Below are 93,159 nucleotides of genomic sequence, written 5' to 3'. Positions count from 1 at the left end.
TAAACTATTCGTTTAATTGATCCCTTTAGTCATCAAACTCTGCAAATACTTGAGTGGCTTTGACTGCTTTCTTCCAGCCCTTGTACAATTTCTCTTTACGAGCTTCATCCATCTTTGGTTCAAAGATTTGAGCTGCTCCATGAAGAGATTTTAATTCTTCCAAGTCCTTCCAATAACCTACGGTCAGACCTGCTAGGAAGGCTGCTCCTAAGGCAGTTGTTTCTAAGTTTTTCGCACGGGCAATCGCAATTCCAAGAATATCTGCCTGAAACTGCATTAAATAATCATTTTTCGCTGCTCCTCCATCTACTTTTAAGACAGGGATAGGAGTTTTTGCATCTACCTGCATGGTGTCGATGATATCGCGTACTTGATAGGCAATGGATTGAAGGGTTGCCTTGATAAAGTCTTCCTTGGTCGTTCCCCTGGTAAGCCCAAAGACAGAACCACGCGCCTCTTGATTCCAGTATGGTGCTCCAAGACCCGTAAAGGCAGGGACCACATAAATTTCATCCTGGTTCTGTGACTTCAGAGCATAGGCCTCGGATTCAGGTGAATGATCGATCATACGCAGGCCATCTCGGAGCCACTGAATGGCACTTCCGGCGATAAAGATCGATCCTTCTAGTGCATAGTAGACCTTGCCATTGATCCCATAACCAATCGTCGTCAGCAAGTTATTTTCTGATAGCTGCATCTCCTCACCCGTATTCATAATGATGAAGGATCCAGTTCCATAGGTATTTTTGACCATACCAGGTTCAAAGGCCAATTGGCCAAAGAGAGCAGCTTGCTGATCTCCCGCCATCCCTGCAATCGGCACTTGTCCACCGTAGAAATGGAAAGGAGCTGTCTTACCATAGATTTCAGAGTTTGAACGCACCTCAGGAAGCATTACCTTAGGAATGTTGAGAATGTCTAAGATTTCATCGTCCCATTTCAGTTCCTTGATATTGTAAAGCATGGTACGGGCTGCATTGGAATAGTCTGTCACGTGGGCAGCTCCATCCGTCAGCTTCCAGACCAACCAAGTATCAATGGTTCCAAAAAGTAATTCGCCCTTCTCCGCACGCTCTTGCGCACCATCAATATGGTCCAAAATCCAACGAACTTTAGTTGCTGAAAAGTAGGCATCGATAACTAGACCTGTCTTTTGGTGGAAGGTTTCTACATAGCCTTTGTTTTTGAGCTCTTCAGCTAGTGGGGCAGTTTGACGAGATTGCCAGACAATAGCATTGTAAATAGGAAGCCCCGTGTTCTTATCCCAAACAACTGTCGTCTCCCGTTGATTGGTAATGCCGATCGCCTCGATTTGATTAGGCTTAATGCCACTTTCAATAAAGACCTCAGCGATCACCGACTGAACCGAGTTCCAAATCTCATTGGCATTGTGCTCCACCCAACCAGCCTGCGGAAAAATCTGAGTGAATTCCTTTTGAGTAGAGCTAACTTGCTCGCCTTTTTTATTAAAAATGATAGCCCTCGAACTAGTGGTTCCCTGGTCAATCGCCATGATGAAAGTTTCTTGAGACATAAACTGCCCTCCTAGATTCGATACTTAAAAATCTTGTTCTTCCATAGAATAGTATACTCTATTTTATTTAGGATTTGTATCCATTTTTTTAAGAAAATCTGGTCTAACATTTTCCTAGTACTTCCAGCTCTGTCAGACAAAGTTAAAAGAGCCCTGAGGCTCTTTTAACTAGTAGTTCAAATGTTTATCAAGATTTGCTTTGATCTAACCGATTTAAGAACTCCATGGTCGGACTGTCTTGGTAAAGTTCTTTGAGAGGAATCTTCTGATAGACCGCTATTTCGTCCGCAGTCACACCGTAACGAATTAATAGATCATAAATACGATTTAAATCATGACGTAATTCATCCGTTATGAGGACATTATCGCTTGTTTCTTTTGTTTTCCAATAATAAGATGGCAGCACTTCCTTGGTTTCAATTAAAATAGTTTGCAACAAAGTCCCACCATGGCTGTCCTTCTGAGAGATATCGGCCCCAAGTTCCAACATTTTCTCAAAAACCTTGAAAGACTTGTCAGCTTTTTCCTTAGACGAATACATCTCATATTGGCCATTCCAACGTTTGATCAAGCGCCTGCAGTCAAATACAGCTCGTCCACCCGCTGTTTGGATGACCGGTTGACAAAATGGATTCAGCTCTATCGGCTCTTCAATAAAGTTAAGATCTGCTCCTTTATCAATGAGTAAGTCTGCAATATCTAAATGTCCCGATTTGATGGCGACTTGAAGGAGCGACTGTCCCTGATCTCTTTTAGGTTTGTCACCCGAAACAGCATTGACTTCTTCAGGCTTTTTATCCAATATCTGACGGACTCCCTCTATATCTCCTCTTCGCAACAACTGAAAGGTTTTTTGCATGGTCTTTCCCCCTCTCCCATAATTGAAAAGAATGACACTGTGTTGATAATTTGATCCTATCTCTAGGTTCTTCGTTAAACTGATTATACCATTTTATGGACTCTACATTGAAGTCCTAAAGGGTAAAAATGACAGACTCCCACCGAAAGAGGTACAACTCTATTTTTATGATTTTCGTATAGCTACTAACCAAGAGGCTAATAGGATTTCGAAAATAACCAGAAGAATAATCTGTGGAAGAGAGCTCTGTACCAGCATAAGGACAGCTAGACTATCAATCAGCATATGGGCAAGGATACAAGGAACAGCTCCTTTGGAATACTCCTTGAGAGCTCCAAATAGGAAGGTATTCCCTAAAATCATCAGGTAAAAGATTAGATAGTTGGACGAACCTGCTGTAATCCAAGGGAGTTGATAAATAGGGATATGCCAGAGGAACCAGACAATGGAAAGAACCATCATTTTAGGTATAAAGTGCTTACTAAAGGAAAGATGATCTTGTAAAAACCAACGCCACCCGACTTCTTCCAGACCGCCATATAATAAGGTCCATGGGAAATATAGGAGGAAGGCCAAGAGGGAGTTCCCAGTATAGCGAACGTTCATAAGCAGGATGGAAATCCCATAATAGATGACGGGGATGAAGAATGCTAGGATCCAGGACAGGGAACTTTCTTTTTGAAGAAAGACCTTTTTGAAAAATTCACCCAAGGATTTAACTTCCCTCAACACAAGAGAAAAGACAGCCGCCACAATCATGGGAATCAAGTTCATTAGGATAAACAGTAGCGAGGCACCCATACTACTCCCATCTGGGAAAAACCAAAGGATCACTTGCCCTACTAGAAAGGTAGCAAGGAGGGCTGTCAAGGCATACCAGACAGCGACTGATGGTTTTGAAATAAATTTTCTCATTTTTCCTCCTTTACTGTTACATACTTCTTTCTTGCAATCATGATTGCTAAACTAATAATAAGAATTTTACTGACGATAGATAGCCATACCTCTTCATTCACTAAAATCTGAGACAAGGAATTGATACAGGCATGGGTCATGACACAGAGCCATAAATTTTGCGTTTTATGATACAAGGCCGAAAATGAATATATTCTTTCCTAGAATTGCTCATCTTCGTTTTTAAGGATATAATACTCGTTTTTTTCTACATATGTTTGTATTCTATGGCAAATGAACTACCTTAAACCCATACCTGCCAGCATTTCGTTTGAGTTTCTCCACTAGCTCTTCATTCCGCTTACTTTTTCCAAAAAAGAAGGGAATAGTCTTTCCATTTCTGAGCTCGATATAAAAAGCATAGCTAGCCCCACCACCAGATCGTCCACGAAAAATTGAATAGGTGATTTGCTTGATCTCTTTCAGTGGGATCATTCGCCGACTGAAACACAGTGCGACATGGATATAGAAGATTCCATAGCTAATATGGAAGGGGGCAAAGAAGGGACCTCCACTACGTTTCACGATTGCCCTTCTTCTCAGGAAAAGGAGAACAGTGAAAACGAGCAGGAAAACTAGCACATATCGAATCGGAGCATACTCCATTATCTTTCTAAATCCTAACACGCTGTCTTTCATCCTTTACTTCATCTCAACCCATTTTTCATTATCCATGATAAAAGGCTTAGCCAGACCTTCACCTGTGTAGTCTTGATATTTGGTCTCCAAGTATTTGTAAACATCTTCCTTGGTCGCAAACTTGATGGCTTGATAGGGCTCTTCAAAGGTCAGCTTTTCAACAAAGAGATAGCCGTCCTTGGCAGGAACCAAGACACCGACGTGACCGACAAAAAGGGTATTTCCGTCTAGGTTATCATGAACGATAACAGAAAGCATGCGCGCATTTTCATTGAACTTGAAATGAGAAAAATATTCTTCCATCTTCTTGGCATGGACCTTTACATCCGTTGTAGCCTCTGTCGGAACCCGTGAATACAGAATGTTAAAGGCTTCCTTGTCTGCCTCATCGAAGACTTTTCCTTTGTCAATGGCATCATTGTCCACAAATAAAAGTTCACTATCCGCTTTCATCTTAGGAATCTCGATGCGATTCTTCAGAAGAGTATAACTATTGATCCGGCAGTTGGTCCCGACGAAATCGCCCTTTTTCTTGGTCCACAAGTCACTGATCTTCTCAACATTGTAGTCTGTTTTCTTGAACTTACTGAAGTCACCCGTCAAGCCAACAGAGCCTACAATGCTATCGTAATCCGTTACTAGACCCAGAAACTTGTCAACACTGTCCTGATCCAAATAAGCAGACAAAAGAGTCCGCACTTCTTCGACACTTGCCTTGCTGTTGAGGTTGCTATAAGTTCCCTTGTAGCGCTCCTTATCTGAACTAGATTTCTGCACAGTGGAACTTTGCTGCTTTTCCTTGGATTGCTTTTGGTTGCTACCACAAGCCGCTAAAGCAAAGATTGCCAAAGCACAGCTAGTAAGGAGCATGATTTTTTTAGATGGTTTCATAAAATGGTTCCTTCTCTATTGATTAAAATGTTTGTACTATAAATTTTTCATATCGATAATCCTTCTCCTATATTATAGTTTAAAACTGACTTTACTCCAACTATTTTTTACGAAATGAGAAAAGTTTATAAGTAGCAAAAAAGAGCTGGCAAACTGTCCAGCTCTTCAATGATAATGAATCTTATTTAATCTTGTGTTTGTTCATCTTTTCTTCAAAGATGGCTGTCATAATCATGCGGAGCTCTTCTCCTTCTTTTTCAGGAAGGTCTCCTTGACGTTTCGCCACGGCATAAAGTTCAGGGTATTGTTTGGCTACACGCTCAACTGTCTTGGTCGTCGCATGCCCTCTGACAAAGAATGGAATGCGTTTGATCCATTCTTGCGGTACAAGAGCAAGCAACTTCTTCGCCGCTTCTTTATCAGAAATCTCAGCTGTGCTCAAACCTTGCTTGATTTGTTCTTGTTCTTTTTCTGTAAAATCTTTTAATTCCATAGTAAACTCCTATTTTGTTTATCTAAGGACACATTATACACCTATGTAGGGAAAAGCACAATTAAAGGAACCGAAAAATAGAGCAAGGGTAAGTCATCCCTCACTCTATCTATTAGTCGTTAAATATTATGAAGTATAGTTATCTTCCATTTATTGTGGAGCATCTCCTTTTTGTTTTAAGTAATAGTTACTTGCCTCCGTTAGTTTTTTATAATAATGATCGTAACTCTTACTAAATTGTCTAATCAGCGGAATAGCGAGTTCATAGTAGTGATGGTCAACCAAAAATGTTTTCAGTTGATCTTGAATGTGTTTCATTGGACTTGTTTTGTAATCATCACTGTTCAAATAGCGATCATAAATAGAAATTGTGTCCTTATTTTCATTATGCCACTTTTCATAACTTTCTACCGCAGCTATCTTAGCTTCATTAACCTCTTTTAAGGTCTTCATATTAAAACTAGAACTCAGTTCATCAACATAATCCTGTTCTTCTCTGCTTAACTCAAAGGTTGGAAGGCTATCTAAATATTGAATATACTTCTTAAATGCTTCTTCTCCATCTTTTGACAAGGGCTCCTGTAAAAAAGGTTGATAGGCAGCAAATAAGCATTGCCCCAAGTATCCTGGAAATGCTCTTTCGAGTCTCTTATAAATGGAGTCCTCAGCTTCGATGACCGCAAGTTTTTCATTGATCAGATCCGTGTCTGCACCTTTTATATAGAGATCAAACACTACTTTCCGTTTCTCATCACTTTCTAGCTCTTGCTCTTTTCTTCTGAGAATACTAGATGCAGTAGCCCCATCTGACTTCAGACAGTCCTTTATTTCTGTTATGCTTAGCCCTAATTTTTTAAACAAGGCAATCTTATTCAGAATCTCCACATCCTTTTCCGAATATTCCCTATACCCATTTTCTAGTCTTCGAGGATGAATAAAACCTTTTTCTTCATAGTATTCTAGTGCTTTTCGAGTTAAACCTGTTATTCTTTGAATATCATTTCTTAACATAATCTTGCACCCCCTTTACTATATGATACTCCTGTCCCCAAGGGGCATGTCAACCTTTACCTTATAAACAGAAGACGATCATTTTCCTATTACTTCCCTCCTTTATTATAACAAGGTTCCACGAATATATCAGTTTTTTATAAAAAGAAAAACAGCCAACCATTGGGTTAACTGCTAAAAAAAGTTATCAAGTTAATTATTAGAAGAATCAGTATCCAAATTCACTTTAAATCGTACTTCCAATCTTCTCCATCTTGGTAGTAGAAAAATTCAGACAGGTCTTCTTCAAGAAAGATACGAAGCATATCCTCCATATCTAGAGAGAGGTCTAGATTTGGCAATTCTTTCAGGTCCTCCCACCAGACTTCCCCCTCTTCAGAGGATATTAAGTCTCCGTCAAACTTTTCTGTCTTATAAAAGTGAACTACATAACGAATGCCGTCTTCTACCCAATCTTTCATTCCACAAATCTGGGGAGAAGCAATCCTTAAGCCAGTTTCTTCCTTCACTTCACGGATTACTGCTTCCGTAAATGATTCTCCCGCTTCGACATGACCACCAGGAAAGGTTATGCCTGGCCAGTCCTCTTTTTTACGATCCATAACAAGAACTCTATCGCCGTCTCTTACCATACAAAGATTTGTAAACTCAACGATCTCATTCATACAGATACTTCCTAACTATGTTAGTCTTTTTCTTTAAGGATAGGATAAACAATCTCTACCCTATTCTTCTTTTAGTTGCACTTGCGTATGGGCTAGCAGGTCACCTAGATGCCTCTTATCTTTCCGAAACAGCGTCATTGCCAGTAGCAAAACTGCGAGGAGAGTCGCCGAATTAGAGAGGATAATGGATAACACGTCAAACTCACTATAGACGCCATGAATCGTGCCCATATGACCGAGTTGCCAAGGTAAAAATTTGATGACGTTTCTAATCAAGCTAGCTTGCACTGTTTTTTTCTGGTAGACCAGTTCAAGTCCTGCTTTTACCTTCCCAAAACTCCCATTTTTTGCATAATCCAAGTATGTGAACAGGAGGGTGATTGGCAAAATAGAGGTTAAAAATACAAGCCACTGCGACTGAATTTCTGTAAACTCTGGGACGCCATTAAAAAAAATGATGTAAATAAGCATAGAAACTATAAACAGAAAAACTAAATAAGCTAGAATGAAAAGGTAATCGAATAGAAATTCCATCATTCTTTTTTTAAACGAAATAGGATTGATTGCTAACATCTTCATCACCGTCTCCTCCTTTATCATTTGCTACTATTATACTATACTGACAACCATAAACCAACCATTTATAAAAAGAAGACTGCAATCTCTCAATTGCAATCTTCTTTCTTACTAATTTTCCCTATAAATAACAAAGCCATTTGGCTGAATGATCAAGCGATCATCGGAAATGCTTCCAAGACTCATCAGATCTGCCTGTCCTCTTTCTAAGACAAAGTCTTTCTTCGACTGGTTAAAGTAGGCTTTGAGCATGTTACCTTCATGCTGCCATTCAACTGCCACCACATCCGGCTCTACTTCTTCCAGACTCACTTTACCATACTGAATCATGCCTGCTACTTCTTTTCGGAGCTGGATCAAGTCCTTCATAAAGTTGAGCATGTCATTGTCCGCTGACACGCGCTCCCATGGCATGACACGGCGGCAATCAGGGTCTGGACCACCGATGAGGGCTAGCTCCGTTCCATAATAAATACAGGGCGTACCCCGTTGCAGATAAAGGAAGGCTAGAGCAGACTTGACAGACTGAAGATCGCCTTTGGCCGTCGTCAAGATGCGCTCTGTATCATGCGAGTCTAAGAGGTTAAACATCACCTCAGAAATCTGCTGCCTGTAGTACATAGACTGGCTATTGATCTCCCAAATGAAGCGTTGGGTCTCCTTATGCCCCCGCAGGAAATAATCCTTGATACTTTCAGAGAGGGGATAGTTCATCACCGCATGGAACTCATCGCCCTTGAGCCAAGGTTGGGACGAATGCCAGATTTCCCCGAGGATATAGAGATCCGGCTTCTTGGCCAAGACCGCTTTACGGAAATCCCGCCAGAATTGATGGTCGATCTCATTGGCCACATCCAGTCGCCAAGCATCAATATCAAACTCTTCAATCCAGTAAGTCGCCACCTTCAAGAGATAGGCCTTCACCTCAGGATTAGCCGTATTGAGCTTAGGCATATAGCCTGCAAAGGCAAAAGTATGGTAAGACAAGTCGCGACTATTCCACAGATTTTCTGAGGAGACAGGGAACTCTTTGATATGGAACCAGTCCTTGTAAATCGAATCCTCCCCGTATTTGACCACATCCTGCCATTGGGGGGAATCATAGCCAATATGGTTAAAGACGGCATCCAGCATAATCTTCATCCCACGCGCATGGGCCTCTTTCACTAGCTGGCGGAAGGTCTCCTTATCTCCAAAATGTCGATCAATTTCAAAATAATCAATGGTATCGTACTTGTGGTTGCTCGGAGATTCAAAAATCGGGCAAAGATAGAGCCCTGTAATTCCTAACTCCTGCAAGTAGTCCAGATGATCGATGATCCCTTGCAAATCACCACCAAAGAAATCCAATACTTGAGGAGCAATAGAGGCATCCCAAGGGCGGACGCCTTCTGGGGAAATGGCTGGATTCCCATTGGCAAAGCGCTCAGGAAAAATCTGATACCAAATCGTCTGCGCCACCCAATCTGGAACAGCACACCCATCAATCTCATGGATAAAGGGAAGCTTAAAGCCGTTCATGACAAAGTCCAGGTTCTCCTCGGTGTAGGCTGCCACACCCCGATCCCCATACAAGGTCTTCTCTCCCGCTGTGTCCTCTAATTCAAAGAGGTACTGGATTCGTGCATGGCGGACAGATACAGACACTTGCCAATAATCAAAGAGGTCATCGGTCATCACCTTGTCCATTTCCTTAGTTGCCTCATAAAGATCCTCTATAAAAATAAAGGGATCCCCATAGTGTAAGACAATCCGTTTGATATCTTCTTTCTTGGTCCGGATGCGAATGTGGAGCTGGCCATCCTTATAAAGATAGGCGTACTCCGATTCAGGCCGGTGATAAATTGCTGTTAATTCCATCTGTCTCGTCTCCTACTATATTCTCTTTTCATCATTTACCGTTTTATGCAAACGATTCCATAAACTATTTCTAGTATACTACTTTATAAAAACGTTTGCAAGATTCTGAGAGATCATTTTAGATTACTAGCTTTTTAAGATTGTAATGCAACACAAAAAGCCCAACAATTGGGCTTTCTCATCATCTAAATGACTGATACTCATTCCTTACTTGTATGCCTTTTTCCAAGATTTAGCGCTTGCTCTTCTGACATCTGAACCACCTTAGAGAAATTGGTATTGCGAGGCATACTGTCCAAAGAGTACCAATAAACATCAGCACTTCCATTTCTGGCCACATAAACAACTGGAGCCAGTTGACGAGTTGGCGCTGCAGGCTCTACAGGTTGAACGGGCTGTGCAGGCACTGCTGGCTGACTAGGTTGAGGGGCTTGACTTGGTTGCGTCTCTACAGAAGGACTGGCTGGTTGTGGTTGACTACTTGGTTCCGTCGGCACTAAAGATGGCTTGGCGGTTCCCTTCAGATAATCAATGGTCGCGTTCTTAGAATAGTTATCCAAGGTAACGGTGGTGATCCCATAAGCATCTACCGACTCTTTGGAACTACTTAAATTGATAGGCAGAAGATTGCCATCTCGATCAATTCCAACATATTGCAAGGTCACCTGCCTAGGGATCAATTCATCCCCCGTATAGACAGGCGTCACCTTATAATCCAGCCAATAATTGGGGTGTGTGGCCAGCCAGCTATCGAGCCGTTTCTCGTAGTAAAGCATACCTTCCACATTACTATCCGCTGTCCCTTTATAATTCCCCGTATTGGTCCATGCAGTTAGAGGAACCAGATTTTTCCCTTCATTGGTCAGGCCACTAAATTGATAGCCAATCAGATGCCCTCGATGGAACAGCCAGGCCTTCTTCCCTTTGTTTCCATAGGCAATCTTATAATTGTGCCAACCAACCGGATTATAGTTGAGACGTGGTTCTCTTTTTTTCTTTGGCTCATCCTTGTCCTGCAGCTGAATATGGGCTGAGGTAGCACGACCTAAATGATCAAAATCCCCCAGTACAAGCTGCTTACTGCCATTAAAAGGCAGTAGATGAAGACTCTGGTAATCAAGTCCAGTTTGCTGGGCTTGAACACCTTGAACAAAAGCCAAGGATATAAATACCGAGACCATCGCAACAATAACATTTTTCAAAAACCTTTTTGTAACCATGATTGGAACTCCTACATTACTATCTAGTATTATTATAGCAAAAAAAGCGGTTACAGACATAGAAGATAGATAATTTCTTCTCTTATTTCAATTAGATTTTATAATGACTTTATTTTTACTTTAAATTTCTTTAGTGTACAAAATACAGACTATTATTTAAATACATAAAATGATACACACCTATTCTAAAGCAACTGATATTCATACCACTCTTCATCTACTTTCTGAAATCCCAAAGCCAAAAACATTCTTTGACTTTGAGTATTAAAAGGATAAATTTGAGCAGAGACCTGTACCATTTCTTTCTCTTTGGCCAGTTGTATCATTTCAGAAATACATCGTCTTCCAATCTGTAAATTCTGATACTCTTTGCTGATCACTATAGAAAGCTCTGAATTATCTTGAAGTGTCACATCTCCAACTAACACTCCCTCATATTGGATATAATAGCAAGAACCATGTGAAGTTAGGTAATCATACATTTTATGAAGTTTTGTTACATCGTAAATCTGATCAGTATTATCCACTTGTTTGCAAACCTCACTATCTTGATACCAAAGAAGGGAGATGGCATCATTCCTATAATAGGGAATAAGAGTGATCTGTTCGTCTACTATTCTATTCATCATGACTTGTTCTTATTTCTATTTAGAGGTTTCTTCCGATACTTCAATATTCCCCATCAACCAATTGGACATCTTTTTTCCCTTGTCTTTATAAGGGTTGGGAGGAAACAAGGTAAATGGGGGAATGCTGGCATCGGGGAAGAATAGTTCTACGCTTATCGTTCGTTCGCGATTATGATTGACGTAGGCTGTAAAATAGATATGGTAATGTCCACTCACATCACCACCATTATCATACTCGCCCCTAGCAGTATTTGGTAATAAGGTTACAGATTCTATGTCCTGCTTTTCCTGGGCTAAGTGTGCGATGATCTCACTCTTAATAGCAGCCTCATGATTTCTGACGAAATTCCCATCATCACTGTATCCAGGATGCTCACTAAGAGAATAGAAAATAATGACCATCAGAAAAGGTAGAGAAATTAAAAAAATAATTAGCTTATTCGATTTTAACATGGGGGTCCTTACTAATCTGAATCAATATTAAGAAATCTCACCTTATAGCCATCTTTGGTATATAAAAATTCTAATTGAAGGGTCATATCCACTAATTCTGAATTAGAAGTCATCTCATAGTCAACGGCAAACCCAGAATGGTCATTATAATCATAAATCTCCAATTGAGAATACTCATAAGGTGGATGGAAATTACATGCCACTCCATATTCATCAATCGTGTCAAAATCATTTAATTCAAGTGTTTTTTCAACATATCCAAAGAATTCATTTAAATCGTCAATCTCAAATTCGTCAACATAATTCTTTATATCTTTATAATTTTTTAAGTGAATATCTTTTAAAATATTTGTGATAACCTCTATAACTTTTTCTCTTTTATAACTATCATCTCTCTTTTTAAATCTATCGAAAAATCCCATAGGGAAATCCTTTCTCACTGTACATATTAGTTTACTGAGATGTACTTATCCCATCGCTTTAAGGGCCTATCCAAACAAGAATAAGTCTGATTTTTTGTCTAATCTAGGAATTATGAATTAATTGCTCCAATTCTACTTCTGAAAGATATCCATGATTGTATAGTTTACTTAACAAGGCTTCATCTACGGTAATTTCATAATAGTCAGTCACAAACTCATGAAATCTCTCAAAGCTATCAAAGAGGTAAGATAGCAACCATTCTCCGCCATCCTGATCTTGGTAAGTCTGTTGATGCGCGTGACCGTCATACCAGATAAAGAAGGTTGTTTCATCTTTTTGTTCTTCTGAATAAAGTGAGATATACTTTTCATCCAGTCCTTTATAAAAACTATCGATGATATCTTGATTCCACTCGTCAGCACCAAACTGGCTTAAACTACTTTCATGATCAAAGCCTTTTATAAGGATCATTTTATCAGTCGAAATCACATCTAAAGAATCACCAGATCCATTATCAATAAGATAGCGGACTCCATAGTCTTCCTCAGTCTTAATCACGAGTCTGAGCCAATCCTCACTCGGATCTGTCAGATATTCGTCAATGACTAGCAAGGCATCTAAGCGAGTCTTTATCTTGTCCCAATTAATCTTTCTCATCTCTAAAAACCTCCATCTTATTCTTGCTATTTATCAAGATCACAAGCCCTATAACGAGCTGTTAGATAGCCTGAAAAGCTAATCTGAGGGATATTCCACTCATTAGGCAAATAAATGGAACAATCTACCTGATCACCTAGAGGGGAACTTGCTAAGAAGACATATCTTCCCAAATCCTCATTATTAGGATTTCTTTCAACTTGACTCAATCTGCTAGTATTGAACCAGTCTTTAAACAGTAACCAGATTTGCTCGGCATCTTCGTTTAATAGGGAGACTTTCAAGTTGTAGCTGATTCCGACCCTACATCTTTTTTTGAATCCTGACTCATCAGCCTTACAAACTTTTATCGATCCCTTATCATACTGCCAGTTATCACTATCTAATAGGGGAAATTGAACAGATAGATTGTCTTTAAATCCCTGTATAGTATCTAATAAATCTTTGGAGGCGGCTTCGAATAATTCTAGTTCTTCCATAGTCTTCTCTTTAATTTTCATAGCGAATCACATTTCGAATTAATCTGCATCAACCCAGATCTGGTATTTTTGACAATGTAGACATCTAAACAAATAACCACAGATAGGCCCGTCTTTTACCAAGTAGTCTTCTACCTCTTGATATTCCTCACGCACTTCATAGTCTGCCAAGACTTGCTCAGCGATTCCCATGGCCTTCAATTCTCGAGTTCCAACTGTACCCAAGTAAGCACAATAATCTTGGCAACAAGAAAGCCAATATTCTCCCTGCCAACTAGAGTAGCCTGGAGTCTGACAAAAAAGCAGCTGATTCTTTTCTGGATCCAATTCACCCTGCCACTCGGCATCTTGGATAAATTCCGCATCGAATTTCTTAGCTGCTTGACCATTTGCAATGCAAGTTGGGCAGAGATGTTCTATCTCTTCAATACTGTAGGGTCTAAGAGCATAATAAACATTGCTTTCTTTCCCACAAGATGGACAAACCTTGGCTTCTCCTTCAACAAATGAACCTGTAGCCAACGGATCTGGATGATAGAGAAAATGAGGCAATTTTTTTAACAAGTCCTGTCTTTGCTTCTTCTCTTCTTTTCTTAGAGGACGAGGAAGGGCAAAACGATCGCCATGACTCTGACTCATTTCTTGTAAACGGCTCAGTTTCTTTAATTGTTTTCGGTCTGGTTTATCTAAGATTTCGGTAAATAAGCTATAGGCACTAGTGTAGAGACCCAATTGGTCATAGAGGTCAACTAAGACTTTTTTAGCTTCTAAATCCTCAGACTTAGCTAATTCATCAGCCAAATCATAGAGTTCCGCAACACTGGAAGAATTTCCATCTTTAGCATGGTATTCCCTTGTCCGAGTGATATATTCTTGTAAATATGGATTCATCTGACCACCTTCCTAATGGATGACATAAAATCTTAACAAATGGTAACAAGGACAATACCATTTAAGCCTAACATTGCTTTATATAAATCTTTCATTTCATCACCTGATTTTAACCTCTTATTGTCAGACAGTTAGTAAATTTCATACACAAGCTCTCTATCAGCTTGAAAATATTTATCGAATTTCACTAAAAGATAAAGGGCTCCAGCTGGAGAGACACCGGCATCATAACCTAGAGCAAATTCGCCATAAGAACTACTTTTATCCAAGATTAACTCCCTTAATTCCAGTTCTGTAACTGCTTTATCAGGCCAATTATCATGGATAACCTTTTGAGCTTTTTTATCAAGGTGTTCCAAGTTTCTATATAAACTAGTCATCAAATCATCTGATAATAAGACTAAATCCTGTTCACAGTAACCTGTAAAATAAATATTTATGTCTTTATTTAGATATCGCCCTAGAAAATAGATCCCCGATTCATGTTTTTCCCAGTTTATTCCCTTCCATAATGCCAATAAATCTTCTTTGTTCATTTATTACCTCAAGCAGTTTTATTCTTTTAGGAATGTTTAATAAACTATCTAACAAATAGTGACCAGGACATTTCCATTGAGCTCCATAATCTTTTTGTAAAAGTCTTTCATTTTGACAAAGCAGGTTAAAATATCATCCTTGATTTCTTCCTCTTCCTCAAGATAATCCCAAATATCAGGATACAAGTCGGCTTTCTTGCATGCTTCCATACTAAAGTCTTTCAAAGCCTTGTCCATATCAAATTCTTCTAAAGCTTGACTGATAGCCGCAATTCTCGATTTTTCAGTATAGGCGATATATTCAGATACATCCTCTAGAGGAGTCACCCCTAAAACAGCTTCTCTCAACGGATTGTCATCCAAAAATTCTGAACTACTAAATCCTGTCATGACAAAGAGAAGAGCATCCCACATTTTGTCAATATCTAGTAAGATATCATGACTATCAGTGGAATCCTCAGAAAAATCTAATAAGTCATCTTCTTGATTGGAAAGACCTTTTATTTGTTCTAATTCATTGTCTGGTAAATATTGATAATTGGCAATCATTCCCATGATTTTTCTCCTTTGAATCTTGTAAGATAATACTGATGTTTTTAGCTTTATTTCTATAGAAAATGCTATAATGGAGCTAAGAAATTGTTTTATTGAATGTTAAATAGAGGGAATAGTCATGTTCACTAGTATTGTTTTAGGGTTTTATGCTCTTTTCTTTCTATCCTTATCCTTTACTATCTATCTCTATATCAGACTCATAGTTGCGGTCAGACAAGGGAAAGATGTCCCAAAATGGATCTATAAACTTGGCCATGCCATTCAAGGTAGAATTCACGTTGACTATGAAGAAATCACTGATGCCAATGCCATTAAAGAGATTCATTGGTTCTTGCTAATCTATCTAATCGTAAATCTACTGGTATTGGCTGTCTTCTACTATCATGGTAATAGCTTTCCTCAAGCCATTTATGAATGTTTGAAAAAACAATTTTTTATCGTACTTGTTAGTATGGTTTTAAAAAGTCTTGGTAAATTTGTTGTACTGGCTATAAGCAAAAACTTTCATAACAGTCATGTCTATGCATCAACCAACGCTTTTGTCGGGACAGCTTTTTTAACAAGTTATGTTTTTATGTTTTGCATGATGATGAGTGGCCTTCCAGCTCAACCTGTTCCAGTAACCATTCAAGATACCACTGTTATTATCGGTGAGACCAAGGCTTCCGAACTTTTGGACCAAGGCTTTAGCTTTGAAGATAAAAGTCCAGAGACTTCCATCACAAATCCCAAGAACGACCACTTCTACTACGGTCAGCTTCTTGAAGTCAAGCGGGATAATCAGTCCTTTGGCTTTATGAGCCTCACTCCCACAGGTAAAGATACTGATCAGCTCAAAAACTGCGTCATCACCTATTACAGAACACCCAAGGATAACAAGCAACTAGAAAAAATTTCCATCAATCATGTCAAGCTAGCAAATCTCAAGCTCCAAGATTTTCAAACACGAAAATTAATCGATATCTTTCAACTAGATCCGGCTGATTATAGTGTCTCTGACACCGATGCCAACTTTATCCTAACCATCCAAACAGCAGATTACGACCTCTGGAAAAGATATCGGATTGAAGCCAAGTTCAATTCAGATGGTTCCCTAGATAGTTATGGTGTCAGGGCCCAGCATAGTCAATGGGAATGATTGACCATTAACCCCTTTATCACATAAGCATTAAACTGGAAAAATATCGTCGACAAGTTTATAGCTTTCGATGAATCTAAGGCCAAAGGAACCTTTATCTCTAGTGATTTCTTCATAAATATCTTCTAAATTTTGGGCAGGTGCTAGCATCCAAAGACTAAAAGGTCTAAGTTTCACCTGTCCAATTTTTTCAATATTTTCTAATAATTGCCCTAAATCTTTGTGATTGAACCAGCAGTCTGTAACGAGAGCAAACTTTGTATTGTCCATCTTACAGGAGATTTGACTGGTCAAAAAATCATCGATGGTGGGCTTTTTTGTCTGTAAGAGGCGCGTGCAAGCCAGATGATACTCAAGCTTTCTAGGACTCTGCTCAACCATAGACACAAAGACAAGACCATACTCATCTTGGAACTTAACAGTAAGGAGATCCCCTTCTACAAAGTAGGGTTTGCGTTTAGCTTTGGTCTTGAGGACCTTTAGAGGTCTAGGATTTTCAGTTTGCAAATGGATAGCAAGTTTATCCAAGACCTTTTGCCTTTGCTTCAAAGCCTTTGAATCTATTTCCAACCAAAATGGATCAGCCCCTTTTTTGATAAGCTCCAAGGTTTTATCTCTGATATCGTCTGTCAGGTGACCAATCTTCCACAGTGAGTAGGCAAGAGCAGTCCAATAAATTTCTGTAAAAAAGTCTGTTTGACAGTAATCTTTTTCCGCATCGAGAATATCCTTGATGATATTCGCTACATGTTCACCGTCTCTATAGCGACCGACTACTTCATTGTAAATGTCATACCCTTGATCACTGTCAATGATTTTAACGCCATCAATAGCCATTCTCAACTCCTAATGCTCAATCGACATCTTATCGATAACTCTCAAAACTTATTTAATCTTATGCTTGTTCATTTTCTCTTGGAAAATATCTGTAAGAATTTGTCGCAATTCTTGAGCTTCCTTTTAAGGAAGTTGGCCTTCTTGTTCAGCTACAGCATACAAGTCTGGATACTCGAGCGAGATTCTCTTAACAGTACGTGTAATGGCATGTTTTCTAACAAAAAATGGAATTCGTTTAATCATATCCTGAGGAATTAAGGCGATAATCTTATTTTACAAGATAGGTTTTCCTGATTTCCATTTTCATGATAGATATTTCTCCTTAAGAAGCTAGATAGTGCTAGATGTTTCTCTTTACTGCTCAATCCGTCTACTCAAGCAGTTGCATACACTCACAAAGAACTTTGTTTGACTATTGAATATCTTCCATCGCTTCTTTCACATATTCTTCGACATCTTCAATCTCTACAAACAGCGGGTCTAAGTGGCATAAGAAGTGCCAATCTTCGGTGCCGCGTTTTCTGTAGAGAATCGCTTCGCCGTCTTCACTTCCGAAAAAGCTTCTGTCAACTTCATACCCTTTGTTTTCTAGGAATGCTTTTGCCTTGCGGAAGTTTGCTTCTCTGGCTTCGACATAAGCTTTCACTTCATCGTTATTCACGACATAAGCATCGATTTTTGTAGCTCCTTCGATCATTTTATCGTTTTTAACGGATAGATTCGAAATTTCTTTCCAAATAATGTCCACATTTTCCTCAGAATTAAACGAAAATCTAGATAAAGGGACAATATTTCCATTGAAGACAATCTCCATATAATCCGGTAGATTTTTTGGATTAAAATACTCCACATCAAAACTATATTCTTTTTCTAAAGTATATCCCGGGATTTGCGCTACAAAGGCTCTTCCCTCTTCTAAAGAATCAAACACGACTAAATCTTTTGAATAATTGTTTTGGTACAATTCTAATAGATACATCATTAATCCTTTCAATATTTAGATAGAAGATAGTTTTTTAGCAAACTAATATACTCAACACGTGAGGATAGAGATTCAAGCATTCTTTTTACTAAATAGGATTGATTGCTAAAAATTTCACCAGCTTACCTCCTCTTGTCTCATCCTCAATTATAACACGTTTCCACTCACATATCAGATATTTATTATTGGACCAAATAACCTTTTGAAATAGAAAACAAGCTCACCAATTCATCAAGTCTATATTTTTTATGAGATTCTTCATTAATACTAAAAGCTTTACAGTTTAGATTTTATTAAAAATCCTTGTTCATGACCTTACGTAACGATGTATAATAGGTATGAGGAGGTGGGTAATGATGGCTAAATACAGAGCAATACCGGAAGGATTTATGACAGTTGGGGAACTTGCTAAGAAAATGGGGGTTACCGTCCGTACTTTACAATACTATGATAAAGAAGGGGTGCTTTCCCCATCGGCAGAAAGTGAGGGAGGTCGCAGGCTTTATACCGATAAAGACTTAGTGCTACTCCATCAGATATTGTCTTTAAAATCATTAGGTTTTTCTCTCAAGGATATAAAGGGGCGTTTGATCTCTTTGAAAACACCTGATGATGTTGCCAATGCTCTTACAAAGCAAGCAGATATTCTTCGTAAAAATATTGAACAACTTAAGGATTCTTTGGTCGCAATAGAGCAGTTAAAGGCAGAAGTTTTGAAAATACAGACAGTCAATTTTAAGAAGTATGCAGACATCATCGTCAATCTACAGATGAAGAATGACTCCTACTCTCTTATCAAGCGCTTTGATGATGATACGCTCGACCAGATACGCAGTCGATTTGACAAGAAAAGTGGACAAGACTTTATGGACAGATTGAACCGCCTAAGTGATCAAATCGTAGAGCTTCAAAAAGAAGACGTACCGGCTGAAAGCGAACAAAGCCAACAGGTTGTGAAAGAATACTGGGGCTTGATTATGGAGTTTACGAATGGTGATATGAGCATGCTTCCTAAGTTGATGGAAGTTGGTACTATCGACACAGCCTCAAACGCTTGGGAAGAAAAGCAAAAAATAGTCAATGACTATATAGGACCCGCCCTACAACTCTATTTTTCAAGGCTTGGAACAAATCCCTTTGAGGAGGTGGAACCATGAAAGACGCGATAAAGATTTCTGGATTAAAGAAAAGTTATGGTAGCAAATTGGTTCTTAGAGGTCTCGATTTTCAAATCAAACAAGGAGAAATCTTTGCTCTGCTCGGAGTGAACGGAGCTGGGAAAACAACAACACTTGAATGTATCGAAGGACTGAGAAAATATGATGGAGGCACTATTGTTGTAAACGGCAAAATGGGAATTCAACTGCAGTCATCTTCTTTGCCCGCCCATATCAAACCCATGGAAGCGATAAAGCTCTTTGCAAAATGGAATCATACAAAAATTGATGATGATATGCTTAAAGCTCTGGAAATAAAAAAAATTGAGAAGTTACAATACCTGCAATTATCCACGGGACAAAAAAGAAGACTACATCTCGCTCTTGCACTTATCAGTAATCCGGATATTATTTTTCTCGATGAACCGACAGCGGGACTTGATGTTGAAGGAAGACTATCCCTCCATGAACAAATCCGAAAGCTCAAATCACAGGGCAAGACAATTGTTTTGGCAAGCCACGATATGGCCGAAGTTGAAACCTTATGTGACCGCATTGCTATTTTGAATAGTGGAAAGATTGTCTTTTGTGGTACTCCTTCAGAACTGACAGACAGGTTGGGAAGAAACTATTTCATCCATTTAAAGACCCAGGACGGAGAGAAATCTTTTGAAACAGATACGATCGAGGACACTTTGATTTCATTATTGGAAGAATGCAAACAGAAACATATCCAAATACTGGATATTAAGGTGGATCGTGGCACACTGGAGCAGCATTTCATCGAAATGGCAAGGAGGGGATCGGAATGAATGGTTTTTTATATAGCCTAGCATTACAGTGGAAATTGGACATACGAAGTAAGTCTCTCCTGGTTACTTACTATGTTGTACCGCTTATTTTCTTTCTTCTCATGGGTGGTATTTTTACTTCCGTTATACCTGATATGGAAAGCACACTCATACAGTCAATGATTGTCATGAGTGTTTCCATGGGGGCCTTTCTCGGCTTACCGCCTTCCTTGATTGAAACATACGGAAGCGACATAAAAAAGATTTATAAAGCAAATGGTGTGCCTATTCATTTAGGATTGGTGACAATGGTTCTCTCTGCCTTTCTTCATTTAATGATTACCTGCATGGTGATCCTACTACTTGCTCCAATTTTATTTAAAGCAAATCTACCAAGTCAATTTCCCTTATTCTTTCTCGCGCTTGCCATCTACATTTTTGTATCGTTGAGTATCGGAAGTATACTGGGCCTTACTGTTAATAATCAAGCAAAGCTGACCATGATAGCACAACTTATCTTTTTACCATCAATTATGCTCTCAGGAATCATGTTTCCCATCACCTTACTGCCTGATTTTCTCCAAGCAATAGGGCGTCTTTCCCCCGCTTCTTGGGGATTCCGATTGATGGTCGATTATGGTTTTGGTCTTGAAAACCTTTGGTATCTGATTCTTGTATCCTGTATCTCAGTAATGACTTGTATCCTCCTCTTGAATCAGCAAAAATCTAACTAGGTGCCTGAATAAATCCATGGCAACATTAACTTTTAAGCAAAAGCGACGAGATTGTTACTTATCCCGTCGCTTTAGTGTTTTTGGTTGTTTTTACTAATCTCTGTTATGTTATTGAAACTTCTTGCTCCCATCGGCTAAGCACATCTTTTAAAGGCTCATCTAGATAGGTATAGGCCTTGTCCTTTATCCAATCAGGGATTCCATAAGCTGCTTCGGCGATACTTCCTGTGATAGCAGCAAGAGTATCACTATCCCCACCAAGAGAAATCGCATTTCGAATAGCATCTTCAAAATCTGTACTTTCAAGAAAGGCAATGATGGCCTGAGGTACCGTATTCTGGCAAGTTTCATTAAAACGATAAGTAGGACGAATTTCATCTAGTGTTTGAGAAAGATTATATCCATACTCTTGTTCTATGTGTTCCTTGATGAGTCTCTTACACTCTGTAGGATTATCGTTGATCGGTTTTCCATAGTCGCCACTGTAACCTCCAAAGTAATAACGACACATAAAGATAGCATCAGACGTCGCCATAGCCCCTTTGACCCCCTCTGGATGGTTATGAGTCACCTCTGCAGAAAGTCGTGCAAGAGCTCTTCTGGACGGCCAGGCTCCCGTTCGTGCACAGAAACTACAATCCATGGTCCAGGCACATGGAGAAACACGCATGGCTGAGCCATTGCCAAAGCTATTATAAGGTTCTCGATCGTCGCCATCAACCCAATTCCCAAATCTTGCACCGTAACCTGCATCGGGATACATCCTACCATATTTTTTCATGGCGTCAATAAAGTCATCCTTCTGACCGCCATTCATAATGGCTTCTGCAACAGCACAAGTCATAACCGTGTCATCTGTGAAAAAACAATCCTCACGAAATAATGGAAAGTCTTTCGTTTTAATGTTGTCCCATTCATAAACAGAACCTACAATGTCTCCAACTATTGCTCCAAGCATAAGATTCCTCCTTACAGCATATCAGATTTCCAATGGATCGCTCTTTAAAAATGGTACCACCAAATCAACCCACTCTTGAGGTAGATAAGCTGATAAATAGCCGTGGTTATAGCCCTTTGCTTCATACAGGATCGTGTTGGGATGTAGCTGCTGAAATAATTTCGCCGATGCTTTCACACAGTTTAATTCTTTTTCACCGTAGATATACAGAACCTGGGCCTTACTAGCAGAAATTGTGTCCTTCAACTTGTAACGCCCCATATAGGTTTTGTAAATGGTCACCAATGTTTTGATAGGCGTCCTTGGGAGATCCTCCAAATAATGTGCTTTTATTTCCTCTGGATAAGCCAGTTTAGGATAGAGTTTGTCCATTATGCTTAATTGAAGTTTGCAAGAGAATTTACTGAACATCAGTTTACCAAATAGAACTACTAGAAAGATGCTGATTTTAGCTAACCTTGGTTGTGGAATACAGAGACTTCCATCTATGGTGGTCTTCTCAGCTATCTCGCTGTCTAATGACAAAAGCTCCATGGCAATTTGACCTCCAAGTGAAACACCACCAATCGCAAACAACTTCCCACCACAGTTTGCTTTGACATAGTCTAGGATCTCCAAAGCAGAATCTTCCGTAGAAACATAATCGAGTTGATATTCTTCACCGTGCCCATTCAGCGTGGGTAGAATAACACGGTAGTCTTTTGATAAGATCCGTGCTTGACGAAGATAATTCCACCAAGAACTGCCACCGCCATGTATCAGTAAGATAGGAGGCAAATTCTTATCACCAAATTCATGGAATTTCATGTTTAAACTCCTTACAGTACCACTCCAACCTGTAGTGATAAAAATCATTTGTAATAAAAATAGTTAGATGAGTTTGAATTTGAGCAAATAATTGTGGCATATTTTCCCAAATTGATATTCCAACGTTTACATTATTCAGTCTTCTTCTTGTTCAAGTACCAACTAGGAATGATTTGCTTCATATCATCATACCATTCTAAAATTTCCTTAGCTTGATGTTGCATTACTACTATTTCTTCAGCTCCGTATGGTACAGCCCATGACAGAGCACCAACTATGTTATTTAGAATATAGATGGCAAGAAGTTTCCAAAATAATTCTGGAACCTTACCATCAAAATATCCATCTATCATACCAGATGCAAAAAAGGGAGAGACTTGAGCAGACCATACAATACGATTGAATTCCTCCCAAGGATCTCCGATATCAAATCGATCAAAGTCAATGATATAAATTTTACAATCTTCACCAATCATGAAATTCCCGATATGATAATCTCCATGTTGGAAAACCTGAGGTCTATCTTTTAACAATTCTCGATTTGCATTTAAATAATCAATAAAAATCTGACCATTTTCGTATTGAACGGGACATTCTTTGTATTTTTTGATTTTGTCATCAATTTTTCGATTATAAAAGACCTCCCAATCTTCACGAACTTCTGTAACAGGGAGTGAATGAATTTTTTGAAGGATTCTTCCCGCTTCTACTCCATAAGTATATTGTTGTTCTTTCGAAATAGTTAAAATGGTTTCTCGAGCATCTTTCCCGTCTATCCATTCGTGTAAAGAATGTACTTCGTCATCGCAGAGTTCTATGCTAATCGGTTTACACATCGGAACTCCAAGAGAAGCTACTTTTTCCATCATATCAAATTCAAATCTTTTAGAATCTAACTTCTCCTTATCAGAAACACGCAAGAAATATTTTTGCTGTTTTTGATCTGTCACACAATATTTTTTATCATCTGACCAGCCTTTATTTATGGCTATCTTACTACTAAAATCCACCAATAACTCCTCGATTAACTTTACAACATTACTATATTCTTAACTAATGAAAAGTAATTCGTAGTCCGTCCATTCTTTTACACTTCCTAAAGATACATAAATTTTGACCACGTTCTGAAATTATAATTTCTTCTTAAAATGAATAATTCTATTTGCCTCCTGAAATCCAATATTGAGATGAAATCTTATAGAGTCCGTATTAGTTAAAGTACAGTCACTTGCAAATTCCTTACATCCTTTATTTTTCGCCCATTCCTCACATTTTGCACAGAGATTTTTAGCAATATCCTTTAAACGATATTCCTCGTCGACAATAATCCCTTCTAAGAATCCAACAGGACTATATTTACAACCTTCAACATAATCAAATCTGAGTGAACATAGTGCTAACCCTACAATTGTGTCACCTTTAACTTCTGTAAAGATTGCAGTATTTTTGCCATTCGTATATTTTTTTACTTCATCAATAGCTTCTTTATCGGTCAATTGGGGCCATAATTGTTTCATTAGTTCAGCCGTTTTTATAGAATCTTTTGTTATTCCATCCATATTGATGTTCCTCCGCAAATTACAAGCAAATGTTTCGAATCATGCTGTTACTTTGTTACTCATTGATTGATACCAATACCATACCCTTCTACTTTTCGCTGTCTCAGATCGGAAGAGTAGAGTCACACACTCAGCGGTTCGGACTTACCGTATCATTTCGTCGTAAACTCCTTACTCTACGACAGCTATACTCCAGGGCACCTTCTCGACCTTCGGTCTCACCTTGTCCCATGGGCAGATCATCTACTTCTACTTCGCTACTATCTAGCTCGTACAAGTAGTCATACCGCCTCAACATGGTGCGTTTGCGGGACTCAAAAGGTTCAGTGAACCTTTTGAGGATTAACTGCGTTTTACCAACAAGCTCACACACTCCACATGATGCGTCTGCGGAAAAAGATCCACCGGCTGTACTTTCTTCAATTCGTATCCCAATTCTTGATAGAGTTTGATATCACGCGCCATGGTAGCGACGTTACAGGAGATATAGGCGATGCGGTCAGCGCCTGTTTGGGCACTTGCTTTGATAAAGCTTTCGGTCAAGCCCTTGCGTGGTGGGTCGACTAGGATAGCAGTTGGTTGGATGCCTTCCTTGAGCCAATTCTTCATGGCATTTTCAGCTGTATCGCAGACATAGTGAGCATTGCTGATGCCGTTTAAGCTAGCATTCTTCTGGCTATTCTCCACTGCTTCGGGGATGACCTCTACGCCATAGACTTCCTTGACATGCTTGGCAACGGACAAGCCAATGGTCCCAATTCCGGAGTAGGCGTCAATCACGATATCCTCTGCTCTCAAGTTCGCAAAGTCAATGGCGGTCTGATAGAGCTTCTCTGCCATTTCGGTATTGACCTGGTAAAAGGCTGGGCCAGAGATTTGGAAGCTATTGCCCAACATTTGATCAGTAATGTAATCTTGACCATAGAGAAGCCGCCATTCTTTTCCAAAAATGGCATTGGTATTCTGGTCATTGATATTTTGCATAACGGATTTGATGGCTGGGAATTGCTTGATCAACTGCTCGATCAACTGGTCCACACGGAAAACCTTGGGACGAGTAGTGACCAAAATGACCATGATTTCTCCTGAATGGTGACCTCGGCGGATGACAAGGTTACGAATCAGGCCAGACTGTTCCTTTTCATCATAAGGCTTGAGGTCAAACCGACGAATTAAATCTCGAAGAGCCAAGACCACTTGGTCAATGACTGGATCTTGGATATAGAAGTCTTCAATCGGCATCAAATCATGAGAGTTCTTCCGAAAGAAGCCTGTCTCTACCTGACCATTGACACGACGGACGGGGACCTGGGCCTTGTTACGGTACTGGACAGGATGGTCCATCCCCAAGGTCAAGGGCACTTCGATATCAGAAATCCCTGCCATCTTGTAGAGACTATCCTTGACCTGTTTGGCCTTGAATTTCAGCTGCTCTGGATAAGCCAGGTGGCCCAAGTCGGCAATGCCGCTTCGCAAGTAAGCCAGGTCTAACTCTTCATTGCGGTGAGGGGATTTTTCCAGGTACTCCTCTACTTTTCCGTAGCCGATCTTCTTATTGACCTTGAGCACGCGCATGCGGATCACTTCTCCTGGCAGAGCATTCTCCACAAAAAAGACCAGGCCATCGACCTTAGCCACTCCTGCTCCTTCATGTGTCAAATCGACAATCTCAACGGTTACAATTTCATTTTTCTTTAACATCGTTTTCTATCTTTCTACAAATTAAAAGGGATGGAGTCCAAAACTCCTATCCCCTTATTATATCATCTCAGTCCCATTTGGTACAATTTCTTTTTATAAGCATCGAAATCGACGAGCAATCCTTGGCCACCGTACATATCGTAGGCATCGACCCAATCCCCATTTTCTGGGATGGTCACTTGTTCAATTCCTTTTCCAGCACTTCCGACTAGTCCAAGTCCATTGGTCAATAGGAAAGAGAAAGGAACATTGGTAGACGTCATGGCAAAGACTTTCCCAAGGGCTTCCGATCCCGTAAAGAGTTTGGTTGGATCCTTGATCTGATGCATGATAGCGGACATGACCTCTTGTTGGCGACGAGTCCGACCAAAGTCTCCTTCATCATCCTTACGGAAACGCGAGTAATTGAGAAGGGTCCGGCCATCCATCCGTTGTTTGCCAACCTTGATGGTTTGCTGCGGAACGACACCGTCTTTCATGTTCAAATCATCTGGAACTTCTACTTCACTGACCTTTTCGCCATCAACCGTTGAAAACTTCGCATTCATCTCGACCCCATTTGGGAAGAGGGTATCGATCGCTGTCGCAAAGGTCTTGAAATCGACCATGGCGTAATATTGGATATCAATGTCAAAGTTGTCTTTAAGCATCTGGCGCACCAATTCAGCCCCTTGGTTGTTATTTTGCTCCCCGATGGTGAAAGCAGTATTGAGCTTCTGGTCGTAGTAGCCATCATATTCAGGAATATTTTGCTGGCTCACTCCATCGATATGGACCAATGTATCCCGCATGAAGCTGACCATCTTGATCTTACCTTCTTTGTTATTGACATTGACCACCATGATGGAGTCTGTCCGGGTCTCATCTGACTTCTCACCGATCCGACCATCTGTCCCCAAAATCAGGATATTGATCCCATCTCGCGACTTCTTGCCGTTAAATTTCTCAACGACAGCCGGTTTGGCATCTGGCCCTGTCGGCTTACTGTTCAGGCCTTTTACAAACATGAAGACCATGCCACCAATAATGAGCAATAAAAAGAATGCAAGCCATTTGAAGATCCGTTTAACACTAATCTTTTTCAGTGGTTTCTTAGGTATATCGCTCGTCGCAGCAACTGCTTTCTTCTTAGACTTTTTGCTACGTGATTGGTAAACAGGGAGATCACCAATTGGTTCAGCAATCACACCTTGCACTTCTTCTGTGGCGTCTACCTCAGGTTGAAGGGCTTCTGTATCCTCAAAAGCTCCTTGGCTCTTCTTGAGCAGGTAATTGTATTCTAGTTGTTCTCGTTCATTCAAATAATGAAAATTTGAGTTTAAGTACTCTAATCGCTTTCGCTCGTGGTGAGATAGAAAGTTGGATTCGTTACTCATCTTTTCTCCATTCCGTTATCTTTTAAGGTATAGACCTGATATCGACCCAGGACTTTTGTCTGTATGCCCAAACTGTCTAATTCCTGATAGGCAAACTGTATGAGATCAGGCGCTTCGTTTAGGAGGTCAATAATGAAAAAGTATTCTCCTAAAGCCGTTTTTAGTGGACGACTTTCAATCTTGGTTAAATTAATCCCCCGCCAAGCAAAGGTAGATAAGCCCTTATAGAGGGCTCCTGACAAGTTATTTGGTAAGGTTAAGGCTAAGCTTATTTTTTGAAGAGCCGGACTTAAAGTTTCCGACATCGCTGGCTCTTTAGCCCCTAAAATCCAAAAACGTGTATAATTGTCCTCAATTTCTTGGATGTCTCTGGCCTGGACTTCCAAGCTATACTCACTAGCTGCCGCCAGAGGGGCAATCGCTGCAATTTCCAAGTCCGGATGCTCAGCTACATAGCGAGCTGCATAGGCTGTCGAAGCCGTCATTTCCATAGCCACATCCGGATAATGAGCTCTTAAAAAAGCCTTCCCTTGGGCTAAGGCCTGAGGATGCGAATAAACCGCTCGAATAGGCCGATCTTTTTTAGCCACCAAAAGCTGTTGCTTAATGGGATATACCACTTCTGCAACGGCCTGGATGGTTCCTTGGTGAAAGAGGTAATCAAGGGTCTCATGGACACTGCCTTCAATCGAGTTTTCAACTGGGACGACTGCAAAATCGATCTCTTGATTCTCATAAGCCTTGATGACATCTGTAATCGTCCGATAGGCAATGCGTTCATAATTTGGAAAGCTATGAGTGGCTACATCATGGGTAAAAGATCCCTTGGGACCAAGATAGCCTACAAGCATCGAATAATCTCCGCAATTTCTTCAGGTGTTTTGTCTTCAACATCCACAATATGAGTTGCAATATCCTCATACAAAGGTAAACGTCCATCAAAAATCTTCTTGAATTCTTCTTTGGTGTTGTTTAAAAAGAGGGGACGTTGGATGGCTTTGTCATTTTGAATCCGTCTGTACAAGGTTTCAAAATCTACTCGCAGATAAATGTTGTGCGGATTATTTTCTAAAAGTGCACGGTTATGAGGATTGACCACAATCCCGCCTCCAGGAGAAATGATGGCCGCTTCATTTTCCAATAAACGCTCTAACATCTTAGCCTCACGATGACGAAAGGCAGCTTCTCCTTCCGCTTCAAAATAGTCATTGATCGACATACCGATCTCTTCAACAATTAATTCATCCATATCATAGAACTTTGGATCAAGAATGCGACCAACGGTCGTTTTCCCAGCTCCCATAAAACCAAGTAAAATTTTAGCCATGCAGTAATGTCTCCAAATCTTCAAAAAAACTAGGGTAACTGGTGTTGATGGCCTCTGCTCGATCCAATACCACATTTCCATCTCTCACCAATAAGGCCGCAACGGCAACCATCATCCCAATCCTATGATCTCCAAAGGTCTCTAATTCTGCTCCATGTAGGGGAGTCGGTCCAGTGATAATCATGCCGTCTTCCGTTGGCACGACATTGGCACCCATAGCATTGAGGCTATCTGCTACGACCTGGATGCGGTCCGTTTCTTTCACACGAAGCTCCTCAGCATCCGCAATCACTGTCTGACCATTTGCCTGTGTCGCTAGTAAAGCAATAATCGGCAATTCATCAATCAAGCGTGGAATCAACTCCCCATCAATCCGAATCCCTTTTAAGGACGAAGTCTTAACCGTGAGACTTGCAGAGACCGCTTTTTCATCGCGATCCTCAATGGCGAGATCTCCCCCCATTTCTTGAATCACATCGAGAATCCCTGTCCGCGTTTGGTTGATGCCAACACTTTCAATCTTAATCGCACTCTCTGGTAGGATGAGGCCTGCCACTAACCAAAAGGCTGCACTGGAAATATCTCCAGGAACGATGACTTCTTGACCTTGGAACTCTTGTCCACCTTTGATGCGGATGATTTTTCCATCCACCAGGATCTCTCCGCCAAATTGGCGAATCATATCTTCCGTATGGTCACGCGTCTTTTCCTTCTCGATAATCGTTGATTCACCCTCAGCCTGTAAAGCCGCAAAAATGAGAGCAGACTTGACTTGAGCCGATGCCACTGGCAAACGGTAATGAATCGGTTTGAGCTGATGGGTCCCTTTTTCATGTAAAGGTGGGCAATCGCGATCTCCCTGACCAGCAATCTCTACCCCCATCTGACGCAGTGGGATCGCCACACGATCCATGGGCCGTTTGGAAAGGCTGTCGTCTCCAACCATGGTCACAGCAAAATCCTGACCTGCTAAGACACCTGAAATCAAACGAATAGAAGTTCCTGAATTGCCCATATCAAGGGGAGCGGTCGGAGCTTGAAGACCTTGAAAGCCTACTCCTTGAATCTGAATCACATCCCCGTCATCTTGGATGGAGACTCCTAAATCTCGAAACACCTGGATGGTAGAAAGCACATCTCCGCCTCGCAAGATATCATAGACCTTAGTTTCGCCTTTTGCGAGACTTCCAAAAATAATGGATCGGTGACTGATGGATTTGTCACCAGGGACACGAATGGTGCCCTTTAGACCCTTGCTATTGGTTCTTAATTTCATTGCCTTCTCCAGAGTGCTTTTCCTCATATTCTATCATAATTGGGACATGAATTCAATTTTTGATCAAAATTTTGGAATAAAAAGCGAATGTTTCCTAGCATATTTTGAGCATTTATCCATCTTCAAGCGAACGAAAATACCAGAGGTGAAGACACAACTCTGGTAGAAAATCTTATTTGTATAAATCTTGAATCGGCTCAAAGATGATCTTTTCAAGATCTGCAAGATAAATAGACAATTGTTGTTGTTTGGTGAAAAATTCATTCACAATGGGACTTGCTTGGATTTTTTCCATGTAGTCCTTCATTTCTTGTTGCACAGCTTCTGTTGGAAGTTGACCGGATTGCATCAAGCCTTGCAATTGATTTTGGAAAGCGACGTATTCGTCAAACAGTGTTTTCGCTTCTGGATTTGCTTCAATCGCTTCTTTGCTTTCTACGACAGCCTTGTATTCAGGAAGGTCTCGCAGGGTCCGAGAGAGTTCGTTTGCTACATCATAAATATTTGCCATTTTATGGGCTCCTTTACTGATAAGATACTTCTATTATACTTCTTTTCCCTCAATATTCCTAAAATGAAGCAGGCCTTTTGATGCAAATCCTTCTTTAGACCTAGCGAGCAAGGACGGTATAAGACGTCGCCTGGCTGATCAATGTTTGGGCCCGCTCTTGATCCTCTGCATTTTTAAAGGTCAGCTGCAAAATCCCGTGGATATCCTCCCGATTTTCTTCATTGATGTGAATATTGACCAATGAAATCCCTTGTAAGAGTTGTAAGATTTCGAGGATCACACCTTCCTTATCAGGGACATCGATAAAGAGATCGTAGGCACTATCTCGTCCAGCACGCTGATGGATCTGCATTTCTTTTCGGTGCTTCCGCCCTTCATGGAAAAAGGACCAAATAGCCTCTTCGTTATCAGCTTGGATGGTTTCAGCCACTTGATCCAAACGTTCTTTGAAATCTACAATCCGCTCCAATATTGCTTGAGGGTTGGACAAGAGAATAGAAGTCCACATGCCTGGCTCACTTTCCGCAATCCGTGTCATATCCCGAAAGCCACCAGCCGCAAAACGGCGGGTCATTTTATGCTCTTCCCCATAAGCTACGGCCTGCTCGACCAGAGTCGAGGCTAAAATATGAGGGAAATGGCTGATCTGGGAAGTCACCCGATCGTGTTCCTCAGCATCAATTTCAATAAATCGAGATCCCAATCCACTCAGAAGCTCTTTCAACTCTTCCATGGCACCTTCTGTGGTCAAGCCTGAAGGAGTAAAAATATAATAGGCGTTTTCAAATAAAGTTGCATCTGCTGCTGCAGCACCTGTCTTATGACTACCAGCCATGGGGTGTCCTCCCACAAAGCGAACAGCCTTGTCTGTAAATGCCTTTTCAGCTTGTGCAACAACTTCTGCCTTGGTAGAGCCTGCATCTGTCACCAGTACCTGGTCTTTCAAATTCAGGCCAGCTAAGGTTTCTAAGTAAGATTTGGATTGCTTAATCGGAAGCGCCAAAATAATAATATCCGCGAAAGGGGCAAAGGCTGCGAAATCATCCGTCACCTGATCCACCATTCCTCTTTCAAGGGCGATGGTTCGAGAGGCTTCACTACGATTGTACCCAAGAATAGTCACATGTGGGTGGGCTCTCTTAATGCCTAGCGCTAATGAAGCACCAATCAAACCCAACCCTGCAATATAAACAACTTTCTTCTCCAAAGGAAAACTCTTTCTCTTAAAAATTCTTCGTAAATTCCCGGTGCTTAGCAACAGCTTCTTTCAATTCTTCCAAGTTATCGGATGAAAATTTTTCAAGCACTTCTGTAGCAAGGACCGTTGCGACCACTGCTTCCATTACCACTCCTGCAGCTGGTAGAGCCGTTGGGTCGCTGCGCTCAACCGTTGCCTTATAGGGCTCATGGGTCTCAATATCCACACTCATCAAGGGTTTGTAGAGGGTCGGAATAGGCTTCATGACACCACGAACCAGAATGGGCTCACCGTTGGTCATCCCCCCCTCAAAACCACCAAGATTATTGGTGCGACGGGTATAGCCAGTGTCCTGAGACCAGATGATTTCATCCATGACTTGACTACCTTTTAGACGACCTGCGTCAAACCCAAGACCAAACTCCACTCCCTTAAAGGCATTGATAGAGACCACTCCTTGAGCGATTTTGGCATCCAATTTCTTGTCCCATTGCACATAGGATCCTAGTCCAACAGGCACACCGCCAACCAAGGTTTCCACAATTCCCCCGATGGTATCACCATCTTTTTTCACTTGGTCAATGTAGGCCTTAACGACTTCTTCTTGTTCTGGCACAACGATCGAAACTTCCGACTTCGCTGCTTTTTCCTTGATTTCTGAAACGGTTAGATTCTCGGGAATTGCAATCTCAATTCCCCCAAAATTAACAATGTGGCTGGCCACTTCAAGGCCGATTTCTTCTAAAATCCGTTTAGCAACTGCACCAACGGCTACACGCATGGTCGTCTCACGGGCTGAAGAACGTTCGAGCGAATTACGAAGATCGTCAAAACGGTATTTCATCCCTCCGACTAGATCGGCATGACCAGGACGTGGCTTGGTAATCTTACGCAGATTTTTCTTTTTCTCTTCGACCGGTGCTACATTCATGATCTCCAGCCATTTTTGATGATCCAGATTGGTCACATTCAGCGTAATCGGACCTCCCATGGTCAAGCCATGACGGACCCCTGAAGTGATCTCGACCCGGTCACTTTCGATTTTCATCCGAGCACCACGACCATAGCCACCTTGTCGACGTTTGAGCTCTTTATTAATATCCTCTTCAGATAAAGGAAGGCCTGCTGGAACCCCCTCGATAATAGCTGTAAGTCGAGGACCATGGGACTCTCCTGCTGTTAAATATCTCATACGACCTTATTCCTTTCTTTCTAAAAAGTCCTTCATTTCTTGAAGAGGGATTTGATGAATCGCTGCTTGCCCCAACTCTGGAACAATTACTAATTTCAAGTTCGTCCCACGCGCTTTTTTGTCATGAGTCAAGGCTTGATAAAGGGCGTCTTTATTCCAGTTCTCACAGGTCACCGGAAGGCCAAATTTCCGGCACATTTCTTCAATTTTTTGAGTGATTCCTTTTGGCATCAAGCCCTTTTCTTCTGCAACTCGTGACAACTGTACCATGCCCATACTAACGGCTTCCCCATGCATAACCTGTCCATAACCAGCTGTCGCTTCAATGGCATGCCCGATGGTATGACCAAAATTGAGATACAGTCGAATGCCATTGTCCAGCTCGTCTGCCACCACATGGTCTCGCTTCACCAGGCAAGAATGAGAAATGATGCTCTCTGCATGCTCTAAAATACTCTCAACAGAACCATTCATGGCTTCCAATTCTTCCCAAAGTTCCGTATCTTGGATGAGACCGTACTTGATGACTTCGCCCATCCCCTCGATCAATTCACGTTGCCCCAATGTGCTTAACACTTCAGGATCAATAAACACACCATCTGGTTGGGCAAAAGTTCCTACCATGTTTTTGGCAAGTGCGGTGTTGACTCCAGTCTTTCCCCCGATAGAAGAATCTACCTGTGCGGTCAAGCTAGTCGGGATCTGAACAAAGGAAATTCCCCGCATATAGGTCGAGGCAGCAAAACCAGCCAAATCACCAACTACGCCACCCCCAAGAGCAACGATTCCATCACTGCGCGTCATGCCCTGGGTAGCTAGAAAGTCATAGACTTTTGAAACAGTGGTTAGATTCTTACTGGCTTCCCCTTGAAGAAACTCAAAGCGCACCACTTGAAAACCAGCTTTTTCCAGGCTCTTCTCTACGATAGAGGCATATAGCTTAGCCACCCGGTTATCGGAAATAATAGCGACTTTTTTATCGCCCCAAAGAGTGCGCAACCAGTCTCCAACTTGGTTGAGACCACCTCTTTCAATCACAATATCATAGGAATGTCCTGGAATAGGTACCGATACGTTCATAGGAATCTCCTTCACGTTTTTCTTTGATTCTATCTTATCATGAAATAGGGTACATGTCTCAAAAAAATGAAAAAGAGACTAGAGCAAGACTGTTTTTTTAAAAATCAGGTCTTGTTCTAATCTCATAAAGCTTTTTCAATAGGAAAAGGTAAACCTCTCTCTTAGTCACATACAAATTGGCGATATTCTGTTATCAATGCTTTCCATACAGACTCTGTAGGAAATACTTTCCCAGTCATTAATTCAAAGGCTGCTTCAGCTTGATAAAAGAGCATTCCCAGCCCATTTACCCTCTGGTTTCCTTGATTCACTGCTAATTGCAGAAAGGGGGTCACTGCCGGATAGTAGGCCATCTCTACGATTAAGGCCTGTGGGGGAAAGGTCAAGTGACTCGCTATCGGAAGAGAATGACCATCCATGCCTACACCAGTCGCATTTAAGATGAGATCGGCTTGATTAAAGGAGCTTTGAACGTCTTCATTTTTTTCAATCGCATACAATTCTATCAAGAAATCAAAGGCATCTTCTAGCAACTGAACCTTGGAACGATAATGAAGCAATCTCTCCTCTCTCACAAAGACAAGGATACGTTTTACACCTAGATGAATGGCCTGTGCAATAATCGCTAAAGCTGCACCACCTGCACCTAAGAGAACCATTGTTTTTCCCTTAATAGAGAAAGCAGGAGGTAAACTACGAAAGAAACCAATTCCATCCGTATTATAGCCTTTCAGCTTACCATCGCGGTGAACGATAGTATTGACAGAACCGATCTTTCGGGCCATCTCATCCACTTCATCTAAGTAAGGAAAGACCTTCTGCTTGTATGGCATGGAGATATTGGCCCCAATCATATCCAACTTACGAATTTGGCTGATGGTGCTTTCTAAGTCTTCTTCAGCAATATCCCAAGCTAGATAAGCAGCATTGGTCGCTGTTAATTCATAGGCTAGATTATGAATGAAAGGAGAGATACTATGACGAATGGGATGGGCAATGACCGCTGCCATCCGAGTATATCCGTCAATCTTCATTTAATAACTCCCGAATTCTTCTCATATTTTCAAGTGGAATTTGACCTGGGGCGCTTTCATCTCCGACCCTAGCATAAGACCAAGAAGAGCCTGTCAAATCAGCTGTCAAGCGCGAAATCTTCCCGACCTTGCCCATGGAAATGGTTACATATTCTTGCTCAGGATTCAGCGTCTTGAAACCACGCGTATAATTCATCAAGTCAAGAACATCTTGTTCATTGTGGGCCATAACGGATACCTTGACTAATTTTGGAGAAAAGCTGGTCAATTCCGATAAGATCTCCATCATATTTTCCGGTGTCTCTTGGAAATTGTGGTAGCTGAGAACAAGATTTGAAAATTCCAACATCTCTTCAAAGACTTCACGGTGACTATAAAACTCAAAATCGATATAATCCGGATGATAGATGGATTGAATATCTTTCAGGATCCCAACATATTCCTCGTTGGTCAGCTCCATCTCTCCACCTTCAGCTCGAGTCCGCAAGGTGAATAAAATCTCGCGTCCAGCAAATTTCTCAAAAACTGCAGGAGCAACAGTTAAGATCTCGCTTTTTTCTAAAAAGTCCGCACGCCACTCAATAACATCTGCATCCTCGTAACGCGAACTATCTAGTTGTTGCGCCTCTTCTAAGGAGCGAGGCATAATCGAAACAACTAACTTCATACATCCACCCTAATCGTAAATACTTTTAAGTAATTACTACTTTCTTCTTTCTTGTTCCATCGAAAATCTCCCGGAAGGCCGTATTCCGCTAGATAGCGATGCTTACGGCCTTGAAATCCCTTTTCGATTTGTTTTTTAAATTTATCTTTGGTCACATTTGCCGCATTGGTACTGAGAATCAAGGTCCCACCTGGATTTAAAATCTCAAGAGCCTCGCTGACTAATCGATGGTAATCTTTAGCGACTGAAAATGTCCGTTTTTTATTTCTCGCAAAGCTAGGCGGATCGAGCACAATCACATCATAGCTTAGGTCATGGCGTTTGGAATATTTGTAATAGTCAAAGACATCCATCACGACAAAACGATGAGCATCCAGCACCAAGCCATTTGCCACAAAATGTGCTTCTGATAATTCTCTACTTCTCTTAGCCAGATCGACCGATGTTGTCTCAACTGCTCCACCCATTGCCGCAGCCACAGAGAAGGCCGCCGTATAGGAGAACATATTGAGCAAGGACTTGCCAGCTGCTAAGCCCTCTACCAAGCTACCTCGAACTTCATGCTGATCCAAAAAGATTCCCGTCATCAAACCATCATTGAGAAAGACCTGGTAAGAAACTCCATTTTCAAGAATCAAAAATTCTTGCGGAGCTTCTTCTCCATAGACATGAGCCGATTCATAATCCAAGCCTTTAAAGCGAATCTTTTCATAGCCACCTCGAACTTCTGGAAAAGCCTCTTGAAAGGCCGCTAGAATGGTTTCCTTGATCTGATATACAAAGGGATTGTACCAAGAAAAGACAACAAACTCACCATACAAGTCAACCGTGAAGCCACCAAAACCATCTCCCTCTTGGTTAAAAAGACGAAAGGCTGTCGTCGTTTCATCCGCATAGTAAGAACGACGGTATTGCTTGGCTTTGATGAAAAGCTTTTTAAAAAAGTCTTGATCAAAAGTGACTAACTCTTGTGAAACAAACCATCCAATCCCTTTATTTTGTTCAGATAAGTATCCGACTCCTAGGGATTGTCCATCTCCTGAAAGCAATTGAACCGCTTGATCCAAAGCAGGAAGTGAGTCAAAATCTTGCTTTTCAAGAAGAGATTGTCCTTGTTTGATTTTTGTTGCGACTTGGAGACTGACTGTGAGTTTTTTCATACCCTCTATTATAGCAAAAGTCTGCAGTTTTCACAAAGAGAGGCTTTATTTACTGGAACTTTTTTTACCATTTTATCCTAGCTCTCATCATTTAGCTTCAAATGATATAAAATGCCGGATCTTTCCTATTTCTTTCCTCTCCTTTACAGTCATTTTTTTCTTTCTCCATAAAATTGTGGTATACTTGTATATGAAAATTTTTAGGAAATAAGACAAGGAAGTAACATTTTGTGAAAAAAATTACGAATTCGATACTCAATTTCATGAGTACCAGACTAGGATTTGTCTTGACCCTTCTGCTGCTCTACTGGTTCAAAACCATGTGGGCCTATTCAGTTGATTTTAATTTAGACATTCAGGGACCGTATCAGATTTTTCTAGCAGTGATCAACCCATTGCCAATCAGTCTGCTCTTCATCGGTCTAGCACTCTATATCAAACGAACCAAGCTCTTTTATAGTTTGGCCTTTGGGATCTATCTTCTCTTATTTATTTGGTTGATTTCCAACTCCATCTATTATCGAGAGTTTACAGACTTTGTAACGGTTAATACCATGTTGGCTTCCAGCAAGGTTTCTGCTGGTTTAGGAGCCGCGGCTCTAGAATTGTTCCGCCCTTGGGATGTGATTTACATTCTAGATTTCCCGATTCTCGCTTTTTTCTTCTTTAAGAAATGGATTCGAATGGACAATCGTCCCTTCAATAAACGAGCTAGTTTTGCGGTTACCTCTTTATCTGCCATGCTCTTTTCGGCAAACCTTTTCCTTGCAGAAATTGACCGACCTGAGCTCTTGACTCGTGGGTTCTCAAACTACTATGTCGTCCGTGCCTTAGGCTTACCAGCCTTTCTGGGTTACAGCGCTAATCAGACCTATGCTGCCAACAAAGAGCGTTCCAAAGCCTCCGAAGAAGATTTAAAACCGGTTGAAGAATATATCCAACAGCATTATGCCAAGCCTAATCCTGAGTACTTTGGAATGGCTAAAGGCCGTAATGTCATCTACATTCACCTGGAAAGTTTCCAACAATTCTTGATCGATTACAAGTTGAAAGTAGATGATAAAGAATATGAAGTAACACCTTTCTTAAATTCACTTTACCACTCAAAGGAAACCTTTGCCTTTTCAAATGTCTTTAACCAAGTCAAGGCAGGGAAAACGTCCGATGCTGAGACCATGATTGAAACTGGGCTCTTTGGACTCAACCAAGGTTCCTTTATGGTGAACTATGGTGGAACCAATACCCAACAGGCTGCACCATTTATTCTTTCAAAAAATGGTTACAACTCGAGCGCTGTTTTCCACGGGAATGCTGGAAGTTTCTGGAACCGAAATACAGCCTATAAACAATGGGGCTACAATTATTTCTTTGATGCCAGCTACTTCACCAAACAAAACAGCAGTAATTCTTTCCAATATGGTCTCAATGACAAATACATGCTCAAAGATTCCATCAAATACCTTGAAAGATTGCAACAACCTTTCTATACGAAGTTCATTACAGTTTCCAACCACTATCCTTATACAACCAGCTTGTCAGGAGATGATCTTGGCTTCCCTTTAGCTAAGACACAGGACGAAACCATCAATGGCTATTTTGCGACCGCTAACTACCTAGATTCTTCGATCAAGGCCTTCTTTGATTACCTGAAAGAATCTGGTCTTTACAAAAATTCCATCATCGTCCTCTATGGAGATCACTACGGAATTTCAAACTCTCGCAACCCAGCTCTCGCTCCACTACTTGGCAAGAACTCTGAAACGTGGTCAAGCTATGACAATGCCATGTTGCAACGAGTGCCATATATGGTAGTCATTCCAGGTATGGATAAAGGAGGAATCATTGATACCTTTGGTGGCGAAATTGATATGCTCCCAACCTTGGAACACTTGCTGGGTATTGAGTCCAACAAATTCCTCCAAGTTGGTCAAGATATGCTCTCACCAGATCATGATCAAATCGTAGCCTTCCGATCTGCTAACTACTTTGTAACTCCAGAGTATACGAGTTACAGTGGTCGGACCTATTACACAAAAACAGGTGAGGAAATCACCAACCCAGATGAAAATACCAAGGAACAACTGGATAAAATCCGAGAAGCTGCTAACCTTCAATTGAGGATTAGCGATAGCATCCAAACGGGTGATCTCCTTCGCTTCTTCAAGGGCAATGATCTTGGAAAAGTCAATCCAGAAGATTATTCCTACACCAATTCCTTCAAGGCATTGAAGAAGATTGAAAAGGAAAAAGGTGACAAATCAACCAGCCTTTATCATCAACGTGGCAACCAGTCCACCGTTGATCTCTTCAAGGCACCAACTTATAAAGAATTGCACCCAGAAGACGATAGTTCTTCCTCAAGCGAGACCAGTAGCAGTTCTTCTAAATAAAAAGAATCCCTGAGTTTAAAAACTCAGGGATTTTGTGATTTCTTTCAAAAGAACTTAGTCTAGGACTTCAAAAATAGAAGCTGTTAAATTCTCCACATAGAATGGACGCTTATGGCGACTATTGCCAACCATCAATTTCAATTTATCTGAATTTTGGAGGTAATATGGAAGTCCGCTGGCGTTGAAGATGACCAAGTACTTCTTGTCTCCTGTTAATTCATAGATGACAAGGCCACTGGTATCAGTTGCAGATTGAATAAAGACTTGTTGGTAGATTTTATCATAGCTTTCAAGCGCTAAGACAGGAAGACTTGTCTTCAAATTGATCAAGCTTCGGATATAGGCAATTGATTCCTTGTTTTGACTGACCAGATCCCAGTTGACCTGATTCACAAAATCTGGAGCATTGTAGGAATTCATGGCCCGTTCACGATCCAAAGGAGTGATTTCTCCATCAGGACCTGTCGCTACCAATTTGGTCCTCATGAACTCTTGACCCAATTGCATAAAGGTCATGCCCTGAAAGAGCAGATTCATGGCCGTAGCCAACTCTGAGCGCTTGACCAATCCTGCTACTTTTTCATTCGGATGAAGAGTCTGAAGCAAGTCATAGAGATTATAATTGTCATGAGCCTCCACATAATTCAAGACCTGATTGGGACTTAAATAATTGCCAAGCTCTGCACTACCTAAAACAGCACGCGCAACGATATACTCTGTTGATTTTCGGCTGACGAAGCCACGCTTGATGGAACCATAAACCTCAGCCCCTTTAATGGCATCGCGCTCCGTGTCGTTAAAGAATCCAATACGTGGCAATTGCGCCGCATTGTCTTTCTTAGCCTTGTCTTCTGGTGCGAGACCTGTTCCCATATCCCAACCTTCTCCGTAAAGAAGAATGCGAGGATCCAGAGCATCCATAGCCTCCCGAATAGCATTCATTGTCGTCACATCGTGAATGCCCATCAAATCAAAGCGGAAACCATCGATCTGGTACTCTTTGACCCAGTGCGTGAGGGAATCAATCATGTACTTGCGGTACATTTCATGCTCACTCGCCGTCTCATTACCGACACCTGTCCCATTTTGGAAGCGCCCATCTGGCTCCATCCGGTAATAATAATCCGGAACTGTATTTTGGAAAGGACCATGCTCAGTTGAGTAGGTATGATTGTAGACCACATCTATGACTACAGAAATCCCTGCTTCATGATAAGCCCGGATCATCGTTTTAAGCTCTTTCATGGTTCGTTTGGGATTGGATGGATCTGTTGAAAAACTGGTTTCTGGTGCAGAATGATTCTGAACGTCGTAACCCCAATTGTAGGTCACACGACCTTCTTCATCGTACTGTTTATAGCGATCAGATATCGGCTGCAATTGCACGACATTGACCCCTAACTGACGGATATAATCAAAGGCAGTCGCATCGCCATGGCTATTGACAGTTCCTTCTTGGCAAGCCCCCAGATAGGTCCCACGCAAAGACTCGTCCACACCTGATGTCGGTGACTTGGTCAAATCCCGAAGGTGCATCTCATAAATCACTGCTTGACAAGGATTGCCCAAGCGCCAAGGAGTCGCATCTGCGCCTTTTTTAGGACCCCAATCAAACTGACGATCTGCTCGTGAAAGAATGGCTGAGCGCATCCCATCGGCTGTCGTTGCAATGCTATAAGGATCGCGCGTTACTTGAGTATGGTGTTCAAAATGCACACGATATTGATAGGCCATGCCACTTAAATTTCCTAGAAAATCTAAAATCCAAACACCATGGGTATTTTCTGGGTGGTAGCTAGACTCTTGTTTGCCACGCGTCATCGGAATACTCTTCCAAACAGGTGCATCCAGCTCAGTTGATTGATAAAGCAACAATTCAACTTTCTTAGCCGTTGGTGCCCATAGTTTAAAGCAATGCTCCCCTTCTTCCTCCCGATGACCGAGCCAGCCTTGATACGCCCATTTAGCATCAAACTCTCTAGGGTGCATCGCCATATCGTAGGCATGAGGCTGACGATGGCTGTATGCATGACTCGTCAAAGCAGCTTGCAAAGAATAATAGACTGTATCGTCTCCATCAAGAATCCACACTTCTCGAACATGCCCTTCTGGTAAGAGTTCGATTTCAAAATCACGGGTCTTGGTGAGCCAATCCCCTTCTTTAACCAGGACATGGCCCCGGTTCAAGGCATGCTCACTCTCGTATACCAGGTTTCCCTCCACTCCAAAATAATCCAACTTGGAGAAAGAGACCGATTTTCCTTCTACTTGATCCTGCCACTGCCACATATCATAGGCAAAATAATTTCCTTTTTGCTTATGAAAATGAAGCTTTACATGGTATTGTCGCATAACATTTTCCTATTTCCAATTTAATACCGAAGGAACCATCCGCTTGTAAAACACGTAATGGACTCCAACTATTTGTTTTTATTCTTCAGATGGGTGAACCAAAGCATCGTTGTTGATTTCATCAATATTTGCAAAGAATTCCAAGTGATTATGGAAGACTTCCAATTCAACCGGCGTATCTCCCCCGTATTCCCCATCTAGATTGATGCGGAATGGTTGAGCATTTTTCCCTAGCATTTCGATCGTCAACTTCTTGGTCTTGAGATATTCTACATTTTCATCGTGCACATGCTTGCCCCCATTGATGGCCTGAATCATCAAGGACAACATGTTAAAGAGCTTAGCAGTTTTTACGATAATCAAGGTAAAGTTCCCATCATCGAGCTTAGCGTCTGGTGCCACGCTTTCAAAGCCAGCAATTGAGTTGGTCAAGGCCACAAAAATCATAGATGCTGGCCCTTCAAAGACACCATTGTCGTGCTCAATCCGTACCTTTCGAGCCTTGTTTCGCGGCAACATTTTAGCTGCTTCAGCCACATAGGCAAAGTAACCCAAGCGAGATTTAACACTACTTGGAACACTGAAGGTCAATTCTGTCATGGTTCCTGCTGCAGCAATGTTGATGAAATACTTACTGCCATAGGCACGACCAATATCCATCTGAATGGTTTGATTCTTTTCGATAATGCGAGCAGCCGCCACAGGATCACCCATCGGGATCTTCAAGGCACGCGCATAGTCATTGGTGGTACCGGTCGGGATAAAGGCCATCTGCGGACGATTTTCCAGACCTGCGACCCCATTGACCACTTCGTTAATCGTACCATCTCCACCAGCGGCAATGATTAAATCAAAGCCTGCTTTAGCGGCTCTTTCTGCTTCATTTTGAGCAGAAAATGGTTCTGGAGTCGTTTGATAAGCGCTGGTTTCATAGCCCACGTCTTCGAGTACATCCAAGACTTCCGCAATATTTTTCTTGATAATTTCTTGCCCAGAGGTCGGATTATAAATTAAACGGGCTTTTTTGATTCGTTCTACCATAAAGATCCTCTATAAACTTTCAAGCCAGGCCTCATCTTCTACCTGGATTCCTAATTCTTGTGCTTTGGTTAACTTGCTACCAGCGTCACTACCTGCAACGACCAAATCTGTTTTTTTGGAAACCGATCCAGTTACCTTAGCGCCCAGACTTTCTAATTTTGCCTTGGCTTCTGAACGCGTGAGTCGCTCTAGCTTCCCAGTCAAAACGACTGTCATTCCTGATAGGGCCGCATCAGCAGCGACTTTTTCACCAAGATAAGTCCTATTGACTCCAGCTTCTTGAAGCTCTTGCAATAGGCGCTTGGATCCTTCTTGTGCGAAATAACGCTTGAGGCTTTCAGCCACGACCATACCGAGACTGTCAATGCTGGCAATTCGTTCTGGATCAGCTGTAGCCAATTGATCGAGGTCATGGAATTCTTGGAGCAAGATTTGACTAACCTTGCTACCGACATGGCGGATCCCCAAACCAAAGAGTAACTTCTCAGCTGAATTCTCTTTTGAAGCTTGAATGGCTTCATGGAGTTTTTCAGCAGATTTTTCTTTAAAGCCTTCTAAGGTCAATAGATCCTCGACTGTCAGACGATAGATCCCAGCTACATCCTCTACCAACTGAGCGGCGAAGAGTTTCTCTACAACAGCTGGACCCAAGCCTGTGATATTCATAGCATCCCGACTTGCAAAGTGGTTCAATCCTTCCTTGATCTGCGCTGGACAGAGTGGATTGATACAGCGAAGGGCTACCTCATCCTCGAAATGAAGCAACTCACTCTGGCAGCTCGGACAATGAGTTGGAATGGCTAATGCTTGATCAGAGACTCGCTTATCTTTAACAACACGCAAGACCGCAGGAATGATATCACCCGCCTTGTAGACGATGACGGTATCATCCTGATGAATATCTTTTTCAGCAATATAGTCCACATTGTGCAAGGTTGCCCGACTAACGGTAGTTCCTGCTAGCTGGACTGGAGTTAGATTGGCAGTTGGGGTCACAACTCCGGTCCGTCCAACCGTCCAATCCACCGATAGGATTTTCGCTTCTTTTTCTTCAGCTGGAAACTTATAGGCGACAGCCCATTTAGGGGCTTTTACGGTAAAGCCTAGTTCTTCTTGAACAGCTAGGTCATTGACCTTGATGACGATCCCATCGATATCGTAGGGAAGATCGTCTCGAAGCTGAGCTACCTTTTGGATAAAGTCCCAAATTTGCTCCATATCCTCAGCCAGCACTCGCTCTTGGTTCACGACAAAGCCTAAGCGGGCTAATTTCTCAAGCACGCCTTCCTGACTGCTTTGATCAGTTGGACTCACTTCTTGATACAAGAAGGTTGCGAGATTTCGCTTGGCCACGATTGTCGTATCCAATTGGCGAAGTGTTCCTGCAGCAGCATTCCGCGGATTAGCAAACTCCGGCTCGCCGTTTTCTTGACGGATCTGATTGACCCGATCAAAGGAAGCCCGTGGCATGTAGCACTCGCCTCGAACAGTAATGTTCATTGGCTCTGGTAACACCAAAGGAATGTCCTTGACCCTCTTGAGGTTCTCTGTAATATCCTCACCGACAGAACCATCCCCACGTGTTGCCCCCGTTACAAGGACACCATTTTCATAGGTGAGGGAAATGGACAAGCCATCGATCTTCAGCTCACATACATAGCTGATGGAAGGAAATTCCTTACGGACACGCTGATCAAAGGTTTCTAATTCTTCACGCGAAAAAGCATCCTGCAAACTATAAAGGGGATACTGGTGCTGGTATTTGGTAAAGCCTTTTAAAACCACCCCACCTACACGGTGAGTTGGACTCTCTGGTAAGATCTCATCTGGATGAGCAGTTTCTAGTTCCACCAACTCCCGATATAATTGATCATACTCACTATCTGAAACTGATGGAGCGTCTTTTGTGTAATACTCATAAGCATAACGATTGAGTAATTCCACTAATTCTTTCATTCTGGTTTTCATGTTCTTATTTTATCATAAAATCTTAATTTAGCCTTGAATTTACTGCATTCTTAGCATTAAAAAAAGGAGCCAAAGCTCCCTTTTCTTATTTTGTAAAATCGATCCGTTTAGAAAGTTGATTGATCACAATCGCTCCAAAAATCAAGGATGCAAATTCACCCAATCCCATGGTCAACCAGTTATAGAAGAATGGTTGGCCTTGAAGGTAATAAAGTTCCAAGGCAATCGTAAACATGGAGATGGAAAAGAAAATCGAAAACAAGAAATGGTCCAAGCGAATAAGACCATCAAACAAGAACTTGTTTTTGAAACGACTAAATAGAATGAGTCCAAGTCCTAAGAAGACAAAGGTTGAACCTCCACCGACAAAGACATCGATCCATCCAAAACTAAATAAGTTAGCAATCATACAACCAAGAGTCACCCCAATCAAGTACTTCTTATTGTAAAAGGCTAAGAAATTCATCATCTCCGAAACACGGAATTGATAGCCATAATAGGCCATGGCATTGAGAGGAGGGGTAATCGTTAATACGATATAAATCGCGGCAACAATGGCAATTTGTGCCATATCACGAGCAGTTAACTGTTTCATTTATTCTCCTTTAGCGGTTTTCCCGCGTATAATATGCTTGGCGAAAGGATTTTAAGCACCAAGGGTTGAATAATTTATTTTTTCAACCTTTCAAGTATAGCATATTTTAAGGTTTTATGGTAGACTAAATTTATGAAAACACTAATTAAAAGATTTTTTGATAATGAGATTTTATCTTATCTATTTTTTGGAGTAGCAACAACCATTGTTTCCGTCGGAACCCGCCTCTTCATCTATCATGTGTCTCGTGATGAACGATTAGCGACAGCGATTGGAAACATTGCTGGGATCCTTTTTGCCTTTGCGACCAATGATACCATCGTCTTTAAGCAAGAGAGAAAAGGCTGGTTTCAGCGCCTAATCCGATTTGCGATTGCGCGCTCTGGGACCTTTATACTGGACATGGCCTTAACAGAAATCTTTGTCAAGCAATTCCCAGGAATTATCGGGCAATTTGTCCACAATAACAAAAGCCAGATCAATCTAATCGAAACCCTCTTTGCACAAGTGGCCATTGTGGTCCTCAATTACGTCTTTAGTAAACTCTTCGTCTTTAAAAATAAAAACAAGGCTTGAAACGATTGTTTCAGCCTTATTCTTTTAAACTTCTATACTTGCATGCTCTGCACTTAATTGATAGATGGTGCCTTCAACCCCAAAATAATCCTTGGCTAGATCTTTCAATTCCTGCATGGCTGTTTGAGCCCGTTTGGCCTGCTCCTCATTGATGGCTTCAATAACCAGGATAGCGTCCTTGGTATCTTCTGTTAGCATGGTTCTTTGAGCCTCACGCCAATTCAAGCAACGACAAACGGCTCCTTCTTGGTCGTAGTAGATGATCTCCCCTTCCAAAGCTGGCGAATCTTCTTCAGCTCCTAACGGAAAGAAAGGTTCGCCTCCTTTCGCTTGTCCTAGAGAGAGTCCCCCCACCAATTTATCCATATCTTCTCCCCCACAAGGAAGGGCATAAGCCATAGACACACTATTGTAAAGATCCACCAAAGGATTAATCGGATAGAATTCACGTCCCTGATGAACCCGTTTTAAGAGTGCCTCGATTGAAGATCGGGCTCCTTTTTTTGTTTTAAACTTGCTAAAAGCTTGACGCCACTCTTGAACGAACTCACTCTGGGTATAGTTTTCTTCATCAATAAATTCCCATGCTCGCTTGGCACCCTTGTCCAACAATTCTTTGAAATAAGGATCCTTGGCTTCATCTACTGTATTATCAATGCCATACAAGGACATCACTGTAATTCTAGCTGTTGGGAATAAATCCCAAAATGCTTGATCGACTGTCACTTTCATTGCTTTACCTCACTATAATTTCTTTTTTGACCTTTTTTGACTAGCTCCCAATCCAAGGTGATATTCTCACGAACTCGGATGAGATACTCCTCTAACTGTGAGACTTCTTCTTTTGAAAATCCTTTTAAGGCAGTTTTTTCAGAGTAAAGATGCTCCCCTAAAATGAAGGGGTAAATCTTCTTGCCTTTTTCAGTTAATTCCCATTCCTTGGTTTTGAGGTTTTCACTCCTTGGGCGCTGTTGAATCAAGCCTCGTTCTTCTAGTTTTTTTACGGATCGGGCAACAGTTGAGCGATCTACTTTTAAGAGCTCAGAGAGTTCTTCCTGAATCATTCCAGGTTGCTCCGCAATTCGCACCAAGTAAAGGTATTGACCACGCGCCAGATCCAAATCTCGAAATTCAATATTTGCTATAGAATCCAGTGCTCGCGCAATGATGCCAATTTCACGCAAAATACTCATCTCACTCCTCCTTTCCTATTGACAATAGCATAACACATTTTTGTTGCAAATGCAACAAAATAGATAAGAAAAAAAGAGGCTGGGACAAAAGTCCTAGCCTCTCAATTATTTTTGGATTGTCGAGCAAGACGCAGTAGTTGAGTGGGCTCTACTACGCTGATTTCATTAGCTTTTACAGTCCTACTCAACTGTGAGGAGGTGGGACGACGAAATCGAATTCTAACGAATTACTGATTTCTGTCCCACTCTCCCTTATTCCGTATTATCTTTTTTTATCAAGCGTAAGCGACGCTTTAATATTTGTGAAGCTTCTTTATGCCGAAAAGCTACTTCTTCCGTTTTTAATTTGGAGACAATTTCTCCATTGCGCGTTTGGAACTTGGCTTCTCTAGCAAATTGAATACTGGCGTTTAAAATACAACCAATAATCATGATTTTAGCCACCAAGATGAACCAAAACATGATAACCGCTAGGACGACCGAACCAAAGAAACGAGCATCTAAAAAATGACTCACATAACGATCCACATATTTCCAAAAGATATTCAAGATCGCATACAGGACAGCAACAACGAAGGTCGCTCCTGGAAGAACATATCTAAATTTTGGAATTTTGACATTTGGAAGGGTGTAATAGAGCAAGACCAGACTGACAAAAAGCAAGAGATAGATGGTCGGCTCAGTCAAATTCAGTAAGCGCACATAAATCGTCCGATCAAATGAAAAGGTCTGATAAAGATAGCGAACGATCATCTTCCCAAACATGGAAAGGATCAGCGAAAGTCCAAACAAGCCCTGCAAGGCAAAACTGATCAGAAAGCTAAAGAGTCGCCCCCAGATAATACCACGCTCCTTTTCCACCCCATAACTCTTGTTATAGGCTTTTTGGAGGTAGGCAATGCTCTGAGAGAAGATCCACAAAGCAGAAATAATCGAGAAACTCAGTAAGCCTGTCGAAGGTTTGGTCAAGACACTCGAAATCATCTGTGCCACTATTCGATATAAGGAGGCTGGCAAAACTTTCTGTAAGCTCAAAAGAATCTGAGTGGGACGAATATGAAAGTAGGGTAAAATATTGGCTGCAATCAGCATCAAAGGAAAAATGGAGATCAGCAAATAATAGGCTACAGCAATGCTGGTGATATCAGACTCTGCACTCTGATAAAACCGCACGAAGCCCTTTATAAATGGCTGTCCCAGTACTTTTTGTAGGACCTTTTTCATTCGTCACCTCCCCATTTTACTAAAAAAGAGCAAAGAGCGAAACCAGACACTTGCCTTCAGCTCCATTCTTTCCTCTCTAGTTTTAATATGTTCCTTCTTCACCTTGACTAGTCAGGATCACTGGACCATCTTTTGTAATCACAAATTGATGCTCGTATTGACAAGAAAGGCCACCGTCGAGTGTCTTATGGGCCCAACCAGTTTCCATATCTGTATCAATCTCCCAAGTACCGGTATTAATCATTGGCTCAATCGTCAAGACCATCCCTTCACGTAAGCGAAGACCGCGTCCAGCACGACCATAATGTGGGACCATTGGTTCTTCATGCATGGTAGGCCCGACACCGTGGCCGACCAAATCACGCACCACGCCATAGCCCTTGCTTTCTGCATACTCTTGAATCGCTGCGCCAATATCTCCCAAGCGATTGCCGACGACTGCTTTTTCAATTCCTTTATAGAGACATTCTTTGGTCACGTCCATCAAATCTTTAACTTCTTGCGAAACATTTCCAACCGCATAAGCCCAGCAAGAATCTGCCAAGCCGCCAGAATAGGACTCAGTGTACTTCTTCATTTGCGGCACATTATCAAAATCTAATTTTGAAACATCCAAAACAGACTTATCCAGTGGTTCAGACAAGACCATATCCACCTTGAGGAGATCCCCATCTTTAAGAATGACGTGACGTGGAAAAGCATGGGCTACTTCGTCATTCAAACCACAGCAAGTCGCATAAGGATAGTCCATGAGACTGCCTTCTACACCGATCTGAAGCGGCAAGACATTGGCTTCTTTACAGCGACGACGGACATATTCTTCAACTTCCCAAAGATCAAGCCCTGGCTTGATCAAGTCACGTAATCCAATATGGATACTGGCAAGGAAATCTCCTGCACGATCCATGGCTTCAATTTCACGTTGTGATTTTAATGTAATCATTGTCTCCTCATTTCTTTTTGTTTAATTAATCTTAATCGTAATGGTTGCTTTTGCGACTAGCTGCAAATCTAAATACAAGCTAAAATCAACCAAGGCTGAACGTCTGGTTCTTCGAACAAGTTGGGGTTCAATGCGGATCACATCATCCACCTGTACAGCCTGTAAAAAATTGATGATCAACTGTTCGACAATCAAGCTACGCCCACTGTGTTGCATCATCTTGCGAACAACCTTCATCAGCACTTCGATCATCACCCCATTGGCCAAAACACCGCTTTTCTCCAGCATACTTGGCTCCACTGTGAATTGGTAATGGTCGTTCTCTGTTTGAATCTTTTGACCAATCTGCTCACTAAAGGTTGGTAAGCTCGAAAACTGCACCTTGCTAATCCGATCCATAACATCCCGCCGCGTAATAACCCCCAGCAAGGTCTGGTTATTACGAACAACAGGAATCATTTCATAATCTTCAGCGATCATCCGTTGGCTAATCGTCGCAATGCTTGTGGACAAATTGGTAGTAAAGATGGTCCGTGACATCACCTTATCAAGGGTCGTCTGAGGCACCTTATCTCCAGCATCTCTCATGGTCACGACGCCCACCACCATCTGGTGCTGATTGACAACTGGAAAGCGGCTAAAGCGATTCTTTCGGACCAAATCTAAATAATCCCGAACCGTATCCGTCTCAGAAAGAAAACCATACTCATGGAAGGGGCGATAGACCTGCTCGACTGTCAAGATGTCCGTCTTAATCTGCATGTTGGACAAAGCCTTATTGATCATGGTCGCGACGGTATAGGTATCGTGTGAAGTTCGTATGACTGGGATTTGTACCTGATTGGCCAGATCAATCACATCCTCACTGACCTCAAAGCCACCTGTCACTAAGACCGCATTGTCATGCTTAAGAGCCAATCGTTGGATGTTAGTGCGGTCTCCCACGATCAAAAGCCCACCTTCAGACACATAGTCTAGGACGTGCTTCTCCGTCATGGCACCGATGTAAAATTTATTAAATTCTTTTTCGAGCCCCTCTTCACCAGCTAATATTTCAGAACCGGTGATTTCTAAAATTTCCCGATAAGTCAGGTGCTCTAGTACAGCTTTTTGCGATTTGACACGGATGGTCCCGCTTCTAGGACGCGTTTCGACAATTCCTTGATTTTCAGCTTCTTTAATGGCACGATAGGCTGTCCCATCACTAACATTCAAAAAATTGGAGATACTGCGGACACTGACACGTTTCCCAATCGGTAATTTTTCGAGATAGTCTAAAATCTCTTGGTGTTTACTCATAAAAGTCCCCTCTACCTAGGCGGAAATCATAATAATCGCGCATTTTACGCGTATAGCGGTCACTCCCTTTGAATTGACGAAAGAGACGAAAACCAGCCTTTAAAGCGACCTTTTGACTCCCTGCATTTTCAACATGGGTGACAATCTTAAGCTCCTTCAGTTGAAATTTTTCAAATGATAGGTAGGCCAACTCTTTGACCGCTTCTGTCATCAGACCCTTTCCCCAAAAATCTTTGCGTAAAAAGTAGCCTAACTCAGCCTCACCCTTGATTTCATCCAACTTTTCAAACTTGATGGAGCCAACCATCTGATTGGTTTCCTTATCACAGATGGCCCAAACCCCCAAAGGATTTTTCATGAAATAGTTGGCAAGTACATATTGAGTTTCAGCAAGATCGGCTTGTGCAGGAAAGATAAATTGTAGGTTATCAGGATTCGAAGCAATCTTATAAAAATCTTCCGCATCCTCAAAGAGAAAAGGTCGTAAATACAACCTTTGTGTTTCAATTAGTGAATAGGCAGCTAAGTGCGTCCAAATATTCATGTCAAACTCCATTGTTCGTGTATCCAGCCGCCACTATCAGATCCCTAGTTCGGTCACTATTCCTCTACCAACTGGATATCTGCTCCAAGTTGGGTCAATTTATGAATAATATCTGAATACCCGCGAAGGATGTATTCCACATTTGTAATTTCTGTTGTTCCAGAAGCCATCAGACCTGCGATCACTAAAGCCGCACCAGCTCGAAGATCCGTCGCTTTCACACTGGATCCTGTCAATTGATTTGGCCCTTCATAGATAATATGGTCGTTCAAGGTCGAAATAGTGGCCCCCATTTTAGCCAATTCTGGCACATGGTTGACCCGCTTTTCATAAATCGTATCAACGATTCGACCACGTCCTGCTGCTGTTAAGAGCAAAGGTGTGATCGGTTGTTGCAAATCAGTCGCAAAACCAGGATAAGGAGACGTTTTGATCTGGATCGCCTTCAAGCCCGTCTGCTTTTCTACAAAGATGCTATCTTCAGAAATGGTCATACGCACACCCATTTCCTCTAACTTGGCAATATAGCTCTCTAAATGCTCATACAGGACATTGTTGATCTGGATACCTTCTCCGATAGCAGCTGCAAGGGCAATATAGGTTCCAGCTTCGATGCGATCTGGAATCACCTGATGTCTCGTTCCATGCAAATGGGGAACACCATCAATGATAATAATATCCGTCCCTGCTCCCCGAATATGGGCTCCCATGTTGTTGAGCAAGGTCACCACATCGATAATCTCAGGTTCCCGAGCAGCATTTTCAATCACTGTCCGTCCCTTAGCTTTGACCGCCGCCAAAATCGTATTGATCGTTGCACCGACACTAACTGTATCCATGTAGATGTTAGCTCCTTGAAGAGGCCGACCTTCAGTTGCAAGCTTCATACTAGAGCCATCCATAGCCATAGTGGCTCCCATCGCTTCAAAGGCCTTCAAATGCAAATCAATCGGACGTGGACCAAGGTCACACCCACCAGGAAGCCCAACCGTTGCTTGACCATAGCGCCCTAACAAGCTGCCATAGAAATAATAGGAAGCTCGCAGACTATTAATCTTTCCAAATGGCATAGGCATATTCTTCACTCCACGTGGATCAATGATCAAGCTGTCTTCATTGCGATCAATCTTAGCCCCCATGATGGTCATGATTTCAATCAGACTCGCCACGTCGGAGATATCCGGTACCCCGTCAAGGGTCACGATATCATCCGCCAGAATGGTCGCCGGAATCAGGGCTACTACGCTATTTTTTGCACCACTAATGGACACCTCTCCTTTTAGAGGGCGACCACCATTTATTACAATTTTTTTCATCTTATTAATTTATTAGTTCTTTCAAGTCTTTTTCCTTTTACTATCGTTTTTTTAACGGAAATAAAAGGGACAACGTATTCAAAATACTGCATCTATTATACCACAGATCGCCCTATTTTTCCATCTGTAGGAATTTTCAAAACGAAAAAAAGCTAGGAGCATCTTGACCCTAACTTTTCTATTTCATCTAATTATTTTACAGCTTCTTTCAAGGCTTCTACCTTGTCTAAACGTTCCCATGGAAGGTCGATATCTGTCCGCCCCATATGTCCATAAGCTGCTGTTTGACGGTAGATTGGACGTTTGAGGTCCAGCATTTGAATAATCCCTGCAGGACGAAGATCAAAGATTTGACGCGCTGCTGCCTCTAATTTGCTCTCAGCAACAGTACTTGTACCAAAGGTATCGATACGAACAGATACTGGATGAGCCACCCCGATCGCATAAGCCAATTGCACTTCTGCCTTCTTAGCAAGACCTGCTGCTACGATATTCTTAGCAATGTAGCGAGCTGCATAAGAAGCGGAACGGTCTACCTTCGTCGCATCCTTACCAGAGAAGGCACCACCACCGTGACGTGAATAACCACCATAAGTATCCACGATGATCTTACGACCTGTCAAACCAGAGTCTCCTTGAGGTCCACCGATAACGAAACGACCGGTTGGATTGATGAAGAATTTTGTCTCATCATCAAGATAAGATGCTGGAATCACTTCTTTGATAACCTTGTTAATGACATCTTCATGAATTTGTTCATTGCTGACATCTGAATCGTGTTGAGTTGAAATAACCACTGTATCCACGCGCACAGGGCGGTCGTTTTCATCGTACTCAACCGTAACTTGAGATTTCGCATCTGGACGAAGATAGCTGATTTCACCAGACTTACGAAGCTCTGCCAAACGACGAACCAACTTGTGGCTGAGTGAAATTGGCAATGGCATGAGTTCTTCTGTTTCATCCACTGCAAAACCAAACATGAGACCTTGGTCTCCAGCTCCAATCAAATCAAGTGGATCTTGATCTGCATTTCCACGTACTTCCAAGGCTTCATTAACCCCTTGGGCAATATCAGGAGATTGTTCCACCAAAGATGGGTGTACTCCTACCGTCTCCGCAGAAAATCCATACTCTGTATTGGTATAACCAATTTCTGCAATCGTATCACGAACTACACGGTTAATATCGACATAAGCATTTGTAGAAATCTCACCAAAGACATGCACGGAACCAGTATAAACAGCTGTTTCTGCAGCTACGTGAGCTTCTGGATCTTGCTCTAAAATAGCATCCAAGATAGCATCTGAAATTTGGTCTGCAATCTTATCTGGATGCCCCTCAGATACAGATTCAGACGTGAATAATTTACGTTCTGACATAAAAATGTCCCCCCTTAAAAAATATTGTTATAGAGTTACAAAGTACTGATAGATAGACTATCACCTTATCGGGACCATATAACACTTCATTATAACACATTACCAATGATATGGAAAATTATTTTGCAAGAAGCCTATTAGATCAGTTTTTTTAGTCTATAAACTACCTAATTATACCGACTTGAATATAGTTCTCAAAGTTCCTAAAAAGTTCACAAAAAATACCCCATAGGGTATCTATCAATTAACGAGTCCAGTAGGCAAGATCTAGCACCCTCACACGGTACTTCTTTATCTTCAAAAATAGTAGGTAACCGCACAGCAATGGATGCTATTACATAGTTAAATTACAACATATTTATAAAAATCTTCAATCCCATCTACACTAGTCACTCTCCATTTTTAAACAACACAGTTCCAATCAATACCAGCACTCCTACCACAAGCGGTGGTATATGATTAATCACCCAATCCGGATCACCCGCAGCAATAAATGAAAAAACATAAATAGCTGCTGCTATATAAAGAGTTGTTTTATTGCCCTTTGCTTTTCCATTCCACAAGAGGATAGTTGCAATAACAAAGCTAATCATATGGATTCCCAAAAAGTACAAAAAGCCACCAGCCCACGCTCCCATTGAAAAGAGACCTAATAAAAGTAAAACTGTATAAGCAATGGCTATGAACAAGGCAAAAGAAAGTATTGCAGAAGTCCCAACTCTCTTCTCTGGCTTCATTTCATTGTTTGGAAAAAGACTTTCATCTGAAGCATATGCCTCATTTTCTTTATCTACTTCAGGATTTTTTTGTTGATCTGTCATAACTTTCTCCTAACATTTTTAGTTATTCTTTCAAATAATAGCGCCTAAAATAGAGCGGAAGAACTGATTTAACTGTCTCTTTGATCGACCCGAATACTTTTTATTGAGTAGAGTTGACCATACCCATTTTTTGATTAAGAGCTTTTCTCTTCTTTAACCAGGAGTGTTCCGATTAAATCCAAAATACCTAAACATAAGGGAGCAATTCGAAATATTTCCCAGTCCGGATCAAAAGCCAAGATGATAGACAGCAGATAGAGTCCAACACTCGCATAGAGAAGGCTTTTATTCCCCTTCTTCATCCCTAGTCGAATTAGAAAGGCCCCAATCGCAAGACTTAATAAGTTTGGACCAAGGAAAATCAAAACGACAAATCCCCAACCATAACCCCAAGGTGCAAAGTAAAAGACAAACAATACAAGATAGATAATGGATAAGTAAAATGTCGCTGAAAGAAGAATAGAATGTAAGCTATTTTCTTTTGGAGGATTCTGAACAGATACAGAATTGGGATAATCTTCACTTAACTTACTATGTTCTTTATTTTCCTCAAAATGTTTCTCTTGGTTTGTCATCACTTTCTCCTTCCTTTCTTATATTTTTATGTTTTTCCTTTAACACCATTATTCTTGATTCCATTATTCTTTTCATGATAGCCATCTATTCAATGCTATCTCTTAAACATTAATTTGAACAGGTTTTCAATTAGATTGCTAACATATCATGAAATAGACTGGAAGCTTCCCTAAATAAAATCAGCCTCTGCAATAGCTCGTTTCACTTCTTCAATTGGTAAATTGACCAGTTCTACTTCTTTTTCACGGTAAAGATACTCAGCATATTCATCGATCCGATACTGATGAATGTATACCACTCTCTTGCAACCGACTTGAAGCAATTGCTTGGTACAATTGAGACAAGGAAAATGCGTCACATAAGCTGTAAAGCCCTTGGGAATTCCACGTTCAGCTCCTTGCAAAATCGCATTGACTTCCGCATGAATCGTCCGGACACAATGTCCCTCGACCATGAGGCAGCCATCCTCTAGACAATGATCTGTCCCAGAAACGGACCCATTATAACCCGTTGCAATGACCTTATTATCCTTAACCAGAACGGCCCCTACCTTAGCGCGATTACAGGTCGCTCGATTCGAAATCAGTAAGGCCTGTGCTGCAAAATATTCATCCCATGCTAGTCGATTGTGTGGCACCTTTGTATCCTCCATCTCTCCTCATATTGCTTACGATTATTTTCATTATAGCATGAAATCAACAAGAAAAAAAGACTGAGAAAACCTTCCCAGTCTTATAAATATTATTTAGCAAGTTTTGCTTTCGCTGCATCTGCAAGAGCTGTGAAAGCTGCTGCATCGTTAACAGCCAAGTCAGCAAGCATTTTACGGTTAACTTCGATCTCAGCCAATTTCAAACCATGCATCAATTGTGAGTATGAAAGTCCATTCAAACGAGCTGCCGCATTGATACGTGTGATCCACAATTTACGGAAGTCACGTTTCTTTTGACGACGGTCACGGTATGCATAGTAGTAAGAGTTCATTACTTGTTCTTTTGCAGTACGGAACAAGATATGTTTAGCTCCATAGTAACCTTTAGCTAATTTAAGAATACGTTTACGACGTTTGCGTGATACAACGCCACCTTTAACACGTGCCATTTATATTTCCTCCAATATTTCCTAGAATTCTTTACTTACAAATACGCGATTATTTCAAGCGAGTAAGCATTGCTTTGATACGTTTGAAATCTCCTGCATGCACCATAGATGCTTTACGAAGATGACGACGTTGTTTCTTAGTTTTTCCGTGGAAACGGTGAGAAGTGTAAGCACGGAAACGTTTAAGTCCACCAGAACCTGTACGTTTGAAACGTTTAGCTGATGCGCGGTGTGTTTTTTGTTTTGGCATGATATTTTCTCCTTTTTTTAACTTTCTGACAGATTATTTCTTGTCAGTTGCTGGCGCCAATTGCATGAACATTTGACGTCCATCCATCTTAGCTCGTTGTTCGATGATCGCCACATCTTGTGTCGCTTCAGCGAAGTCGGCTAAAACTTTAGCACCAATCTCTTTGTGGGTAATCATACGACCCTTAAAGCGAATGGATACCTTCACTTTATTTCCTTTTTCAAGGAATTTGCGAGCATTGCGAAGTTTTGTATCGAAATCACCCTTGTCAATCACTGGGCTCAAACGAACTTCTTTCACGGTCACAACGCTTTGTTTTTTGCGTTGTTCTTTTTGCTTCTTCTGGTACTCAAATTTGAACTTACCGTAGTCCATAATTTTCGCAACAGGAGGTTTAGCTTGAGGTTGAATGAGAACCAAGTCAACATTAGCATCGTCCGCAAGTGCTTGCGCTTCGCTAAGTGGTTTGATACCCAATTGCTCACCTTCAAGACCGATTAAGCGAACTTCACGTACACGAATTTCATCATTGATGAATAAGTCTTGCTTTGCTATGGTTTTCACCTCTTTTTTATTATTCGAGAAAAACAAAGAACGAGCCTGCAAAACAGGCCCGAACTACATGATGTATTTCATTACTGAAACTTGATCCGTAGGGGCCAGGCAACTTGCGTCACAAGGCGAGAAGTTCTCACTTCTGCTTTTCTCAACTTTTATATAATATCAAGTTTTTTATTCTTTGTCAAGAAGTTTTTTTGCTTTTTCTTCAATAAAGGCAACAACGTCTGCAATTCCAACACCCGTCGTATCATAATGAATGGCATCAGCTGCAGGTTTCAAAGGAGACACGGCACGGTGGCTGTCCTTATAGTCCCGCTCAGCGATTTCTTTTTTCAGCAATTCAAGATCCGCTGTAATGCCCTTCTCAACATTTTCATTATAGCGACGTTTTGCCCTCTCCTCCACAGAAGCAACCAAAAAGATCTTTAATTCTGCATGTGGAAGGACAACTGTCCCAATATCACGACCATCCATAACAATGCCACCTTCTGCTGCAATCTCTTGCTGTAGAGCGACAAGTTTTTCACGGACTGGCGCAAGTGCTGCAACCCATGAGACATTATTGGTCACTTGGTTATCGCGAATCGGGTGGCTAATATCCACATCTGCTACAAAAACGAGCTGTTCTCCGTCTTCCGAACGACCAAAACTAATCGGATACTGATCTAAAAGGTCTAACAAGTCATCAACCTGTTCGGCTGTCAGTTTATTTTGCAAAGCTAGGTAAGTCGCTGCACGATACATAGCCCCCGTATCTAGATACGTATAGTCTAGATCCTTAGCAATGATCTTCGCAACCGTGGACTTTCCACTAGAAGCCGGTCCATCAATAGCAATTTGAATTTGTTTCATGCTGTGCTCAACTCCTACTGAATCTTAACGACATCACCAGGATTGGCATACCATGATCCTGTAGACATGTGAGATGGATTTAACTGTTCCAATTGAGCAATGGAAATGCCGGCACGCGCTGCAATAGCTGCTTCCCCTTCTCCTGCTTGAACAGTAATCGTTCCTTCTTCAGAGTTTTCATTTTTCGAACTGTCCTCGGTAGCTTCTTGTTTGTTCTTTGCCACAGGGGCGGATGATTTCTGTTCAACCTTGGTCTCACCATTATAGAAACCAGACATTTGTTTGGATTTGTTGCTGCCACCTGTTGAAAGGAAAATCAACAAGCAGACCATCGCCACTACTACTACAAAGAAAATAATGGCTAAAATCGTCAATAGACGGTCTGCCTTAATTCCGTTTAACTTACTCGTTCTTTTCAATGTTTCTTCTCCATCATCGTAAATATCTTCTTCCCATGGTTCTTTTGCCATGACTTCCTCCTTGTTTTTTCTCGTAAAAATCATTACAATAGAAGTATGAAAGTTACGTTAATTCCAGATCGTTGCATCGCTTGCGGTCTCTGTCAGACCTATTCTGAATTATTTGATTACCATGACAATGGCATCGTTAAATTTGCTGCTGAAGAGGACGACCTCCTCGAAAAGGAAGTTCCTGTCACAAACGATGTTCTCGAGGCTATTAAAGAATGCCCCACTCATGCTCTCTTAAAAGATTAAGAGGGCTTTTTATTTGTCTGCATAATACATCTCGTAGTAATCCACATGGATGAAGTTATCCGTCAGGATTACTTCTCCCTTAAAATAAGGATTTAAGGCAAGTGCATTGATAAAGTATTTTTTCGGCCATTTGCGCATACAGAATGTCCGACTGCGCGAACCGTCATTAAAAATGAGCTTGATTGATTTCTTATTTACTTCGACCTTTTCGATCGAGTCAATCTTCACCTTGATTGGAGTAAAAGGATTAGCTGTAATAATCCGCAAGATCCCGTCTTCATAGATCGTGAAGTAACGATGAACTCCAATCGCGAGCAAGACCATAAATAAAAAGAACGAAAACAAAACTAGCGTTGGCACACTAGAGCTCTCATACATCAAGGCCAGTCCAATAAAGACCGGAATCACGGCAATGGACCAATAAGTCACAAGTATTGATAAGTCCGGTTGCCAATGATAATGGACCTTTCCAAATATCTTAATCATGAGCGTACCCCCATCTAATAGTTTAGCATAAAAAACAAAAAAAAGGGAGCTAGACAGCTAAAAACACAAAGATTTTTACCTGCTAGCCTCCTTTTAATTTGATCGGTTAGTTGGAACTTTAAAAAAGTCTTTAGATAGGTAACCTTTCCCACTAATCAGGTCGTATTCAACCATTTTTAAATCATCCGCAATCTCTAACGCTTCTCCTTCTAAAGCCTTTTTATCGACACTTGCTTTTTTCAATACTTCTGTTAACAAAGCATAGTAAGGCGAAACTTTTGAATTGGTCTGTTCAAAGACCATAGCAGAGAAATCACTTGAATTGACCAAAGGATAATTCAATTTTGGAGCATCAAAATTACTCCAAATGAAGTAATCTGTCTGATACTGGCTCTCCGGATTATTCTTAAAGGCGGACTCAGGATAAAGTCCTGGCAAGTGATCCCCATAAAATACCACTGTGATCTTCTTATCTATTTTAGAAAGACTTTCCAGGAAGGATTGGGTAGCGGTGTCTGTTTGTGAAAGCAAGCGACTGTAAAAGGTTAGTTTTGAATTTTCTTCATCACTAAACCCTTTACCTTTACCATCCAAAGATTCTGGATTTGCTTCCAACCACGGTGTATGATTTTGCATGGTCATTACAGAAAAGAATTGTCCGGTTTTGTCGTTTAAATTATCTAGAACAATATTATAAGTGGATTCATCACTCGGACTGATTCCTTCATTTCTATATTTGATCCCTTTTGTATTGGTCGTAATGAAATCTTTGAAATCTAACCGCGAATACACAATATCCCGAGAATAATTCGATTTACCTGCCAAGTGAACAGCAACCTTATTCTGTTTCGAGTATGCATTACTGATAGATGGCACATCATGGATCTTAGGAAGGACTTCCGTATACAAGACAGATACAGTTTGCGATAAATTGTAGAAAGGTAAACCTGTCAGAGTCTGGAACTCCATATTTGCAGTTCCACCCCCATAACCATCCGATTGCATTTGCCCACTCGTATGGGTCTTCATGATATTCTCAATATTTGGAATTGGATTTTGCGTCAGTTCTACTCCCTCAACTTTTCTAGGATCAGAAAAGCTTTCACTCAGTATATAGATGACTGTTTGATCGTTTAAGTAGTTACTTCTCTCCTTATTGATCTCATTCGACAAATTAGTATATTTTTTGACTATCTTTTCAAGACGTTCTTTTGAATAACCATCCGGTTTTAGAATAACTTCTGTTGTTAATTGATTCATCCAAACATAGGACAAGCCCTTATAACGTGCATTGGTCGTATTGCCTAGCCAATTAATATCCTGATAATTGTTCAGGGTGCTAATAATTGGTACATTGGCCTTGATTTTACCGTTTTCTTTATCACTGAATATTCCATTGACACTCTTAAAACACAAGAGCATCATAGCGATAGCTACAATTTGAATTTTCCATGAGGAAATAATTCTTCCCTTGAACAGGTACTTTTTCCCAACAATTAGTAGACAAACCAGAAAGACCACCAATAAAAGGATGTAAAACATTTGCGCTTTGTCCACAAAACTCAAAAGGGTCATTGGTTTACTTAGCCAAGTTAAATCACTCGGTAAAACTGGTTCATTCCTCATTCCAAACTTAATGGAATTAGCAACCACAAAAGCTATGGAAACAATGGAAATGAGACAGGTAGCGATCCAATATTGATTGATACAAAAATAAACTAAGATGAGGATCGCTGTCAGAATGAGAATTTGAAATATGATGGCATCTGGAATCGTGTAATGAACGCCTAAGAAGGGTTCTGTTCGACCTAAACTAAATTGGATAAAATAATTCAATACGATTGCAATAGTGGTACTAGAGAAGAACACTAAAGAGAAACTCGGTTTGTTCTTGACAAAATCTCGCTGCCCTTTTGTATACAAGAATCCAAGTAAGGAAATCAACGGGAATAGAAAGTATAAGAATTCATTCGTCAACCAGAATTGTTGGGCTGAGTATTTGCCAATTTCAAACGCCTTATACAAAAAATTATCCGTCCTGTAAATAAGGGTAGAAAAATTTTTATCTGTTACGATAAAAGTGATCAAGAGTTGTGACAAAACCAGATACTGGTAGTTCTCGCCTATCTCTTCTCCTCCTTTTTTCCGACTAGGGAGCTTATCATAATGCTGTCGCAATAGAACCAAACCACCTGTAGAAGCAAACAGAAGGAAAACAAAAAGGTAGGAATCCGTTCTAAAGAATGGATTCTGATCAAAATTCCAAACCTTGTATTTTGGATTATTCAAATAGATCGTGATTTCCGTCAAATAAGATAGAGTATTGTAAACCAAATAACTGACAACCAGTTTGAATGGAAACCATTTTTTAAAATTGAACTGGGATAATATTGAAACTAATAGTAGGAAACTTATTCCAAATAAAATTCCTAAAAAATTGACATATTGTAAGACTGTACCAGTTGCCTTGTTGTGAACAGCAAGATTATTCTGGGCTAGATAAAAATTAAAAAAAGAAAATAGAACGAAAGTAATCACATAATACCACTGGGTTCTTGAGACTTTCGATAAAACTGAGAGGATAAATTCCTTAATATTAAACTCTTCTTTCCGTTTCATTATTTCACTTTCTTTATCATTCTTTTTACTATATATTTCACAGCTCTTGCTGGACCGATTACGATATACTTCAAGGCTCCTTTGATCCCACCGATTTGATTAAAGTCTACAAAGGTATGGGGTTGAAGATCTTCGCGATTGTTCAATTGCTTATTATCAATAAATGGTGTGAGAACATGTGGGTTTTGGGAGATTCTAAAGTCGTACTTTTGATCCCAAGCAATATAGATCAACAAACGTTCGATCGCATGAAGGATCGAATTTTGAGGAAGAGGTTCAGCCGGGACATCTGCTGCTGTCAAATTCAAATCAAAGAGTGGTTTCAAAGCATCATATTTAAACCAAACAAAGGTCCCATAGCTCATGACAAAGGTATTGAGATTCTTGAAATCAATTGTCTTGGTAGCATTCATCTGTTCCCAGAGCTTGTTCATCTCTGGTGAAATAAGAGCTTCATTCCAGGCAACCACTATTCGATTGTAACGGAAGAAAGTTGGAATATCTGCGATAGTGATTCCGACTTTTGGATTGGCTTCCATGTTGGCAAGGATTTGATCCGCTGGCTTCACTAGCATCTCAATCAATTCTTTGCGCCAAGATTCACCTGCCCAAAAATCTGCTTCTTTAGATTTTTTGGTATGGAAATGGCCAACATAATCATATTGGGAGAGTTGCTCTTTTAAGAGCAGCATTGGCAACACATCTCGTCCAATGTTTCCAGTCACCACAACCGTGGTATCTTGTGCTCGATGAGAAAGAATTTTCTCAATAGCCTGCTTCTTCTCTTCTACATCTGTCGTAATCCATAAGTCATAGGTGAAATGAAAAGTTTGGAAAGCATCTAGAAATTCTTCCAAGAGGTCCACATAAAAGACATGGAGATGAACCGCAACTTTTCTATCGAAATTCTCTTCCAATTCTTTGTTTTTCAAGTACTTACGCGATAACAAATACGGATAGTCCGGACGATCAATCATAGACATGTGGTTGAGAATCAAATCTAATGGATAGTCCGATATACGTTCCAATTCATCAAAAATGTAAGGAATGATTCCTTCATTATTTGCAATAGTTTTGACTTTGATGAAAGGAACCTTATGAAGGAGAATCGCTGTAGGATTGTAGTAAGAAAAGTCCGGATAGAGCATCCCTATGGTGTCTTCATGAATGGTATCAAAGACCGTCTTATAGCGAAAACCAGCATCCAAGAAATTCGTTGTGACCTTGGTCTCGTAGTGATCAATCACATCTTGAACATTGGTGAAGTCTTGAACACCCTGCCAAAATTCTAGGAAGGCGCTTGATGTCAACACCTGTTTTTTAAAACTGAGATAATAACTCTGAATATGCTCGTTAAAATCCTTGTCTTTCCGGTAATTGGTCATTCCCCAGAAATCCACTTCATCATCATGTTCAAACTGCTGATAAATGGGGTCTAGATCCCAAAGCGGTCCAAAACAGGTATCATTCATGAGGGTAACCGAATCAAAATGAGCCAGTTGGTCAAAGCCAACTGTCTTCATTCCATCCCGCCAAGCCGCAAAGTCAAAGCCACTATTTTGGCGCTCTAGAATATCGTCTACCAGATGCTGTGCTACTAAATTAGACTTCACATCTTCTGGTAGCTGACTATTGGAGATAAAGACCACCCGTGAATACAAGGGGCGAATCTTTTCTAATTGATAGAGTACATGCCCACTAATAAAATTAAACTTATTGTAGTGAACATATAAAAGTAAACGTTGCATATTATTTCCTTATTCTAAAGAATTTCAAGATTTTTGTTGGAATGGTCCAACGGCGAGAATGGATGACGGAATTGTATTCATGAGATAATTTTTTATGATTCTCATGTAAGTTGAATAGGTGTCTGCAAAATTCTTCGTCACTTTCTTTTTCATAGGAGAATTGAAATTGATTACCCGAACTATTCGAAAGATCAAACAGAATATGTGGATGGGTATTAAAGAAAACCAGAACATCCTCGAAATCAATTCCGTTTGAAGTTACAAGAGGAATTTCTCTTTGATCCTCCAATGCAATCAATGACAATTTATTATAGGATCCCGAAAATTCTGAAAGTAATATTTTTAGACTCTTTTCCTTTTCAAGCTGGAAGATAATAGAGCCCTTATTTTCCATTCTCTCTTTTGTTATTTCATGGTAGGCTGAGTGGAGTCCATCGTGTGAAGCTGAAATCACCACTTGAGATTTACCAATCACTTCGAGATCACGATTATTGAATTTCATCCCCAAAAATCGAGCATACTTAGAGGAAAGCTTTTGGTTACAAATTGGCGTTTCTACTTCAATGTTATCTTTAAAAACAGCATAGATCGTCTTAAGATTATATTTCTTTCGAGCGAGTTCTTGATCCAGTAATTGTTTTTCTTTAAAGCTATCAAAATTCTCAATCACTGTAGCCATTTGTTGACTTAGCAGATCTCTTTCTCCTAGTGGATATAAATTCCCAGATTCTAAAAATCTACTCGAAGACAAATGACCTAAATTATCAGAAATAATTGCCGGAACACCATTTAAAACTGATTCCACAAATACTAAAGAAAATGTTTCTAATTTAGCAGGCAAGACGAGGATATCTTTCTCTGTCACCAAAGACCATGGATCTGAGTGAAAACCAACAAAAGTTACATGATCTAGATGATGAGTTTGAATATAGTCATCCATCAACTTTTTGTACTGCTCATCCCATCCTCCGATAAAGACCAGTTCAATATCTTTCCGATTTAACTGATTATAAGCAGTGAGCAACTCAAGCTGATTTTTCCGTTCATTAATCCCACCAATGGATACAAAACGAGAAATAGTAGAATTCTTGAGAGGTCGCTCTTGAACTTCTGTATAGGGGATAAACGGAATCAATTTATCAGTCGTAAAATAATTCGTTAGAGTCTGGTACAATTCCCCTTCTACTACAAAAATTTTATCAGACAAATCATCGATTAAAGGAATTAATTCCTTATAATAACCGAACTCACCAAAAGGAAATTCATGAATAATATAAAAATGTCTGACCTTTTCACATGCAGCTGCAATAGCACCCTGAAACACATTGACTGTATTCGAAATAACCAGTTCGATCTGTTCATTCTGGATGATTTCTCTTACTTCCTCAATATTCTTTTGTTGAGAAGCTTGAATTTCTAAATCCAAAATATCTAGCGTTTTAGACTCAGGCCACCACCACTGATTCGTTTTTAACTGAAATAGTTTAATTCCAGTTATATCCATATGACGGAGATAGTCTTTATCAATGTGCGGAGCATTATCCGGTATCACATTGTAAACTTCGTGACCTTGCTGAACCAACAATTTCATTAAGTTCACAATCGCTACTTCTGCTCCACTAAACATGGCTCCAACAGGAGAAACAAATAAAATTTTCATAGCCTATACCAAAGAAATTATTCCCACTTGCCTTGACGAATTAACAATCCGGTAGAAGAATCCAACTCCGAACGATTTGTTCGATCCACAACCCGATCAATTGAAAAGATAGGAGGGTTCGTTGTCGATAATATTGCTAAGTTTTCTTGATTTTCATCTCTTAAAAATGCTACTAGTCTTAACTTCACATGATTAAAGTACGGTAACTTACATTTATAGGTAACTTTTTTGGGACCAATGCCAGATAATGGAATATCCATGGAATTATCGTTATACAGTCCATTTCCAGTAGAAATATCAACAAATGAAAAGGCTATATGAGGATTAACAGACTCATCTAATAGATTAAATGAAAACTCAATCACCACCTCATCATCAGGAGTTACTTTCTTAGGAGAAAGCAATCTAGCTGTGAAACCTTCAACTTCCGTTGTAACCAAGCCCTCATCTTCATTTCCATTATGATGGGAGTTCGATTCCAAATTGTCAAAACTATATTGATCAGAAACGTCAAAAGGATCACCAATTGCCTTCACCAAACCATTTTCAATTAAAACAGCCTTGTTACAATATTTCTTGACAGCTCCCATATCATGGGTAACCAGGATCGTGGTCTTCCCTGATTTCTTGCGTTCTTGGAAGTAATCATTACACTTGCGCTGGAAGGCCTCATCTCCTACTGCTAGGACCTCGTCCAAAATCAAGATATCTCCTTGGGCCTTAATGGCAACTGAAAAGGCTAAGCGAACCTGCATCCCTGATGAGTAGTTCTTAAGCTTTTGGTTCATGAATTCATGCAACTCGGCAAAATCTACGATATCATCGTACATGGCATCAATTTCAGCTGTTGAGAAGCCCAGCATAGCCCCATTCATGTAGACATTTTCCCGACCGGTCAGTTCTGGGTTAAAGCCCACTCCAAGCTCAATAAAAGACACCAGTTTCCCATCGATGGTGACGGTGCCTTTTTCTGGCACATAGATTTCAGAAATAATTTTCAAGAGAGTCGATTTTCCAGAACCATTTCTTCCGAGGATCCCGAAAAAGTCTCCTTTTTCTACTTCAAAAGAAATATCCTTAAGCACATGTTGTTCTTTATAGCCTTTGATTCCTTTGAAGCGATTGACCAGGGCAGTTCGAAGACTATTGGTCGCCTCTGTTGGCAACTTAAAGTACTTGCTGACATGGTCTACTTTTACTGCAATTTGTTTATCTGTCATTAGAGAATCTCCGCAAATTTCTTAGCATGTTTGTTAAAGTAAGCAAAGCCAGCAACAAAAATAAGAATTGGTAAAACATAAGGAATCAAAACCAAGAACTTATTTTCCACCAAAAGCCATACAGGAGTATTGGCCTTATCAATCAAGAAGTAACGCATGTCTTGAATAATCTGAGCCAAGGGATTCATCATGACCAACTTAGCGGCCCATGGATTGCGGTCTGCAATAAAGGTTATCGGATAGATAATTGGCGTCGCATACAAGCCGGCTTGCAAGAGTACTTCCCAGACTTGTCCAAGATCGCGGAAACGAACAAAAAATGTCGCTAAGATCAAAGCGCACCCTGTTGCCATCAAGAATAACTCAAAGAACAGCGGAATCACCATCAAAGCTGTCCAAGAAAATGTCACCCCATTAAAGAATGAAAAAATCAAGACCACTACAAGGTTAATGACAAAGTTGATGGCTGCTCCTGAAATCGCTGACAAGACAATGATATGTTTGGAGAAATTCAACTTCCGCAATAGGTCGCCTCGACTAACGATCGACACCATCCCCATGGATGTTGCTTCTGAGAAGAATCCCCAGATTACATTGGCCAACAAGAGGGCAACTGGGAAATGGGGCACATCTCCACCCAAACGTAAGAATCGGATGAAGACAATATACATGATCGTAAAGGTCATCAAGGGCTTTAAAATCGACCAAAGATAACCAATTGCTGATCCTTGGTAGCGTAATTTAAAGTCCGTTTTAATTAACTCTCGTAATAAAATTCGATTTTTCTGACTAAAAACGTCAAACATTATTTTTTACCTCGATATGCAAACTTTGTCAGAATCAAGCTGGTAAACACAAAGGTGTGAAAAGCCCGGTTCTTACGGTAACCATACTGACGAATACGTCTCAGACGTTCTTTTAGTGGAACGTCCATAATGGTGACAAAGTTTTCAATAATTTCATTAGTTTGGGAACTGACAGGTAGATCCAATAAATTTTTTGCTTGTTCTTGACTGGACTCGATGAGCTTCCAATACTTAGCAAACAGAATATGAGGGCGAACCCAGTTTTTAACCCGTTTTCTGAGGGTGCGAGCACCCAGAACGTTGCTACTGTGCTGCCGGTACAATTCTGTCGGCTGATCGATATAGATCAACTTCCCAAAGGCCGTTGCCAACAAGGCCAAATACCAATCATGCATAAGGAGGGCATGTTTTTCTTGACCCGTCCATAACTCCGCCAACGCGTGATTAATCATGGCTACACCGCCAGTTACCGTATTTTCTGTCAGCTCTTGAATGAGTTCTGTATTGGCATGATCAGACTGTGTGCGAATCATGCTCTCATGTTGAACATTCAAGTTTTCATCGACCACTTTTAAATCTGTGTAGACCAGCAAAGGCTCCTCTTGCGGATGTTTCTCTGCTTCTTCCACTTGTAGGGCAATCTTTTCAGGAAGCCAGACATCATCTTGGTCACTAAAGCAATAAAAATCAGCTTTTTCATATTTTAAGAGTGTGTGAAAACTCTTGATGACACCCAGATTTTCGATAGCCTCCTGGTTAATAAAGCGAATGCGCTCATCCTGGGCCACCAACTCTTGAATGATCTCCACCGTACCGTCTGTTGACCCATCATCTCGGATCAAGAGTTGCCAGTCTTGATAAGTCTGGCCTTTGATACTTTTGACCTGATCTTTTAGATACTGTTCACCATTATAGGTGGACAACAAAATATTTACTTTCATGATAAGAATAATTCCTCGTACTCACCTACAATTTTTTCCCAGGTAAAGTTTTGCTTCATATTGGCTTTGGCTCGTTGACCCCATTCAGATACATCTTCTAAAGAATCGACCTGGTTAATCAAATGCGCCAAATTCCCAGTTTCTTTAGTCCAATATTGAGCTGTGTCCTTGGCAACCGTTTGGTTAAAGGAGACTCCCAAAACTAAATTCAGATCCGTCTGAGCGAGAGCCTCTAAAAGACCAGGATTGGTTCCGCCCACTTCATGACCATGGATATAGGCAAAGGTTTCTTTACGGATATACTTCAACAGGTCTTGATCATAGACCGTTCCTACGAACTTGACGCGCGGATCCTGATCAAATCCAGTCCGAGTTCGTAACTCTTCAAAATAGGGATTACCTTCATTGTTACAAATGATCACTAAATCGCGTTTGGTGGAAGAGGCCATAAATTCACGAATGGCAGTCTCGTAATTATTTTCTGGGACAAAGCGACCCAAAATTAGGTAATAATTCTTCTCTTGTGTCTGCCACTTCTGATAGAATTCTCGGACCTTATTATCCTGACTGTTTAGGCTGGTCGGAGACAAGTCCGTTCCGTAGGCAATATAGGTGGTCTTGGACCAAGAATAGGCTTCCTTGATATAAGACTCAATACCCGGGTTGTCAGAAATTACCAAGTCAGCATGTCGCGTCATGATCTTTTCAGAATACTTGAGATAGGCTTGGATCGGCTTGGCCCACTTGGCCCGCTTCCACTCCAGTCCATCTGGGTTGATATAAAATCGTCCGCCTATCTTATGGATCTTGCGCGCAAAAGGCGCCACAAAGGCTCCGATTGTATTGCCCAAGACGTAAAAAATCGGCTGTTCAATTCCTTGTTTCTTAATAAGCTTCAAAGCATAGTTGATGGCCATCATATCATAGGCAATGACACGCGCAGGCCCAAGCTTAGGGGGGTTAATGGTAAAACAATCGACACCCTGGTAGTCAAAATGTTGATAAGCTTGATCATTAGAAAGGCAGGCAACATGGTACTGGATATCTGGAGACACTTGATGCGAAACCAATTGGTCCACAAAAGTCTCAAAACCGCCATATTGAGCCGGAAGTCCACGACTTCCGATAATAAAAACATGTTGCATAGAGTTCCCTTTCAAATCATTCACAGTCTATTCAATTATACCATTTTCTAGGCTTTTTGCCTAATCCAAACAGAAAAGCGACCCTCAAGGGCCGCTTCTATTTGATCTTATTTCACTTCTTGTTTATAAAATTCTTTCAAGGCATCCTTCCAGGTTGGAATAACGAATCCTGTAGCTTTCGCTTTTGCCAAACTCATTGTGGAGTTAAGTGGACGTTTCGCTTTAGCAGGGAATTGGCTGGAATCCACCGGCTTCACTTCTACATCCGTATCTTTGAGGATCTCAACTGCAAAGTCATACCAAGTTGTATCTTCTGCTGCATCATTTGAAAGGTGGTAATAACCATATTCCTTACGGTTTTCAGCCAAATAAGTCATAAACTCTGCAAGAGTACGGGTCCAGGTCGGACGACCATGTTGGTCATTAACAACTGTAAGTGTTTTGTGAGTCTTGGCTAAGTTCTGCATGGTGAAGACAAAGTTCTTACCGTAGTTTCCAAAGACCCAAGCTGTACGGATGATATAAAAGTTAGACACATACTTCTCAACTAATTCTTCCCCCATACGTTTGGTACGACCGTACTCTGTTTGAGGATCTGGTTGATCGTCTACTTCCCATTCTTGTCCCACTGGTTTATTCCCATCAAAAACGTAGTCGGTTGAGATATAGACCAAGGTTGCACCATGCTTTTCAGATGCTTTTACTACATTTTCTGTACCCGTCACGTTGATGGCATAGTCCAACTCTTTTCCTTCATCTTCTGCAGCATCAACAGCTGTGTAGGCAGCACAGTGATATACCAAGGTTGGTTTTACTTCCGCAAATACCTCGTCTACTTTCTCCGCATTTGTGATGTCCATTTCAGCAACATCAACAGCTACATATTCTTCATTTCGTTCATCTAGTAAATGGCGAAGCTCCGTTCCAAGTTGACCATTTGCACCTGTAATTAAAATCATGGTACTTTCCTTTCAATTGCTTTATCCCTATCATTATAGCAAAAAAAGCAGAAGTTTTCTGCTTTTTACTCACTTTTCTCTTTGATGACATAGATTGGACGTTTCTTAGTCTCCATGAAGATCTTACCGATATATTTCCCTAAAATTCCAATGGTTAGTAATTGAAACCCTCCCAAAAAAAGAATTACTGTCATGAGGGATGGCCATCCAGAAGTGGGATCCCCAATGACTAAGGTACGGATCACAATTAGAATCATCATAATAAAAGCCAATATCCAAGATAAAAGTCCACCAAAAAAGGCAATATTTAGGGGAGCATCTGAAAAATTGACAATCCCTTCAATGGAGTATTTAAAGAGGGACCAAAAATTCCAAGATGTTTCTCCTGCCACGCGCTCTATATTTTTATATTCTAGATATTCTGTTTCAAATCCTACCCAGACAAAAATCCCTTTTGAAAAACGATTGTACTCCGATAACTCTATAATAGCATCGACCATAGGTCGGCGCATCAAACGAAAATCACGCGCACCATCAACCATTTCCACTTGGCTAATATGATTGATCAATTTATAAAACATCTGTGCAAAGAAAGAACGAATCGGTGGTTCCCCATCACGGGTTACGCGTCTCGTTCCGACACAGTCTAAATCCGGCTGTTCCTCCAACTTCTGCTTCATTTCAATCAATAACTCCGGAGGATCCTGCAGATCCACATCCATGACGGTCACGTATTCACCACTAGCAGCTTCAAGCCCAGCATATAGTGCAGCCTCTTTCCCGAAATTTCGAGAAAAAGAAAGGTAGTGCACATTTGAATCTGTAACATGTAGCTTTCGAAGAACGGATAGCGTACCATCTGAAGAGCCATCATTTATAAAAATATACTCAAACTTTTCTCCCATCTCCATCCGAACACGTTCCATCTCTTTATAAAACAATGGAATTGATTCTTCTTCGTTAAAACATGGGACTACAACTGATATGGTCATCTCTTACTCCTTGATTTATTCACTTTTTATTGTAACAAAAAGCTTTGATTTTCCCTAGTATATAACTTAATTGTATGCTGAAACATGAAGTTAATAGTATTGACTAATAGTTGCAATGATTGAGACAAGAATAAACAAGGTAGCAATGTAACTAAATGTATATTCTACTTCATTCTGATTGTATTCAAGCGGTTCTGTTCTATTCTGATTCCAAAACAGTCTTCTTGAAAAATTAGTTATACAACCAAGGAGTATAAAAATTCCTGCAAAATATCTCCCCTGAATACCTTTAATAGAAATATCAGCAACCTCACCCCACATTAGATAGGCTGTCATTAGAATTCCAAAAACAATCCCCATTGAGACGAGAACTACCCCAAACTTCGCAAAATTTTTTAGTGGTTTTCCATTTGGAAGTACAACTAATGTAACTGAGATGAATATCAAATAAAACCACATAAAAGCTTTCGCATCATAAGTCAACCAACCAAAAGTAAATAATGATTGTAATTTAAATGGAATAAAATTCACAACTTCTTTAATCATCATTCTCGTGAAGTCAGAAAAATGATGCAAGGTAAATATAATCTTTTTCATTGGATTAACTGCTGGATTCGGATGCACAACCGTTGCATTAATCCCACTTGTCACCTTCAACCAAATTACACTGGTTAGAGCTACCATAAGAATAGAACCAGCAATTAGAAGATATTGTTTTTTATTGAGTTTCTCTTTTGGTAAAAAAGCTAATAAACAGATCAATAACACATAAGGCAATTTGGAAAAAGCTATTAAAATACATAGGAGACTATAGGAGAGTATATCTCTATTACTAACTTTATCTTTTTCAAAATAGGATAAAAATAGACCAATAACTAAAAAGATGAGACCATTAGCAAATGCATCCTGATTAAACGATGCAGCAATATAAATATTAATAGGAATAATCGCCAGTAAGGAAAAGAATAATTGCTTATCTCCTGATTTCTTAACAGCTAATCGAACCAGTAAGGCAAAAACAAGTAGATTGAAAAATCTCCCTAGAAAAATCGAAGCAAATACACTTAAATGTAGGATACGAGCAAGGATAATCCCTAAGGTTTGTGGTAAGTAACTAACAAAAGAATAGCCATTTGTATTCCCTAAATTAGAATAAACAACTTTTTTATCAGAAACTTGTTTATCTTCAAGTTCCGTTTGTAATAGAGGCTTTTTAAATTCTCCTTCAACCTCAGATATATCAGATGACACCTTCATTTCCTCAACCGAAGATGGCAAATATAAGTGACCATCACTTATATATAAGGCCCTAGAATAATGGAAGTTTTCATCTGGACTATCCATATTTGGAGTATAGACACAAAATACTAGTCCTGTAAATAAGATTATTGAGAAGATTTTATTGTATAACTTCATATTTACTAGTGATAGAAATGTGAAAATTCCCCCAATGATAAGGAACGTTTTGATTGGTGCATTTTTAAAAGGACCATCGAAATAGAAATACGTACCAAACATCACAAACCAGATGAGCAAAATATAAAACTTCTTTTGCCAAATATTGTGAAAGAAATTTAAACCTTTTTTTGAAATATAATCTGTCATGTAATACCTTTTTTATCCTCTAACTTCTTAAACAAAGCATACCACTTTTGAACGATAACATCCTCTGCATAATTTCCTATAACATAGTCCTGTCCTCTTCTTCCAATCCCCTCTAGTATCTCAGGATTCGTTAGAAAATACCTCATTTTATTCGTCAATTCTCCAACACTTGGATTAAAAAGCATTTCGGGGGTAGCAGATTGCAGATCAGCAACTCCTTGCGAACAGTTATAAGTTAATACTGGAGTTCCTAAAACCATTGACTCTACAACCGACATACCAAAAGCTTCCGATTTAGAAGTTAATAACGTAAACAAAGATTTTTGGTAAACTTCCTTAACCTGAGTCGTTTTCCCTTTTAAGGTAATACGTTTTGTCATTCCTAATTGATCAATAAGTAATTGGAGAGTTTCCTTCAAATTTCCAGATCCGTATATATTAAAACTCACATCCGGAAATTCATCAGCTACTTGTGCAAAGGCCTGAATTTGATGATCAATTTGCTTAACAGGATCTAATCTACCAACAAATGAAATAATCTTTGACTTCTCTTGATAATCATTTTCTGATGCTTCTATATATCTTGGTAGTGGATTTGTAATCGCAACAAATTTTTCCAATGGAATCTTATAATGCTGACTGATTAACTCTGAATAGGAATCTGATAAGAACATGATACAATCCAATTTCGGATACTTATTTTTAATAATATATGGATAAACTTTGTAGATTCCTTTGCATTCTAATACAAAATCAGCAGAAGAATGCATTTGTCCAATGAAGAAAGCATGATTAGAGAATTTCTTCAAACTTTTTTCCATCAGGAGATAAACAATTGGGTTTGCCAAGATGACCATTGGATTTTCAGATTTTGCTAATAAATCTGATAAAATCGTATCTAATTTTTTTGAGAAAAACTTCTCTTTTAAAAATAACCACGGTTTTTCAAAAAAAATATCTTCCTGGTATAATAAAATTTCTTGATATTTCTCCTGTACCTTTACATACTTTTCCTGTGATTGGATAGCACAGCCGACAACAGTCACCTTATTCCCATCTTCAGCAAATCGTGTAGCCAGCTGATCCACAACCCTCTGAACGCCACCGATTCCACCTAGATGATGAGTGACAAAAATAATATCTCTTTTCATTTTCTATTTCCTTCTGAATTTTATGATACTAAAAATTGTTAAACTTCCAATTGCATATACTATCATTGCAATACAAAAACTAATAGAAGCTCCCATAATCTGGTACTTATTAACTAACTCAGTTGTAATCATTTTAGTAACGATAAACATCAGGATATACACAGACAATAAATAATAGTGTTTCCTCATGATAATTAGTATATTCTCAAGTATAATCGAAAAAGAATATAGAACACCAGAAAGGACAAGAATAGTCAATTCCAACTTATACTTCAATAAATCCAATCCAAATATCAAACTTAATACGTTGACACCTATTAAATAAGTTAAAAAAGTAATAACTATGCCTATTGAGAGAGTAAGAAGCAGGATTTTTAAAAACATTTTGTAAAATACCTGAAATTTTTTCCTCTGCCACAATTCGGCCATTTGTGTAATGAGTGGTCTTACCACTAAAATACACAGGCTCATAAAAAATACTGGCATAAACAGAATATTGTAATCCCTTTGAGCACCAGCCTCCACTATTCCTTTTGCATATGCGCCAGAAATTGATAATTTTGCCTCATTAAAAACGAGTGTTAATAAAAACCCGTAAATAAACAAAGAAAAGCAAACTCTAATAATTTTAAAGGATTCATCTATCGTATTTCTTGAAAAAATATTCCTAAAACTTAGCTTGTCAAATAATTTGAAATGAGCATAATCATAACTAAATACAAAAAATAAATTAAAGAGAGCTAGGGCCAATAAGGTTAGAACCATAGAATGAGACAACAAGAGTCCAAATAGAAGAATGAGCACACTTAAAGCATATCGATAAACCATGGCCTTCCCAGCAATATCTAAACGACCATGCTGTTGAAAATAGCCTTGAAATAAGTCAGAAAAAGCATCTGCTACACGATACACAATAATCCAAGTAATAATCATCACAGAATTATTCGTAAAATCATAGTTTATTGTCCATAAATATGGAAATAAACTAATCACCATCATGGTAACAGTCAGCAATCTTGTAAAATAGTATGCTGAAAAAGGGTGACTTGATTTGACATCTGTAGCTTGGTAATTTCGAACTTGAAATTGTCCGATAATAATCCATAAATTACCAATTGAGGTAGCTAGACTAAATTGATCTGCCACCTCACTTGTTTGCATTCTAGATACGATTAATAAATATAAAACAGAAACTGCTGCTGCTGCAAAATTCCCTAGCAGATTCCATATGTAAATACTTTTTTGAGAAGGAGTGTTATTCATCTTTCTCCTCATTCTTGTTTAAAGCAATGACTTGAACAAGATTTTTAAATTTGGTATCTAATTTTGACACTCGTACAGTTAACTGAAACTGATTCATCAATAGCAAGAAAATAATAAAAAGAAAAATAAAATTAACAGCAGATGCAATCCCTAAGGATGCTGCAATAAACTCTGCTAACTTTGGAAAAATACTAAAAACTAATAAAATTAATGAGAAGAAGATCCAAAACAAAGCGTCATTAATTTGTACACGAGATTTTCTAATATTCTGAAGGATGAAGCCGCATGTTCCCAATGAAACAAACACTAATACAACTTGAAACCAGATTGACATTCTATTTTCCTCTCTCCCTAAAATTCTGAATGAATAAAATAGATACGAACATATGAATCATGTACTTAATGGAACGTGAAAACGTTAGATAGCTTTCTCCTGCTTGTCTCTCTTCCATTCGAACTTGAACTTCTGAAATTGGAACACCATTTCTTAATAAATAAGAAACAGTATCTGGTTCAGGACCATAGTTAATATTTCTCGCAAAAACTTGTATTAAATCTTTAGAAAACATTCTCATTCCAGATGTTGGATCATTGATCGTTTTACCAGTTGTTAATTTAATAGCAAAACTAATAAGGGTATTCCCTAACATACGAAATGAATTTGGTCTTTTATCTGTTACAAATCGAGAACCAATCACCATTTTATTTCCTTTATCAATTTCTTCTTCTAAAGCAGCAATATACTCTGGAAGATGCTGACCATCTGCATCAAATTGAACTGCTTTTTCATAACCGTATTGGTAAGCATACAATAATCCAGTTTGAAATGCTCCAGCTAGTCCAAGATTGACTGGTAAATCAATAATATTATAGCCATTGTTATGACAAATTTCTGAGGTTTGATCTCTTGAACCGTCATTGATAATCACATAATCATACTGAGAATAATTTTGAATAATATTATTTACTACTGACTGAATCGAACCTTCCTCATTATATGCAGGTATAATAATCAATAAATCTGAGGATTTCAATATCCTTCTTCCTCCATTAAAATTCTTTTTTATCCATTATACAATAACCAAAATATTTTATCCACTAATCTCAGAACTTTATACCATCAATAACAATTGTTGTAAGCATAAAAAAGCTCGATATTAGTTATAAATATCAAGCAATTCGTTAAACTTAGTTATTATTCAAATCCATTTGGATGTTTGCTTTGCCATCTCCAGGCATCTTGGCACATGCGATGAATATCATATTGAGCTTTCCAACCTAACTCCTCATTTGCTTTCGATGGATCTGCGTAACAGGTTGCAATATCTCCAGCACGTCTTTCAACAATCTTATAAGGAATTGTTTTTCCTACCACTTCTTCCATATTTTGAATGATTTCAAGAACAGAGTATCCTCTACCGGTACCTAAGTTATAGATATTTAATCCTGAATCTTTTTCAAGTTTCCTTAATGCCGCCACGTGTCCCTTTGCTAAATCAACCACATGGATATAGTCGCGGACTCCAGTTCCATCTGGAGTTGGATAATCGTTTCCAAACACATTAACATATTCTAGCTTTCCAACAGCTACCTGTGTTACATAAGGTAAAAGATTATTTGGGATTCCATTTGGATTTTCACCGATATCACCACTTTCATGAGCACCAATTGGATTGAAATAGCGTAATAATACGATGTTCCATGAAGAATCTGCCTTGTATATATCTTGAAGCATCTCTTCAATCATCAACTTTGTTCTTCCATATGGATTGGTTACTGATAGCGGAAAATCCTCTAAGATAGGGACAGTATGTGGATCACCGTAAACAGTCGCTGACGAGCTAAAAATAATGTTTTTACACTGGACTTCTTCCATAACTCGAAGCAAGGTCAATGTTCCGGTTATATTGTTTTCATAATATGTGAGAGGGATTTGAACCGATTCTCCAACGGCTTTCAATGCAGCAAAGTGAATCACCCCTGTAGGTTGTTCTTTTACGAATACTTCCAATAACTTCTCTTTGTCTCGAACATCTATATCGTATAATGTAATAGATTTACCAATAATCTTTTCAACTTCTTGGATACTTTTTTTACTACTATTCACAAAGTTATCTACCACCACTACTTCATGACCTGCTTTGGTCAATTCGATAATAGTATGGGAACCAATAAAGCCAGCACCACCCGTTACTAAAATCTTTAGTTTCATTATTTTTTCCTCATTCAATAACATTAATACAATTATCCCATATTTTATGAATAATTTCAAAAGTTGTCCTATATTTTTCACCCTGCCCCTCCCCCTTTTCATGGTATAATAGAGTGAATCGATTACGGAAGGACACCTTATGTTAAAGCTGGAAATTATTGGTACGAGTTGGATTTCACATGAATTTATTACAGCTGCTCATCAGACAGGCCACTATCACTTGCAGGCTGTGTATTCGAGAAAGATGAAGACAGCTCAAGAGTTTTGTGAGCCTTATGGGGCGATCTCTTGCTACACGGATGTCATCGACTTCTTAGACAGTGATCTGGATGTGGTCTACATTGCCAGCCCTAATTCTCTTCACTTCGCTCAGGCCAAGCTTGCTATTCTGGCCAAGAAGCATGTCATCATTGAAAAACCGGCTGTGACAAACCCTTCTGAATGGAAGGAATTGACCAAACTCGCTAATGAGCACCAGGTCTATCTCTTTGAAGCTGCCAGAAATTACCAAGAAGCAGCCTTTCAAGTAGTTAAAAACTTCCTCTCTAACCAGGAAATACTAGGCGCTAACTTCACCTTTGCCAAATATTCTTCCAAATTGCCGGCCCTTCTTGCAGGTGAGATGCCCAATATTTTCTCAGATGTCTATGCAGGCGGAGCCTTGATGGATCTGGGAGTCTACTGCCTCTACTTGGCGATTGGCTTCTTTGGAAAACCGATCTCCAGTCACTATTGCGCTCAGCAATTACCCAATTCGGTTGATCTCTATGGTCAAGGTGTCTTGATTTATCCAGATTTTCAGGTTGCTATTCAGGCAGGGAAAAATATCACCAGCAATCTACCTGCTGAAATCTACACCAAGACTGGAACACTAACTCTCAATGCTGTAGCAGCCATCAACCAGGCTCGCTTCGTCAGCTATTCTGGAGAGGTCATCGACCTTCCGATCCAGCCCTGCCCACACCAAATGCCAGAAGAGGCGGAAGCCTTTGCCCTTGCCATCGCTCATCAAAAGCCAGCTGCTTATCTTGAATGGCTACAAACAGCTGAGCAGGTCCATGAAACCCTCTACCAGATGCGTCAAAGCGCTGGAATACAATTTAAGGATGAAAAAGAATGAAAGAACAATTTCCACAAAGCTGGAAAGACCAGTTAGAAACACTCGGATTTGATACATTCACTGAAATTCAGGAACAGATCTTCTTCCCTATCTATGAAGGAGAAAATGTCCTCGGGATCAGTCCTACCGGTACTGGTAAGACACTCGCCTACCTCTTTCCGAGCTTGCTCAAACTCAAACCGAAGAAGGCCCAACAACTCTTGATTTTGGCTCCTAACACAGAGTTAGCAGGACAAATTTTTGATGTCACCAAACAATGGGCAGAGCCTCTCGGTCTCCAGACACAACTCTTCCTTTCAGGATCCAGTCAAAAACGACAGATTGAACGTCTCAAAAAAGGACCTGAAATCCTAGTTGGGACGCCTGGTCGGATCTTTGAACTGATCAAGCTGAAAAAGATCAAAATGATGAATGTAGAAACCATCATTTTAGATGAATTCGACCAATTACTGAGCGATTCTCAGTACCACTTCGTCGACAAGATCAGCCACTATGCTCCCCGTGACCACCAATATATCTATATGAGCGCCACATCCAAGGTCGATCCAGACCAGCTAGAAGAAAATACTCTTCGCATTACGGTTGATGGAGTTTCTTTAGACAATATCCAACATTTTTATATGCAAGTGGATAAGCGGGACAAGGTCGAATTGCTCCGCAAACTCGCCTACGTCGAAGATTTTCGTGGTCTGGCTTTTTTCAACAGCCTATCTGATCTGGGTAGTGCTGAAGAAAAACTACAATACCGGGGTGTCGAAGCTGTATCGCTGGCCAGTGATGTCAATGTCAAATACCGCAAGGTCATTTTGGAGCGCTTCAAAGACCATCAGCTAACCCTATTGCTGGCTACCGATTTGGTCGCTCGTGGCATCGATATTGAACATCTTGAGTGTGTGATTAACTACGATATTCCTCGTGATGTGGAGACCTATACCCACCGCGCCGGTCGTACAGGACGAATGGGGCGTGAGGGCTATGTAATCACCTTTATCACCCACCCAGAAGAACTCAAATCCTTAAAAAAATACGCTTTTGTACGTGAACTGGTTTTAAAAAATTCTCAACTCTTTTTAAATGAATAAGAAAATCCTCTGCTAGTGAATGAACTGCAGAGGATTTTTACGTTAATTTCCATTGTAATAGATACGATGACTTTCAAGTTGATAATCCAACAATTCATCCACCGTTACAAAGGTATAGCCTTGTGATTTGAGGTAGTCAAGGACGGTCGGTAGAGCGTCAATCGTGGTTTGATGGATATCATGCATGAGGATAATCGAACCCGGTTTGACTTCTTTTTTCACTTCATTGAGAATGGCCGTCGTATTATGCGTCTTCCAATCTAGGCTATCCACATCCCACATGATGAAGGATTGGTCGACACCGTATTGGATGGCGTTATTGATGGCTCCATACGGAGGGCGGGTAATCTTGGTCTGCACACCTGTCGCTTTTTGAATAGCTTCTTGAGTATCCAAGATCTCTTTTTTGGCATTATCCAAGCTCAATTTTGGCAACTGAGGGTGATCCCAGGTATGGTTCCCAATTTGATGACCTTCTTTGCGGACTTGCTTAGCAATATCCGGATTCGCACTGACATTTTTTCCGACCATAAAGAAGGTAGCTTTGGCATTGTATTTCTTTAAAATAGAAAGCGCCTGAGGTGTCGTCTTGGGATCTGGTCCATCATCAAAGGTCAGGGCAATCATCTTACGGTGGCGTTCTTCTATATAGGATTGATAAGTTTCGAGATCATCAGGAAGCAAGCGATCTGTATCAATCACGTCATAGAATTTAGACAAGGGAACAGTGAAGGTATCATCTCCCTTAACCTTGGTTGGAAATGGAATGGTGAAATTTCCTTTTTCATATTGGAATTCCCATTGGCTCAAATCCAACTCTGAGAAGTGGGCAACCATTTGATCAATGCTCTCCTCATCCAGCTGACGAAAGTCTAGATTCCCTCGCAATTCCTCCAAAAAGATCTGCTTGGCTCCATCTGGATCCGCAAAGACCTGGCTCAGGGTCAGAGGGTTACTCCCATCATCCAAGTAAAAGAGGGGCAACTTCACCGTCTCATCTTTGATGAATTTCCCTTTTTTGTATTGGTATTCAGCCCGTTTAATCTGGATAGGGTGATAGCCAACAAAAGGCCCTTCTGCTTCTTCACTATGGTAGAAGGTCAGATGCTTAGGCTCTTTGGTTTTCTCATCGGATCCTAGACGCTGAAGGTCTTCTTGAATCTTCTCTTTAATAATTTCAACAGCTTGTCCATCCTTAGTAGGATAATAAGCCGTCACATAAGAAGTTCCTAAAATCCCTTCCTGAACTTGAACATCCTTCCCTTTTTCAGAGCTTTTCTCGAGTTGTGTGACCTTATCAAACTGATCTTGATAGGCCTTTTGTTCACGAACCCTTTGAATCTTTTGATAGCCGATATACAAAAGACTCAGTAAAAGGAGATTTGTAATGATTAATAAAATAGTTTTCGTGTGTTTGAATCTCATAACTTTATTATAGCAAATTTCTCTCGAAAAAACATTCCTTTTTTGTAAATGGTTTCATAAAAAGAGGGCGACTGTCGTCGCCGACAGCGGCCCTTATTTTTAATCCCTCTTATTTTTCGCGAATGACTTCTACTTTATATCCATCCGGATCTACAACGAAATAGTAATTCGGTTTCGTTCCTGGAAGACCTTTTGGTTCCGTCACTTCATAGCCTTTAGCCTTGTGTTCCGCATTCAAACCTTCTAGATCAGGAGTACTCAAGGCGACATGAGCATAGCCATCTCCGATGACATATGGACCATGATCATAATTGTAAGTCAATTCCAACTCATAGTCATCTCCAGGCAAGGCCAAATAAACAATCGTGAACTTGTAGTCTGGGAAATCTTTCCGACGTTTTTCTTCAAAACCAAAAGCATCTTGGTAAAAAGCGATTGATTTTTCTAAGTTTTCCACACGAAGGCAAGTGTGCAACATTTTTGAACTCATAGGTTTTCCTCTTTTCTATTTTTTAAAGATTATGAACGATTTTTTTTACGACTTTCCGTCTTAATGGATAATTTCACTTCAAAGATGGTCCCTTTTGGTTTATTATCTTTGACTTGAATGGTCCCTTTAAAGGCTTCTACGATTTGCTTAGCGAGGGATAACCCCAAGCCAAATCCACCTTTTTGACGGGTTCTGGCCTTGTCGACCCGGTAAAAACGATCAAAGATCCGTTTCTTATCCTCATCTCGAATCCCTGGACCATTATCCAGTACGCTCAAAAGAAGATTTTTATCCTTCAATTGAACTTCAAACTGGATCTCGCCATCTTCATCGGTATATTTCAAGGCATTGTCATAGAGAATGGTCATCAATTGCTTGAGGAGCGTTCTATCAGAACAAATGACTTTGTCCACCTGATTGTCTCCTCGGAAGATTTTGCCATTTTCTTCTGCAATGATCTCAAAATTCGAGAAGGTCTGATCGAAAAAGCTTGGTTCGATATCTTCCATCTCCGGCTTCAAGCCATCATCTCTTCGGGCAATGTTAAGAAGGTTGGTGGTCAAGAGCTTCATATTTCGAACTTCATCCAAGCTGGATGCAATATTCTCACTTGATTCCATAATGGTCGCTTCAGGCTTTCTAAAAAGCGTTTCGAGGCGATTTTGCAGAACTGCTAAAGGCGTCCGCAACTCATGGGAAGCATTTTCCACGAAAGCCTTTTGCTTTTGCATACTCTCAAGAAGGGGCTTGACGCTGAGACGTGCTAAGAAGAGACTAGCGAATAAAGAGATTCCCCAGAAGCAGATCATGACAAGGGCGATTTGGCTTTCGTGCTCTTCACTGGTCTGCTCTAGCTGACTGATATTGGTCATGACAACCGCATACTTGATATCACTATCACTTTCATCATCAGATAAACTCAACTCTGCCATATAAGCCCGGTAACTTTCTTTTTTCCCATAGCTATTTGTAATTTGAAGCTGGGAAACCTTGTTGAGGAGCTTTCGACCAAACGTCACCGTTTTGAAGTTTAAAAACCCATTACCGGTTGTCAAGTTTTCATATTTTTTATTGAGCAAAACAACAGTGGTATTGGATGTGACATCCCCTTTAGGTTCTGATTTATCATGATCTGGGATCATCATCTCATGATCATTATCATCTCTTTTGGTATTTGACTGTCGCTGGTCTCGATAAGCAATCGCTACAAGCGAGTAGGGATCCTGGCTGAGAGTCTTGAGGTTCTCATCGACCGTTGTATAGAGACTCGAGCGCATGACCTGGATGATTATCAGGGTCATGGCTGAGAATATCAAAGTAAAGAGCCCAAAATATCGGATGAAGTAGGAAAAATCATCTTCCCCGACGGTTTTCTTAATTCTGGTTAGCATCTTTTAAGATATACCCCACACTGCGCAATGTTTGCAAGTTCTCAACGAAATCGGTACCTTTTAATTTCTTACGGATTTTTGAAACATAGACCTCAACAACAGAGATGGTCGTATCACTGTCAAAGCCCCAAAGACGATCGAAAATCTGGGTTTTTGGAAGAATGACATTTTGGTTTTGAAGGAAATAGACCAAAAGATCAAATTCCTTCCCAAGAAGTTCCACTTCTTTCCCATCCACATAAGTCGAATTGGTAGATAAGTTGACCTTCAAATTGCCATAATTGAGGGTGTTTTCATTGACCTTTCCTGAGCGCTTCAAGAGGGCTTGAATCCGCATCTTAAGCTCTTCTAGGTAGAAAGGCTTGGTGAGGTAATCGTCTGCCCCCAGCTCAAAGCCGTGCCCCTTGTCATCCAGACTTTCTTTGGCTGTCATGATCAAAACAGGGGTTGTCACGCCTTTTTCACGTAATTCTTTCAAGACATGGAAACCGTCTTTTTCAGGAAGCATCAAGTCCAGCAAAATCAAATCATAGATCCCGCTTTCTGCTTCATAAAGACCTTCTTCTCCGTCAAAGACCTGCATGACGTCCGCAAAATCATCTAAAAAATCAAATACTGAATTTGATAAACCAAGGTCATCTTCGACCAATAGAATTTTAATCATTGTCGTATCCTCTTCTCTTTCGTGAGCGAGTCTTTCTAATCTATTCTTAACCATTATAACACGACTTGCCTTCATTTCCTATACTTTAGAACCTGGTTTTATGATCAAATTCAGCCTGCCTGAGGAAGGCTTATTCTATGAATTTGTCGTGTTTTCTTTGTTACTTTGACTATCACTCGTCTTGTTTTTATTTTTTGAATTCTTCTTATTGGACTTTTTAGAGGAATCCTGGTTCCCTTCTTGTCCGCCAGATTGGTTCATGCCGTTATCTGGACCATTCCCTTTTGGGCCACCATTGCCTTCCTGTGGCATCTGACCAGGTCCGCCACCTTGTGGGCCGCCTTGTCCTTGGCCACCACCTTGTCCTTGGCCACCGCCTTGAGGTCCGCCATCCTGTGGGCCACCATTTTGCTGGTTTCCTTGTGAAGGATTGCTATTTTGACTATTTTGTTGCTGATTGGATCCTTGGTTCTGACCCGTTTGGACCGGTTGAGAAAATTGTTGGTTATTGGAAGATTGAGAGGCGATGACACCGACACCAAAGCCACTTCCAGCACCGACCAACAATCCACCAACTGCTGCCATTCCAATCCACCACTTAGGACTTCGTTTTAGGACAACCATTTTTTCTTTTGCTTCTTGCGTTTCGACAACTTGTTTTGTTTCTTTTTGATTCATCTTTTTACCTTTTATCTTTTTGTACAAGTACTTGTCTTTTAAAATTTAAAGGGAGCTCGATCCTTTAGTAAGGCGATTATACTTCAGGAGTCTTAAGCCTGCCTAAATTTTTACTTAAAAAATCCTAAAAAAAGTGCGGGCTATTGACAGGATGAACCCCTTATTGTAGAATAGTTACCATAAAATAAAAAAGAGGTTAACTGTTATGAAGAAAATCTTTCCCTTAGTTCTCATCTCCATTGGAGTGGCCATGATCTCCGTCCTATCTCAATTCACCATTCCCTTTGGTCCAATTCCTTTGACCCTGCAGACACTCATGATCGGGATCATCGGGACCATCTATAAACCCAGCCATGCCTTTGTCACTGTCTGCCTCTACCTACTTCTAGGCTTCTTAGGTTTTCCAGTATTTGCCGGCGGTGCTGGTGGCGCTTCGCATTTCCTTGGTCCTACTGCTGGTTTCCTCCTCTTCTTCCCATTCCGAGCATGGATCACGTCTCTATTTACCAATGCTAAATCCAGCATTTTTACTATCTTTTTGGCCAATCTCCTCAGTAGTGCTCTCCTCTTTGTGTCAGGAGCTATCGGCTTTATGCTGGTCACGCATACCGATCTCCAAAAAGCATTTACTTTGGTCGTTGCTCCCTTTATCCTTGCCGACCTCATCAAACTGGTCATCATCACGATCACCAGCAAGGCGATTTTTGCCAGCCTCAAACACCACTGGTATTTCAAATAATACACAAAGGGCTTAGCGGATATATTAAAAAAGAGAGTGGGACAGAAATCGGTAATTCGTTAGAATTCGATTTCGCCGTCCCACCTCCGCACAGTTGAGTAGGGCTGTAAAAGCTGATGAAATCAGCGTAGTAGAGCCCACTCAACCACTGCGTCTTGCTCGACAATCCAAAAACAATTGAGAGGCTAGGACTTTTGTCCCAGCCTCTTTTGTTATAGGCATACATTTGTAAATCTCTTTAATTAAACTACTTTTAAATGGGTTACTGTTTCGAAGAAGAACCTTCTATCTACCCTCCTTCCTTTATTTTTCCTTATAAAGAACTCTCAAGATCAGTAACTGTGTTAGCAAAATCCAGATAATCAGTATAGTGAAGTCAAAAAATGAGACGTGACCATGACTATAGACACAAGCTCGTAGGAGTTTGACAGAAGGGACAAATGGAAGAACATGGTAGAGATGGTTTATCCAATCTGGAAGACGACTTGCAGGGTACATGATTGGTGAAAACATCAAACCAATCATGAGAATTAACTGAGACATCAGCGTGACAATATTGGGAGAAAAAGTATACGCAATGGCAAATCCAAGACTGATCATCGTAAGACAGATCAGAAATAGGATGAAAACAGCCAGAACAGATACATTTAGGCGGACAGAAAAACGAAAATAGCCCAGTATAACAGAAATGAACACTCCAGGTAAAATAGCAATCATCCACATCCAAAGATCTGCTAAGGAAATCAGAATTCGTGGTATTGGAAGGGCTCGTACGTAGTCTACATGTCCTTCTGACTTCGCATTTGCTATAACAGGGGATGAGATCGTACAGCCAATAGAAATAATTCCTATCAGAACTGAACCAGAAGAGAGATAGTAGGCAGCTGTCGTATCAATCTCACCGATCACTAGTGGATAACCAAAAAGAAGTGAAATGGATAACAGAACTTGAGCTAGCGTAAAGAGTAAAAATAAATCTTTTTGACGAAGATAGTTCCAACGAAGTAAGTAAAAAAATTGAGTCATATCAGTTTGTCAACTCCTCTCTATAAAGATCTGAAATGGATATGTTTTTCTGAGTAAGTGACAGATTTAAAATATTCTTTCTATCCAATTCCTGCGTGATTTTTGGTAGCAGTCTCGTTAACTCCTTCTCTTCTATTTCAATCTGGCAGATCGAACCATTGATAATGGTGTAATCTTGAAATAGAGCTAAGCTATCTTTATTTCTAAACTCAAATGATATTTGATACTGTTTTTGATAGGTTATTTGCTGAACTGGTCCTGATTTGATTAACTTCCCATGGTTAAATAAGGCATAGTTGTCAGCATATTTTTCAACTTCTAAGAGATTATGCGTCACGATAATAATGGTATGACCTTTATGCGCTAGCTTCTGTAATAATTGCCATTGTTTTTCACGACGTATTGGATCAACATCGTTCGTTGGCTCATCAAGAAGAATGATGGTCGGAGATCCGATTAAAGCCATTGCAAAAGAGGTCAGACGCTTTAAACCACCTGAAAGGTCCTTTCCTTGTTTTGCCCGGTACTCCTTAATTTCCAACTCGGTTAAGAGCTGATCCATTTCTTTTTGCAAATCTAAGGTGTTTAACCCTCTCATTCTTCCAAGCATTTCTATGTTTTGTTCCACCGTCAATTTCTCAAGTGGCGCATACTGTTGAGACATATAGCTCATCATTGAGCGAGCTCGTTTACGATTTTGAACAAAAGAAATATCTCCATAGCAAACGTCTCCTTGATCAGGTTTGGTAAAACCAATCATTTGATTTAAGAGGGTGGACTTACCAGCGCCATTGTGTCCTAAAAAAGCTGTAATTTTAGCAGCTTCTATTTCTAAGGAAATATGATTATTAGCAAAATGTTGCTTATCGAATGATTTTGTCAAATCTCTAATAGTCAGTGTCGCAAATGTCTTCATCTTATCACTCAAGGCTGAGAAGATTTTCTCAGCTTCCTTCATTTTTGATAAGATTATTGTATAATAAACATATGACTTTCCAAGGTTTACGTCATGATTTACCATTTTAGTGTCATAATTAGCCAACTCAATTTGATAAGGGGGACTTATGTTAAACGTCGTTATTTGTGATGACTCAACTAGAGATGCTAGTCAGTTAGAACAGTATTTACTTTCTTACGACAAAGTTCCTGTAGAAACAAAACTATATACCAATCCACAAAAAATGCTAGAACAGTTAACAAGGGATACTCATTGTGTTTTTTTGGATATTGATATGCCACAAATTACTGGAATTGACCTTGCTCGTGAAATTCGGCAGTTCAATCCTTTTATCCCCATTATTTTTGTGACTAGCTATCGTGATTATATGGAACAAGTTTTTGAAGTACAGACTTTTGATTACTTAGTAAAACCAATTGAACCTCAAAGGCTAAATAAGGTAGTAGACAGAGTTTTACGTTATTTAGATTTAGGACAAACCATCTTTAACTTCTCATTTGGAAAACAAAGTTACTCTATTCCTTTAAGTGACATTACCTATTTTGAGAAAGATAAGCGTTCCGTTTTTATTTACACGCTAGCAGATACCTATAAGTCCTTACTGAAAACTCAAGACATTTTAGATAAACTACCTGATTATTTTATTCAAATTCATGCTTCTTATATTGTAAATCCCAAATATATCAAAGATTTTGATGCGAAAACAGTGACTATTTTGCTAAATGGTACCGAGGAGCATTCACTTCCAATTAGTCGTAAGTTCCAGTCTTCTTTTAAAGAAAAATACTATAACTACCTCAGTGAAAGGAATTTCTAATGCTAATAGGATTACGGATCATTAGTATCTTGTTCGACTTATTTCTGGCAATTATTTTATTTTTTAGGCCAATATCCAAAAGTAAACAATCAAAAGAGACACTTTTACTCCTTTGTTGTTGCTTTCTTTTTCATGCGGCTCTTGTGTTTATTTTTTTAGAAAGTCGCGTTTTTTTAGTGAGCAATCTCCTCCTTAGTATTGTAGAATCCTCTCTTGTAGGACTCTATTTTGGCTACTCCTTTCGTGATTCTTCCTTTTGGATATTCTTACAGACAAGCCTGACATTATTAGCAGGAGCTGTCCTCAATCAAGCTATCCAACTTTTTCTTCCACTGTCAAAAGTATCGAAAAATTTAGGACTGATTAGTGGTTACCTTGTCATCAGTTTTCTTTTTTCAACCATCATAACACTTGTTCTTCGGCAGTTATTCCGAACACATCAAAAGTTAACCATGCCAACATCTAGAAGAAGTTGGCTGTATCAATTTATCGTGCCGATTTTATCGATTATTTTTGCCTTTACTGTATCTGCTATTCAAGGGCAAGTATTTGGACCAGATTATCTTTCTGTCATTTCACTCTTGTCTCTTATTGTATTGTCGTTTTCCTCGCTTTATTTTACCCTACATCTTTCTCAACAACAGCACGCTTATTATCAAAATAAATTAGATAAAGAACAGCTTCAATTCCAATTAAGAGAAACACAACAGTCTCAAGAGGAATACCAACGATTGCAAAGTCTTCGGCATGACTTAAAAAATAAACATTTAACTCTATTGGCACTTCTAGAAGAAAATCCAGATGAGGCTAGAGAGTATCTTCACTCGTTAACCGATAGTATTTCAGGAAAACAAACCTTTTACTCCAAAAATCCAACAATTAATTTTTTACTGAATCAAAAACTGCACGATGTGGAAGATGAAATTGAATTGGAAATTGACTGCTTTGTCCCTCAAGAATTATCTATTCAGCCTGATATTCTAGCTGTTATTTTAGGAAATTGTTTAGATAATAGTATTTCAGCCTGTCTTCGATTAACTGATAAATCGGAGAGAACATTGGCTCTGAATATACGTTATTTTCAACAAAACCTATTTATTTCGATCAACAATACCTTTAATGAACAAGAACAAGAGACTCGTAAAACACGTCAAAGAGATGGTTGGGGCTTACGAAACGTTGATGCTCTAGTACAAGAATACCAAGGAACTGTCAAGCGTTTCAAAGAAAATGGCCGCTATCGAACGGAGATTCTCTTACCAAGCCCAATAAACTAATGATCCTTCTCCTTTGATATCCAATACAAATGATTCATTGAAAAAGCAAAAGATGCTACAGAATGAATTCTGTAGCATCTTTTATAAATTTATTTCATTTATTTCGTCGCAAGGATAGCGGCTTCTACTGCTGCTTTTTCCCGTTGAATCAAATCCACACGCGCTGCGATTTCCTTGATTCCCATGCTGATGTTTCGGCTGATAGCCATATCAGACAATTGAGGCTCAAAGAAGGCCTTATATTCATTCAAGCGTTCACGGGTCTTGAAACAGTTTGCTGGGTAGATGACAAACTTATCAAAGCTCATATCACCACCGAGGGCTTTCTTGACCCAATCCCAGTTTTCACGCGCCCAAGTCCAAGTTCTTCCTTGGGTAAAGTCATCGTGTAAGAAGTTGTAGTACCAACTCATAGCCAAGTCCTGAGGTTTCACCACATCCTTGTTCTTCCACTCCTTCAATAGAGCTTCCAAAGTTTCCTCATCCTTGGTATAAGAAAGTGCAGCCGCCAACTGGCGTTTAAAGTTCCCATCTACTGTCTTAACATAAGTATCCAGGTATTGTTGGCTAAGCTCCTTGGTTTCCTGGTGCTTGATTTGGTTAACCAAGATTTGCAGGCGGATGGCAGCTGGAAGTTTTTCCAAATCAGCTGCATGCGCTTCAAAGATAGCGCTCGCTTGAGCTTTTGCAGCTTCATCATTGGCCTTGATCATATTAGCAATCATTAGCTGACGAACTTTTTCGTCTTCTTCTGTTTCACCAGGCTTAGCTTCTAGACCCAAGCGTTCAAAGTTGTAACGGTTCAAGCGTTTCAACAACTCATGGAAGGCCGCTTCTGTTTCAGTTCCTTCATCCACAAAGAGACTGATTCCAGCTAAGACGCTCGAAACAGCTGAAACAACCAAGTAGGAACTTTCTTCTGTCAAGTGTTCAATCACTGGCAAGAGGCTTGCATAAGAAATTTGACCACTTTCAGCTAAAAGACGACGTTCTTGAACCACTTGTAATTTTGAAGTGCTATCCAAGCTAGCAAGGTCAGCAAGGATGTCTTCCAACAATTCCCCACGGTAGTCACTGATATAGTGAGCTGTATTTTCTGTATTGAAGCGAAGAGCTCCGCTGTTAGCTGCTTTCAAGGCACTGTAGTTTGGAATTTCTAAAACTTCTGTTTCCAAGGTATCTGGAATACCCGTCCAGTTGCTATTTAACGGAACAACCCACTTGCGTCCTTTTTCTTCTCTTTCTCCGATGAAGAACTGCTCTTGACAGATGATCAAGGTATCGTTTTCCACAGAAGCTGAAACAACAGGGTATCCTGGTTGCTCCAACCAAGAATCCATAAAGGCTGCGACATCACGACCTGAAGCTTGCCCAAGAGCATCCCAAAGGTCACGACCGATAGTATTGCCGTATTGGTGTTTTTCAAAGTAGATCTTCAACCCTTTACGGAAGGCGTCATCGCCTAACCAGCGGCGAAGCATGTGCATGAGACGGCTACCCTTGGCGTAAACGATTGCTGGGTCAAAGAGGGTGTTGATCTCATCAGGGTGTTTGACTTCCACATGGACGGATTGAACGCCATCTGTAGCATCGCGTTTCAAGGCAGCAGGCACTCCAGTTGTTTGGAAGTCTTCAAAGATATTCCAGCTTGGTTCAATGGCATCCAAGCTGACATATTCCATCATATTGGCAAAGCTTTCATTCAACCAGAGATCATCCCACCATTTCATGGTCACGAGGTTTCCGAACCATTGGTGAGCCAATTCGTGAGCCACCACCAAGGCTACTGTTTGACGGCTTTGGGCCGTAGAGTTTTCATCTACTAGAAGGTAGACTTCACGGTAGGTTACCAAGCCCCAGTTTTCCATCGCTCCTGAAGAGAAGTCTGGAAGGGCGATATGAAGGGATTGAGGGATTGGATACCTCACGCCATAGTAGTCTTCATAAAATTCAATAGCACGAACGGCAATATCCAATGAGAAGTCCAAGTTTTCTAATGGGTGAGCTTTGGTAGAGTAGACACCGACTAGGGTTCCATTCTTGGTCTTAGCTGTCACTCCTTGAAGATCTCCAGCTGCAAAGGCCAAGAGATAAGAAGACATACGTGGAGTCGTATCAAACTTCCAAATACCTGTTTCTTTGCGGTTTTCCACATCAATTTCAGGCATATTTGAGAGGGCAATTTCACCTTCTTCTTGGTCAAATTTCAAAGAAAGATCGAAAGTTGCTTTGGCTTCAGGCTCGTCCACACTTGGAAAAGCTTCACGCGCAAAATGGCTCTCAAACTGGGTAGAGAGGACTTCCTTCTTCACGCCATCAATGCTGTAGTATGATGGGTAAATCCCTGTCATATTGTCTGTGATCTTACCAGAATAGGTCAGAGTAACTGTCACTTGACCTGTTCCTTCCAATTCAACATAGACTGCTTCATTGTCATCATCAACCGTAAATGGACGGGCTTGACCTGCTATTTCTACTGTTTCGATGGTCAAATCCTTTTGGTGAAGCGAGATCTTGTCCGCCTTGGCTTGACCTGTGATCACCACACGACCGCTAAAGGTCTTGGTTTTACGACTTAAATCCAAAAACACTTCGTAATGTTCTGGAACGAATGTTTCTACAAAATGTGCAACTGCTTGCATAATTTCCTCCTTTAAATGTTTCATGCTTTCCAATGAAAAGCCCTAACAAAACTATTTTATCACAAAGTTAAGATAAAAGAAAAGACAAGCATGACAATGCCTGTCTGAGATCGAAAAGACTTTATGATCTTACATTTCGATAATTTTACCTGTTTCAAAGTAAACCACCCATTCACAGATATTTTTTGCATAATCTCCGATGCGTTCCAAAAAGTTGATCACTTGGAAATAATCACGTCCGGTCACGATGGACTCTGGATTATTCCGAATTTCTTCTGTTGCTAATTCTTGGATGCTATCGAAGTAATGGTTGATGACTTCGTCTCGTGTCGCAACTTCATAGGCCAAATCCACATCGCCTTTGAGGTAAACATCTAGTGTCGCTTCGACAAAATCTTTGACTTCACGGCCCATCTTGCTGATCTCTTCCTCAACAGATTGGATGCGGACTTCCCCTTTCATGCGAATCGTTGCCTTGGCAATTGATACTGCGTGGTCACCCATCCGCTCTAAGTCAGAGACCGCTTTTAAGACAGTCATCACGACACGAAGGTCTTGTGAAACGGGCTGTTGAAGGGCAATAATCTCAAAGGATTTGCGCTCTAATTTCACTTCGTAGTCGTTGATCTCAGCATCATCTTCGATAACTTGGCGGGCCAATTCACGGTCATGGGTCACGAAAGCGCGGACCGTACGGTTGATCTGACTCAACACTTCATTTCCCATTGCATAAAACTGGTTATGCAACTTCTCTAAATCTTCTTCAAATTGAACTCGTAACATTTTATTTTCTTCCTATCCAAATTTACCAGAGACATAGTCTTCTGTTTCTTTCTTAGCTGGGTTCAAGAACATTTCATTGGTGTCATTGTACTCAATCAAATCGCCATCCAAGAAAAAGGCTGTTTTATCAGAAATCCGACTCGCTTGCTGCATGGAGCGTGTCACCAAGAGCATGGTGTAGCGGTCTTTTAGTCCATATAAGGTTTCTTCAATCTTACCAGCTGAAATCGGGTCCAGCGCTGAAGTTGGTTCATCCAAAAGAATAATCTTTGGACTAGTCGCAAGAACCCGCGCCACACAGACCCGCTGCTGCTGACCACCGGAAAGTCCGATAGCTGAATCATGCAGGCGATCCTTGACTTCATCCCAGATGGAAGCGCGTTTCAATGAGGTTTCAACTGCCTCATCTAAGACAGCCTTATCCTTGACACCATTAATCATCAACCCATAAGTCACATTATCATAAATGGACATTGGAAAGGGATTTGGCTGTTGGAAGACCATTCCGATTTCCTTCCGCAATTCGACCGTATCGGTCCGTGGTCCGTAGATATTGTGACCGTTGTAGAGGATGGTCCCTGTGGTGGTGACCTCATGGTTAAGGTCCCCCATACGGTTAATGGCTTTTAAAAGGGTAGATTTCCCTGATCCTGAAGGACCAATCAAGGCTGTAATCTCCTTTGGAGCAAAATCCAAAGAGACACTATTCAAAGCCTTCTTTTTATTGTAATAAACCGACAAGTCCTTGAC

The 93,159-nt window shown here is 40.4% G+C and carries 95 protein-coding genes, 1 pseudogene, 1 riboswitch and 1 other annotated feature (1 of these 98 running past the window's edge); of the genes and pseudogenes, 12 read left to right on the top strand and 84 right to left on the bottom strand.

Going from position 1 to position 93,159, the window contains the following annotated elements; genetic code table 11:
• Nucleotides 1-25: 25 nt before the first annotated feature.
• From glpK to O3642_RS03195, 19 genes are all read right to left on the bottom strand, one after another.
• The gene (gene glpK / locus O3642_RS03285) at nt 26-1,534 is read right to left on the bottom strand and encodes a glycerol kinase GlpK (RefSeq protein ID WP_371605387.1); all 1,509 of its coding nucleotides are present in this window, start codon (nt 1,532-1,534) and stop codon (nt 26-28) included.
• A gap of 187 nt (nt 1,535-1,721) precedes the next feature.
• Entirely contained in the window at nt 1,722-2,393 is a 672-nt protein-coding gene (locus tag O3642_RS03280) for an ankyrin repeat domain-containing protein (protein WP_371605386.1), read from the bottom strand.
• Nucleotides 2,394-2,558: 165 nt separating this feature from the next.
• Nucleotides 2,559-3,308: a CPBP family intramembrane glutamic endopeptidase gene (locus tag O3642_RS03275; RefSeq protein ID WP_151378972.1), complete on the bottom strand. Its 750-nt coding sequence runs from the start codon at nt 3,306-3,308 to the stop codon at nt 2,559-2,561.
• 264 nt (nt 3,309-3,572) lie between these two features.
• Entirely contained in the window at nt 3,573-3,986 is a 414-nt protein-coding gene (locus O3642_RS03270; RefSeq protein WP_371605385.1) for a hypothetical protein, read from the bottom strand.
• A gap of 3 nt (nt 3,987-3,989) precedes the next feature.
• A complete protein-coding gene (locus tag O3642_RS03265) occupies nt 3,990-4,877 on the bottom strand; it encodes a DUF4300 family protein (protein WP_371605384.1) in 888 nt (295 codons plus the stop codon).
• 181 nt (nt 4,878-5,058) lie between these two features.
• Nucleotides 5,059-5,370 (bottom strand): hypothetical protein, encoded by a 312-nt coding sequence (locus O3642_RS03260; RefSeq protein WP_155171687.1) that lies wholly within the window; start codon nt 5,368-5,370, stop codon nt 5,059-5,061.
• A gap of 150 nt (nt 5,371-5,520) precedes the next feature.
• Nucleotides 5,521-6,381 (bottom strand): MerR family transcriptional regulator, encoded by an 861-nt coding sequence (locus O3642_RS03255; protein ID WP_371605383.1) that lies wholly within the window; start codon nt 6,379-6,381, stop codon nt 5,521-5,523.
• A 221-nt stretch (nt 6,382-6,602) separates the two neighbouring features.
• Nucleotides 6,603-7,046 (bottom strand): 8-oxo-dGTP diphosphatase, encoded by a 444-nt coding sequence (locus tag O3642_RS03250; RefSeq protein ID WP_371605382.1) that lies wholly within the window; start codon nt 7,044-7,046, stop codon nt 6,603-6,605.
• A gap of 60 nt (nt 7,047-7,106) precedes the next feature.
• Nucleotides 7,107-7,646, bottom strand: a complete 540-nt coding sequence (locus O3642_RS03245) for an RDD family protein (protein WP_371605381.1) — start codon at nt 7,644-7,646, stop codon at nt 7,107-7,109.
• 87 nt (nt 7,647-7,733) lie between these two features.
• Entirely contained in the window at nt 7,734-9,482 is a 1,749-nt protein-coding gene (locus tag O3642_RS03240; RefSeq protein ID WP_371605380.1) for a glycoside hydrolase family 13 protein, read from the bottom strand.
• Nucleotides 9,483-9,682: 200 nt separating this feature from the next.
• Nucleotides 9,683-10,702 (bottom strand): DNA/RNA non-specific endonuclease, encoded by a 1,020-nt coding sequence (locus O3642_RS03235; protein WP_371605379.1) that lies wholly within the window; start codon nt 10,700-10,702, stop codon nt 9,683-9,685.
• A 185-nt stretch (nt 10,703-10,887) separates the two neighbouring features.
• Entirely contained in the window at nt 10,888-11,331 is a 444-nt protein-coding gene (locus O3642_RS03230; protein ID WP_371605378.1) for a GNAT family N-acetyltransferase, read from the bottom strand.
• Between the two features lie 15 nt (nt 11,332-11,346).
• Entirely contained in the window at nt 11,347-11,784 is a 438-nt protein-coding gene (locus O3642_RS03225; RefSeq protein WP_371605377.1) for a hypothetical protein, read from the bottom strand.
• A gap of 11 nt (nt 11,785-11,795) precedes the next feature.
• Nucleotides 11,796-12,206: a hypothetical protein gene (locus O3642_RS03220; RefSeq protein ID WP_151378981.1), complete on the bottom strand. Its 411-nt coding sequence runs from the start codon at nt 12,204-12,206 to the stop codon at nt 11,796-11,798.
• A 103-nt stretch (nt 12,207-12,309) separates the two neighbouring features.
• Nucleotides 12,310-12,864 carry a hypothetical protein gene (locus O3642_RS03215; protein ID WP_151378982.1) on the bottom strand — a complete coding sequence of 185 codons (555 nt, stop codon included), beginning with the start codon at nt 12,862-12,864 and terminating at the stop codon, nt 12,310-12,312.
• Nucleotides 12,865-12,890: 26 nt separating this feature from the next.
• Complete coding sequence (locus O3642_RS03210; RefSeq protein ID WP_371605376.1) at nt 12,891-13,364, bottom strand: hypothetical protein; 474 nt, start codon at nt 13,362-13,364, stop codon at nt 12,891-12,893.
• A gap of 18 nt (nt 13,365-13,382) precedes the next feature.
• Nucleotides 13,383-14,234 carry a CbrC family protein gene (locus O3642_RS03205; RefSeq protein ID WP_371605375.1) on the bottom strand — a complete coding sequence of 284 codons (852 nt, stop codon included), beginning with the start codon at nt 14,232-14,234 and terminating at the stop codon, nt 13,383-13,385.
• 131 nt (nt 14,235-14,365) lie between these two features.
• Entirely contained in the window at nt 14,366-14,770 is a 405-nt protein-coding gene (locus O3642_RS03200) for a hypothetical protein (RefSeq protein WP_155171665.1), read from the bottom strand.
• Nucleotides 14,771-14,818: 48 nt separating this feature from the next.
• Complete coding sequence (locus O3642_RS03195) at nt 14,819-15,325, bottom strand: YfbM family protein (RefSeq protein WP_155171663.1); 507 nt, start codon at nt 15,323-15,325, stop codon at nt 14,819-14,821.
• 118 nt (nt 15,326-15,443) lie between these two features.
• Here O3642_RS03195 and O3642_RS03190 point away from each other — a divergent pair, with 118 nt between their 5' ends.
• Entirely contained in the window at nt 15,444-16,463 is a 1,020-nt protein-coding gene (locus O3642_RS03190) for a hypothetical protein (RefSeq protein ID WP_371605374.1), read from the top strand.
• 30 nt (nt 16,464-16,493) lie between these two features.
• On the opposite strand, the gene O3642_RS03185 is transcribed toward O3642_RS03190, so the two are convergent.
• From O3642_RS03185 to O3642_RS03175, 3 genes and pseudogenes are all read right to left on the bottom strand, one after another.
• A complete protein-coding gene (locus tag O3642_RS03185; protein WP_371605373.1) occupies nt 16,494-17,300 on the bottom strand; it encodes a hypothetical protein in 807 nt (268 codons plus the stop codon).
• 48 nt (nt 17,301-17,348) lie between these two features.
• A pseudogene (locus tag O3642_RS03180) lies at nt 17,349-17,570 on the bottom strand (hypothetical protein); the annotation flags it as partial.
• Between the two features lie 142 nt (nt 17,571-17,712).
• Entirely contained in the window at nt 17,713-18,279 is a 567-nt protein-coding gene (locus O3642_RS03175) for a hypothetical protein (protein ID WP_371605372.1), read from the bottom strand.
• A gap of 356 nt (nt 18,280-18,635) precedes the next feature.
• Here O3642_RS03175 and O3642_RS03170 point away from each other — a divergent pair, with 356 nt between their 5' ends.
• Genes O3642_RS03170 through O3642_RS03160 form a run of 3 tightly spaced genes read left to right on the top strand, consistent with a single transcriptional unit; the run spans nt 18,636 to nt 20,964 of the window.
• Entirely contained in the window at nt 18,636-19,439 is an 804-nt protein-coding gene (locus tag O3642_RS03170; protein WP_371605371.1) for a MerR family transcriptional regulator, read from the top strand.
• Nucleotides 19,436-20,251, top strand: a complete 816-nt coding sequence (locus O3642_RS03165) for an ABC transporter ATP-binding protein (protein ID WP_371605370.1) — start codon at nt 19,436-19,438, stop codon at nt 20,249-20,251. The genes O3642_RS03170 and O3642_RS03165 overlap by 4 nt, the downstream gene beginning before the upstream one ends.
• Nucleotides 20,248-20,964 (top strand): ABC transporter permease, encoded by a 717-nt coding sequence (locus O3642_RS03160; RefSeq protein WP_155171651.1) that lies wholly within the window; start codon nt 20,248-20,250, stop codon nt 20,962-20,964. The genes O3642_RS03165 and O3642_RS03160 overlap by 4 nt, the downstream gene beginning before the upstream one ends.
• 103 nt (nt 20,965-21,067) lie before the next feature.
• On the opposite strand, the gene O3642_RS03155 is transcribed toward O3642_RS03160, so the two are convergent.
• The 16 genes from O3642_RS03155 to O3642_RS03080 all read right to left on the bottom strand — a co-directional run bounded on the left by O3642_RS03155 (nt 21,068) and on the right by O3642_RS03080 (nt 36,810).
• Entirely contained in the window at nt 21,068-21,922 is an 855-nt protein-coding gene (locus tag O3642_RS03155) for an ADP-ribosylglycohydrolase family protein (RefSeq protein WP_371605369.1), read from the bottom strand.
• 21 nt (nt 21,923-21,943) lie between these two features.
• The gene (locus O3642_RS03150; protein ID WP_371605368.1) at nt 21,944-22,729 is read right to left on the bottom strand and encodes an alpha/beta fold hydrolase; all 786 of its coding nucleotides are present in this window, start codon (nt 22,727-22,729) and stop codon (nt 21,944-21,946) included.
• Between the two features lie 131 nt (nt 22,730-22,860).
• Nucleotides 22,861-23,739 (bottom strand): aminoglycoside phosphotransferase family protein, encoded by an 879-nt coding sequence (locus O3642_RS03145; protein WP_369088301.1) that lies wholly within the window; start codon nt 23,737-23,739, stop codon nt 22,861-22,863.
• Nucleotides 23,740-23,859: 120 nt separating this feature from the next.
• On the bottom strand, nt 23,860-24,288 hold the full coding sequence (aac(6'), locus tag O3642_RS03140) for an aminoglycoside 6'-N-acetyltransferase (RefSeq protein ID WP_369088300.1): 429 nt from the start codon (nt 24,286-24,288) through the stop codon (nt 23,860-23,862).
• 342 nt (nt 24,289-24,630) lie between these two features.
• Entirely contained in the window at nt 24,631-25,989 is a 1,359-nt protein-coding gene (gene rlmD / locus O3642_RS03135; protein WP_371605367.1) for a 23S rRNA (uracil(1939)-C(5))-methyltransferase RlmD, read from the bottom strand.
• A gap of 62 nt (nt 25,990-26,051) precedes the next feature.
• The gene (locus O3642_RS03130; RefSeq protein ID WP_371605366.1) at nt 26,052-27,365 is read right to left on the bottom strand and encodes an LCP family protein; all 1,314 of its coding nucleotides are present in this window, start codon (nt 27,363-27,365) and stop codon (nt 26,052-26,054) included.
• Nucleotides 27,362-28,216, bottom strand: a complete 855-nt coding sequence (pheA, locus tag O3642_RS03125) for a prephenate dehydratase (RefSeq protein WP_371605365.1) — start codon at nt 28,214-28,216, stop codon at nt 27,362-27,364. Before pheA ends, O3642_RS03130 begins: the two co-directional genes overlap by 4 nt.
• Entirely contained in the window at nt 28,207-28,692 is a 486-nt protein-coding gene (locus O3642_RS03120; protein ID WP_151378997.1) for a shikimate kinase, read from the bottom strand. Before O3642_RS03120 ends, pheA begins: the two co-directional genes overlap by 10 nt.
• Nucleotides 28,685-29,968: a 3-phosphoshikimate 1-carboxyvinyltransferase gene (gene aroA, locus O3642_RS03115; protein WP_371605364.1), complete on the bottom strand. Its 1,284-nt coding sequence runs from the start codon at nt 29,966-29,968 to the stop codon at nt 28,685-28,687. Before aroA ends, O3642_RS03120 begins: the two co-directional genes overlap by 8 nt.
• A 172-nt stretch (nt 29,969-30,140) precedes the next feature.
• Nucleotides 30,141-30,479 carry a YlbF/YmcA family competence regulator gene (locus tag O3642_RS03110; RefSeq protein ID WP_003011745.1) on the bottom strand — a complete coding sequence of 113 codons (339 nt, stop codon included), beginning with the start codon at nt 30,477-30,479 and terminating at the stop codon, nt 30,141-30,143.
• A gap of 100 nt (nt 30,480-30,579) precedes the next feature.
• Complete coding sequence (locus tag O3642_RS03105; protein WP_371605363.1) at nt 30,580-31,686, bottom strand: prephenate dehydrogenase; 1,107 nt, start codon at nt 31,684-31,686, stop codon at nt 30,580-30,582.
• A 16-nt stretch (nt 31,687-31,702) separates the two neighbouring features.
• Nucleotides 31,703-32,869, bottom strand: a complete 1,167-nt coding sequence (aroC, locus tag O3642_RS03100) for a chorismate synthase (protein ID WP_371605361.1) — start codon at nt 32,867-32,869, stop codon at nt 31,703-31,705.
• A 6-nt stretch (nt 32,870-32,875) separates the two neighbouring features.
• Nucleotides 32,876-33,949: a 3-dehydroquinate synthase gene (aroB, locus tag O3642_RS03095; protein ID WP_155125773.1), complete on the bottom strand. Its 1,074-nt coding sequence runs from the start codon at nt 33,947-33,949 to the stop codon at nt 32,876-32,878.
• A gap of 161 nt (nt 33,950-34,110) precedes the next feature.
• Complete coding sequence (aroE, locus tag O3642_RS03090) at nt 34,111-34,983, bottom strand: shikimate dehydrogenase (protein ID WP_155125771.1); 873 nt, start codon at nt 34,981-34,983, stop codon at nt 34,111-34,113.
• The gene (gene aroD, locus O3642_RS03085; RefSeq protein ID WP_070589227.1) at nt 34,973-35,650 is read right to left on the bottom strand and encodes a type I 3-dehydroquinate dehydratase; all 678 of its coding nucleotides are present in this window, start codon (nt 35,648-35,650) and stop codon (nt 34,973-34,975) included. The genes aroE and aroD overlap by 11 nt, the downstream gene beginning before the upstream one ends.
• Nucleotides 35,647-36,810, bottom strand: a complete 1,164-nt coding sequence (locus O3642_RS03080; RefSeq protein ID WP_155171629.1) for a class I SAM-dependent rRNA methyltransferase — start codon at nt 36,808-36,810, stop codon at nt 35,647-35,649. The genes aroD and O3642_RS03080 overlap by 4 nt, the downstream gene beginning before the upstream one ends.
• Nucleotides 36,811-37,040: 230 nt before the next feature.
• Between O3642_RS03080 and O3642_RS03075 the strand changes: the two genes are divergently transcribed.
• On the top strand, nt 37,041-39,200 hold the full coding sequence (locus O3642_RS03075) for an LTA synthase family protein (RefSeq protein ID WP_003011852.1): 2,160 nt from the start codon (nt 37,041-37,043) through the stop codon (nt 39,198-39,200).
• Between the two features lie 54 nt (nt 39,201-39,254).
• Here O3642_RS03075 and pulA read toward each other — a convergent pair whose 3' ends face one another.
• The 4 genes from pulA to O3642_RS03055 all read right to left on the bottom strand — a co-directional run bounded on the left by pulA (nt 39,255) and on the right by O3642_RS03055 (nt 45,156).
• Nucleotides 39,255-41,552: a type I pullulanase gene (gene pulA / locus O3642_RS03070; protein ID WP_003011919.1), complete on the bottom strand. Its 2,298-nt coding sequence runs from the start codon at nt 41,550-41,552 to the stop codon at nt 39,255-39,257.
• Between the two features lie 78 nt (nt 41,553-41,630).
• Nucleotides 41,631-42,593, bottom strand: a complete 963-nt coding sequence (locus O3642_RS03065; protein ID WP_003006748.1) for a diacylglycerol kinase family lipid kinase — start codon at nt 42,591-42,593, stop codon at nt 41,631-41,633.
• A 9-nt stretch (nt 42,594-42,602) separates the two neighbouring features.
• Nucleotides 42,603-44,561 carry an NAD-dependent DNA ligase LigA gene (ligA, locus tag O3642_RS03060; RefSeq protein ID WP_155125763.1) on the bottom strand — a complete coding sequence of 653 codons (1,959 nt, stop codon included), beginning with the start codon at nt 44,559-44,561 and terminating at the stop codon, nt 42,603-42,605.
• Nucleotides 44,562-44,646: 85 nt separating this feature from the next.
• The gene (locus O3642_RS03055; RefSeq protein ID WP_155125761.1) at nt 44,647-45,156 is read right to left on the bottom strand and encodes a QueT transporter family protein; all 510 of its coding nucleotides are present in this window, start codon (nt 45,154-45,156) and stop codon (nt 44,647-44,649) included.
• Nucleotides 45,154-45,260: riboswitch (PreQ1 riboswitch) on the bottom strand. (Overlaps the previous gene by 3 nt.)
• 28 nt (nt 45,261-45,288) lie before the next feature.
• Here O3642_RS03055 and O3642_RS03050 point away from each other — a divergent pair.
• The gene (locus O3642_RS03050) at nt 45,289-45,732 is read left to right on the top strand and encodes a GtrA family protein (RefSeq protein WP_003003648.1); all 444 of its coding nucleotides are present in this window, start codon (nt 45,289-45,291) and stop codon (nt 45,730-45,732) included.
• A 24-nt stretch (nt 45,733-45,756) separates the two neighbouring features.
• Here O3642_RS03050 and O3642_RS03045 read toward each other — a convergent pair whose 3' ends face one another.
• The 16 genes from O3642_RS03045 to O3642_RS02970 form a co-directional block, all read right to left on the bottom strand.
• Nucleotides 45,757-46,464, bottom strand: a complete 708-nt coding sequence (locus tag O3642_RS03045) for a B3/4 domain-containing protein (RefSeq protein ID WP_155125759.1) — start codon at nt 46,462-46,464, stop codon at nt 45,757-45,759.
• On the bottom strand, nt 46,461-46,925 hold the full coding sequence (locus tag O3642_RS03040) for a MarR family winged helix-turn-helix transcriptional regulator (protein WP_371605360.1): 465 nt from the start codon (nt 46,923-46,925) through the stop codon (nt 46,461-46,463). Before O3642_RS03040 ends, O3642_RS03045 begins: the two co-directional genes overlap by 4 nt.
• Before the next feature lie 252 nt (nt 46,926-47,177).
• Nucleotides 47,178-48,149 (bottom strand): YihY/virulence factor BrkB family protein, encoded by a 972-nt coding sequence (locus O3642_RS03035; protein ID WP_371605359.1) that lies wholly within the window; start codon nt 48,147-48,149, stop codon nt 47,178-47,180.
• An 82-nt stretch (nt 48,150-48,231) separates the two neighbouring features.
• A complete protein-coding gene (locus tag O3642_RS03030) occupies nt 48,232-49,092 on the bottom strand; it encodes a methionyl aminopeptidase (RefSeq protein WP_371605358.1) in 861 nt (286 codons plus the stop codon).
• A gap of 21 nt (nt 49,093-49,113) precedes the next feature.
• Nucleotides 49,114-50,391: a CBS-HotDog domain-containing transcription factor SpxR gene (spxR, locus tag O3642_RS03025; RefSeq protein ID WP_003011594.1), complete on the bottom strand. Its 1,278-nt coding sequence runs from the start codon at nt 50,389-50,391 to the stop codon at nt 49,114-49,116.
• Nucleotides 50,384-50,935 (bottom strand): GNAT family N-acetyltransferase, encoded by a 552-nt coding sequence (locus O3642_RS03020; protein ID WP_151379012.1) that lies wholly within the window; start codon nt 50,933-50,935, stop codon nt 50,384-50,386. The genes spxR and O3642_RS03020 overlap by 8 nt, the downstream gene beginning before the upstream one ends.
• A 56-nt stretch (nt 50,936-50,991) precedes the next feature.
• Nucleotides 50,992-52,251, bottom strand: coding sequence for a UDP-N-acetylglucosamine 1-carboxyvinyltransferase (locus tag O3642_RS03015; protein WP_342986676.1), 1,260 nt, complete (start codon nt 52,249-52,251; stop codon nt 50,992-50,994).
• Nucleotides 52,252-52,442: 191 nt separating this feature from the next.
• Nucleotides 52,443-53,633 (bottom strand): methionine adenosyltransferase, encoded by a 1,191-nt coding sequence (metK, locus tag O3642_RS03010; protein WP_371605357.1) that lies wholly within the window; start codon nt 53,631-53,633, stop codon nt 52,443-52,445.
• Between the two features lie 389 nt (nt 53,634-54,022).
• Complete coding sequence (locus O3642_RS03005; RefSeq protein WP_003003750.1) at nt 54,023-54,454, bottom strand: hypothetical protein; 432 nt, start codon at nt 54,452-54,454, stop codon at nt 54,023-54,025.
• A gap of 134 nt (nt 54,455-54,588) precedes the next feature.
• On the bottom strand, nt 54,589-55,029 hold the full coding sequence (locus tag O3642_RS03000; protein ID WP_151379015.1) for a hypothetical protein: 441 nt from the start codon (nt 55,027-55,029) through the stop codon (nt 54,589-54,591).
• A 170-nt stretch (nt 55,030-55,199) separates the two neighbouring features.
• A complete protein-coding gene (locus O3642_RS02995) occupies nt 55,200-55,667 on the bottom strand; it encodes a deaminase (RefSeq protein WP_003003232.1) in 468 nt (155 codons plus the stop codon).
• A gap of 104 nt (nt 55,668-55,771) precedes the next feature.
• Nucleotides 55,772-56,131 (bottom strand): 50S ribosomal protein L20, encoded by a 360-nt coding sequence (rplT, locus tag O3642_RS02990; RefSeq protein WP_005590588.1) that lies wholly within the window; start codon nt 56,129-56,131, stop codon nt 55,772-55,774.
• A 49-nt stretch (nt 56,132-56,180) separates the two neighbouring features.
• Nucleotides 56,181-56,381 carry a 50S ribosomal protein L35 gene (gene rpmI / locus O3642_RS02985; protein ID WP_003003453.1) on the bottom strand — a complete coding sequence of 67 codons (201 nt, stop codon included), beginning with the start codon at nt 56,379-56,381 and terminating at the stop codon, nt 56,181-56,183.
• 33 nt (nt 56,382-56,414) lie between these two features.
• Nucleotides 56,415-56,945, bottom strand: a complete 531-nt coding sequence (gene infC / locus O3642_RS02980; protein WP_003003721.1) for a translation initiation factor IF-3 — start codon at nt 56,943-56,945, stop codon at nt 56,415-56,417.
• A 16-nt stretch (nt 56,946-56,961) separates the two neighbouring features.
• Nucleotides 56,962-57,090: a sequence feature (ribosomal protein L20 leader region), on the bottom strand.
• A 23-nt stretch (nt 57,091-57,113) separates the two neighbouring features.
• Entirely contained in the window at nt 57,114-57,794 is a 681-nt protein-coding gene (gene cmk, locus O3642_RS02975) for a (d)CMP kinase (protein ID WP_155125745.1), read from the bottom strand.
• Between the two features lie 14 nt (nt 57,795-57,808).
• Complete coding sequence (locus tag O3642_RS02970) at nt 57,809-58,264, bottom strand: SAG1386/EF1546 family surface-associated protein (protein WP_155125743.1); 456 nt, start codon at nt 58,262-58,264, stop codon at nt 57,809-57,811.
• A 45-nt stretch (nt 58,265-58,309) separates the two neighbouring features.
• Between O3642_RS02970 and O3642_RS02965 the strand changes: the two genes are divergently transcribed.
• Nucleotides 58,310-58,510, top strand: coding sequence for a ferredoxin (locus O3642_RS02965; protein WP_003006690.1), 201 nt, complete (start codon nt 58,310-58,312; stop codon nt 58,508-58,510).
• 9 nt (nt 58,511-58,519) lie between these two features.
• Here the strand turns inward: O3642_RS02965 and O3642_RS02960 are convergent, their stop codons facing one another.
• The 16 genes from O3642_RS02960 to galE all read right to left on the bottom strand — a co-directional run bounded on the left by O3642_RS02960 (nt 58,520) and on the right by galE (nt 77,317).
• Nucleotides 58,520-58,996 (bottom strand): EbsA family protein, encoded by a 477-nt coding sequence (locus tag O3642_RS02960; protein WP_003003650.1) that lies wholly within the window; start codon nt 58,994-58,996, stop codon nt 58,520-58,522.
• A gap of 93 nt (nt 58,997-59,089) precedes the next feature.
• Complete coding sequence (locus O3642_RS02955; protein WP_320910795.1) at nt 59,090-61,615, bottom strand: LTA synthase family protein; 2,526 nt, start codon at nt 61,613-61,615, stop codon at nt 59,090-59,092.
• Nucleotides 61,615-63,363, bottom strand: coding sequence for a rhamnan synthesis F family protein (locus tag O3642_RS02950; protein WP_155125739.1), 1,749 nt, complete (start codon nt 63,361-63,363; stop codon nt 61,615-61,617). The genes O3642_RS02955 and O3642_RS02950 overlap by 1 nt, the downstream gene beginning before the upstream one ends.
• A gap of 1 nt (nt 63,364) precedes the next feature.
• Nucleotides 63,365-65,023 carry a glycosyltransferase family 4 protein gene (locus O3642_RS02945; RefSeq protein WP_155171625.1) on the bottom strand — a complete coding sequence of 553 codons (1,659 nt, stop codon included), beginning with the start codon at nt 65,021-65,023 and terminating at the stop codon, nt 63,365-63,367.
• Between the two features lie 17 nt (nt 65,024-65,040).
• Nucleotides 65,041-66,243 carry an ABC transporter ATP-binding protein gene (locus tag O3642_RS02940; protein ID WP_151379021.1) on the bottom strand — a complete coding sequence of 401 codons (1,203 nt, stop codon included), beginning with the start codon at nt 66,241-66,243 and terminating at the stop codon, nt 65,041-65,043.
• Nucleotides 66,243-67,049, bottom strand: coding sequence for an ABC transporter permease (locus O3642_RS02935; protein ID WP_003003247.1), 807 nt, complete (start codon nt 67,047-67,049; stop codon nt 66,243-66,245). The genes O3642_RS02940 and O3642_RS02935 overlap by 1 nt, the downstream gene beginning before the upstream one ends.
• Nucleotides 67,049-67,990, bottom strand: coding sequence for a glycosyltransferase family 2 protein (locus O3642_RS02930; RefSeq protein ID WP_155171623.1), 942 nt, complete (start codon nt 67,988-67,990; stop codon nt 67,049-67,051). The genes O3642_RS02935 and O3642_RS02930 overlap by 1 nt, the downstream gene beginning before the upstream one ends.
• Entirely contained in the window at nt 67,987-69,135 is a 1,149-nt protein-coding gene (cps2T, locus tag O3642_RS02925) for a beta 1-4 rhamnosyltransferase Cps2T (protein ID WP_155171621.1), read from the bottom strand. The genes O3642_RS02930 and cps2T overlap by 4 nt, the downstream gene beginning before the upstream one ends.
• Before the next feature lie 107 nt (nt 69,136-69,242).
• On the bottom strand, nt 69,243-70,094 hold the full coding sequence (gene rfbD, locus O3642_RS02920; RefSeq protein WP_155171619.1) for a dTDP-4-dehydrorhamnose reductase: 852 nt from the start codon (nt 70,092-70,094) through the stop codon (nt 69,243-69,245).
• A gap of 65 nt (nt 70,095-70,159) precedes the next feature.
• Nucleotides 70,160-71,086: a glycosyltransferase family 2 protein gene (locus O3642_RS02915; RefSeq protein ID WP_155171618.1), complete on the bottom strand. Its 927-nt coding sequence runs from the start codon at nt 71,084-71,086 to the stop codon at nt 70,160-70,162.
• Between the two features lie 90 nt (nt 71,087-71,176).
• Nucleotides 71,177-72,691: a DUF2142 domain-containing protein gene (locus O3642_RS02910; RefSeq protein WP_371605356.1), complete on the bottom strand. Its 1,515-nt coding sequence runs from the start codon at nt 72,689-72,691 to the stop codon at nt 71,177-71,179.
• Complete coding sequence (locus O3642_RS02905; protein ID WP_155125731.1) at nt 72,688-73,842, bottom strand: glycosyltransferase; 1,155 nt, start codon at nt 73,840-73,842, stop codon at nt 72,688-72,690. The genes O3642_RS02910 and O3642_RS02905 overlap by 4 nt, the downstream gene beginning before the upstream one ends.
• Before the next feature lie 3 nt (nt 73,843-73,845).
• The gene (locus O3642_RS02900; protein ID WP_155125729.1) at nt 73,846-75,105 is read right to left on the bottom strand and encodes a lipopolysaccharide biosynthesis protein; all 1,260 of its coding nucleotides are present in this window, start codon (nt 75,103-75,105) and stop codon (nt 73,846-73,848) included.
• Nucleotides 75,098-75,439, bottom strand: coding sequence for a DUF2304 domain-containing protein (locus O3642_RS02895; protein ID WP_003011836.1), 342 nt, complete (start codon nt 75,437-75,439; stop codon nt 75,098-75,100). Before O3642_RS02895 ends, O3642_RS02900 begins: the two co-directional genes overlap by 8 nt.
• 1 nt (nt 75,440) lies before the next feature.
• Nucleotides 75,441-76,139 carry a glycosyltransferase family 2 protein gene (locus tag O3642_RS02890; RefSeq protein WP_003012036.1) on the bottom strand — a complete coding sequence of 233 codons (699 nt, stop codon included), beginning with the start codon at nt 76,137-76,139 and terminating at the stop codon, nt 75,441-75,443.
• 161 nt (nt 76,140-76,300) lie between these two features.
• Nucleotides 76,301-77,317, bottom strand: a complete 1,017-nt coding sequence (gene galE / locus O3642_RS02885; RefSeq protein ID WP_371605389.1) for a UDP-glucose 4-epimerase GalE — start codon at nt 77,315-77,317, stop codon at nt 76,301-76,303.
• Between the two features lie 139 nt (nt 77,318-77,456).
• Here galE and O3642_RS02880 point away from each other — a divergent pair, with 139 nt between their 5' ends.
• On the top strand, nt 77,457-78,437 hold the full coding sequence (locus O3642_RS02880) for a Gfo/Idh/MocA family protein (protein WP_371605355.1): 981 nt from the start codon (nt 77,457-77,459) through the stop codon (nt 78,435-78,437).
• Entirely contained in the window at nt 78,434-79,519 is a 1,086-nt protein-coding gene (locus O3642_RS02875) for a DEAD/DEAH box helicase (RefSeq protein ID WP_155171612.1), read from the top strand. Before O3642_RS02880 ends, O3642_RS02875 begins: the two co-directional genes overlap by 4 nt.
• 42 nt (nt 79,520-79,561) lie before the next feature.
• Here O3642_RS02875 and O3642_RS02870 read toward each other — a convergent pair whose 3' ends face one another.
• The 5 genes from O3642_RS02870 to O3642_RS02850 all read right to left on the bottom strand — a co-directional run bounded on the left by O3642_RS02870 (nt 79,562) and on the right by O3642_RS02850 (nt 84,167).
• Nucleotides 79,562-80,944 (bottom strand): polysaccharide deacetylase family protein, encoded by a 1,383-nt coding sequence (locus O3642_RS02870; RefSeq protein ID WP_371605354.1) that lies wholly within the window; start codon nt 80,942-80,944, stop codon nt 79,562-79,564.
• A 109-nt stretch (nt 80,945-81,053) separates the two neighbouring features.
• Nucleotides 81,054-81,434, bottom strand: coding sequence for a VOC family protein (locus O3642_RS02865; protein ID WP_003003384.1), 381 nt, complete (start codon nt 81,432-81,434; stop codon nt 81,054-81,056).
• Between the two features lie 29 nt (nt 81,435-81,463).
• The gene (locus O3642_RS02860) at nt 81,464-82,825 is read right to left on the bottom strand and encodes a sensor histidine kinase (protein ID WP_371605353.1); all 1,362 of its coding nucleotides are present in this window, start codon (nt 82,823-82,825) and stop codon (nt 81,464-81,466) included.
• Entirely contained in the window at nt 82,809-83,489 is a 681-nt protein-coding gene (locus O3642_RS02855; protein ID WP_021152983.1) for a response regulator transcription factor, read from the bottom strand. The genes O3642_RS02860 and O3642_RS02855 overlap by 17 nt, the downstream gene beginning before the upstream one ends.
• 135 nt (nt 83,490-83,624) lie before the next feature.
• On the bottom strand, nt 83,625-84,167 hold the full coding sequence (locus tag O3642_RS02850; RefSeq protein ID WP_371605352.1) for a hypothetical protein: 543 nt from the start codon (nt 84,165-84,167) through the stop codon (nt 83,625-83,627).
• Nucleotides 84,168-84,372: 205 nt separating this feature from the next.
• On the opposite strand from O3642_RS02850, the gene O3642_RS02845 reads away from it, so the two are divergent.
• Nucleotides 84,373-84,906: a biotin transporter BioY gene (locus O3642_RS02845; protein WP_021152981.1), complete on the top strand. Its 534-nt coding sequence runs from the start codon at nt 84,373-84,375 to the stop codon at nt 84,904-84,906.
• Between the two features lie 303 nt (nt 84,907-85,209).
• On the opposite strand, the gene O3642_RS02840 is transcribed toward O3642_RS02845, so the two are convergent.
• Both O3642_RS02840 and O3642_RS02835 read right to left on the bottom strand, forming a co-directional pair.
• The gene (locus O3642_RS02840; protein WP_023917775.1) at nt 85,210-85,932 is read right to left on the bottom strand and encodes an ABC transporter permease; all 723 of its coding nucleotides are present in this window, start codon (nt 85,930-85,932) and stop codon (nt 85,210-85,212) included.
• A 1-nt stretch (nt 85,933) separates the two neighbouring features.
• Complete coding sequence (locus tag O3642_RS02835; RefSeq protein WP_371605351.1) at nt 85,934-86,890, bottom strand: ABC transporter ATP-binding protein; 957 nt, start codon at nt 86,888-86,890, stop codon at nt 85,934-85,936.
• 106 nt (nt 86,891-86,996) lie between these two features.
• Here O3642_RS02835 and O3642_RS02830 point away from each other — a divergent pair, with 106 nt between their 5' ends.
• Both O3642_RS02830 and O3642_RS02825 read left to right on the top strand, forming a co-directional pair.
• Nucleotides 86,997-87,707: a LytR/AlgR family response regulator transcription factor gene (locus tag O3642_RS02830; protein WP_371605350.1), complete on the top strand. Its 711-nt coding sequence runs from the start codon at nt 86,997-86,999 to the stop codon at nt 87,705-87,707.
• Nucleotides 87,707-88,984, top strand: coding sequence for a sensor histidine kinase (locus tag O3642_RS02825; protein WP_371605349.1), 1,278 nt, complete (start codon nt 87,707-87,709; stop codon nt 88,982-88,984). Before O3642_RS02830 ends, O3642_RS02825 begins: the two co-directional genes overlap by 1 nt.
• 98 nt (nt 88,985-89,082) lie before the next feature.
• Here O3642_RS02825 and O3642_RS02820 read toward each other — a convergent pair whose 3' ends face one another.
• The 3 genes from O3642_RS02820 to pstB form a co-directional block, all read right to left on the bottom strand.
• Complete coding sequence (locus O3642_RS02820; RefSeq protein ID WP_371605348.1) at nt 89,083-91,626, bottom strand: M1 family metallopeptidase; 2,544 nt, start codon at nt 91,624-91,626, stop codon at nt 89,083-89,085.
• Nucleotides 91,627-91,755: 129 nt separating this feature from the next.
• Nucleotides 91,756-92,409 (bottom strand): phosphate signaling complex protein PhoU, encoded by a 654-nt coding sequence (gene phoU, locus O3642_RS02815; RefSeq protein ID WP_201087642.1) that lies wholly within the window; start codon nt 92,407-92,409, stop codon nt 91,756-91,758.
• A gap of 12 nt (nt 92,410-92,421) precedes the next feature.
• Nucleotides 92,422-93,159: the 3' portion of a phosphate ABC transporter ATP-binding protein PstB gene (pstB, locus tag O3642_RS02810; protein ID WP_003003393.1), read on the bottom strand. It continues 21 nt past the right edge of the window; the window shows 738 of its 759 coding nt (coding positions 22-759); the start codon falls outside the window, past its right edge — the gene reads right to left on this strand; the stop codon is at nt 92,422-92,424.

This window comes from Streptococcus sp. 27098_8_66, from assembly GCF_041431945.1.
GTDB lineage: Bacteria > Bacillota > Bacilli > Lactobacillales > Streptococcaceae > Streptococcus > Streptococcus dentalis.
The sequence above is the reverse complement of the archived record's forward strand: the minus strand, read 5'-3'. Positions and strand labels throughout refer to the sequence as shown.

Excerpts from the sequence above, each read along its gene's own strand:
- O3642_RS03195 (WP_155171663.1), bottom strand. The coding sequence starts at position 15,325 with ATGGGAATGATTGCCAATTATCAATATTTACCAGACAATGAATTAGAA.
- O3642_RS02950 (WP_155125739.1), bottom strand. The coding sequence starts at position 63,363 with ATGCAACGTTTACTTTTATATGTTCACTACAATAAGTTTAATTTTATT.
- O3642_RS03065 (WP_003006748.1), bottom strand. The coding sequence starts at position 42,593 with ATGGTAGAACGAATCAAAAAAGCCCGTTTAATTTATAATCCGACCTCT.
- O3642_RS03000 (WP_151379015.1), bottom strand. The coding sequence starts at position 55,029 with ATGACAAACCAAGAGAAACATTTTGAGGAAAATAAAGAACATAGTAAG.
- pheA (WP_371605365.1), bottom strand. The coding sequence starts at position 28,216 with ATGCTTGTAGGCTATCTTGGTCCCAAGGGATCTTTTACCCATGATGTA.
- O3642_RS02835 (WP_371605351.1), bottom strand. The coding sequence starts at position 86,890 with ATGAAGGAAGCTGAGAAAATCTTCTCAGCCTTGAGTGATAAGATGAAG.
- O3642_RS02930 (WP_155171623.1), bottom strand. The coding sequence starts at position 67,990 with ATGAAAGTAAATATTTTGTTGTCCACCTATAATGGTGAACAGTATCTA.
- rplT (WP_005590588.1), bottom strand. The coding sequence starts at position 56,131 with ATGGCACGTGTTAAAGGTGGCGTTGTATCACGCAAACGTCGTAAACGT.
- cps2T (WP_155171621.1), bottom strand. The coding sequence starts at position 69,135 with ATGCAACATGTTTTTATTATCGGAAGTCGTGGACTTCCGGCTCAATAT.
- O3642_RS03080 (WP_155171629.1), bottom strand. The coding sequence starts at position 36,810 with ATGAAAAAACTCACAGTCAGTCTCCAAGTCGCAACAAAAATCAAACAA.
- O3642_RS02970 (WP_155125743.1), bottom strand. The coding sequence starts at position 58,264 with ATGGCAAAAGAACCATGGGAAGAAGATATTTACGATGATGGAGAAGAA.
- O3642_RS02935 (WP_003003247.1), bottom strand. The coding sequence starts at position 67,049 with ATGTTTGACGTTTTTAGTCAGAAAAATCGAATTTTATTACGAGAGTTA.
- O3642_RS03005 (WP_003003750.1), bottom strand. The coding sequence starts at position 54,454 with ATGACAGATCAACAAAAAAATCCTGAAGTAGATAAAGAAAATGAGGCA.
- ligA (WP_155125763.1), bottom strand. The coding sequence starts at position 44,561 with ATGAAAACCAGAATGAAAGAATTAGTGGAATTACTCAATCGTTATGCT.
- O3642_RS02830 (WP_371605350.1), top strand. The coding sequence starts at position 86,997 with ATGTTAAACGTCGTTATTTGTGATGACTCAACTAGAGATGCTAGTCAG.
- O3642_RS02860 (WP_371605353.1), bottom strand. The coding sequence starts at position 82,825 with ATGCTAACCAGAATTAAGAAAACCGTCGGGGAAGATGATTTTTCCTAC.
- O3642_RS02955 (WP_320910795.1), bottom strand. The coding sequence starts at position 61,615 with ATGAAACGGAAAGAAGAGTTTAATATTAAGGAATTTATCCTCTCAGTT.
- galE (WP_371605389.1), bottom strand. The coding sequence starts at position 77,317 with ATGAAACTAAAGATTTTAGTAACGGGTGGTGCTGGCTTTATTGGTTCC.
- rpmI (WP_003003453.1), bottom strand. The coding sequence starts at position 56,381 with ATGCCAAAACAAAAAACACACCGCGCATCAGCTAAACGTTTCAAACGT.
- O3642_RS02825 (WP_371605349.1), top strand. The coding sequence starts at position 87,707 with ATGCTAATAGGATTACGGATCATTAGTATCTTGTTCGACTTATTTCTG.
- aroA (WP_371605364.1), bottom strand. The coding sequence starts at position 29,968 with ATGAAATTAAGAACCAATAGCAAGGGTCTAAAGGGCACCATTCGTGTC.
- O3642_RS03170 (WP_371605371.1), top strand. The coding sequence starts at position 18,636 with ATGATGGCTAAATACAGAGCAATACCGGAAGGATTTATGACAGTTGGG.
- O3642_RS03030 (WP_371605358.1), bottom strand. The coding sequence starts at position 49,092 with ATGATTACATTAAAATCACAACGTGAAATTGAAGCCATGGATCGTGCA.
- O3642_RS02895 (WP_003011836.1), bottom strand. The coding sequence starts at position 75,439 with ATGTCAATCTGGTTTCAAGTTGTATTAGTGTTTGTTTCATTGGGAACA.
- rfbD (WP_155171619.1), bottom strand. The coding sequence starts at position 70,094 with ATGATTTTAATTACAGGTGCAAATGGTCAACTTGGAACGGAGCTTCGC.
- O3642_RS02865 (WP_003003384.1), bottom strand. The coding sequence starts at position 81,434 with ATGAGTTCAAAAATGTTGCACACTTGCCTTCGTGTGGAAAACTTAGAA.
- O3642_RS03235 (WP_371605379.1), bottom strand. The coding sequence starts at position 10,702 with ATGGTTACAAAAAGGTTTTTGAAAAATGTTATTGTTGCGATGGTCTCG.
- O3642_RS02910 (WP_371605356.1), bottom strand. The coding sequence starts at position 72,691 with ATGACAGATTATATTTCAAAAAAAGGTTTAAATTTCTTTCACAATATT.
- O3642_RS03230 (WP_371605378.1), bottom strand. The coding sequence starts at position 11,331 with ATGATGAATAGAATAGTAGACGAACAGATCACTCTTATTCCCTATTAT.
- O3642_RS03185 (WP_371605373.1), bottom strand. The coding sequence starts at position 17,300 with ATGGCTATTGATGGCGTTAAAATCATTGACAGTGATCAAGGGTATGAC.
- aroD (WP_070589227.1), bottom strand. The coding sequence starts at position 35,650 with ATGAAGTTAGTTGTTTCGATTATGCCTCGCTCCTTAGAAGAGGCGCAA.
- O3642_RS03160 (WP_155171651.1), top strand. The coding sequence starts at position 20,248 with ATGAATGGTTTTTTATATAGCCTAGCATTACAGTGGAAATTGGACATA.
- O3642_RS02945 (WP_155171625.1), bottom strand. The coding sequence starts at position 65,023 with ATGAAAATTTTATTTGTTTCTCCTGTTGGAGCCATGTTTAGTGGAGCA.
- O3642_RS02915 (WP_155171618.1), bottom strand. The coding sequence starts at position 71,086 with ATGACCATATCAGTTGTAGTCCCATGTTTTAACGAAGAAGAATCAATT.
- O3642_RS03215 (WP_151378982.1), bottom strand. The coding sequence starts at position 12,864 with ATGAGAAAGATTAATTGGGACAAGATAAAGACTCGCTTAGATGCCTTG.
- O3642_RS03260 (WP_155171687.1), bottom strand. The coding sequence starts at position 5,370 with ATGGAATTAAAAGATTTTACAGAAAAAGAACAAGAACAAATCAAGCAA.
- O3642_RS02870 (WP_371605354.1), bottom strand. The coding sequence starts at position 80,944 with ATGAGATTCAAACACACGAAAACTATTTTATTAATCATTACAAATCTC.
- O3642_RS03175 (WP_371605372.1), bottom strand. The coding sequence starts at position 18,279 with ATGTATCTATTAGAATTGTACCAAAACAATTATTCAAAAGATTTAGTC.
- O3642_RS03245 (WP_371605381.1), bottom strand. The coding sequence starts at position 7,646 with ATGATAAAGGAGGAGACGGTGATGAAGATGTTAGCAATCAATCCTATT.
- phoU (WP_201087642.1), bottom strand. The coding sequence starts at position 92,409 with ATGTTACGAGTTCAATTTGAAGAAGATTTAGAGAAGTTGCATAACCAG.
- O3642_RS02940 (WP_151379021.1), bottom strand. The coding sequence starts at position 66,243 with ATGACAGATAAACAAATTGCAGTAAAAGTAGACCATGTCAGCAAGTAC.
- rlmD (WP_371605367.1), bottom strand. The coding sequence starts at position 25,989 with ATGTTAAAGAAAAATGAAATTGTAACCGTTGAGATTGTCGATTTGACA.
- O3642_RS02840 (WP_023917775.1), bottom strand. The coding sequence starts at position 85,932 with ATGACTCAATTTTTTTACTTACTTCGTTGGAACTATCTTCGTCAAAAA.
- O3642_RS03270 (WP_371605385.1), bottom strand. The coding sequence starts at position 3,986 with ATGAAAGACAGCGTGTTAGGATTTAGAAAGATAATGGAGTATGCTCCG.
- O3642_RS03210 (WP_371605376.1), bottom strand. The coding sequence starts at position 13,364 with ATGAAAATTAAAGAGAAGACTATGGAAGAACTAGAATTATTCGAAGCC.
- O3642_RS03120 (WP_151378997.1), bottom strand. The coding sequence starts at position 28,692 with ATGGCTAAAATTTTACTTGGTTTTATGGGAGCTGGGAAAACGACCGTT.
- O3642_RS03155 (WP_371605369.1), bottom strand. The coding sequence starts at position 21,922 with ATGCTTGGAGCAATAGTTGGAGACATTGTAGGTTCTGTTTATGAATGG.
- O3642_RS03250 (WP_371605382.1), bottom strand. The coding sequence starts at position 7,046 with ATGAATGAGATCGTTGAGTTTACAAATCTTTGTATGGTAAGAGACGGC.
- spxR (WP_003011594.1), bottom strand. The coding sequence starts at position 50,391 with ATGAGTAAACACCAAGAGATTTTAGACTATCTCGAAAAATTACCGATT.
- glpK (WP_371605387.1), bottom strand. The coding sequence starts at position 1,534 with ATGTCTCAAGAAACTTTCATCATGGCGATTGACCAGGGAACCACTAGT.
- O3642_RS03190 (WP_371605374.1), top strand. The coding sequence starts at position 15,444 with ATGTTCACTAGTATTGTTTTAGGGTTTTATGCTCTTTTCTTTCTATCC.
- O3642_RS03240 (WP_371605380.1), bottom strand. The coding sequence starts at position 9,482 with ATGGAATTAACAGCAATTTATCACCGGCCTGAATCGGAGTACGCCTAT.
- cmk (WP_155125745.1), bottom strand. The coding sequence starts at position 57,794 with ATGAAACAAATTCAAATTGCTATTGATGGACCGGCTTCTAGTGGAAAG.
- O3642_RS02960 (WP_003003650.1), bottom strand. The coding sequence starts at position 58,996 with ATGATTAAGATATTTGGAAAGGTCCATTATCATTGGCAACCGGACTTA.
- O3642_RS03165 (WP_371605370.1), top strand. The coding sequence starts at position 19,436 with ATGAAAGACGCGATAAAGATTTCTGGATTAAAGAAAAGTTATGGTAGC.
- O3642_RS03200 (WP_155171665.1), bottom strand. The coding sequence starts at position 14,770 with ATGAACAAAGAAGATTTATTGGCATTATGGAAGGGAATAAACTGGGAA.
- aroC (WP_371605361.1), bottom strand. The coding sequence starts at position 32,869 with ATGAGATATTTAACAGCAGGAGAGTCCCATGGTCCTCGACTTACAGCT.
- O3642_RS03045 (WP_155125759.1), bottom strand. The coding sequence starts at position 46,464 with ATGAAAGTGACAGTCGATCAAGCATTTTGGGATTTATTCCCAACAGCT.
- O3642_RS03040 (WP_371605360.1), bottom strand. The coding sequence starts at position 46,925 with ATGAGTATTTTGCGTGAAATTGGCATCATTGCGCGAGCACTGGATTCT.
- O3642_RS03225 (WP_371605377.1), bottom strand. The coding sequence starts at position 11,784 with ATGTTAAAATCGAATAAGCTAATTATTTTTTTAATTTCTCTACCTTTT.
- O3642_RS02965 (WP_003006690.1), top strand. The coding sequence starts at position 58,310 with ATGAAAGTTACGTTAATTCCAGATCGTTGCATCGCTTGCGGTCTCTGT.
- O3642_RS03275 (WP_151378972.1), bottom strand. The coding sequence starts at position 3,308 with ATGAGAAAATTTATTTCAAAACCATCAGTCGCTGTCTGGTATGCCTTG.
- O3642_RS03220 (WP_151378981.1), bottom strand. The coding sequence starts at position 12,206 with ATGGGATTTTTCGATAGATTTAAAAAGAGAGATGATAGTTATAAAAGA.
- O3642_RS03255 (WP_371605383.1), bottom strand. The coding sequence starts at position 6,381 with ATGTTAAGAAATGATATTCAAAGAATAACAGGTTTAACTCGAAAAGCA.
- metK (WP_371605357.1), bottom strand. The coding sequence starts at position 53,633 with ATGTCAGAACGTAAATTATTCACGTCTGAATCTGTATCTGAGGGGCAT.
- O3642_RS03035 (WP_371605359.1), bottom strand. The coding sequence starts at position 48,149 with ATGAAAAAGGTCCTACAAAAAGTACTGGGACAGCCATTTATAAAGGGC.
- O3642_RS03150 (WP_371605368.1), bottom strand. The coding sequence starts at position 22,729 with ATGAAATTCCATGAATTTGGTGATAAGAATTTGCCTCCTATCTTACTG.
- O3642_RS02850 (WP_371605352.1), bottom strand. The coding sequence starts at position 84,167 with ATGAATCAAAAAGAAACAAAACAAGTTGTCGAAACGCAAGAAGCAAAA.
- O3642_RS02855 (WP_021152983.1), bottom strand. The coding sequence starts at position 83,489 with ATGATTAAAATTCTATTGGTCGAAGATGACCTTGGTTTATCAAATTCA.
- O3642_RS02900 (WP_155125729.1), bottom strand. The coding sequence starts at position 75,105 with ATGAATAACACTCCTTCTCAAAAAAGTATTTACATATGGAATCTGCTA.
- O3642_RS03110 (WP_003011745.1), bottom strand. The coding sequence starts at position 30,479 with ATGGCAAATATTTATGATGTAGCAAACGAACTCTCTCGGACCCTGCGA.
- O3642_RS02820 (WP_371605348.1), bottom strand. The coding sequence starts at position 91,626 with ATGCAAGCAGTTGCACATTTTGTAGAAACATTCGTTCCAGAACATTAC.
- aroE (WP_155125771.1), bottom strand. The coding sequence starts at position 34,983 with ATGAAGATTGACGGATATACTCGGATGGCAGCGGTCATTGCCCATCCC.
- O3642_RS03020 (WP_151379012.1), bottom strand. The coding sequence starts at position 50,935 with ATGAATATTTGGACGCACTTAGCTGCCTATTCACTAATTGAAACACAA.
- O3642_RS03280 (WP_371605386.1), bottom strand. The coding sequence starts at position 2,393 with ATGCAAAAAACCTTTCAGTTGTTGCGAAGAGGAGATATAGAGGGAGTC.
- O3642_RS03205 (WP_371605375.1), bottom strand. The coding sequence starts at position 14,234 with ATGAATCCATATTTACAAGAATATATCACTCGGACAAGGGAATACCAT.
- O3642_RS02905 (WP_155125731.1), bottom strand. The coding sequence starts at position 73,842 with ATGAAAAGAGATATTATTTTTGTCACTCATCATCTAGGTGGAATCGGT.
- pulA (WP_003011919.1), bottom strand. The coding sequence starts at position 41,552 with ATGCGACAATACCATGTAAAGCTTCATTTTCATAAGCAAAAAGGAAAT.
- O3642_RS03055 (WP_155125761.1), bottom strand. The coding sequence starts at position 45,156 with ATGAAACAGTTAACTGCTCGTGATATGGCACAAATTGCCATTGTTGCC.
- O3642_RS02845 (WP_021152981.1), top strand. The coding sequence starts at position 84,373 with ATGAAGAAAATCTTTCCCTTAGTTCTCATCTCCATTGGAGTGGCCATG.
- O3642_RS02875 (WP_155171612.1), top strand. The coding sequence starts at position 78,434 with ATGAAAGAACAATTTCCACAAAGCTGGAAAGACCAGTTAGAAACACTC.
- O3642_RS03050 (WP_003003648.1), top strand. The coding sequence starts at position 45,289 with ATGAAAACACTAATTAAAAGATTTTTTGATAATGAGATTTTATCTTAT.
- O3642_RS02880 (WP_371605355.1), top strand. The coding sequence starts at position 77,457 with ATGTTAAAGCTGGAAATTATTGGTACGAGTTGGATTTCACATGAATTT.
- O3642_RS03265 (WP_371605384.1), bottom strand. The coding sequence starts at position 4,877 with ATGAAACCATCTAAAAAAATCATGCTCCTTACTAGCTGTGCTTTGGCA.
- aroB (WP_155125773.1), bottom strand. The coding sequence starts at position 33,949 with ATGAACGTATCGGTACCTATTCCAGGACATTCCTATGATATTGTGATT.
- O3642_RS03015 (WP_342986676.1), bottom strand. The coding sequence starts at position 52,251 with ATGAAAAAAATTGTAATAAATGGTGGTCGCCCTCTAAAAGGAGAGGTG.
- O3642_RS03130 (WP_371605366.1), bottom strand. The coding sequence starts at position 27,365 with ATGAGTAACGAATCCAACTTTCTATCTCACCACGAGCGAAAGCGATTA.